The following is a 101,446-nucleotide window of genomic DNA, read 5'->3' as shown; positions in this document are numbered from 1 at the left end:
CGCAGACGCGCCGACAGATGCGGCGCGCGTTCGAGCTCGGTCTCGCGGGCCACGTCGTAGACGCGCGCGGTGAGGGTTTTTTTCAGGTAGTCGTGACGAAGCGCGACATGGTCGACGGCTTCATCGAGCGGTTGTGATTCGCGTGAGGGCAAGGCAAGCTCCTGTGCGGCAAGGACGTGTCATCGAAAGTCGACCAGGAGGCAGGAGCAAGCGGACATAAAAAAACCCGCCTCGTGGGGCGGGTTATGTGTGACTGCTATCAGACGCGCGCTAACCCACCATTCGATGAATGATGCTAATAATCAGCGCAATACGGATGTCGAGGCAGTTCATGCGGACGATCATCGTTGACTGGTCAGGATTTGTCAATGCAAGTGTGCCGCGAGTACGCCGTGCGAAACGAGCGCGCGATCAGCGCACTCAGTCCCGCACGCCGCTCTGCTTCTTGAACGAACTCAGAATGCGCCGCTCGAGCGCGTTGTAATCGCCGCCGAAGTGATGGTCGCCCGACGTGCGAATCACTTCGATGCCGGTCTTCGTCAGCGTCGGACACAGCGTGTCTTCCTCGTTCTGGCCGTAGATGCATTGCACGATCGCGGGCGGCACACGCGCCAGTTCAGGGCGCACTTTCAGCGCCTTGTCGCTCGCGGGCATGCCGAGCCAGCCGCCGACGCGAATCTGGAAATCCGCGTCAGGCGCAAAGCCGAGCAGCGAGATCAGCGACACCTTCGCGCGCAACGCCTCGGGCAAGCGGTTATACGCGAACGGCATCACGTCCGCGCCGAACGAATAGCCGATCAGTGCAATGTGCTCGGCATGCCAGCGCGCGCCGTAGGTTTGCATCACGCGCGCGAGGTCGCGGCTCGTTTGCGCGGGCGGCTTCTCGCTCCAGAAGTAGCGCAGACTGTCGATGCCGATCACCGACACGCCGTCTTTCTGCAACGCCTGGGCGATGGTCTTGTCGAGATCGCGCCAGCCGCCGTCGCCGGAAATGACGACGGCCATCAGGCCGTTCGGATGCGCGGCGGGCAGTTCGATGAGCGGCAGATCGGAGACGTCCTCGTCATGCGTCGACACGGTTTGCAGATGCGGCGCGATCAGCGCGACGAGACGCGCGCGGTCGGCGTTGCCCGCATTGCCTGCGTTGCCCGTCGATGCCTTTTCGACGAAGCCCGGAATCTTGTCGCGAATGATCGTCGAATCGGGCGGGCACGGCTTGAAGCGCGGATCGAGCGTGTGCTCCGCATCCACCACGACAGCCCCGGCGATCGTGTTCGACGGCGCCTGCTCCAGCACCTGCATCGCGAGCGTCGCGCCCTGGCCCGTGCCCGCGACGATCGGCGCGAAGTAATGGTTCGACAGCGACTGCCGCTCGAGTTGATGGCTCAACGCTTCGGCATCGCCGACGAGCTGATGGCAGGCTTCTTTCTTCTGCGCGGGATCGGTCGCGAGCTTCGCGGCATAGCGCGCGGTATCCACGCCGACGGTCAATGCGCCCTGCTTCGCCAGCGCGTCGGCGCTTTGCTGATCGGCCGCGCTCCAGCCGCTCGCCTGCGAGTAAAGCACCACGAAGCCGCGCAGGGGACCGGCCGGCTGCGTGACGGTGACGTTGCCGTAGCGGCCGCCGGAAATGGTGGTCGTCGCCGCGTTCGCGAGCGTGCTGCCCGCCACGAGGCTCGCCACGACGGCGAGCCTGAAAAACGATTGCAAAGTCATGAACGCCGGCCTCCTGCCAGCAATGACAGGTCCGCGAGCGTGAAGACCACGCCCACCGAACCCGACGCCGCGAGATAGCGCGGCTCCCAATGCGGCTGGAACTTGCTCTTGAAAGCGCGCAGTCCGCGGAAGTTATAGAAGCGGCCGCCGAAGCGCCACACGATGCCGGCAAGCCGGTGCCAGCGCGACGCAAGCGGCGTCGGCTGCATGCCCGAGAGCGGCGCGATGCCGAGACTCAGCGAGCGGAAACCGGCCTGCTTCAGATGCAAGGCCAGTTGCGTGAACAGATATTCCATCGCGTACGGCGACGCGCTTTCCACGTGACGCATCACGCCGACGGTCGCCTCGGTGTTCAGGTCGGTCGTCATGAAGGTGACGAACGCGACCGGCTCGCCGTTCTGGCGGACCAGCATCACCGATTGCGCGGCGAGGTATTCGTCGGTGAAAGCGGCGACCGAGAAGCTCTTCTCGCGCGCATCGCGGCTATTGAGCCAGCCGTTGGAAATGCCGCGCAACGTTTCGAGCGACGCCGGCACGTTCGCCTGGTCGATCACTTCGACCGTGAAGCCATCGCGCTCGCCGCGCTTGAGCGCGTAGCGCAGATGCGCGCGGTGCGAGCCCTTGAGATCGAAATCGTCGAGCACGACGTGCGCTTCCTCGCCGAGCTTCATCAGCGAGAGGCCCGCGTCGAGATACAGCGGCAACGCGTTCGCGCGCACCTGGTAGAAGGCCGCGCGTCCGCCGTGCGCATGCGCGAGCGCGACGAACTTGCTGATGAGACCGGCCCACTCCGCGCGCGGACCCACCGGATCGTGCAGCGCGGCCCACGTGCGGCCGTATTTCGCGTACATCAGGAACGCTTGCCGCGACTCCGAGAACAGAAAGCTCTTGTCGCCCATCAGCGCGAGGCCGGCGTCGCTGCGCTCCTGCGCGCGCACGATGCGCGCCGCGTCCTGCAAATCTTCCGGCGCGGGCTTCACGAAGTGGCCCGGCGCGGGACGCAGCAACTGCCAGAACGAGAACGTCGCGGCGAACAGGCTCGCAGCGAGCGTTGCGCGCAGCGCACGCGGCGCGCGTTCGTCGAAGGCGAATTGCCACCACAGGTCACGCGTATAAGGAACGTCGCGGAACGCGAACAGCATGACCCACGTCGCGAGCATCAGCACCATCGCGACCGAGACGAGCCAGCCGGCCGTGAAGCGCTCGGCGAACAGCGACGAATGACGATTGAAGCGCCGGCGCGTCGCGAGCAGCAGCACGATCAGCGTGCACAACACACCGGCTTCGACGAACGCGAGGCCCTTGGTCAGCGACAACGCGAGGCTCAGCACCGCGAGCAGCAAGGTCATCCACCAGGCGGCATCGAGACGCCGCAGCAGCCCGCGCGCGACGAACAGCAGCAGCACGCCGAGCACGCTGCACAGCATCTGCGAGCTTTCGAGCACCCACAGCGGCAGCACGTCGCGCAGAATATGAAGGCGCTGCCAGAACGCGGGCGTCGCACTCGAGATCACCAGCATGCCGCCGACCACGAACGTAACGAGGCTCAGAAACAGCGGCGCGAGTTTCGACGCGGCCGCCGCATGGCGCAGCGGCAGGCGGCCTTTCAGCGCGCGGCCCTCGAAACCCGCGAGCAGCGCAGCCGACACGACGAGCGGCGCGCCGAAGTAGATCGCGCGATAAGCGAGCAGCGCGGCGACCATCTGCTGGGTCGCGACGCTGCCGTTCAGCGTGAACACCATGGCCGCTTCGAACACGCCGACGCCGCCGGGCGTATGGCCGATCAGGCCGAGCAGCATGGCCGCGGCATAGACGGTAATGAAGGTGACGAAGCTCACATGCGCATGCGGCAGCAGCGCCCACAACGCGAGGCCGGCGGCGATCACGTCGACGACCGCAAGGCCGACTTGCTCGAGCAGATCGCGGCGCGCGGGGATATCGAACGAAAGCCATTGCCAGCGCGTGCGGATCGCGCGCGTCTCGGCGCGGCATGCGGCGGTCAGCAGAATCAGCGCGGCGAGCAGCAACGCACCGACCCAGCGGACGGTGCCGGGCGAAAGATGCAGCATCGGTGCAAGCGGGCCGGCGAGGCAGACCATGCCGAACGCCGTCATCAGGACCAGTGCAAGCGCGAGCGAGACGCTCGTGAAGACCGTCATGCGGCCGATCTGCGCGGGCGTGATGCTCGAGGCGCCATACACGCGGGCGCGCACCGCGCCGCCCGTCAACGCGCCGAAGCCGGTGGCATTGCCGAGCGCGGAGCCGGCCGTCGCGCCGATCCATAGCGCCGGGCGCGGCACGCTTGCACCCAGGTAGCGCAAGCCGACTGCATCGCGGCCGACGAGCGCCACGTAGCTGAGCGCGGTAGCGGCCAGCGCGGCGGTCCACTCCGAGGCGGACAAGAGGCGCAGCTCGTGCATCACCGAACGGTAGTCGACGGCCTGCGACAAATGCTGGAGCACACCGAGCAGCAGCGCGCAGATCGCCAGCGCGAGCACGGGCGAGAGCAATCCCCTGATGCCTCGCGCTTTGGATGCGCGGACGAACAGCGCGCCCAGCCGGTCGAATTTATTCTTATATCGATGGAACATGGTCAATGCGGGCCTTGCGTGGAGCTGTCAGCTGTCGCGGCGACGGGCCGTCTGCCGCCAGGTCGCCTTGCGGCGATTACAACTGGATAACGGCAAGCAGATCAAAAGGTTGACACTGCGGGCCTTTGCGCCGGGGTTTAACCTGGGCGGAACCCGCGCCGCGCCGGCCGGCCCGGAAGTCAGGGGGCTGAAGTTTAAACGCTAATCGTGGACGGTCAACGAAGATTCGTCGCGGGTTGACGTGAGCTGTGAGCCACGGCTGGCTAAGCTTTTTGCCGCAAGTGCCGTAATCGCAAGCAATAGCCTCGCGAGATGCGATCCGTTGGTCGCACAAACGGGGCACTTGACGGGAGAAACGATGATGGCCGAACAGGATTGGATGATGGCGGGCTTGTATCTGGCGGCCCTCGCGTCGACCGTGCTGGCGATGAGCGCCTGGTCCGCGCGAGCGGCGAAAATGCGGCGAACGGTTACGCTTATCCGTTTGCCGCGTCGTTCGGGCGAGTAAGCCGCGAGTAAGCCGCGAGTCAGCCGCGAATAAGCCACGGGAAGCGCGCGGCGTTCACAAAGCAAAAGCGGCGCGAAATGCGCCGCTTGTTGCTTGCTGACCCGCGTTCGTTTGACGCGCGACCGTCTTTAACGCGCGACCGTCGACAGCGCCTTTCAGCGCGCCCGGCCGCGTTTGCCGCTTACTGCGGGCGGCGATGCGCTTCAGCGATCACGGCGCAGTTTTGCAGATGCAGATTCAGTGCGTGCAGCGCGAGAGCGCGCAGTTTCGCGAGCCAGTTGCCCTTGGCGGCAACGGTGTTACGGGCGGATGCAGCGTTCGTGGCGGTGTTCATATCGAGGCTCCTGTATAGGGTTTCTACCTAGGGAATAACCCGATTATAGTCCTCTCGTTGCGCAGTGCAACAAAAAATAAAGCTGTTGCGCAAGAATCACAGCGGCGTCGGCAGCGGCTTTCAAGGTCGACGACCACAAAAAGGGCGGCATGCAGGCCCGCGGTATTAACAAACCGCACCGTACAGGTGCAATAATGACCCCTTTGCCTGCGACCGCCCGCCGCAGCTTTGTCCATGACCGCCGCCCGCACCGCCCTGATAGCGCCTCTGATCGTCGCGTGCGCGATGTTCATGGAAAGCGTCGACGCCAACGTGATCGTCACCGCCCTGCCCGCGATGGCGCGCGACTTCGGGCGCGACCCGGTGGCGCTGAAAATCGCGGTCACGAGCTACGTGCTCGGGCTCGGCGTGTTCATCCCCGTTTGCGGCTGGCTCGCCGACCGCTTCGGCGCGCGCACCGTGTTTCGCACGGCAATCGGCATCTTCGTGGCCGGCTCGCTGCTGTGCGCGGCGTCGAATTCGCTGGCCACCTTCACGCTCGCGCGCTTCGTCCAGGGCGTCGGCGGCGCGATGATGGTGCCCGTCGGCCGCATCATCATCTTCCGGGTCGTCCACAAGGTCGACTTCATCCGCGCGATGAATTATCTGAGCGTGCCCGCGATGCTCGGTCCCGCGGCCGGCCCGCTGCTCGGCGGCTTCATCACGACTTATCTGCACTGGCGCCTGATTTTCTTTATCAACGTGCCGATCGGCATCCTCGGCATCTATCTGACGAACAAGCACATCGCCAACACGCGCGAGCCGCATCCCGGCCCGCTCGACTGGATCGGCTTTTTTCTGTCGGCGGCGGGCGCGGTGCTGCTTCTGCTCGGGTTGTCGCTGATCGGTGGCGAATTAATCGCCAATCGCGACGCGTTCGGCATGTGCGGGATCGGCGCGGTGCTGCTGGTGCTTTACGTCGTGTATGCACAGCGCGCGCGGCTGCCGCTGCTCGATTTGCGCTTTTTCAAGGTGCCGACGTTTCAGGCGAGCGTGCTCGGCGGATCGCTGTTTCGCATCGGTCTCGGCGCGCTGCCGTTCCTGCTGCCGCTGATGCTTCAGGAAGGTCACGGCATGAGCGCGTTTCAGTCCGGGCTGATTACCTGCGCGTCGGCATTCGGCGGCATGTTCATGCGCACGGTCGCGTCGCGCGTGCTGCATCGCTATGGTTTTCGCTCGGTGCTGGTGGTCAACGCGGCGCTGTCGGGCGTTTCGATCGCGGCGTGCGGGCTGTTTTTTCCCGGCACGCCGACGTGGATCATCTGGGTCGTGGTGCTGCTCGGCGGCTTCTTTCCCGCGCTGCAATTCACGAGTCTCAATTCGTTGACCTACGCGGAAATCGCGAGCCGCGACGTCGGGCGGGCGACGAGCCTCGGCAGTGTCGTGCAACAGATGTCGCTCGGTCTCGGTGTGACGGTCGGCGGCATCGTTCTGCAGATTTCGCGCTTGATGAACGGCCACGACGCGATCATGTGGTCGGATTTCTGGCCCGCGTTTCTCGTGGTGGGATTGTGCTCGTTCGCGTCGATTCCGGTGACGTTGCGGCTGCCGCGTGGCGCCGGGGAAGAAATCTCGCGCGGTGGGCGCGGCTGACGACGAGCGGATAGCGCGGTCGGCGAGGGCTAGTGGGTTGGCGAGCTGGTGACTTACCTGTCGCGCTGCTGGTCTGCCGCGCTGCTTGTCTGCGGCGCTGCTCGTCTGCCGCGCTACTTGTCTGTCGCGCTGCTCGTCTGTCGCGCTGCTCGTCTGCCACGCTGCTCGTCTGTCGCGCCGCAGGTCTCCCGCGCTGCTCGTCTGCCGCACTGCCCGCCGCGCCGAATTCACTGCTCCTTGCGGATCACGCTCACTTCGCCGTTGCGCTCGAGAATCGCCGCGGCGACCTTGTCGAGCGAGCGGGAGCCGATCTTCTGCCGCACGCTTTCCCGCACATCGTTCGAGGTCATCAGCGCGGCCTGCAGTTGATCCTCGTTGAATGCGCCGTTGCTAAACAGCTCGCGCTCGACGCCGCCGACGAGCCGCTCGATCGCATGCGAGCGCATGCAGATCCACGCAAGCAGGCGATGGCAAACGACGATCACGAGCGATGCCAGCACCGTGGCGACGAACGGCGACGCGCCCACGATCGCGCGGCTCAACGTGGCGCCCAGCAGAATCACCACGACCGAATCGAACGGCGAGCGCTGTCCCAACGAACGCCGTCCGGAGATCCTGATCAGCACGAGTGCGATCAGAAACACGACGACCGCGCGCAGGCTCATCTGCAGCGGGTCGAGATCGCGCCCTTGCCCGAACAGCAGATAAATCGCGTCCATCATTGTTTTGTCCTCCGGGTCCGGCCCGCCTCCGTTCGATGAAGGCAAGGCCATGCGCAGTACCGGCAGCAGATGCCAAGGAGAAGCAAACCATGTGCCGATCGCCGGACGCGGCGACGCTTTTTGAAGCGCTATTCGAGACGCTATTCGAGGCGCTACTTCCCCAGCTTCGCCCGCACACGGGACACATCGCGCGACGTCACCGGCGCAGCCGCGTTGCCCCACGTATTGCGGATAAACGTCAGCACGCGCGCCATTTCGTTATCGGTCAGTTTGTCCGTGAAGGACGGCATCTTGCGCGGCTCCGGACCGCTGAGTGTGTGCGGACTCTCGCCGCCTTCGACCAGCAAGCGCACGAGCGATGTACTCGATGCCCCGAGCACGGCGGGATTGCCCGCCAGCCGCGGATACTTTTGCGGCACGCCGGCGCCGTCCATCTGATGACATCGCGCGCAATACGTGGCGTAGATGCCGGCGCCGGGCCGCTCGACGTCGCCGGTTCTGAGCGCCCGTACGGTCTGCTGCGCGGCGCGCGAGTTTGCGTTGAAGCGGCCGTTCGGCGCGCGCGACGGCAGGCTCTTCAGATACGCGGCGATGGCGGCGCGGTCGGCATCGCTCAGGTACTGGGTGCTGTCTTCGACCACTTGCACCATGCTGCCGAAAGTCACGAGTCCGCCGCCGTGGCCGGCTTTGAGGAAGGCGGCGATGTCGTCGGCGGAAAACCGGCCGAGGCCCGAGCCGGGATCGGCGGTGAGGTTCGACGCGAACCAGTTGTCATTGGTGCCGCCCGTCAGATACGTCGAACTCGAATGGCTGTAGCCGCGCTCGTTGAACGCGGGGCCGCGCGGCGTGTGGCACGCGCCGCAATGTCCGAGCGATTGCACGAGGTAGGCGCCGCGGTTCCATTGCGCGTCATGCGCGGGATCCGGCTGGTACTGCCTGGTCGGCGCAAAAACCCAGTCCCAGAACAGCAGCGCCCAACGCTGGTTGAACGGGAACGGCAGACGCGTCGTCGGCGCGGGTGTCGGCACAGGCTGCACGCCGTGCATGAAGTACGCGTAGAGGGCGTGCAGGTCGTCGTCGGTGATTTTCGAAAACGACGGATACGGCATCGCCGGATAAAGCCGCTTGCCGCCTCGCGCGACGCCCTCGCGCAACGCGCGCGCAAAGTCTTCGTAGCTGTAGCGGCCGATGCCCGCTTGCGGATCGGGTGTGATGTTCGACGAATAGATGGTGCCGAACGGCGAGCCCATGCCGAGGCCGCCCGCGAACGGCGGCGTCGCTACGGGCTTGGCGCCCGGCTGGGTGACGCGCGGCGGGGCTGTGTGGCAGCCGGCGCAATCGGCGGCTTTCGCGAGGTAGGCGCCGCGGGCGATTTCGGTGGGGTTGGTGTTGGTAGCGTTGGTGTTGGCGTTGGCCTCGCCCGTGGCCGTGCTGTTCGTTGCGGTGCTGGTTATGCCCTTGCCCGCCCCGCTCGCCGCGGCTTCTCCGGCATGGCTCGCGGCATCGTGCAACAACATGCCCATCACCGCGAGCGCGACCGCGGCGACACTGCCCGCACGCCAACCTCGCCGCACCAAGCCGCTGCCGCGCATCGCGAGAAAATCACGAAGGCCGCGCATCGTCACCACCATTTGCACGGCGAGACGATCGCGATGGCGGCGTCGACCGCGATCAAAGCGACCAGAAACAGCGTGCTGCACAACGCCGCGATCCTGAGCAAAAAGCGCTGCAACTCTACCCGCTTGCGGCGCGCGGCATCGAGCGCGGCCCACTCGACCGGCGCAAGCTGCCGCATTTCGCGCCACGCGACCCAGGTGCCGAATGAGCCCGCCGCGAGGCACAATCCGCCGAGCACGATGAGCGCTGTTTTCATCCACGGCAGAATTGGTTCGGATAACGGATGATCGAACGGATAACAGCTTTGCGCAGCGAGCATTTCGGCGACGGTCATCTGCAAGAGCCAGGCGAGCGGCGCGACCAGCAGACCGATCAGCACATGGCGCAGCGGGTGCGGCGCGCCGGGCAATGGGCTCGTCGAAGGCGTGTTCATGTCCTGGGCCATGACCACTCCTGAAAGAGGTAAGGCGTCAGATACAGCGTGCTGAAGATGAACAGCCAGACGATATCGACGAAATGCCAATACAGTCCGCCGATCCTCAACGCCGCGCAACGCCGCTCGTCGAAATAGCCAAGCGCCGTCCATAACAGCAGCAACAGCAACACGACGATGCCGACGGCGACGTGCGCCATATGAAAGCCGGTGATCGTGAAGTAGAGCGAGCCATACAGATGCGTCGTAAGCCCGTAAGGATGGTCGTGCCACTCCGCAAGCTGAATGCCCATGAAGACGATGCCGAGCACGACACCCGTGGCCATCGACGCGACTGCCCAGCGCATGCGTCGGCGGCGCACGCAACGCTCGCATAGCCAGACGAACACGCTGCTAGTCAGCAGAATGACTGTGTTGACGACGCCGAGCGTGAGTTTGGGCAGACCTTCCGGCGGCCAGTGCTGCGGATTTTGCGAAGCGAGATACAGATACGTGAAGATCAGGTATCCGAACAATGCACCTTCGGTCAGCACAAGCGTGAGGCAACCCCACCAGCCGCCCGAACGCTCGCCGGCGCTGCCTGTCGGCAATACGCCGGCCGGTTCGTCCGGCTCGCGAGGCTCACGCGATGAGCGCTGCAGGTTGACGGCGTCGCTCATGTCAGCCTCCAGCGTCGTGGACAGCAACCGGTTCGCGCTGAATCAGTTCGCGCTCCGGCCACAGCCATACGATGATCGACACCGCGCAGCCCGCCAGCATCGCGCCCGCGAAAAGCCACGCCGCGAGCGCGAGCGCCGCGAAGAAAAGCGCGGCGAACAACGCAAGGAAGAACGGCGCGTACGAGTCGCCAGGCATCTTCAGAATCACGTCGGGATTCGCTTCGAGCGCGGTCGTGCCGAGCGCCTCGCGCCCCTCCGCCAGCAGATAACCTTCGTCGATTTGCGAGCGCACGTTGCCCGCGTTGCCGGGTTCCTCGATACGGCCTTCCCACAGCGGATGGCGGCTCGCGAGCGTCGGCACCACCGCGAAGTTGTACGGCGGCGGCGGCGAGCTCACGGCCCATTCGAGCGATGGTGCGTCCCACGGATTATTGCCCGCCGGCTTGCCGCGCTTCAGACTCACCGCGAGATCGGCGAGAAAGATCAGGATACCGAACGCAAACAGAAAGGAGCCGAGCGACGTAACGAGGTTCACCGTATCCCAGCCCATATCGGCGGGATACGTGTAGATGCGGCGCGGCATGCCGAGCAGCCCCGCGATATGCATCGGGAAAAAGCCGATGTTGAAGCCCGCGAACATCACCCAGAAACCGAGCTTGCCAAGACGCTCGCTCATCATCTTGCCGGTGAACTTCGGGAACCAGAAGTAGATGCCGCCGATCACCGGGAACACGTTGATGCCGAGCAGCACGTAATGCAGATGCGCGACGACGAAGTAGGTGTCGGTGAGTTGCCAGTCGAACGGCACGGCCGCGGTCAGCACGCCCGAAACGCCGCCCACCACGAACAGAAAAACGAAGCCCGCGAAAAACAGGAACGGCACGCGAAAGACCGGCCGCCCCGTCCAGATGGTCGCGATCCATGCAAACGTGGCTACAGCACTTGGAATCGTGATCACCATGCTCGCCGCGCCGAAAAACGACAGCGCGAGCGCCGGAATTCCCGTCGCGAACATGTGGTGAATCCACACGACGAAACCAATCGCCATCGTCGCGACCGTGGCGAGCGCGACAGGACCGTAGCCGACCAGCGGGCGCCGGCAGAACACCGGCAACGCATCGGACACGATGCCCATCGCCGGCAACACGACCGCATAGACCCACGGATGCGCGAAGATCCAGAACAGATGCTGCCAGAGCAGCGGCCGTCCGCCGTTCAGTACGTCGAAGAAATGCGTGCCGATGCGGCGGTCCATCCACAGCAGAAAGAATGCGAGGCTCACTGACGGCACCGCGAGCAGATTGCCGGCCGATGCAGTGAGCGTGCCCCACACGAGCACCGGCACGCGATCGAGCGACATGCCCGGTGCGCGCATGCGCAGCAACGTCACGACGAAGTTCATCGAGCCGACTGTCGTTGAAATGCCGAGCAGCACCATGCCGAGCGCGTAGATGTCGATGTTGGGTCCGGTGCTGTATTCGAGGCCCGAGAGCGGCGCGTAGTTGAACCAGCCCGCGTCGGGCGCCTGGCCGGTCGGAAAGCTCGCGTACAGGAAGATGCCCGCGAATAGAAAGATCCAGTACGACAGCGCATTGAGCCGCGGAAAAGCCATGTCGCGCGAACCCAGCACAAGCGGCCACAGGTAGTTCGAGAAGCCGGACAGCACAGGCAGCGCATACAGAAAGATCATCGTCACGCCGTGCATCGTGAAGAGCTGGTTGTACTGCTCAGGCGTGAGCACCGTCGCATTCGGCCGCGCGAGCTGGACGCGCATGATGAGCGCTTCGACGCCGCCCATCAGCAGAAACACGAACGCGGTCACCAGATAGCGCAAGCCGATCGTCTTGTGATCCACCGACGAAAGCCAGCCGCGCCAGCCCGGCGGCGTTTCCCAGATCTCGCGCAGGCGCTTTTCGTCGGCGCTGCCAGGCGGCACGCGGCCGCGCCGCGGCCGGCGCGCGAGGCGCGGCGCATGTGCAGCCGCTAACGAAGACGATGCGCTCGAGCTCGGCGCGTCGGCGTGATCGGACATCGAAATGCGCTCCTTACGTTAGGCGGTCGCGCAAACTCGCGACCGGCTCGGGTTCAATGCAGCGTCGCGAGATAAGCGGACAGCGCGGCGGCATCGCTCGTTGTCAATGCGATGCTCGGCATCAATGCTTCCGGTTTGATTCGCTGCGCGTGCTGCACCCAGTCCAACAGATGTTCGGGCGTGTTCGTCAGCGCACCGGCCGCGATCAGACGTCGCGAGCCGAGATGCGTGAGGTCAGGGGCCTGCGAGCCGTGCGCGTCGGTGCCGCGTATCGTGTGGCAGCCGGCACAGCGCTCGTCGAACAGTTTCTTGCCCGCGCTGAATTGCGCGTCGTGCGCATCGTGCGCCGATGCCTGCGTCGGCATCGCGTTGCGCCCTTGCGCGTCTCGCCACGCATCGAAATCTGCGGCGCTTTGTGTGACGACCTCGAAGACCATATGCGCATGCTGCGCGCCGCAGAACTGCGAACACTGTCCGCGATAAATGCCGGGACGATCGGCCTGAATCCATTGCTCGTTCGTTTGACCGGGAATGGTCTGCGTCTTGCCGGCAAGCTGCGGCACCCAGAACGCGTGGACGACATCGGCGCTTTTTAACCGCACCTTCACGGGCTCGCCGACAGGAATATGAATTTCGTTGGCGGTACTGAAGTTTCGCGCGGCGTCGGGGTCGTCGGCGTAATCGACTTTCCACCACCAGTCGTAGGCGGTCACGGTGATGACAAGCCGCGCATGCGATGCGGGCGAAGCGACGGATTCGAGCGTCGTCATCGTGTAGACGAGCATGCCGAGCAACGCCACACACGAGGCACCGGTCCCCACGTAAATCCAGCGCAGTCCGCCCGCTTCGGGACCAATCGTGTCCGCCGGTTCAGCAGGCCGCTTGCGAGCGAGCGCCACGACAAGCAAGCCGCTCACGATCAGCACCACCAGCACGACGATTGCAGTCAGCACCCAGCCGAGGCGCATCGTCGGCGCAGCAGCGGGCCCTGCGGTGTGGAGAAAATACGCGAGGGGCGCGGAGTCGGCAGAAGCGGTGGATGGAAGAACAGCGCTCGCGGACAACAGGCTCAGCGCGGGCCACGCGCTCTGACGCGCGAAAAAGTTTGCCCTGTCCGATGTGATTCGCGCGGTCCTCGTGCGTGGCATGCCGCTCGGCTCCGATTGCGTTTCGACCTGGGACTCACGCTGCGCGGCGCGGCGCCCGACCCTCGTGCGAAGTGCCCGGCGCTTCGTCGAGCAGCGCTCATCGCGCAGCAAGAAACGAACCTTTCAGACCGCTAAACACGGGTCAGGTCTCGCACTTGCTTTATCGACACACGATCAATTCAACATCAGGAGCTTGCCTTGAAACATGCCTCTCTCGCCACGGCTCTCGTGGTTTCATTCGCGTTCGTTCACGCCGCGGCGCATGCCGAAGGTTGCACTAAAGGCGCGGTGGTCGGCGGCGTCGGCGGACATATTGCGGGTGGCCACGGCGTGGCCGGCGCAGCAGCAGGCTGCGCGATCGGCCATCATGAAGCAAAGAAGAAAGACAAGGCGGCCAGCGCGGCGGCGGCCGCGAGTCAGCCTGCGGGGAAATAGCAGCTTGTGATGTAAAAAAGACCCGCTGCGATCGGACCATCTTGCAATCGTGCGGTCTCCAGCGGGTCTCTTTCAATCGTCTTGCACGCTCAGCCTGCCGCGCTGACTTTTTCCGCGAGCTTCGCGTCGTAACTCGAATGGACGTGCACGCGTTTGCGCTCGGGATACGCATACGAATACGCTTTGCGCAACGCGAGCGACGCCTCGTGAAAGCCCGACAGAATCAGCTTCTGCTTGTTCGGATAGTTGGCGATGTCGCCGACCGCGAAGATGCCTGGCCGCGAGCTCTCGTAGTTGGACGTATCGACATCGACGCGGCCGCCGTGCAGGCTCAAGCCCCACTGCCCTATCGGACCGAGGTCCGCGACCAGTCCGTATAGCACGACGAGCTGTTCCGCCGGCAACTCGGTCTCGCCCTCGATATGTCGCAATGTGATGGATTTGAGTGCAGCGCTTTCGGCGTTCTCTTGCGCGTCGCTTTGCACCTTCAGCCCTGAAATCGCGCCGACAATAAAGTCCATCTCACCGGCTTCGACCGCGCGCCGCATCAACTCGACGCTTGAATCGGCGGCGCTGAATCCGTTGCGCCGATGCACGAGCGTCACGCGCCGTGCGACCTTGCGCAACGCGAGCGCCCAGTCGAGCGCGGAATCGCCGCCGCCCGCCACGACCACGGTTTTGTCGGCGAAATCGGCGAGACGCTGCACGCTGTAATGCACGTGGCGCGATTCGAGCGGCACGGCTTCGGCAAGCGGCAGCTTTTGCGGCACGAATGCACCGTTGCCCGCGGCCAGCATGATTGCCGCGACGTCGAACACAAGGCCGCGATCGGTGCGCACGGTCCACCGGCCGTCGCTGCGCTGCTCGACGGATTCAACACGCTGCTCGAGATGAATCGGCACGTCGAACGGCTTGCATTGCGCGAGCAGGCGGTCCACGAGTTCGCGCGCCGTGCACGACGGAATCGCGGGAATGTCGTAGATCGGCTTGTCGGGATAGAGCTCGGTGCATTGACCGCCGATCTTGCCGAGTGCATCGACGATCTGGCAGGACAAGCCGATCACGCCGGCCTCGAAAGCGGCAAAGAGCCCAACGGGACCCGCGCCGACGATCAGCACGTCGGTGCGGATAGGCGGTGAACCAGGTTGCACAACAGGCTCGGCGGCGGACGTCATTCGCTATCTCTTCATAAGGTGATGACCCACCATACCGAATCGCCGTGAGCGCGGCAACGATGCCATTACAGCCAGCAAGGGCGCTTAAGCGGGGATTCGCAGCCGGTTGCGGGCGTTCAAGTGGCCACCTATAAATCGTCGAAAATGGCCATTTTGCAAAGCCAATGCCGGGACTAGTATTCACTCATCGCATCACCGGATGCGTCCCACCAAAGCGAAGGAGTGAATCATGAAACAACGTCTGAACTACTACAAAGCCAGTCCCGCTGCGATCAAGGCAATGCTGGGCCTCGAAGAACGCATCGGCAAATCGTCGATTGAAAAGTCGCTCGCGGAACTGGTTCGCCTGCGTGCGTCGCAGATCAACGGCTGCGCGTTCTGCGTGGACATGCATACCACCGACGCCCGTAAAGGCGGCGAAACCGACCGCCGTCTTGCAACGGTCGTGACGTGGCGCGAAACACCGTTCTTCACGGATCGCGAACGCGCCGCGCTCGAATGGACGGAAGCGTTGACGCTCATCTCGCACGATCACGTGCCCGACGCCGTGTGGGAAGCGGTCCGCCCTCACTTCAGCGACGAAGAACTGGTCGACCTCACGCTGCTCGTTTCCACGATCAACGCATGGAACCGCTTCGCGATTTCGTTCCGCTCGATGCCTGAATAAGCGCGTCACTGTACATAGCAGCACCGCTGGCGCAGCGCCTCTTTCAACTCGGCTGGATCACGCGATTCAAAGAGGCGGCTCGCGCTGCGCACTCGTACCGCACACCTCCACCGCTCGCACGCCCTCCCCATTCCCGCCTTGCAACACCGCTCAATGCCGTATCATTGAAGCGTTTGCTGACAAAAAACTCCGCTTAACCGGCGCCCGCGCGCCGCCGCTTGCCATCACATGACCAGGGATTCGTCGCATACCGCGCTGCTGTGGATCGTCGCCGCGGGCTTCTTCATGCAGTCGCTCGACACGACGATCGTGAACACGGCGCTGCCGTCCATCGCGCACAGCCTGCATGTCGCGCCGCTTGCGATGCAGCCGATCGTGGTCGCCTACACGTTGACGATGGCGATGCTCACGCCCGCCTCCGGCTGGCTCGCCGACCGCTTCGGCACGCGGCGCGTCTACTTCGCCGCGATCCTCGTCTTCGTGATCGGCTCGATTTGCTGCGCGAGCGCGCACACGCTCGGCGAACTCGTGCTCGCGCGCGTGCTACAAGGCGTGGGCGGCTCGATGCTGCTGCCGATCGGACGCCTCGCCGTGCTGCGCAGCGTGTCCAGTGAGCAATACGTCGCGGCGCTCGCGTTTATTTCAGTCGCCGGTCAGCTCGGCCCGATTGTCGGACCAACGCTCGGAGGCTGGTTCGTCCAGGCGATCACATGGCACTGGATCTTTCTGATCAACGTGCCGATCGGCGCCGCCGGTCTCTACGCGGTGCAGCGTTTTTTGCCGCCGCATGGCGAGACCCAGGCGCCGCCGTTCGACTTCATCGGCTGCGGGTTGTTGTCGCTTTGCATGATCGCGTTTTCGCTGGCCGTCGATGCCCCCGTGCCGACGCATCAGGCGGCGTGGTCCGCGGCGCTGTTCGCGCTCGCGGCGGTGAGCGCGCTCGCCTACATTCCGCACGCGAGGCGGCGGCGTAACCCGCTCTTCAAACTGTCGCTGTTCAGCGAGCCGAATTTCAGCGTGGGGCTGATCGGCAACCTCGTGTGCCGCATCGGCTCGAGCGCCGTGCCGTTTCTGGTGCCGCTGCTGTTGCAGCTTCAGCTTGGCTACACGCCGCTGCATTCGGGGCTGATGATGCTGCCCGCGGCGCTCGCCGGCACGGTCGCCAAACGCTGGATCGCGCCGCTCGTGCGGCGCTACGGCTACGACCTCTTCCTGCTGGTGAATACGCTCATCGTCGGTTCGTCGATCGTGGCGTTTGCGTCGATCTCGCGCGGCACGCCGCTCATCGTCGAAATCGTGATTCTCGCGATATTCGGCGCAGCCAACTCCATGCAGTTCGCGGCGATGAACAGCGTCACGCTCAAGGGCCTCTCGCACGAAGACGCCGGCAGCGGCAACAGCCTCTTTTCGATGGTGCAGATGCTGGCGATCGGCCTGGGCGTATCCATCGGCGGCGGGCTCGTGAAGCTCTTTGCCGCGCAATGGGGCTCGGCGGCCCTCGGCTTCCGGCTGAGCTTCGTCTGCGTCGGCGCGATCACGCTGCTGTCCGCGTGGGTGTTCCGCCATCTCGACGCGGCGCCCGCCGTGCGCGCGCCGGCTAGCCAGGGCGCGGGGCGCTGATTCGCGCTCGGGTTCGGGTTCGGGTTCGGGTTCGGGTTCGGGTTCGGGTTCGGGTTCGGGTTCGGGTTCGGGTTCGGGTTCGGGTTCGGGTTCGGGTTCGGGTTCGGGTTCGGTAACGTTGCAACTGAGTCCGCGCCGCCGCGTTGCTTTCACACGCTGTCGCTTCTCATATGCGCCGCGCATGACGGACCCGCGATCCTTCGTGGACGGGCTCCCCGCCGCGCGTTTCGCGTTAGCATGTACCGCGTCAACGAACAAGAAAAGGATTCTCCGATGCCATTTGACGAGCGCGTGCTGAACGGCATGGGCGTGCTGACGGCGATCGTCGATTGCGGCAGCTTCGCGGCAGCAGGCGTTGCGCTCGACATGTCTCAATCGGGCGTAAGCCGTTCGGTGGCGCGGCTCGAGGCTCGGCTCGGCATCCGGCTATTCGATCGCACCACGCGCTCGGTCACGCTCACCGACGAAGGCCGGCGCTTCTACGAACAGATCGTGCCGCTGCTAAGCGGCCTCGAGGACGCGGCGGCCAGCGCCGCCCGAGGCGCGACGGCCGTGCGCGGACGCCTGCGCGTGAACATGGACCCGTTCTTTTCGCGCCTCGTGCTCGGACCGAGACTCGGCGGTTTCGTCGACAAACATCCCGATTTGCAGCTCGAACTGATCACGCGCGACCAGTTGGGCGATATGGTCGGCGACGGTTTCGACGTTGCAATCCGCTTTGGCGAGCCGCCGGTGTCGTCGCTGATCGCGCGCAAGCTGCTCGACACGCGCATTCTGACGGTGGCCGCGCCGTCGTATCTGAAGAAGCATGGGCATCCGGCGAATCCTGCGGAACTCGAAAGCGGCCAGCATGCGTGCATCAAGTTTCGCGATCCGCTGACCGGTTATCCGTTCAGTTGGGAGTTTCATCGCGGCCGCAAGAAAATCGTCGTCACGCCGCAAGGCCGCCTGACCGTCAACGATGTGGGCACCTTGCACAGCGTGTGCGCCGCGGGCCAGGGCATCGCGCAAATCCTCGCGCTCGGCGCGGAATCCTTGCTCGCGAGCGGCAAGATGGTCGAGCTTTTTCCCGAATGGGGCGACGAGCTTTATCCGCTCTACGCGCTTTATCCGTCGCGGCACCATCCGCCGGCCAAGGTGCGCGCCTTTATCGATTTCATCATTTCGCTGACGGGCGCCGCTCATGCCGAGTGAAGCGCAGGCCCGGGCTTTGCTTCCTGAGTTAGGTCTTCAAGATCAGGAGAACGCCATGGCCGACCCCAAGCAGCAAGGCAACGACAAGCCCGACGACATCGCCCATCCGCACCCCGCGGTACATAGCGACAACGAAAAGAGCAAGCTGCCGGAGCGCGGCGACGCCGACCGCGATCAGTCGCCGGCGGACCGTCCGGGTCAGAAGCCGGGTGAAGGCGAGCCGTCAGTCGGCTGAAATTAAGCGCAGGTCTGGAAGCGGCTTTGCTGCGTTGGAGCGCGCAAAGCCGCATAAATTTTTCCCTTTCCGCAGCTTTCATACAGCAGACATTTTTTCCGCTTTTTTACCGAATATTTTTTCGGCGCGATGCACTACTTTTCTGCTTGCAGCGATGTATGCGAACAAGCAGCCGGCTGCCGCCCCTTCAACAGATAACAAAGGCGACGCCCATGTCCATTCCCGTGCCCTCCGCCGAGCCAGCCAAAGTGTCGATCTGCGTGCCGACCTGCAACCGGCCGGAGCTGATCGTCGAGTGCATCGACTCGTGTCTTGCGCAGACCTACGGCAATCTGGAAATCGTGATCGGCGACGATTCAAACGATGCGCGCACCGCGCAACTGCTCGCGTCGCGTTATCCGCACGAGTTGAGCGAAGAGCGCATCCGTTATGCGAGGAACGAGCCGCCGCTTGGCCAGGCGCGCAACGTCGCGAGCCTGTTCGAGCGCGCGCTCGGCGACAAGATTCTGCTGCTTCACGACGACGACCTGCTCACCACCGACGGCGTCGAAAAACTCGTGTCGCTGTGGAAACTGCATCCACGGCTCGATGCGGCGTTCGGCGCACAGTACGAAGCCAACCATGACGGCGCGATCGACGTCGAGGCCAGCGCGCGGCTCAACGCGGCGTTCAGGCGCACGAAGGACGCCGAAGGCTTGCAGCCGCTGCCGGGCAGAACCGGGCTCGTTCAGATGTTCCCGAACAACGGCTGGATGGCGGACGCGCGGCTCGTTAGGCGCGTCGGCTATAAGGAGCAATACGGCGCGTGCTGCGACTTCGTGTTCGGCACCGAGCTGTGCCTCGCCGCGCGCGAGGTCTTTTATCTGCACGATTACGTGTCGGTGTATCGCAAGACCGCGACTTCGATTTCGCACAGCACGCGCGGGACTGCGGCGGCAGCCACGCTGAGCGCCTACGCGTTCGTCAGGAAGCTGAAGTTGCCGCCGCAGCTCGAGCCTTCGCGCAAGCTCGCGCTCCGGCGGCTCGCGCCGATCGTCGTGTCGGTGCATGCGAGGAATCGTCAGGCGCGGCTCGGGTTGAAGATCGCGCTGGGTCATCTGTTCGCGTATCGCTATGGATTCAGCGCGCGGCTTTACTACCATCTGCTGATGCTTTCGCGAGCGGCGGTGAATGCGCGCGGACGGGCGGGGATTGCTGCGGGGGATGTGGTGATGGCGGAGACGGAGAGCGTGGTGAGGGCGAGCGCCGCAGCCACGGTTACGGCAGCAGCAACGGTGGCTGCAACCGCCGTGGCAACGGCGGCTCCTGTTACAGCCTTGACCGGTGAACCCGGCACAACCATCAAAGAGCTTGTCGCGGAACTCACCGCCGATATGACCGAATCGCGCTGATCGCGGCGACGTCGTCGGCGGTCGCCGACATGCGCCGTCAGCGCGTTTTCTGCTAAGCATCCTCTGCTTAGCAAAGGCGTATTTGTTGCTTGGACTCGCGCGCGCCGCTGATTACGATGAGCCGGACACGTCATCAAGTCCGAGGTGATTCGCCATGTCCGACAGTGCCTGTTTCAAGCCGCGTGTGATCGAGCCGGTCGCCGCCAATCAGCCCGAGGGATTGGGACTGGCGGTGGAATTGTGGCTCGCTCAACCCATCGACGGAATTGCCGGGCGAGCCGTGCAGATCCACCTGCGCAGCGACGCGAAGATGGCGCAGGCCGAAGCGCTGCGCGACCTTCTGCACGTACTGGGCACCGAAATCGTGGTGGCGTGAACACGCACTGAGCACGCACCTAAGCACGCACCCGAGCCCGCGCCTCGGCTCACGGTTCGTGACGCAAATACCCTTCTTTCGACGGATCGCGCATGCGCAGCGCGACGATGCCGGCGATCGCGCACATCAAGGTCACGTACCAGTAGAACATCGGTTCGCTGCCGGTCGACTTGAGCCACAGCGCCACGTATTCGGCCGAGCCGCCGAAGATCGCATTCGCCACCGCATACGAGAGGCCCACGCCGAGCGCGCGCACTTCGGGCGGGAACATTTCCGCCTTGATGAGGCCGCTGATCGACGTATAAAAGCTGACGATGGCAAGCGCCAGCACCACGAGACCGAACGCCGCATACGGGCTCGTCACGTCCTTCAGCGCATGCAGAAGCGGCACCGTGCCGATGGTCGCGAAGAGGCCGAAGCACAGCATCGAACGACGCCGGCCGATGCGGTCCGACAGCGCGCCGAACAGCGGCTGAAGCAGCATGTAGACGAAGAGCGCCGCGGTCATCACGTTGCTGGCGGTCTTCGCATTCATGCCCGCCGTGTTCACCAGATACTTCTGCATATACGTGGTGAACGTATAGAAAATCAGCGAGCCGCCCGCCGTGAAGCCGAGCACCGTCATGAACGCGACGCGGTGCTGCCACAAGCCGCGCAGCGTGCCCGCTTCCTTGCGCTGACGCGTCGCGGCGGTAGTGGTTTCATCGAGCGATTTACGCAGATAGAGCGCGACCAGCGCCGCGATCGCGCCGATCACGAACGGCACGCGCCAGCCCCAGGCTTTGAGTTCCGCGGTCGAGAGCGTCTGTTGCAGGATCACCAGCACGAGGAGCGCGCACAACTGGCCGCCGATCAGCGTCACGTACTGGAACGACGCGAAGAAGCCGCGCCGCCCTTTCAGCGCGACCTCGCTCATATACGTTGCACTGGTGCCGTATTCGCCGCCCACGGAGAGTCCCTGGAACAGCCGCGCGACGAGCAGCAGCGCCGGCGCGAGCGCGCCGATCTGCGCGTACGTGGGCAGCACGGCGATCACCAGCGAGCCGCCGCACATCATGAAGACCGAGATCATCATCGCGGTACGCCGGCCGTGCTTGTCGGCGAGACGGCCAAAGAACCAGCCGCCGATCGGCCTCATCAGAAAGCCTGCCGCGAACACGCCGGCCGTGTTCAGCAATTGCGTGGTGGTGTTGCCGCTTGGGAAGAACGCGGGCGCGAAGTACAGCGCGCAGAACGAGTAGACGTAAAAGTCGAACCACTCGACGAGATTGCCCGATGAAGCGCCGACGATCGCGAAAATGCGGCGCCGCGTGTCGTGGGCGGAGGCCACGCTGTGGTCTGTGAGGTCGGTCATGTTGTCTTCCTTGTCTCTTGAACGGAGGCGACGGTCGTGGCGCCGCCTTCAGCACGCGATTTTTAGCGTGGGCGAATTTTACAGAATCGCAAGTAAAAGTTGGGGGTTTGTTGGCAAGCGCTACGGCGAGCGCCGTCGCCAGTCCGGTCCCGGCACAGTTCGGAGCTCATTCCTGGTTTATCCCTCGGGTTTAATCGTGAGGTATAAATTTGACTGTTGTGAATTTATACCTTAATGCTCAATCACAGGGTATGAGGAGACGCCAGCAATGGCCAGCTTCCACAACGACGCATTGCAAACGCTGTATTCGTCCGTCACCGAGCGCGCCGGCGCACAAGGTCATATTCCCCTGCACTCTCCGGGCTCGGCGGCCCAGAAGACCGTCGACGGGAAAACGTACACCTATTGGCGCGTCTATCTGGCATCGGGAAAGCATAAGGAAACGTCGCTTGGCCGCGCAGGCGAGCCCGCTACCGAGGCTGCGCTCGAGGCGAAACTACTCGAGAGCGCGGAGATGCGCGCGCTTGCCGCCGAGGTCCAGATACTGCGCAAGGCGAACTTTGCCGCCGCGGACAACTCTTCGGCGCTCACGCTGGCAACGCTCTTCAACGCGGGCATCTTCAGCCACGGCGGAGTGCTGGCCGGCTCCCACGCCTTCGGCGCGCTTCTGAACAGCCTGGGCGTGCGGCTGCCTGCGAACTACCGGACGGAAGATATCGACATTGGCAGCGCCGGGAGCATTTCGGTGGCTATCCCCGAAGAGCGCAGCTTTCTCGACATCCTTCGTGATAGCGGCATTCCGTTTCTCGAGATGCCGGAACTGCACTCGCGAAAGCCGTCCACGTCGTTCAAGGCGCGTGGACAGCACCTCAAGGTGGACTTGCTCGTGCCGGGTACGGAAGCGTACGAGACGAAGGCCTTGCCGCACTTGCGCGCCCACGCAACCGGACTTCCCTACTTCAGGTATCTGGTAACGAACCCTACGCAAGGCTTTATCCTCGGCAAGGAACACGTGGTGCCGGTCATGCTGCCCGACCCCGCCAGATTCGCGCTTCACAAGCTTGTCGTCAGCACGCTTCGCGACCCGTCGCGGGCGCTCAAGGCGGACAAGGACCGGCGGCAGGCCGCCGTGTTGATCGACGCGCTCGCGGAGAAGTTTCCAGACTGGTTGACGACAGCCGCCGACGAACTCGAGGAAAACGCGCGCAGCCGGGTCGGCACGGCGGCCACCCAGGCGCTAAACCTCGCGCCGGGCTTGTCGGAACGCGCCCGCGATTTTCTGGCTGATCTGGGTGCCCACGCGTAACTCGTGACAGGCCGCGCGCGAATCGCCTGCCAGGCTTCGACACCATAAAGACTGGCGCGCCGGCCACGACAGTGGCGGGCGCGCCCAAAAGACCCTCACGCCGTGAGACGTCCTCACGCCCTCACGGCCGGCGGCACGTAGCGGCACTCGTAACGCTTCCTGACCGTGCCGTTTTCGTCGACGCTTTCCAGATACACGTCGAACTGCCACAAGCGCGCCATGTGCTTGAGCACCTCGTCGCTATCGGACGAAAGATGCCGGTTGTCGCTCATGAAATGCCGCAGCGTCAGACTGCGGTCGCCGCGCGTATTCACCGACCACACCTGAATGTTCGGCTCGCGATGATGCATGTCGTACTGCCGCGACAACGCCTGGCGCACGTACTGATAGCCGCTGTCATCGTGGATCGCCGAGACTTCCAGCGCGTCGCGCATGTCGTCGTCGAGTACTGAGAACAGCCGCATTTCGCGGATCAGATGCGGCGACAGATATTGCGCGACGAAGCTCTCGTCCTTGAAGTTGCGCATCGCGTAGTGCATGGCGGGCAACCACGGACTGCCGGCCAGCTCCGGGAACCACTTGCGGTCTTCCTCGGTCGGGTTTTCGCAGATGCGGCGAATGTCGCTCATCATCGAAAAACCCAGCGCGTACGGATTGATGCCGCTGTAGTACGGCTTGGTGACGGGCGGCTGATAGACCACATTGCTGTGCGAATGGAGGAACTCCATCATGAAGCCGTCTTCCAGCTTGCCCTGGTTGTACATTGTGTTAAGCAGCGTGTAGTGCCAGAACGTGGCCCAACCTTCGTTCATCACCTGCGTCTGCCGCTGCGGATAAAAATACTGCCCCACTTTTCGCACGATGCGGATCACCTCGCGCTCCCACGGCTCGAGCAGCGGCGCGTTTTTCTCCGCGAAATACAGCAGGTTTTCCTGCGGCTCAGGCGGATAACGCTCCTCGATTTCCTCGGGCAGCGGCGTATGTCGCGTGGGCAGCGTGCGCCATAACTCGTTCACCTGCGATTGCAGATACGCCTCGCGTTCGCGACGCGCGGCGAATTCTTTTTCCAGCGACAGCTTCTGCGGACGCTTGTAGCGGTCCACGCCGTAGTTCATCAGCGCGTGGCACGAATCGAGCAGTTCTTCCACGCGGTCGAGCCCGAAGCGCTCCTCGCATTCCGCAATGTAATTCTTCGCGTAGACGAGGTAGTCGATGATGGCATGCGCATCCGTCCACAGCCGGAACAGATAGTTGCCCTTGAAGAACGAGTTGTGCCCATACGCCGCATGCGCGATGACGAGCGCCTGCATCGTCATCGTGTTCTCTTCCATCAGATACGCGATGCAGGGGTTCGAGTTGATCACGATCTCGTACGCGAGCCCCATCTGCCCTCGACGGTAGCTTTTTTCGGTAGAGAGAAAGTGTTTGCCGAACGACCAGTGCCGGTAATTCACCGGCATGCCGACGGACGCATACGCGTCCATCATCTGTTCAGCGCTGATGAGTTCGAGCTGGATCGGATACACGTCGAGTTCATATTGCTCTGCAACACGGGCAATATGGGAGTCGTACTCCTCGATCAACTCGAAGGTCCAGTCGGACGGGCACGGCAAAGGCCGTCTATCGGCTACGTTCATACGGACTTCCCTTTGCCCCTCGATGGGCGTTCCGGTGTGTCCCCGTGCGTCAGCGTTGTCGACTGCTCCGGCTGCGGCGGCCCGCTCTTCGTCCGCCCCTGCCTCGGCATGCCCCGACTCACGCTGCGGCACGCCTGTCCCACGCTCCGGCTGATAGCCGCGCGCTTCGTTATGCAAATGTTTGGTCGTCATGACGACGCCACCTGCTTTTCAAACAACTCGCGAAACACCGGATAGATGTCAGCCGCGGTTTCGACCTTCTTCATCGCCATATGCGGCTGGCTCAAGGCCAGTTGTGCATATTCGAGCCACAGGTTCTGCTCTTCGGGCGTCACCTGAATATACGCAAAATAGCGCACCTTCTCGAGGATGTCATCCGAGAGTATCTTGCGGCACTTCGGCGAGTCGTCGGTCCAGTTGTCACCGTCGGACGCCTGGGCGCCGTAAATGTTCCATTCAGTCGGCGAATAGCGCTCGTCCATCACCTTCTGCATCAGCTCGAGCGCGCTCGATACCACCGTGCCGCCGCTTTCGGTCGAGTGGAAGAACGTGTCTTCGTCGACCTCCTCGGCGCGCGTGTGGTGGCGGATGAACACCACCTCGATCTTTTCGTAATTGCGCTTGAGAAACAGATAAAGAAGGATGAAGAAGCGCTTGGCGAGATCCTTGCGTTGCTCGTCCATCGAACCGGACACATCCATCAGACAGAACATCACGGCCTGGCTCGACGGCGTGGGCTGCTTCACGCGGTTCACGTAACGCAGGTCGAACGGGTCGATAAACGGAATGCGCCAGATGCGCCCGCGCAGATGGTGGATCTCGTCTTCGAGCAGCTTGATTTCTTCGCGGCGATCGTCGGGGTCGGCCTTCAGCACCTCGAGTTGCCGCTCCATTTCGTGCAACTGGTTGACGAGCGGCGCACCGAGCGCGATGCGGCGGCCAAGCGCGCTGCGCAGCGAACGGACCACGTCGATGTTGTTCGGCGTGCCTTCGGCCGCCCAGCCCGCGCGGATGCTCTTCCATGTGGGCACGGCCATCAGATGGGTTTTGACGAGCCGCGGCAGTTCGAGATCGTCGAAGAAATACTGCATGAATTCTTCGCGGCTCAGCTCGAACACGAAGTCGTCCTGACCTTCGCCTTCGTTGCTCGCCTGACTGCCGCCGCCTCCGCCGCCACCGCCTTGCGGCCGCTGAATCTTGTCGCCGCGGATGTAGTCGGAGTTGCCTGGATGCACCATTTCGCGCCGGCCGCCCGGTCCGTGCCGGAACGACGGCTCCGCGATGTCCTTACGCGGAATGGTGATGCTCTGGGTGTTCTGAATGTCTTTAATGCTGCGGTCGCGCACCGCTTCCGAAACGGCGCGACGAATGTAGTTCTTGACGCGGCGCAAAAAACGCTCGCGATTTGCAATGCTTTTGTTCTTGCCTGCCAACCTGCGGTCGATGATTTGATGAAGCACGCCCGGTCTCCCATACTGCCCAAATTCGGGTGCGCGAGACGCACGCTGGATGGCCCGATGCTATGTCCATGCAGCTTGCGGCTCGCAGGGTGCTCGCGCGGTCGGACCGCGCGAGCGGCACGCAGTGCGTATCATGACGACTTGCGCACGCGCAGATACCAGTCACACAGCAAGCGCACCTGCTTCGGCGTGTAGCCCTTCGCCACCATCCGGTTGACGAAGTCTTCGTGCTTGCGCTGTTCTTCCGCCGAACCTTTGGCGTTGAACGAAATGACCGGCAACAGTTCCTCCGTATTCGAGAACATTTTCTTTTCGATCACGACGCGCAGCTTTTCGTAGCTGATCCACGCAGGATTTTTCCCTGCATTCGCAGCACGCGCGCGCAGCACGAAGTTCACGATCTCGTTGCGGAAGTCCTTCGGGTTGCTGATGCCCGCGGGCTTCTCGATCTTCTCCAGCTCGGCATTGAGCGCCGCGCGGTCGAAGCTCTCGCCGGTGTCGTGATCGCGGAACTCCTGATCCTGAATCCAGAAGTCCGCATACGTCACATAGCGATCGAAAATGTTCTGCCCATATTCGGAGTACGACTCGAGATACGCCGTCTGGATCTCCTTGCCGATGAATTCCGCGTAACGCGACGCGAGCACGTCTTTAATGAACGACAGGTACTTCTGCTCGGTTTCCGGTGGGAACTGCTCGCGCTCGATCTGCTGTTCGAGCACGTACATCAGATGCACCGGATTGGCCGCGACTTCGGTCGAATCGAAGTTGAACACGCGCGACAGAATCTTGAACGCGAAGCGGGTCGACACGCCGGTCATGCCTTCGTCGACGCCCGCGAAGTCGCGGTATTCCTGGTACGACTTCGCCTTCGGATCGGTGTCCTTCAGATTCTCGCCGTCGTAGACCTGCATCTTCGAGAAGAGGCTCGAATTCTCGGGCTCCTGCAAGCGCGTGAGCACCGACATTTGCGCCATCATCTTCAGCGTGCCGGGCGCGCAGACAGCATTAGCCAGCGACGAATTGCGCAACAGCTTCTCGTAGATCTTGATCTCTTCCGAATAGCGCAGGCAGTACGGCACCTTCACGACGAAAATCCGGTCGAGCAAGGCTTCGTTGTTGCGGTTATTGCGGAAGGCTTTCCACTCCGACTCGTTCGAGTGCGCGAGGATCACGCCGTCGAAAGGAATCGCGCCGAAGCCTTCCGTGCCCTTGAAGTTGCCTTCCTGGGTCGCGGTGAGCAGCGGGTGCAACACCTTGATCGGCGCCTTGAACATTTCGACGAATTCGAGCAGGCCCTGATTCGCGAGACACAGGCCGCCGGAGTAGCTGTAGGCGTCCGCATCGTCTTGCGCGTATTGCTCGAGCTTGCGAATGTCGACCTTGCCGACGAGCGAGGAGATGTCCTGATTGTTCTCGTCGCCCGGCTCCGTTTTGGCGATGCCGATTTGCCGCAGGATGGACGGATAGCGCCGCACCACGCGGAACTTGCGGATGTCGCCGTTGTACTCGTGCAGGCGCTTGACCGCCCACGGGCTCAGAATGCTTTTCAGGTAGCGGCGTGGTATGCCGTATTGCTCTTCGAGGATCGGACCGTCCTCGTCGTAATCGAACAAACCGAGCGGCGATTCGTTCACAGGCGAGCCCTTGATCGCGTAGAACGGCACGCGCTCCATGAGCTGCTTCAGACGTTCGGCGATGGACGATTTACCGCCGCCGACCGGGCCCAACAGATACAGAATCTGCTTCTTTTCTTCGAGCCCCTGGGCCGAGTGCCGGAAGTAGGCGACCACCTGCTCGATCACCTCCTCCATTCCGTAGAACTCACGGAATGCGGGGTATACCTTGATGACCTTGTTCGCGAAGATGCGCGACAGGCGCGGATCGTTGCGAGTGTCGATCTGTTCGGGTTCTCCGATTGCCGTCAACATGCGTTCGCCAGCCGTGGCGTACGCGGCGGGATTGTCTTTGCAGAGCGCGAGGTACTCCTCGAGCGAGAGTTCGTCCTCTCGCGTTTTCTCGAAGCGGGTCGCGAAACTGCTGTAGATATCCATGCTACCTCCTCGCCGAAGTCTAGACCGATGTCGTGCGCGGCGCGCTATTCGGAAACGACATCGCTCGAATTCATCCTAAACCCTTTTAAATTTTTTTTCACGAACTACGTTGCGAAAATCGCGCCGTGCGGGCCTCCCGACATTCATCACTTGGAAACACCGTTTCGACCACCTACAATCTTGCGCGTCGAACAGTGCCGCGAACGTTGCTTGACGACCTCGCTTCACAGTGTCGCTTCACTACTTCTTTGACGGCACTCATCAGCAGTTACATTCACGCGTTGCCTGCACACGCACGTCGCGTACCTTGAAGCCTCGCATCAGCCGCACATCGCGCATTTTCGCGCTACGTCCCCACTCTTTTCTGCTTTCGCCTCTTGCTTCCTTAACGCTTTGACACGCATTTGGTCTACCTGTGTGCGCATCTGTTACACGTCGATCGACCAAAGTTGCAAGCGGCGTTCGGCGTCGCACGTTCATGCAGTTCGTCCATGCACGCGAGCTTTTGTTCCATCACATCGCTGCGCATGCTTTGCTATCAATGCGATGCTTCACATGCTTTGCATAACCGCGTCGACGGCATGGTCGGCTTTGCTCCGCTTTACGTTGTCGATGCCTCGTTGAACTGTCGTTCAACTTTGTTAACTGGATAACGGCGCGGCGCGCAACCGCTTCAATAGGGTATACGGCTAAGGAGTCCTCGGCGACGCGTCAAATGTAAAACGGCCGCCCGTGGGCAGCCGCTTGATGATGAGTTTGTAATGCGCCGTTACAAGGACGGCGTCGAAAGAAATGCAGCGCTGTGTCACATGACACAGTGTCGCGCAATCAGGTCAGTTCGATCTCGACCTCTCCGAGTCCGTCGATGTGGCCGCGCACGATGCCCGGCTTTCCCACTTTATGCGCACCGACGTAAGAGCCGGTGGTCAGCGTCCATTCCGGTTCGATCGTGATGCCCATGGCGGCGCAATGGTTGACGAACCACACCAGCAATTCGCGTGGATCGCCGGCCGGATTGCCGGTGGCGTCGGGCACGAGCGACTCGCCGTCGAAGCTCAGTTCCAGTTCCGGCGACACGAAGTCGAAGCCGCGCGCGAGCCCCGCATACGGGACCGGATGACCGGTGACGAGCGCCCCGTTGTTTTGCGCGTCGGCGAGTTGAGCGAGCGGCGCGATGTTCGGCCATTCGGCGAAGCGGCTATCGACGATTTCAATGGCCGGCAGCACCACGCCGACGAGCGCGAGCACCTCGTCGCGCGTATAGGCGCGGCTGCGCGGCTCGATGACCTCGGTGAAACGGAACGCGATCTCCAGCTCGACGAGTACGCGAAAGAAGCCCGCATGCTCGACGCGCGCCGGCGAAGCCCGCACCAGCGAAGCCGGGATCGGCGCGCCCGAGGTCGATCCGCCGGGCGCCTTCGCGCCGATCTTCCACGCGCCGGTGGAGTCGCCGAGGCCTGCTATGACCGCCTGCTGGATCGCATACGCGGTCGCGGCGTCGGGCGGGAACTGTTCGGAGGGCAGCCCGTCGATCGGGCGATGCTGCCGGCGTGCTTCGACGAGGCGATGCGCGAGGTCGTGTGGCGTCATGTCGGTCCTTTGTGGCTGGCGCATTGAACGTGCGTTTGAAGCATGAGAAGCGTGAGAAGCGTGAGGGCGAGCGGCTGGCCGGCTGACCGGCTGACCGGCTGACCGGCTGACCGGCTGACCGGCTGACCGGCTGACCGGCTGACCGGCTGACCGGCAAGCGTGACGTGACGTGGAGCGCGATGCACTGGTCGGGCGCGGCGCCGACTTGCACACTGCCGCTTTGCCAACCCGTGCTTCGCCGGCGATCCGGTTACGAATTACCGTCACCCGCCCGTCAATGTACCGGATCGCGAGGCTCGCCAGGGCGCCCGCCGCTTCGCAAATGCGACTTAATGCGCACGCCATAAAAAAAGACCGCGGCTGCGTCAGCAGGCGCGGTCTTTTCGTTGCTGTCTTCAATATAGGCGGCTCGGGCGTCGTGACGTCGATTCAGACGCCGTCGCGCCGGGAACGCCGGTTGCACGGCGCCTGTCCGGCGCTCGCGCAGCCGTGCGGCAAACGCCGCGGATGCCGTCAGAACGTTTCCCAGTCCTGATCGCTGCCGGCGCTGACGACGGCGGCGGACTTCGCCGGCGCGCGCGGAGCCGGCGCGGCTTTCGGTGCCGCAGGCGCCGAGGCGGCGGCCGGAGCGTGCGCAGCCGTCACGGGCTGCGCAGGGGCTGCTGCGGCCGCACGCGGCGCGGCGGCTGAGCGTGCGTGGGCGACGGTCCGGGAAACTGCCCGCGGCGCAGCAGAGACGGCACGCGCAGGCGTCGGCGTGTGCTTCGCCAACGAACCGCCCGACGCCTTGCCTTCGTCGCTGAGCTGGAACACGGCGACCGCGCCGCGCAGCTTGTCCGCCTGATCTTCGAGCGACGACGCTGCCGCCGCCGCTTCCTCGACGAGTGCGGCGTTTTGCTGCGTGACTTCGTCCATCTGCGTGACGGCGCGCGCAACCTGGTCGATGCCGCTGCTCTGCTCTTCCGACGCCGCGGCGATTTCCCCCATGATGTCGGTCACGCGCTGCACCGCGCCGATGATTTCGTTCATCGTGCGGCCGGCCTGATCGACGAGCGCCGAGCCCGATTGCACGCGGTCGACCGAGGTGTCGATCAATTCCTTGATTTCCTTCGCCGCCGCCGACGATCGCTGCGCGAGGCTGCGCACTTCGCCCGCCACGACCGCGAAGCCGCGCCCTTCCTCGCCGGCCCGCGCCGCTTCCACGGCCGCGTTGAGCGCGAGGATGTTGGTCTGGAACGCGATGCCTTCAATGATCGAAATGATGTCGGCGATCTTCGCCGAGCTCTGGTTGATCTCGCCCATCGTACCGACGACCTGGCCGACCACCGCGCTGCCCTTGTTGGCGATTTCCGACGCATTGGCCGCGAGCGCGCTCGCCTGACGCGCGTTGTCCGCGTTCTGCTTCACGGTGCCGGTCAGTTCTTCCATGCTCGACGCGGTTTCCTGCAACGCCGACGCCTGCTCTTCGGTGCGCGAGGACAGGTCGATGTTGCCGGCGGCGATCTCGCGCGTGGCAGTCGCAATCGATTCGCTGCCGCCGCGCACCGCGCGTACCGTTTCGATGAGACTGCGCTGCATCTTCGAGATGCCTTCCAGTATCTGGCCCATCTCGTCGCGTGAGCTGACGACGACCTGGCGGCGCAGATCCCCTGCGGCGATCGCGTCGAAATGGTCGAGCGCCTCGGCGAGAGGCCGTGCGATCGCGCGGCTGAGCGCCACGTACGAGAGCAACGCGGCGAGGATACCGGCAATCAGCGCGCCGATGCTGACCATGCGGAACATATGGAAGTTCGATTGCGCGTCATCGTAGCCGGCTTGCGCCAGCTCGAACTGATATTTGCGCAGTGCGTCGTCGGAGGTCGCCAGTTCGTTGTAGGCGCTTTGCAGAAGCTTGGCACCGTCGATCAGCTTGCTCTGGTCGCTCGCCGCGACCACCGCGGCGAACGCGTCGGCCCGCTGGTGCAGCGCGTCGCGCTTGCTGACCACGTCGCGCGCGAGACGGTCCTCGTCGGCGTCGCGCGGCAGATCCATATACTTTTTCCACCACATGTCGGAGGTCGTGCGCATCGAGCGCGCGCGTTCCAGCGTCGGCGCGCTTTCCGGCGTGCCGATCATGAAGGCCGCGCGATCGAGCGCGAGACGCTCGCGCGCCGCATAGAGTTCGGCGTTGCCGATGTTCACGGCGCTCGGCATCGAATTCGTGAAGGTTTCCTGGTAGGCGTCGTTGGAACGGCTCATGCCGAACAGCCCGAACGCGCCGATGCCCAGCAGCAAGGCGGCGAGAAAAGCCATCGTGAGGCCAATGCGGGCCTTGATCGAAATGCCCTTGTTCAACATAAAGTGTCCTGTGCTTGAGAGGCTGCTTTGCAGCAATAAAAGTCCGATGACGGCCTGCGCGCGGTTGGTTGTTATTGGTTTCGTCGGCGCTCTGATAGCCGCATTAACGGCAGTTGCGATGCGGACTTGAAGTTTTTATACGTCTGAGGAAAGGCGGGAGATGAGGCGGAAAGAGTTACAAGGTGGGTGGGAGGATGGCTGAGCGGGGGGGGCGGTAGTTGCAAGGCTGCGCAGGGACAAGCTGGGAGCGACGGACGAATGCAGCTTGCCGCGAGGCGTCTGCGGCTCGAGCGGCAATGTGAGGGCTTTGAGTTGCGGGAAAGGAGACCTGCGGCTTGGGCCGCGCGTCTACGGCTCGGGCGGCAATGGCGAGTTTAAGCGGGCAAGCTGGCCCGCGCGCGCTTGGGCGCACCGCGTCTGCGCTGCGCAGCCGAACACAAGCCTTTGAACTACGACGAAGAAACCAGGCGAGCGCAGTTCAGCGTCGCCCCCAACAACCTACCCGCCCAACTCCGCCCGCGTCGGAATCGAAGGCTGAGCGCCGGCGCGCGTCACCGACAGCGCCGCGGCGCGCTGCGCGAAGCGGATCGCCGCATCCACGTCCGCGCCTTCCGCAAGCTGCGCGGCGAACCCGCCGATGAACGTATCGCCCGCCGCCGTCGTATCGACGGCTTCGACTTTCGGCGCGTCGTACAGCACAGGCGCCGCGCCTTCGAGCGCCGCCTGCACGCCGCGCGGGCCGAGCGTCACCAGGACATTGCGCGCGCCCGCCGCGCGCAGCACGGCAGCGGCCGTCGCCGCCTCTTCGGGCGAGCCGACCGGCAAACCAGTGAGCGTCGCGGCTTCCAGCTCGTTCGGAATCAGATAGTCGATCAGCGGCAGCCACTCGGCGGGCAGCGGCCCGGTGGCCGGCGCCGGGTTCAGAATGACCGTCTTGCCGAGGCGCCGCGCCGCGGCAAGCGCCGCGTGCACCGTGGCGAGCGGCGTTTCGAGCTGGCAGATCACCACGTCGGCGGCAGCCAGCACCGCTTCGTGGCGCGCGATCGTCTCAGGCGTCACCTCGCCGTTGCTGCCGGCGACGATCACAATCGCGTTCTGACTCGCGTCATCGACGACGATCAGCGCCACGCCCGTCGCCTCGCGCCCGGTTTCGAGCGCCGCGCAGTCGATGCCTTCCGCCTCCAGCCCCGCGCGCAATTGCGCGCCGTTCGCATCGGCGCCGACGCAGCCGAGCATCGACACCTGCGCGCCGAGCCTCGCCGCGGCCACCGCCTGGTTGCCGCCCTTGCCGCCCGCGACCTGCGCGAAGGTGCGGCCGGCCAGCGTTTCGCCGGGATGCGGCAGACGCGGCGCGCGCGCCACCAGATCCATGTTCAGACTGCCGACCACTGCCACGCGTGAGCGCGTTTCCTTACTGGCCACTCATTTCTCCCGTTGTCCTGCTTCTAAGCTGCCGATACGCCGCGCTGCACTGCAGCCCGATCACGCGGCCAGATGACGCTTTCCCGCGCCCGCCCACGTCGCCGTCGATTCGCGCACGATCAGCCGCGGCGACACGACGCGCCTGCGCCCGCCCGGCCGCGCGTTCGCCGACGACTTGCCGGCAATCCGTTCGATCAGCGTCTGCGCGGCCATGTCGCCGAGCGCGCGCACCGACTGCCCGACCGTCGACAGCGCCGGATAGGTGAAGCGCCCGAGCTCGATGTCGTCGAAACCGATGATCGAGCAGTCGCGCGGCACGCTGATATTGCGCTCCGCCGCCGCGCGCAGCGCGCCGATGCCCATCATGTCGTTGCAGGCGAAGATCGCCGACGGCTTCACGGTGTCGAACAGTTGCGCCGCCGCGCGATGGCCGCCGGTACCCGAAAAATCGCTTTCGACGATCGCGTCCGGCGGAATCTCGATGCCGCGCTCGCTCATCGCGCGAATGAAGCCGTGCACGCGCATCGCGCTCACCGCCGTGTCGACCGGCCCGCTAATGCAGCCGATCCGCACGTGCCCCAGTTCCAGCAGATGACGCGTGGCGAGATACGCGCCCTTCTCGTGATCGATCTGCACGAGGTCCGCGTTCACGCCTTCAATATTGCGGTCGACGATCACAAGCGGCTCGCGAGCGTCGGCAAGCGTCTGCGCGAGCACCGCGTCGTCGCCGGCGGACGCGACGATCAGCCCGTCGATACGCTTTTCCTGCAGCACACGCAGATAGTTGCGCTGCTTCGCGGGGTCGTCGTCGGAATTGCAGAAAAACACGCAGTAGCCGTTGCGGGAGCAACCGTCCTCGATGCCGCGCGCCAGTTCCGCGAAATACGGGTTGGTGCTGTTCGGCACCACGAGTCCGATGGTCGCGGTGGCGCGCGCCTTCAGCGAACGGGCCACCGCCGAGGGCACATAGTGAAGCTGGCGGATGGCGAGCTCGACCTTCGCGCGCACGTCGGCCGACACCGGCCGCGAGTTGTTCACGACGTGCGATACCGTCGTGAAGGACACGCCCGCCACGGCTGCTACATCCTTGATCGTCGCCATAACCTGTTGCTCTCCCGCCTGTTTTTCCCGCCAGTCAGACTTTGCGCCGACCCCGGGACGTCCTCATCGAACACGCCGTACTCATGAATTCTTACGCTTTACCGCAAATCGCCCTTCTGGCACCCGCCACACGTTACGCTGAACATGTCAGGCGCGTTTGCGGCGGCTGCGATACGTATCCAGCACCACCGCGACCACGATCACCGCGCCGGTAATCATCCGCTTGGTCGGCTCGTTCGCGCCGATCTGCGCGAGGCCGGCCGCCAGCACCGAAATGATCAACACGCCAAAAAACGTACTGATGACCGAACCGCGCCCGCCCATCAGACTCGTGCCGCCGATCACCACGGCCGCGATCACCTGCAGTTCCATGCCGACGCCCGCGTTCGGGTCAGCCGCTTCCAGCCGCGAAATCTGGAACAGCGACGCAAGGCCCGCGAGCGCGCCCATCAACGCGAACACGATCACCTTGTACGGCCGCGGATTGACGCCCGCGAGCCGCACGGCTTCCTCGTTCGTGCCGATGCCGACCAGGTAGCGGCCGAACACCGTGCGCGTGAGCACGAGCTGCGCGATGATCATCACCGCCACCGCGATCAGGAAGGCCGGCGAGATGCCGACCGCGATCGGGTTCGACAGAAAATCGAACGCATCGCCGATATAGGCGGTGCGCGAATTCGTCATCTGATACGCGAGGCCGCGCGCCGCTTCGAGCACGCCGAGCGACACGATGAACGACGGGATCCGCCAGCCGACCGTGACCGCGCCGGTGACCGTGCCGGTCAGCGCGGCGGCTGCGACGCCGAGCAGTGCGGACGGCAGCGGGCCCCAGCCCCACTTCAACGCGGCCACGCTCACCACCGACGCGCCAAGCGCAAGCACCGACCCGACCGACAGATCGATGCCGGCGATGATCAGCACGAACGTCATGCCGACCGACATCACCACCAGATCCGGAATCTGGTTGGCGATCGTGCTGAACGTGTCGTACGTCAGAAAGTGCGAACTCAGCAGCGAGAACAGCACGATCATGGCGAGCAGCGCACCGGCGAGGCCGAGGTAGTTCGAAAAGCCGAGCCGGGTGCCCGCGGGTTTGCCGCTCGCGAGCGGCGCCGACGGATCGGCCGGCGGCGCGGCGTTTGCATTCGCATTCGCGGCGGCCTTGCTCCCATCCGCGCCATGTTTCGCGCCCGGCGCGTCGCGCAACGATTGATCGGTCATGACAAACTCCCTGCTTCATTGGCGTCGAGGTCGTGCAGCAGCGCTTCGCGGCCGCGATAGCCGGCGAAAGCGGCGGCGAGCAACGCGTCTTGCGACCACGTGCCGCGCTCGAACACACCGGTCAGGCTTCCCGCCGACATCACGCCGATCCGGTCGCAGATCAGCATCAGTTCGCGCAGATCGCTCGACACCACGACGAGCGCGCGCCCTTCACGAGCCAGCGCGCCCATCAAGCCATAAATATCGAACTTCGCGCCGACGTCGATGCCGCGCGTGGGTTCGTCGAATAACAGCACGCGGCAATCGCGCGCGAGCCAGCGGCCGATCACGACCTTCTGCTGATTGCCGCCCGACAGCTCGCCGACAATCTGCGCCGGGCCGGAGCTGCGAATCCGCATCGCGTCCATCTGCTTTTTCGCCAGCGCGTTCTCGCGCTTCGCATCGACGATGCCGTGCCGCGCCACGCTGCCGATGTTGCCGAGCGACACGTTCGCCGCGATCGGCTGCGGCAGCAGCAGACCCTCGCCTTTGCGGTCTTCGGTGATGAGCGCGATGCCCGCGCGCACCGCGTCCGACGGCGAATCGATCCTGACCGGCGCAGGCGGTGCGCCGGGCGTCGGAGCCAGCGCCACCGTGCCGCCGTCTTTCGGGTCGGCGCCGTAAATCAGCCGCATCAACTCCGTGCGGCCCGCGCCGATCAGCCCGCTGATGCCGAAGATTTCGCCCGCGCGGACTTCGAACGACACGTCGCGGACCACCTTGCCGCGCGAAAGCCGCTCGACCCGCAAGAGCGGCGCGCCGATCTTGCGCACGCCGAGATCGATCTGCTCGCCAAGCTCGCGGCCGACCATCCACGTGACGATTTCGTCGCTGGTCAGATTGGCCATTGCGTCGACGTGCACGAGGCGGCCGTCGCGCAGCACCGCGATCTGCCCGGCGACTCGCGCCAGTTCTTCGAGCCGGTGCGAGATATAGACGAGCGCGACGCCGCGCGCCTTCAGGCGCTCGATCTGCTCAAACAGCAGATCGACTTCGCGCGCGGTCAGCATCGCGGTCGGCTCGTCGAGAATCAGCACGCGGCAGTCGTCGATCAGATTGCGCGCGATCTCCACCATCTGCTGATGACCGATGCCAAGCTCGCCGACGAGCGTATCGGGGTCGATCGCGTCGAGCCCGACTTGCGCCATCGCGTGACGCGCGTCCTCGCGCAGCTTGCGGCGATCGATCCAGCCGAAGCTGAACGCGCCCGCGCGCGGCAAGCGGTTCAGGAACAGATTCTCGGCCACCGACAACGTCGGCAGCAGATTCAGCTCCTGCATCACCATGCGCACGCCGAGCGCCTCGGCTTCGGTGCGGCTCGCCGGCGCATACGGTTTGCCGGCAAGCTGCATGGTGCCGGCGGTCGGCTCGACGAGTCCGCCGATGATCTTGGACAGCGTGCTCTTGCCGGCGCCGTTCTCGCCGGTGAGCGCCAATACCTCGCCGGCGCGCAGCGACAAAGACACGTCGGCGAGCACCGGTTCGGCGTAGGTCTTGCCGATGCCGCTGACGGACAGCACGGCAGGCAAGGCGTCGTGGTCGGTTGAATCCATCGCGATCCTGTTTCGCGGCGCGAGGCGCGTCTCACACGATCTGCTCGGGCGAGACGGCGCCGGGCGCCGCGCGGTCAATGCCGGCCCAATGCGCGGAATGCGCAGGCGCTCTGGCCGCGCTCCCTCTCGCCGCACGGCCGCCGTCATGACGCTTACCTCTGAATTAACGGCGGCCCGGCGGGTTTCTTGAGCGGCTATTGAGCGTTCATTGAATAGTAGGCGCGGATTCGCGTGCTGATGCGGCGCGAATCCGCGCGCCCTGCTAGTCGGTCATGCGCTGGCGGCGCTTATTTCGTCACCAGGTCGCACGGCGTTTCCACCACGCCCGACAACTGCGACTGCTTCTTGTGCTCGCTCAACGCTTTCAGCGCGGTGTCGATGCCGAACACGGCCTGCTTGGCGGCGTACTGGTCGGCGGTGGCGAGCACGCGGCCGTCCTTCAGCATCGGCTTGATCGCATTGATGTTGTCGTAGCCGACCACCATCACCTTGCCTTGCTTGCCTGCCGCGCGGATCGCGGAAACCGCGCCGATCGCCATGTTGTCGTTGCCCGCGAGCAGCGCCTTCAGGTTCGGGTACTCGTTGAGCATCGCGGAAGCGACCGCGTTGCCCTTGTCGATTTCCCATTCGCCCGACTGCACGGACACCACCTTGGCGCCGACCGCCTGCATCGCGTCCTTGAAGCCGGCCGTGCGCTGCTGCGCATTGGTCGTGGTCGACACGCCTTCGAGGATGCCGACCTCGTCGCCCGCCTTCAGCTTCTTCGCGAGATAGTCGCCGACCTTCTGCGCGCCCTTGCGGTTATCCGGTCCGACGAACGGCACGTTCAGGTCTTTCGACTTGAGCACGTCCGGGTCGAGCCGGTTGTCGATATTCACAACGATGATGCCCGCGTCCACCGCTTTCTTCACGACCGGCACGAGCGCCTTCGAGTCGGCCGGCGCCAGCACGATCGCGTCGACCTTGGAGACGATCATCTGTTCGACGATGCGGATCTGGTTCGCCGTATCGGTCTCGTCCTTGATGCCGTTCGTGATCAGGTCGAACTGCGACGGGTTGTGCTTCTGATAGTCCTTCGCGCCGTTTTCCATCGTGAGGAAGAACTCGTTGGCGAGCGACTTCATGACGAGCGCGACTTTCGGCTTATGAGCGGGCGCCGTCTGGGCATAGGCGGCGGAAAACGGCAAGGCGGTGCTGGCGGTGGCGAGGATTGCGGCCGCCACGATGCGGCGGCGAATGCGATTGCTCATGCATATCTCCTGGGTTTGTCAGGCTCTGTCGAGCCGTATTTTTAGTTACGCGCAAACGTTTGCGGGACTCATTCTCAGCGCATCGCGGCCAAACTGTCAACGATCCAAAGTGTTGCAGTGCATCGGCGCGCAAAAAGTGCGGCGCGTCGGGGCGGCTCGCACGAGCGCCCGACGGCCGGGCTCCGAAACGCCTCGCAGACGGTCCGGCAGACGATGGTTGGCAATGGGTCCTCGCTTGTGTCCGCGTGTGACGGTGTTGCCGTCGGCTGCAATCTCCGCCGCCGACGGGCCGCCTATGCTGGACTTTTATTGCGCCGCGTGCAAGCAGGACCGGCGCGCAAGCGCGGCTTTGCGCTCAGAGCCAGCCGGCCTTGCGAAAACGCCAGTAGAGGATGAGGTCGACGGTGAGCATGATCCCTAGGCAAAGCGGATAGCCGTAGCGGAAATGCAGCTCGGGGATGTTCTGAAAATTCATGCCGTAGATGCCGGCGATCATCGTCGGCACCGCGAACAGCGCGGCGAACGAACCGAGCCGCTTGGTCACTTCGTTCTCCGCAAGCGAAATCATGCCGAGATTCACCTGCACGGCGGTTACGACCATTTCGCGCCGTCCGTCGATGATCCGCACGATCCGCTCAAGGTGGTCGTACACGTCGCGAAAGTAAGCCTGCATGCCTTCGCAGACGCTCGGAATGCGCCCGCCCGTGAGCTTGCTGATCGCTTCCTGCAGCGGCGCGATGTGATGCTGAAGAATCACGAGGCGCCGCTTCAGCGAATACAGATCCTGAATGATCGCGCGCGATGCCGCCGAATTGTTGCGCTCGAAAATGCGGTCTTCGATGGCTTCGATCTCGGTGTTCACCGCGTCGATGATCGGGAAATAACGGTCGACGATGTCATCCGCAAGCGCATACAGCACGAACGCGGAGCCCGCCTTCAGCAACTGCGGCTCGCGCTCGCAGCGCGCCCGCACGTTCTGAAAACCCGCGCGCGTGCCGCGCCGCACCGACAGCACATAGTTCGCTCCGACGAATACGTCGACCTCGCCGAGCAGCAGTTCGCCGTCCTCGTCCATCTCGACAGTGTGCATGACCGCGAACAGCGACTCGCCGTACTCCTCGATCTTCGGCCGTTGATGACCGTTTTGCGCGTCTTCGATTGCGAGGTCGTGCAGACCGAACTCGTGCTTCATCACCGCGAGCTCGCCCGGGCCCGGATCTTTCAACGCGACCCACACGAAACACTCGGGCCGCGCGACGTAGTCGCTGATGCTATCGATGTCGATGTCTGCCAGCTTCCGGCCGTCCTGATAGGCGGCGCAATTGATCAGCATGTTGGTTACCCTGAAAGCGGAACAGAGCGGGCTGCATCGCGGCACACGCGTGCAAGCCCCTCTGCATGAATGGAACAAGTAACCGTCATGTTAAGGGCTGCGGGCTGCGCTCATGTATCGATTTGTTAAAGGCCCCGGCGCTTGCGCGCCTCTGCGTTCTTCTTCATGATCGATGCAAAGGAAGACAGTAAGGAGACTGCAATGTGGTATTTGAATTCGATGCCCGCTATTGCCGCGGCGGTTCGGATGGAGGACAGCTTGTCGTGAGCCGCCTCGTTTTTATTTGCGGTCACGCGGGCACCGGCAAGACGACGCTCGCAAAAATGCTGATCGGCAGGTTGATGAAAGCAACCGGGTCGCCGTTCTGTCTGCTCGACAAGGACACGCTGTACGGCGGCTATAGCGCGGCCGCGATGGGCATGCTGACAGGCGACCCGAACGATCGCGACAGCCCGCTTTTCCTCGAGCATTTGCGCGAGCCGGAGTATCGCGGGCTGATCGACACCGCGCGCGATAATCTCGAACTCGGCGTGAGCGCACTGGTGGTCGGGCCGCTGTCACGCGAAGTCCGCGAGCGGCGGCTTTTCGATCGCGCGTGGCTCGGCGTCGGCGACGATGTCAGCGTGCGCGTGGCGTGGGTGCATGTGTCGGAAGAGACGGCGCAGCAGCGAATCGTGGCGCGCGCCAATCCGAACGACGCGTACAAACTCGCTCACTGGGACGAATACCGTCAGCGGCGCTTCGTGCCGGCCGGCGACATGTGCAACGATCTGCTGATGTTCGATAACACGGCGCCGAGCGCGGCCGATTACGACGCGCTGCTCGCGCGTATTCTCGGCGAGCCGCAGTAAACGAAAAAACGCGCAAAAACGCCCCACGTATGGGGCGTTTGCGCTTTCAGCTTCTATCGAAGATGGTTCGTCAAACCGTCGCGAGTGTTTGCAGCGAGTCCAGAGTTTGCCCTTCATAAAGCTGGCCGAAGCGGTTGCCGAGGAAGTCGCGCAGCGACACCTGCTCCTGACGCACGAAGCCGCGTTGCGGCAGCTTCTTTTCGCGGAACAGATCGAGCACCGCGCACATCGCGCCGGCCGTCGTGATCTGGATCGCGCTCATCGGCACGCCGCAAACTGTCTTCGCGAAGATCTTGCGGGTAAACACTTCCTGCACGAGTTGCCCGTCGCGCATGCCGCTCACGGTGATGAACACGAGCACCACGTCTTGCGCGGTCGACGGCACCGAGCGGCGCATGATGCTCTTGAGCGTATCGCGGTCGCTGGAAAGACGCAGGTCTTCGAGCAGGAACTGCATCAGATTGCGGTGGCCCGGATAGCGCACCGACTTGTAATCGAGCGATTCGACGCGGCCCGACAGCGTTTCGCAGAGCGTACCCAAACCGCCCGATGTATTGAACGCTTCGTACTCGGTGCCGTCGAGCGAAAAATGTTCGAGGCCTTCGAGCGGCTGCACCCACTGCGTGCGGCTATCGCGAATCGCTTCGCACGGCTGGCAATATTCGTTGATGAGGCCGTCCACGCTCCACGTCAGGTTGTACTTCAGCGCATTGGTCGGGAATTGCGGCAGCGCGCCGACCCGCATCTTCACGTCGCGAATCTCCGTGAAGCGGTTCGCGAGTTCGTGCGCGGCAATGCCGATGAAGCCCGGCGCGAGACCGCATTGCGGCATGAATGCGTGTTCGGCGTCGTCGGCGATCGCGCGGATTGCGTGGGTCGCGCGCACGTCTTCGGTTAAGTCGAAATAATGCACGCCCGCGCCCTTGGCGGCAGCCGCCACGTTCACCGCGAGATAATACGGCAGGGCATTGACGAGCGCATCGAAGCCATGAATCGCGGCGCGCAGTGCGGCGGCATCGGCGGAATCCACGCGGCGGGTCGCAATGCCTTGCGCGGCGAGTTTGTCGAGCGCGGGCTGATCGCGGTCGAATGCGACGACGTCATAGTCGCCGGTTTCGCGCAGCATATGCGCAATGGTGTGACCGATCAGACCTGCACCAACGATGGCAACTTTCATGTTCTTCTCCTTTGTCGATCGGAGCGGCGCGTGAGCACCTCGTCCGGTTCATTTCGTGCGCTGTCTCCAGCTTCAGGTGCGCCGCGATCGAGCGCGGCGCGCGGCGGGCTGAACCCTCGAACGACAGTGTAGGGAGAAGCAAAACCAGTTCATACGCGCAAAATGCTGCGTAATGACCATCAACTTCGACGTTTTGACGAGCCACGCCGACGAAACGTCAGGAACGCGTCAAAAGCGCCATAAAAGATCATCTAAAAAACGTCGGCAACGTGCGCTTCACACCATGCCGCGATCGATCTTGCGCGCGAGAATGATCGAGGTCGTGGTCCGCTCCACGCCCTCGAGTCCGCCGATCTGATCGAGCAGATCGTTCAGACGATCGGGCGAATCCGCACGCAGCCAGGCGACGTAGTCGAATTCGCCGCTCACCGCGCATAGCAGTTGCACCTCGGGCATCTTGCCGAGGCGCTTTTGCACAGCGGGCCCATGCTTCGGCGCGATGATGATCCCCACATACGCATAGATGCTCGAATCGAGCACGTCCTGGCCGAGCCGCACGCTGTAGCCCGCGATCACGTTGCTGCGCTCGAGCCGCGCGATTCTGGCGATCACGGTGGTACGCGCAACGCCGAGCTGGCGCGCGAGATTGGCGACGCTTTCTCGCGCGTTTGCCTGAAGCAGCGCCACGAGGTTGCGGTCGAGATCGTCGAGTTGGTCGAGGCGCGGAGGTCTCATCGGAGAAGGAAGAAGAAGTGGTCGGAGTGGTGCGGATTATCGCGCGTCTTCAGTGCCATGCGGCGCGTCTTCAAACGCCGAAGCGCTCGATCACGAAGTCGATGAAGCTGGTCAGCTTGGGCGTGGCGCGCCGATCGCGCGGATAGACGAGATGCACGGGCGCGCCTTGCGGCAGATGCTCTTCCAGCACCGACACCAGTTCTCCGCTCTCGATCTCGCGTGCGAGCAGCGCCTCCGGTTGCAGCACGAGGCCGAAGCCGCGCAATGCGGCGACCTTGAGCGCCTGACCGTTATTCGCGCGAAAACGTCCTGCGCGGAGCGGGTTTTCCGTTGCGCTTTCGCCGCCGAGCCTCCATGTCCCCTCGCGGCCCCAATGCAGGAAACCGAGACATTCGTGATGCGCGAGATCGGCCGGCGTGCGCGGAATGCCCGCGCGCGCAAGGTACGCCGGCGACGCGCACGCGCGCATGCGATACGGCTTCAATGGCCGCGCGACAAAACTCGAATCCGGCAGATGGCCGATGCGCACCGCTGCGTCGAAACCTTCTTCGACGAGGTCCCTCATGCGGTTCGACAGGTCGAGTTCGAGCGTGACGTCGGGCCATGCGCTCAGATAATCGGTCATCGCCGAAGAGAAGACTTCGACGCCGTAGGTGAGCGGCACCGTCACCTTCAGCACGCCGCGCGGCGCGGCGGCCATCGCTTCGGCGAGCGACTCGGCGTCCTTCACGTCCGCGAGAATGCGCCGGCACTGCTCGTAGTATTGCCGGCCGATCTCGGTCAGGCTTTGACGGCGCGTGGTGCGCGTGAGCAGCCGCGTGCCGAGCCGCGTCTCGAGCGAACGGATGTGTTTGCCGACCATCGCCGACGAAATGTCGAAGCGCTCCGCTGCCGCCGTGAGGCTGCCCGCCTCCACCACGGCCACGAAAATCTCCATGCTGACGAATTTATCCACCCGCTATTTCCTGTTCGTTTCGGTTGTAAGCGTTTGTCGCACAAGAGCCGCATTGTAGGGATATCGTGATACTAATAGCGGCGACCGTAAGGATCGAGCGATCCGCATCATGACGCCTGGCGAGTTATCCGGCGTTATGTCACGTTATGCCGCGTCATGACGCGGAACGCTCGCCGCACGCACTGGTCCAATCGTCCCAATTCGAATAGACATCAGGAGTTTCGATGAAAAAAGCACTGGTCTTGCTGGCCTCCGCAGTCGCGATGAGCGGCGCATTCGCACAACAAGCCTCGGCGCCGGCAGCGGCGCCCTCGGGCACGGCCGCGTCCGCGCCCGCCGCGAAAGCTGGGCATGAGCGCAATGTCGAAGACCGCATCGCCTATCTGCATTCGCAACTGAAGATCACGCCCGAGCAGGAGCCGCAATGGAAAGCATTCGCCGACGTAATGCGCGGCAACGGCCAGACGATGGGCGAACTGTTCAAGGAACGCCGCGCCGCGACAAACCTGTCCGCGCTCGACGACATGAAGCAGTATGCGACCATCGCGCAGGCCCATGCGGACGGCGTGAAGAAACTGGTGGACGCATTCGATCCGCTCTACAACAGCTTCTCGCCGGAACAGAAGAAGCTCGCCGATACGACGTTCCATCGCGAAGGCGGTGCTGAGGGCGGGCGTCGTCATCACGGCAAGGGCAAGAGCGGCAAAGCGGCGCCGGCTCCGGCGAGCGATGCGACGGTGAAGCCTTAACGGATTGCAGGCGCGGTGCGTGATGCAAGCGGCGCGGTTCGAAGCTAGACGCCGTTTGTTCTGAGTGCCGCGCCCGCTTCGCGATGTGCGCCGGATTGCATCACGTCGAATCGGATCGCATCGCGTCCCGCACGTCGCACCGCAAAAGAAGCGCTCCGTAAGATGCGTCTGGCATGATGCGAGTCCGCGCTCGATCACATCGAGATCGCGGCGCCGCCGTCAACACACCTTCTGCCCCGCTTCATGAACCACCTGAAAAATCTCGACCTGAGCCAGGACCCCGCCGCCCGGCGTGTCGTCAAGGACGAAACGGTCAACGTCGAATTCGCCGCCACGCAAGGCGAACTGATGAGCCTCGAAGGCCCGAACCGCTATCTGCCAGGCGACGCGCTGATCACCGGCTCGACCGGCGACCGCTGGGTCGTGTCGCGTGAACGCTTCGACGCGAAGTATGTTCCCGCCGATGCCGCGCTCACGCACGGCGAGCCCGGCGCCTATCGCAACCGCCCGGCCGTCGTGCTCGCGAAAGAGATGCACGAAGCGTTTTCGCTGGCCCGCTCGGCGAACGGCGGCGACGTGCTGCGCGGCGTGGCCGGCGACTGGATCATGCAGTACGCGCCCGGCGATTACGGCGTCGTGCAGGCCGCGCGCTTCGCAAAGGTCTACCGTCTCGCGGACTAAAGCACGTCACGCGCGCGTTACGCAAATTCGTCGCCGAGATCCACGGTGACGTCGCGCGGCACCGCTTCGCCATTCGCATACTGTTCCTCGAGCGAGCCGATGCTCGCCTCGACATACGCGCGCAACACCGCGAAGCTGCGGCCGCGCAAGCGTGCAGGCAGCGCGCGGTAACGCGCGAGCGCCGCCGGCGCGATCTGCACCGTCATCACGATGCGTCGCGCGGTCGCGCCGAAGCGCATCGCGACCCAGTGAATCGCCAGCGTGGGCGTGCCGTCTTCGGCGGCACGCTGGATGAACTGCGTCTGCTCGGGAAAGAGATCGCTGATGACGCGCGCCAATTCCTCGAACTCGGGATTCGCGCAGTCGTATTGGTAAGCTTCCATGGATGTGCCGAAGGTCATAGGCATGCGGTGGATGGCCGTCGATTGTAAAGCAGCGGCTATCGAGGCCGCTGCGGCGCAGCGGCCGCAGCGACGCCATCATCCTAGCGAGGCAGTTCCGTCACAGCGTCCGCGACGGGACGCCGCAACGTCTTGAACAGCAATCCCACGACGACGACCGCTGCGAGCGCATAGACCGCATCGACCGCGGCAAGCGGCACGAGCTGCGCCTGGAACAGCGCGGCGGGCACGTCGACGAGCGCATGCAGCGCGATTGCGAGCGGCAGGATGCCGCGCCAGCCGGCGCGCAGCCCGCGCCACATCAGCACCGACAAACCGATCTGGAAGACGAGCGCCGCGATCCGTTCGAGCGCGAAAATGCCGGCTGTTTGCGGCGTCAGACTCGCGAGTATCAGGTGGATGCGCATCAATGATTCGGTCGGCAGATTGCTCAGATAGCTGTCGAGCTGGCCGCGGTTTTCGAACACGGCGAACAGAATCCATTGAACCTGCACCATTACGCCGACGAGCCACGCTTCCGCGCCGCCATGACCGAGTCCGTACGCGAGCGCGGTGCCGTCGTCGGTGCGCGGGGTTTGTTGCGCGGACGCGGGCGTTGCAGCCGCCCTTGCAGACGCACGCTTAATCAGCAGGCGCATGCCGATGAACCGCCCCACTTCCTCGCAGATTCCCGCGGCCAGCGCGCCATACACGACGAAGGCCAGCGGATGCGACAGGAACGTCGCGGTCGCCTCGTTCCGATGCAGCACATAATCGTTCAGCGCGCGCTCGATGACCATCGCGAACAGCGCGAATACGGCGATGCCGGCGATCGCCGGGCGCGGCTTCAGCGCAAGCGGCCGGCGCAGGCGGCGGTAAATGACAAACGGCAAAGCGGCGACGACGAGCGTCGCGAGCGCGAGGCTCGACAGAGTGAGCGGTGCAACGACCATGAGTTTCCTTGCGATGACTGGCGCGCACCCGCTGCGCGCCGCAGCCCGAATGATCGCAGATCGGCGGGAAACGGGCGGCGAAGTTCGCGAGGATGGGGGTGCGGCGAGTGGCGGGGGCGAATGACGTCGCGCGGTGTCGCGCAGTGCCGCGCAGTGCGCTCGCAGCGCGTGAGCCTGTCAGCTCGCCGTCGATGCCCGCACGATCAACTCCCCCGGCAGCAGACAATCGCGCGCCGTGGTCTGCACGCCCTCGATCCGCTCATGCAGAAACTCGACCGCGCGATAGCCGATGTCATAGGTCGGCTGGCGAATCGTCGTGATGCCGGTCAGTTCGGCCCACTCGGGGTCGTCGATGGAAAGCAGTGCGACGCGTGTCTGCCAGGCGTCGCCGTAACGCGCCTTCAGATGCAGCGCGAGCCGCAGCGCGACCGGCGCATTCGCCGCGAACACGGCGATGCGGGCATCAACGCCGATTCTGCCTGCGCGTTGATGCGCGGTGTCGATGGCGCGGTCCAGTTCGGCGAGGCTGTGATCTGTTTGCGCGACGTCGGCGAGATTGAGCACGAGCGTATGACCTTGCGCAGCGCTTGCATCAGCATCGGCATGGGCACCCGCATCCGCATGTGCCCGCATCGCGTCCCGAAACGCCGCCTCGCGCAGCCGCCGCGAGCTGACCTGCTCGAACGGCTGCACGACGAACCATATTTCCCGAAAGCCTCTGTCCAGCAGATGCCGCGTGCCCAGTTCCGCCGCCGCGCGATTGTCGAGTCCGACGATGTCGGCGGCGAGGCCTTCGACGGAACGATCGACGAGCACCGCCGGAATCCCGCCGCCGCCCACCGGCCGCAGCGTTTCCTCGCGCACGCCGAGCGCATTGACGATCACGCCTTCGACGCGATACGTGGTGAGCAGTTGCAGATAGCGCCGCTCCATCTCCACTTCGTTCGCCGCGTGGCAGATGAGCGGCATCAGGCCGAGCGCGTGGCATGCGGCCTCGACGCCTTGCAGCACTTCGACGGTATAAGGATTCGTGAGGTCGGCGAGCAGCATGCCGATCAGCCGGTTGCGGCCGCGCTTCAGGCCGCGCGCCATCTGATTCGGCTGATAGTCGAGCCGCTCGATCGCCGCCTCGATGCGCGCGCGCAGTTCCGGCGACAACACGCTCATCTCGCCGTTCAGGTAGCGCGAAATGCTGGTCTTGCCGGTGCCGGCTTCGCGCGCGACGTCGGTGATCGTCGCGCGGCGCGGCGCGCCTTGAGATGTGGGCGTCGCGCTCATCGCGTGCTCACGCTCGATGCCATACGACGCCCCATGCAACTCAAGGTGCAACGCAAGATGCGTCGCTTAACGAACGACCCGGCCGCCGAACGCTTCATCGCGACTGCCGTCACCGTTGCAATACTTCGCGATTGACGATGTTCGTCGTCAGCGTACCGGCGAGCGCGGCGACGAGGTTTTCGGCGGCATTGCGCGCCATCGCATGACGCGTCTCGTGCGTCGCCGAGCCGATGTGCGGCAGCGCGACCACGTTCGCCATCTGCAATAGCGGCGAGTCGGCGGGCAACGGTTCCTTCTCGAACACGTCGAGACCCGCGCCGTGAATCGTGCCGTTTCGCAGCGCGTCGATCAGCGCGCTTTCGTCGACGATCGCGCCGCGCGACGCGTTGATGAGGATCGCGCTTTTCTTCATCGACGCGAGTTCTTTTGCGCCGATCATGTGCCGCGTTTCTTCCGTGAGCGGCACTTGCAGACAGACGAAATCGGCAGTGGCGAGCAGTTCGGCCAACTCGACGCGGCGCGCGCCGTAAGCCGCTTCGGCCTCGGGGTTCGCGCTGCGGTTCGTATAGAGCACCTGCATGTTGAAACCGAGCGCCGCACGCCGCGCGACCGCGCCGCCAATGCGTCCCAGGCCGACGATGCCAAGCGTCTTGCCCTGCACGTCGACGCCGAATAGCGCGGGCCCGATGCTGTGCTGCCATTGCCCCGCCTTCACCCACGCGGCAAGCTCGACCACCCGGCGCGCGGACGCGAGGATCAGCGAGAACACCGTGTCCGCGGTGGATTCGGTCAGCACGTCCGGCGTGTGCGCGAGCACGATGCCGCGCCGCGTGAGATCGGCGACGTCGAACTGATCGAAGCCGACGGAGATCGTCGAGAGCGCTTTCAATCGCGTCGCGCCCTCGAGCATGGCCGGCGTGATCTTCACGCTCGCGCCGATGCCGCCGTCGGCCTCGCGCAACGCGGCGACGAACGCATCATGGCGGGCCGGGTCGACCTGCACCACTTCGACATGTTGTTGCAGATACGCAAGCACGTCTTCAGGCAACGACTTCCACGCGACGATCTTCTTCATCAGCTTATTTTCCTTGCAACGGTGTAGCGAGCTTGTGCCGCGGCGCTGCCGCCTGCTGTTGCGGCTTCACGATCAGCGTGAGGATAACGGCGGCGATCAGCGCGACGCTCATGAACGCGTACGATGCCGCGGGCGATCCCGTCGCGCCGTTCAGATAGCCGACCACATACGAGCCGACGAACGAACCGAGCGCGCCCATGCTGTTGATCAGCGCCATCGCGCCGCCCGCGACGTTCTTCGGCAGCAGTTCCGGCACGATCGCGAAGAACGGACCGTACGGCGCGTACATCGCGGCGCCGGCAATCACGAGCGCGGCATACGAGAGCCAGAAATGCGTGGAGCCGAGCGCATACGATGCCGCGAACGCGACCGCGCCGATCAGCAGGAACGGCCACACGAACACTTTACGGCGGTTGAGTTTATCCGATGCCCACGACGCCGCCAGCATCGCGATGGTCGCGGCGAGATACGGCAGCGCCGACAGCCAGCCGGTTTCGACCATGCCGAGCGTCGAGCCGTTCTTCAAAATGGACGGCAGCCACAGCACGAAACCATACACGCCGATGCTCCAGCAGAAGTACTGCGCACACAGCTTGATCACCGCCGACGAGCGGAACGCCTCGGCGTAATTGCGCACCGGCTTGATCGCGGCCTGCTCGGCGCGCAGCGTTTCGGCGAGCGTGTCCTTCTCCTGCTGCGTGAGCCACGACACCTGCTGCGGCTTGTCCTGCACGATGAACCACCAGCACACGGCCCACAGAATCGCGGGCACGCCCTCGGCGATGAACATATGGCGCCAGCCGAACGAGTGCACCAGATAACCGGACACGACCGACATCCACAACACCGTCACCGGATTGCCGAGAATCAGGAACGTGTTGGCGCGCGAGCGCTCGTTCTTCGTGAACCAGTTGCTGATGAAGATCAGCATCGCCGGCATCACCGCGGCCTCGACGACGCCGAGCACGAAGCGGATCACCATCAGCGACGGAATATTGCTGACCATGCCGGTCAACGCCGCGCAGCCGCCCCAGAGAACCAGGCTCCAGAACACGAGTTTCTTGACGCTGCGGCGCTCGGCGTAAATCGCGCCGGGAATCTGGAAGAAGAAATAACCGAGGAAGAACAGCGCGCCGATCAGCGACGACAATCCCTTGCTGATGCCCAGGTCCTGGTTGATGCCGGCGGCCGCCGCGAAACCGTAGTTCGCGCGGTCGAGATAAGCGAGGCTGTAGGTGATGAATACGATCGGCATGATCGTCCACCAGCGGCGGATCGCGAGAGATGAAGTCATGGGGTGTCTCCTTTTACGGCTTCCCGAAACAATGATGGACGGAGCTGGTGCGGCGCTTGTCGAGCGCTCTTGCTGTTATCGGTGCGCGGCTCGCGCCGTGCTTTGCTGGATCTGTCTTCGTTGCGCGCGGCGCTTCGATGCGTGTGCTTGCCGTTTCGATGCATGCGTGTGCCGCTGGCTGCCGGTGCGTGCGCGCGCTCGCCAGTGCGCGCCGCCTCTGCCGCCGAGGCGCCTGCGCCACGTTCGCCGCGCCTGCGCGTCATGCCGCATGCGCGACGCTCGCCGCATCATCGCGTTCGAGCGCATCGAGTTCGGCGCGGCTCGGCAAGCCTTCCGAATCGCCGATCACCTGAATCGCCAGCGCGCCGATACGGTTGCCGCGCGCGACCGCCTGGGGCAGCGTCTTGCCTTCCAGCAGCGCACTGATCACGCCGACGGCGAAGCCGTCGCCCGCGCCGACCGTATCCACGACGTTCGCGACCGGCTGGCCGGCGATCATCGCGGCATCGTCGGCGGTGCGGAAGTACGCGCCCTCGGCGCCGAGCTTGACGATCACGCCGCGCGCGCCCCGCTCCAGATAAAAGCTGGCGATGTCCTCGGGCTGCGTGTAGCCGGTCAGAATCTCGCCCTCGCCGATGCCGGGCAGCACCCAGTCAGCGAGCGCGGCCAACGAGTTCAAGCCTTCGACCATCGCGGCGCGCGACGGCCACAGCGTCGGGCGCAGGTTGGGATCGAACGAAATGGTCTTTCCGGCTGCGCGCATCTCACGTGCCAGATGAAACGCGAGTTCGCGCGAGCTCTCCGAGATTGCCGGCGCGACGCCGGTCAGATGCAGATGACGCGCGGGCAACACGTAGTCCGCCACGTAATCCGCGACCGACAGGTGACTCGCCGCCGAGCCGCGGCGGAAATATTCGACGGCGGGATCGCTGCCGTCGTCGTTCTTCGACTTGAGCTGGAAGCCGGTCGGATAGCGCTCGTCCGTGGTGACGCAACGCTGGTCGATGCCTTCTCTCGTCAACGTGTCGCGCACGTACTGGCCGAATGAATCGTTGCCGACGCGGCTCATCCAGCCGACCTTGAAGCCGAGCCGCGCAAGGCCGATCGCCACGTTCAGGTCGGCGCCCGCGATGCGTTTCGTGAACTGGCCGACGCGCGCGAGCGGGCCGGTTTCGGCGGCCACGAACATGGCCATGGCTTCGCCGTAGGTGATGATGTCCAGTGCTGCGGGCGGGTTGGTCATGCGTTGCTCCTGCTTGTGCGTCGGGCTTGTGGTGCGGTGGTGCGGTTGCTGCGGTTGGTGCCTTGGTGCCTTGGTGCCTTGGTGCCTTGGTGCCTTGGTGCCTTGGTGCCTTGGTGCTGTTGCTGCTGTTGCTTCTGTTGTTATGTCTTGTTTGCTGCTCGTTCTCTCAGGTTCTGGCTCTCGGCTTTCGGCTGTCGGCTTTTCGCTTTCGGCTCTTGGCTGCTCGCTCTCGGCCGCTGACTCTAGGCTGCTGACTCTCGGGCCTCAGTCCTCGCCACCGCCTACGCTGCGGCCAACCAGGCGACGCGCCGCGTGGCGTCGTCGTCGATGCAGGCGGGATCGAGCGGAAACTCGATCCCGCGCGGCACGCGGCGCGGCAGCCGGTCCAGCACGGCGGCGAAGCGCGCATCGTCGGCAGCCGGCGCGGCCGCAAAACGCCGCGCGCCCTCGCCCGCCGCGATCTTGCAATGCACGTACTCGACGTAAGGCGCGAGCGCCACAGCGGCGTCGAGCGCGGGCACGCCGCACCACGCCCAGTTGCCGACGTCGAACGTCATGCCGAGCAGATCCGCGTGACCTTCGCGCTGCAGTCCGTCGAACAGGCCGACGAACTGATGCAGCGAACCACCCTGCGTCAGTTGCCCGTTTTCGACGACGAGCCGAACGTTCGCGCCGTGCAATTGCGCGGCGATCGCGTCGCCGTGCGCGCGGTCCGCGAAGCCGCCGAGTTGCAGTTTGACGAAGCGCGCGCCGAGGGCCGTCGCTTCATCCACTGCGCGCCGCAGCGCGGCCGCGTCGAGCTGACCGTCTCCGGCGTACAGCGACGCCGGTGTCGAGTACACCGACCACAGGCCCAGCTCCGCAATCTGCTTGCCCAGTACCGCGAGGCACGCCGGCTCCGCGTCGGCTTCGTCGCCGAACAGCTCGCGACGCACTTCGAAACCGGTCGCCCGGGCGCGCCGGCTCGCCTCCGCCCACTTGCGATGACCCGCCGTGCGCACCGCGTCGGCGCCGAAAGCGCTGGCAACAATCGCTACTTCCACTGCATCCGTCATGTCGTCACTACCGTGTGTTTCGTCCCGCTTCCATCTATGGAACCGGTTCCAAAGGCGGATTTCAAAAAAGCGCCGAAGCGCTTGCGATAGGCGAATAGTGCGCTTGGGTTCGTGTCGGAGACCATAGTGGAAATCCCCAGGCGGGGCTGTGGGCTGTGTTGGCACGGCGCGCCGCAGCGCTCGGTGTCTACGCCCCATCCTCCAGACACAACGCCAAAAACCGCTTGACCGCACGCGACGGCGCGCTCGCGTGCGGCACGACAATCGACAGCCGCCGCGTCAGCGGCTCGGGGCTCAGCGAGAACACGCGCAGCGCGCCGTTTTCGTGCCGCATCGACATTGCCGAGACGAAGCCGATGCCCATGCCCGCCCGCACCGCTTCCTTGACGCCTTCGACGCCGGCAATTTCCAGCGCCACGCGCATCGGCACGCCCGCGCGGGCAAACGCACGCTCGACGACTTGCCGCACGCCCGAGCCCGCCTCGCGCACGATCAGCGGCTCCGCGCCGAGCGCGGCAAGGTCAAGCCCGGCATTTGCCGCATTTGCCGCGTCTGCTCCCATCCCCTCCGCGAGCCGATGCGTGCGCGGCATGATCGCCACGATCTCGTCCTCGCGCCACGCGTGCACGGCCGTATCCGGCGGCAGGTCGGTGCCGACCGGCCCCTCGATCAGTGCGATGTCGACCGAGCCGAGCGCGCCGACGATGTCGGTCGTATTGCCGTCGGCGGTATGCAGCGTCACGTCCGGATACTGCCGATGAAAATCCGCGATCAGGTAAGGCAGCAGATAACTGGCGGGCGTGGTGGTCGCGCCGATCCGCAGCGTGCCGTGTTCGAGGCCGCGCAGCGCGTCGCGGTACGCATGCGCCTGGCGCCAGGTGTCGCGCAGCCGCGCGGCGTACTGCGCGAGTTGCTCGCCCGCGGGCGTCAGACGCACGCCGCGCCCGTCGCGCTGATAAAGCGGCTCGCCGAATTCATCCTGAAGCTGGCGCAGTTGCCCCGACACCGCCGGCTGCGACAAATGCAGAGCCAGCGCGGCGCGGCTGATGTTCAGATGCTCGGCGACGGCGGCAAACGTTATAAGCTGATCAGGGGTCATCGCAACGAACTATCGGCAGCGCGGATAGTTTCCATTCTAAATCACGATTTTTCATATTCATATATCTAACTTAGGATTAGACCCATCGACTCAGTCAGTCCAAAGGCTGCACCCATGACCACCGCCCGCCTCACCGCCGCCACCGCCGAAGCGTCATCCGCCCGCGGCCAGCTCAACGGCATTCTGTTCGTCGCCCTGTTCGCCGCCGCCGTCACGCGCATCGCCCAGATCCCTGCGATTGCGGGGCTGGGGCTGAGCCCGCTGATCGTCGGTATCGTCGCCGGCGCGATTTACGGCAACGCGCTGCGCGACGGCATGCCGGCAAGCTGGGCGGCCGGCGTCAATTTTTCCGCGCGCAAGCTGCTGCGCATCGCCGTCGCGTTCTTCGGCCTGCGCGTGAGCCTTCAGGAAATCGCCCAGGTCGGTTTGCCGGGCCTCGCCGAATCGGTGTTGATCGTCGTGAGCACGCTCGTAATCGGCACGTGGGCCGGCATGAAAATCATGAAGCTCGACCGCGACACCGCGCTGCTCACCGCTGCGGGCAGCGCGATCTGCGGTGCCGCGGCCGTGCTCGCCTTCGAGTCGACGCTGCAATCCAAGCCGCACAAAAGCGCGATGGCGGTGGGCAGCGTCGTGCTGTTCGGCACGCTCTCCATGTTCCTCTACCCGGTTCTCTTCAAGGCGGGCTGGCTGCATCTCGACACGACGGGCGCCGGACTCTTTTTTGGCGGCACGATTCACGAGGTCGCGCAGGTGGTCGGCGCGGCGAGCAACGTAAGCCCGGAAGCGACGCATATCGCCACCATCGTCAAGATGACTCGCGTGATGCTGCTCGTGCCGGTGCTGCTCGTGGTCGGCTTGTGGGTCAACCGTGCGGCGCGCCGCGACGTTGACGCATCGTCTGCCAGCTCGCAACAAGGCGCTTCGGTTCAACAGCGTCGTCCGGGCAAGCTCGCGATTCCCTGGTTCGCGCTCGGCTTCCTCGCCTTCGTCGTGATCAACTCGCTGCACGTGCTGCCGCAAGCCGCCACCAGCACGCTCAACACGCTCGACACCTTCGCGTTGACCATGGCCATGACCGCGCTCGGCATCGAAACGCGCATTTCGCAAATCCGCGAGGCAGGTCCGCGTGCGCTGACCACGGGCTTCATCCTGTACGTGTGGCTGATTGCGGGCGGACTGGGTATCACATGGGCTGTCCAGCACTTCTTCGGCTAAGCCGCACTTCGCCCGAACACACCCCGCCGCGTGCGGGGTTTCGTGCGTCTGGGAAAGCATCCGGCCGCGCCGCGCGGCATACTGGCTGGCGTGCGAGAAACGCGAACAACGCAAACGACGCGAACGACGCAAAACAGCATCGCCAGCGCCCGCAGCAGCAAGCGCGACGCGTTCCGCACACCCTTCCCGCAACCCGAATGAGGACAGATCGATGAGCCTGGAACTCTACTATTGGGACGGCCTGCAAGGCCGTGGCGAATTTGTGAGGCTCGCGCTGGAAGAAGCCGGCGCGGACTATGTCGAAGTGGCGCGCGGCGAGCCGTCCGAAGGTCTCGGCACCGGCGCGATGATGGCGGTCATGAAAAGCAGGGACGAGCCCTATCCGCCGTTCGCTCCGCCGTTTCTGAAAGACGGCGACCTGGTGATCGCGCAGACCGCGAACATCCTCTTTTATCTCGGACCGCGCCTGAATCTCGCGCCGTCCGTGGAAAGCTTGCGCTACGTCGCAAACGGCCTGCAATTGACTATCGCCGACGTGGTGACCGAAGCCCACGACACGCATCACCCGCTTGCGGCCAGCCTCTACTACGAAGACCAGAAAGACGCCGCGAAAACGCGCGCGCATGATTTCATCGACAACCGGATTCCGAAGTTCATGAAGTATTTCGAGCGCGTGCTGAAACAGAATCCGGCCGGCGACACCTTCATGGTCGGCGACTCGCTCACCTACGTCGATCTCTCGATGTTCCAGTTGATCGACGGACTGCTTTACGCCTTCCCGCGCGCGCTGAAGCGCTTCGGCGAGCAGTATCCGCGGCTCGCCGCCTTGCATGCCGCGGTGATGGAGCGGCCGAATATCGCCGCCTATCTGCAGTCCGAGCGCCGCATTGAACATAACGAGGCGTGCATCTTCAGGCACTATCCCGAACTCGACAAGGCGGCGGCTTGAGCCGCGCCGCCCTTCCCCGTTCACGTCCGGCAGCGCGCCCGCTTCGTCCAGCGGGCGCGCTGCTGTTACCGTGCGCGCTTTTCAACGCTTCTTCCCGCTCCGTACCGCCGACGTGCTTTCATTCCTGCTGAAGCTGCGCACCCGCGCGCAAGATCTTTTCCGTCTCTCCGACGCCCATACGATGCTGGTCTGGTCGGTGGTGGTCGGCGTCGCGGGCGCCTTTGCGACGATCGCCTTTCGCCGCGGCATCGAGATCCTGCAACTGCTGGTGGCCGGCAAGGCCGGCAGCTTTGTCGAAATGGCGCGCAGCCTGCCGTGGACGGTGCGCATCTGGCTGCCGGCGGCGGGCGGCCTGATCGCCGGTTCGCTGCTGCTGATCGCCCGTCGTCACGCCGACAAATGCAATCACATCGACTACATGGAGGCGGTGGCGATCGGCGACGGCGTGGTGCCGGTCAAGCTGAGTCTGTGGCGCAGCGTCTCGTCGCTGTTCACGATTGCAAGCGGCGGCTCGATCGGCCGTGAAGGTCCGATGGTGCAGCTTGCCGCGCTCGCGGCCTCGCTGATCGGGCGCTGGGTGCACTTCGATCCGCCGCGGCTGCGCCTGCTGGTGGCCTGCGGCGCGGCGGCCGGCATCACCTCGGCGTATAACGCACCGATCGCGGGTGCGTTCTTCGTCACCGAGATCGTGCTCGGCTCGATCGCGATGGAAAGCTTCGGGCCCGTGGTCGTCGCGGCAGTCGTCGCCAACATCACGATGCGCGAATTCGCCGGCTACAAGCCGCCGTATGAAATGCCGGTGTTTCCGCCGGTGGCGGGCGTCGAGGTGTTGCTGTTCGTCGCGCTCGGTCTGCTGTGCGGCGCAGCCGCGCCGCAGTTTCTGCGGCTGCTCGACGGCTCCAAGGCGCTGTTCGGCAAGCTGCCGTTGCCGCTGCCCGCGCGGCTTGCGCTCGGCGGGCTCGTGGTCGGCATTCTGTCCGTATGGACGCCCGAGGTGTGGGGCAACGGCTACAGCGTCGTCAACTCCATCCTGCATTCGCCGTGGACGTGGACCGCGCTCGTCGTCGTGCTGGTGTTCAAGCTGGTGGCGACCGCGGCCACTGCCGGTTCGGGCGCCGTGGGTGGCGTGTTCACGCCGACGCTGTTCGTCGGCGCGGTGGTCGGCTCGCTGTTCGGGCAGAGCATGCACGCGTTGTGGCCGCACGGCACCTCGGCGCCGTTCGCGTATGCGATGGTCGGCATGGGCGCCTTCCTCGCGGGCGCGACGCAGGCGCCGCTGATGGCGATCCTGATGATCTTCGAGATGACGCTCAGCTACCAGGTGGTGTTGCCGCTCATGCTTTCGTGCGTCGTCGCGTACTTTGTCTCGCGGGCGATCGGCAAGACGTCGATGTACGAAATCACGCTGCGCCGCAATCAGGAAGAGCAGGAACGCACGCGCCTGCGCGCGACGCAGATGCGCGAGCTGATCCGCCCTGCGCAGACCGTCGTGCCGCCCAATGCGACCGTGCACGACATGACGCGCGTGTTCCTCGAATATCCGGTCAAGTATCTGTATGTGGCGAACGAATCGGGCGCGTTTCTCGGCGTCGTCGCGCTGAAGGACATCACGTCCGATCTGCTCGACAAGCGCGATACCTCGACGCGAACCGCCGCCGACTATCTTCAGCCGCACTTCGACGTGCTCACGCCCGACATGCCGCTCGGCGTCGCGTTGCAGCACTTCATGGCGTTCCAGGGCGAGCGCCTGCCGGTTGTCGAAAGCGCCGCGCATCCGCGGCTTGCGGGCGTGGTTTATAAAACGTCGCTGCTGGACGCGTACTTCCGCATGAATCCGACGCGCTGAGCACGGCTCCGCACGCGGGCGGCGCGCCCGTGCAAAGCATCGCAGAATCTCTACAATGAAAAGACGCTGTGGCGGCATCGGCAGCGCGAGCTTACGCCAGGCCGGGCGAGCGCGACGCCCGCCATCCGATCGGAGGGAAGATGAGCGAACCGTCCCTTGACGCCGCGCGCCGCGACCAGGCGGGCTGGATTTTCCTGCATATCGAAGGTGAGCCGTACGATCGCGGCGAACAGCACGGCCAACTGCTCGCAGCCGAAATCCGCAACGCAATCCGCACCGCCCGCTACCTTGCGAAATGGGACACCGGCGAAGAGTTCGACACCTTCGTCGAGGCCGCCGTCTCGCAGTTCGCCAACAAGCTCGACACCGAATTCGCCGACGAAATTCAGGGCATCGCGGACGGCGCGAAACTGCCGTTCGCCGAAGTGCTCGCGTGGAACGGCTACATGGACCTGCTGCAAAGCTGGTGGCCCGCGCACGCGGCCCAGCAAAAGCCCGGCCTCGGACTCAAGCCCTGGCGCGGCCGGCGCGGCCATCATTGCAGCGCGTTCATCGCAACGGGCAACGCCACGCGCGACGGCCGCATCGTGATGGCGCACAACTCGTGGGACCGCTACGCCGCGGGCGACGCGTTTAACGTCATCTTCGACATCGTGCCCGACGAGGGCAACCGCATTCTGATGCAGGGCCTGCCGGGCTGCATTTCGAGCCTCACCGATTTCTGGGTCACGGCCGCGGGACTGATGGTGACGGAGACGACCATCTCGAACTTCGTCGGCTACAACGCGGCGGGCGCGCCCGAGTTCTACCGTTCTCGACGCGCGTCGCAATACGCGAACAGCATCGGCGAATGGTGCGAAATGTTTGCCGTGGCGAACAACGGCGGCTACGCGAATAGCTGGCTGCTCGGCGACATCAAGACCGGCGAGATCGCGCGCTATGAACTGGGGCTGCACTACTCCGGCTTCGAGAGCACGAAGGACGGCTTCTACAGCGGCTACAACACGGCGACCGATCTGAAGATCCGCAACCAGGAATGCATCGGCGAAGGCGAGGACTATACCGACGTGCGCAAGAACGGCGCGCGGCGTCTGCGCTTCATGCAGCTCGAGGAGATGCACCGCGGCAAGATCGACGTCGAGCTCGCGAAGGCGATGATCGCCGATCATCACGACGTCTATCTCGATCGCAACGACAACCCGTGTTCGCGCACGATCTGCGGACATCTGGAACTGGACGACGCGCGTTTCGGCGGCTCGGATCACGGGCCGTTCAATCCGTGGGGCGCGAACGACGGCAAGGTGGTCGACAGCGAGATGGCGCGCGACATGGCGTTCTCGGCGCGCTGGGGACATCCGTGCGGCCGGCCGTTCGACGCCCAGGCGTTCATGAAGCGGCATCCGCAGTGGAACTGGCTGAACGGCTATATGCGCGACCGGCCGTCGTGGCCGTGGACGCGCTTCGATGTGCTGAGGTAGCGGCGGCGTGCAAGGATGGAGCGACGCGAGCTTCGCGACGCGCGAACAGCCGCTCGCGCGATCAGCCGTGCCGCGCCGCCGCGCCTGCAAACTGCTGAACACCACTGCCTTTTGACTGCCATTCCCGCGCCATCATCGGCGATTTACAATGGGTGGTCACGAGGCGCGCGGCAAGCTTGCTTTGCAGGCCGCTGGGCAAGCATTACGCGCCCCGCCCGACCAAAGCGCGCGGCCTTTGCAGCCCGGCCTCGCGCGGCTTGCGCTTTCCTTTCGACGCGGGGACGGCACAGCCCTTGCTGAATGCTTAGCGCCGCATGAGCTTAGGAGGTCGGGCATGAAAACCTCGACACTGTTGACCATGGTGACGCTGTCCGCTTCGTGCTTTGCCGCGCCGGTTCACACCGCGCAGGACGGCACGCCGGCGAGCACCCTCGCCGAACGCGCGAACGCCGCGCCAGTCGCCCCCGCAGCGCCTGACGTGGCCGTCACGGACGACAATCGTCCGCAGCAATGGCAGCATATCGTCCTGCCGAAGTCGCGACATCCGGAGCGTGGGTTTGCGGCGCGCAATGAGCGCTTGCAGACCTGACAGCAGCGCCCGTTGCGTGGCTTTGCTCGGTCCGCTTCGACCGAGGGGTCGAGTGCGGCGAACCGGCCGGCAATACGGAGTTCCGGCTCGCGGCGGTCCGCGTGCGGCTTGAGCGGCGCCGGCGGCTTGTGCGGCTCGGGCGGCGCCGCGATTCATTCCAACTTTATCTGCAGGAGCGCTTGCATGACGGCATCGTCCATCCCCGGGGAATCCATCGACTTGCAGATCTCCGACGTACTCAGCGAAATCCATTTCCCCGCCAACAAGGACGCACTCGTCGACGCGGCGCGCGAGGCAGGTGCGAGCAACGAAGTCCTGTCGATGCTCGACGGCCTGCCTGAGCAGGACTACGCGGACGTCGATTCGGTCACGCGGCTGATCGGCGGCAATTTCGGGCCGGGACTCAGTGTGTGAGTTTGTCCGCAGGTGAGTGCGGGCGCAGGTGAGCGCGGTCAAAAGCCCGACCTAAAGGCGACCTAAGCGCGACCTAAGCGCCGCCGCTCGCGCCCCGCTCCCGCGCACAAACGTTCCAGACGCGCCTCGTCCGCGCGCGCTATGCTCTTTCCCGAGACAGCAACCCTCTTTGGAAGGAGCACCACATGTCCGACGTCCAGCCAGAACAACAAACCTACCGCGCGATCAATTTCGCTGAAAAACTCGCGCTGTTCCAGGACCAATGGCAAGCGCGCGTCGTTGCCGAAATGAACGACTATCAGTTCAAGGTCGTGCGCATCGAAGGCGATTTCGTGTGGCACGAGCATGCCGACACCGACGAGACTTTCATCGTGCTGGACGGCCAGTTGCGCATCGACATGCGCGACGGTTTCGTGACGCTGTCGGCGGGAGAAATGTTCGTCGTGCCGAAAGGCACCGAACACAAGCCGTTCGCGGAGCGCGAAGTGAAGCTGCTGCTGATCGAGCCGCGCGGCGTCAAGAACACTGGCGAAGCAACCAACGAACGCACGGCCGTCAACGATCTCTGGATCTAGCCCGGCGCCGTTGCGAGACCGGCGGCGGCGCCCGCTCGTGGCCGCACATGCCGGACTCCGCAACCCGCGAGCGCACCTGCACGCTTCGCATGTCGCGAATCGCGCGCCGGCGCCGTGAAGTCCGACTCGAAATGCTCGACGAGGTGATCGACGAAAGTCCGCACCTTCGCCGGCAAGTGAAGGCGGCTCGGATAGACAATCGTGATCTCGATCTCGGGCAGGCGGTAATCGCCGAGCAGTTCGACAAGCCGGCCCGACGCCAGGTCGCGGCCAATCAGATAGCTCGGCAGAATCGCGACGCCCATGCCGAGCAGCGCGAACTGCCGCAGCATTTCGCTATTGTTCGCGGCAATCGCGTTGGTGGTCCTCACGCGCACGAGCCCTTCCGGTCCGCTGAACACACGCTCCTCGCCGCCCTGCTCGGGCGCCCGGCTCAGACACGGATGACGCAACAGATCGTCGGGGCGCGTCGGCGTGCCGTGCTGCGCGAGATAGGCCGGCGTCGCACAAACGGTTAGCTGACAGGTGGTGAGTCGCCGCGTGACGATGCTCGCACTGCGCGCCGGACGCCCGACCATGATGCCCACGTCGAAACCTTCTTCGACGAGATCCGCCTGGCGGTCGGCGAGCGTCACATCGGGCACGACGTCCGGATAGCGCGCCGCGTACGACTGCACGGCCGGCGCGAGGCTTTGCAGCCCGAACACCACCGGCGCGACGATCCGTAGGGTGCCGACCGGCTCGTGATGGCGCGCGGCCAGCATCTGCTCGACGCCTTCGAGATCGTCGAGCAGATGACGCACGCGCTCCAGATAGGTCGCGCCCGACTCCGTCAGCGACAGACGGCGCGTGGTGCGATTGAGCAAACGGGCGCCGAGGCGCGCTTCCAGATCGGCCACATGGCGCGTGACGACAGCGGTGGAAAGATCCAGCGCGTTTGCCGCGCGGACGAAACTGCCGAGGTCCGCCACTTTGACGAACACGCGCATGGACTGCAATTGATTCATGGGGCGACTCCTGCGTCGAGATGCCGGGCCGGGCGCGCGCTGCCGCCTCCATCACCCCGCGCGGCAAGGCTCGCGCGGATTTGCCCAACGAATCGATTGTATCGACCCGACCTGTCCCAACCCTGACCTCTACATGACAATCCCGCCAGCTTGGCCGATGCGTGCGCGCGACGTTTCACCCGTGATTGCGGAGTCAGACTAGGTATAAACCCTTAGATGCTGGTAAGATGGCGCCTGAACAATTTCACCGCTAGCTATTTCGTCAGCCTCTAGCCATGCCACACCGTTTCCAGCTTCTCGAAAAAATCGCGTTTTCTCTGGTCTGCTGGTCCGCCGCAGCCTGCTCGGCGTTTATCGCTTACGAGCGCTGCCCGGACATCAAGGTCGTTCTTCATGCGGGTAAAGAAGTCCTGCGCTACAGCGGCGAATATTCGTTCGTGTGCGCGAGCCCCGTCGTCGATACCTGCACGCAGTTCACGACAAACTGATTCCCGCAGCGGGACTTATGCGCAAAGGCGTGGGGCATCTTCAGCCCCACGCATGCTCGCGCTTCACGCGCCCTCGCGCGCTTTAAGCACCTCGCGCCCTCAGGCGCTGCGCCCGTACACCACGCGCGCGAAAAATCCAGCCAGCACCGCTTCTGCCGTTTCACTCGGCACATTCTGCGGATCGACCGTGTAGAAGAACTGCACGCCGTCGCACAAACCCATCAAGCCCAGCGCCAGCGTCGCGGCCGGCAGCGGCAGCGGTGTGCCGACCCGCTCCGAGAACTCGCTCACATACGCGGCGAGCTGCTCGAGCTTCTCGTGCATGAACGCGTTGAACCGCAGCCGGAAGCGGCCGTCGCGCACCGCCAGCAGCTTCGCCTCGACCCACAGCAAAAAACATTTGTTCTCGCGATGCAGGTTGCTGTAGTAGCGCATCACGCGCTCTTCCATTTGCTCGCGCGTGACCGCCTCTTCGAAAATCGCGCGCAAGCCCGCCTGCATGGCCTCGTGGTCGCGCCGCAGCAGTTCCAGGAACAGTTCGTTCTTGCTGCGGAAGTTCGAATAGAACGCGCCGCGCGTGTAGCCCGCCGCCGCGGCGATGTCCTCGACACTCGCCGCGACAAAGCCCTTCTTCATAAAAGTTGCCTGCGCAGCGTCGAGCAGACGCTGCCGCGTCTGGTCTTTGCTTTGCTCGCGTGTGAGTCTTTGCCGTTTCATGGGCGCAAGTCTAGCACCGAAAAGAATTCTAATTCACATCGACATTCAGATACAGGTATGTATTAGAATGCGAGGCATCATTGAAAATCAGATGCGTATGCCAATTGCATGACCGGGCGTGCGCTCTTCGCTGGTATGCCGCTGCGGCCTGCCATGTTCTTCGCTGTTTCCGGTTGGGGTCATTGTGAAGCGTCCCGGTTTCCGCGCATCTGAAGCGATGCGCCAGCAGTCTCCTCGCCTCGCGGGGCAACGGCGTGCGCGCCGCCTCGCCGTTGCGCTCGCGCTTGCGGGCGTCGTCGCGTTGAGCGCGTGTTCGAAAAAGGAAGCCGCGGCGCCCGAGCCGCGGCCCGTCGTGGCCGTCGCCGTTCATGCGGACGGCAACGCCGCGCCCGTCGCGTCGCTGCCCGGCGAGGTGCAGGCGCGTTATTCGACGCCGCTGTCGTTTCGCGTCGGCGGAAAAATCGTCGAGCGGCGCGTGCGTCTTGGCGACGTGGTGAAGAGCGGCCAGATCGTCGCCCGCCTCGATCCCGCGGATGCGCAAAAGAACGCTGCGAGCGCGCAGGCGCAGCTCGCCGCCGCCGAGCACAGCTATCAATACGCGAAGCAGCAGCTCGACCGCGACCGGGCGCAAGCCAAGGAAAATCTGATCGCCCCCGCGCAACTTGAGCAGACCACCAACGCATATGCGTCGGCCGCTGCGCAGCGCGATCAGGCGGCGCAGCAGGCGGCGTTGTCGAAAGATCAGTTGCAATACACGACGCTCGCCGCCGATCACGCCGGCGTGATCACCGCCGAGCAGGCTGACACAGGTCAGAACGTGTCGGCGGGCCAGGCCGTCTACAACCTCGCGTGGAGCGGCGAACTCGACGTGGTCTGCGACGTGCCGGAAAGCGCGCTCGCCGGCCTCTCCGTCGGGCAAACGGCGAACGTCACGCTCGGCGCACTGCCTGGCCGCAAGTTCACGGCGCGCGTGCGCGAACTGTCGCCCGCCGCCGATCCACAGAGCCGCACCTATCGCGCGAAACTCACGCTCGAGAATCCTGGGCCCGACGTGCGCCTCGGCATGACCGCGGACATCGCGCTGTCGGCGCGTTCGTCTTCGGCGGCGAGCAACGCCGAAGGCGAGCACGGCTTTTTCGTGCTGCCGTCCACCGCGCTCTTTCACGACGGCACGCAGCCGGCCGTGTGGGTCGTGCGAGCGGCGGACAGCGCGCTGGAGCTGCGCCGCGTCACGGTCGCGCGCTATAACGAGCGCACGATCGTCGTGAGCCAGGGCCTGAAGAACGGCGAACACGTCGTGCTGCAAGGCGTGCATACGGTCAGCGCCGGTGAGAAAGTCCGCGCGATTGCGCCACTGCATCCCGAGGACTTCGCTTCATGAGCGCGACGCACGAAGAAGGACGCTTCAATCTGTCCGCGTGGGCGCTGCGCCATCAGGCGCTGGTCGTCTTCCTGATCGCACTGGCCACCGCGTTCGGCGCCCTCGCCTACACGCGCCTCGCGCAATCCGAAGACCCGCCGTTCACGTTTCGCGTGATGGTGATCCGCACCTTCTGGCCCGGCGCGACCGCGCGCCAGGTCCAGGAACAGGTGACGGACCGCATCGGCCGCAAGCTGCAGGAAACGCCCGCCATCGACTTCGTGCGCAGCTACTCGCGCCCCGGCGAGTCGCTGATGTTCTTCACGATGAAAGACTCCGCGCCCGTGAAGGACGTGCCCGAAACCTGGTATCAGGTGCGCAAGAAAGTCGGCGACATCGCCGCGACCTTGCCGCAAGGCGTTCAGGGTCCGTTCTTCAACGACGAATTCGGCGACGTCTACACCAACATCTTCACGCTCGAAGGCGACGGCTTCTCGCCCGCGCAACTGCACGATTACGCGGACCAGTTGCGCACTGTGCTGCTGCGCGTGCCCGGCGTCGCCAAGGTGGATTACTTCGGCGATCCCGATCAGCACATCTACGTCGAGATCACGAACACGCAGCTCACGCGGCTCGGCATTTCGCCGCAACAACTCGGGCAGGCGATCAACTCGCAGAACGCGGTGTCGCAGGCGGGCACGCTGACCACGACCGACGACCGCGTGTTCGTGCGTCCCACCGGCCAGTTCAAGGACGTGAACGCGCTTGCCGACACGCTGATCCGCATCAACGGCCGCTCGTTCCGTCTCGGCGACATCGCGACGATCAAGCGCGGTTACGACGATCCGGTCGTCACGCAGATGCGCGCGGGCGGCAAGGCGGTGCTCGGCATCGGCGTGACGATGCAGCCGGGCGGCGACGTGATCCGTCTCGGCAAGGCGCTCGACGCGCAAATGGTCGGCCTGCGCAAGGCGCTGCCCGCCGGTTTGCAATTGACCGAAGTGTCGAGCATGCCGCACGCCGTCGCTCATTCCGTCGACGACTTCCTGGAAGCCGTGGCCGAAGCCATCGCGATCGTGCTGGTGGTGAGCCTGGTGTCGCTCGGCGTGCGCACCGGCATGGTGGTGGTCATCTCCATTCCGGTCGTGCTCGCCGTCACCGCGCTGTGCATGTACATGTTCGACATCGGACTGCACAAGGTATCGCTCGGCACGCTCGTGCTTGCGCTCGGCCTGCTGGTCGACGACGCGATCATCGCCGTCGAAATGATGGCCGTGAAGCTCGAGCAGGGCTGGAACCGCACGCGCGCCGCGGCGTTCGCCTACACCAGCACGGCATTTCCGATGCTGACCGGCACGCTCGTCACCGTCGCGGGCTTTCTGCCGATTGCCTTGGCCAAGTCGAGCACCGGCGAATACACGCGCTCCATTTTCGAAGTCTCGGCGATCGCGTTGATCGCGTCGTGGCTCGCGGCGGTCGTGCTGATTCCGCTGCTCGGTTTTCACCTGCTGCCCGAGCGCAAGCGCGAGGCGCACCACGCTCCTGATCACGAACACGACATCTACGACACGGGCTTCTATAAGCGTCTGCGCGGCTGGATCGGCTGGTGTATCGAGCGGCGCTTCATCGTGCTCGCCATCACCATCGTGCTGTTCGTCGTGGCGATGGCCAGCTTCGCGCTGGTGCCGCAGCAGTTCTTCCCGAGTTCGGACCGGCCCGAACTGCTGGTGGACGTGCGGCTGCCCGAAGGCGCATCGTTCGACGCGACCTTGCGCGAAGCGAAACGGCTCGAAAAGGTACTTGTGGGACGCCCTGAAATCGATCACTCGGTGGACTTCGTCGGCACCGGTGCGCCGCGTTTTTATCTGCCGCTGGACCAGCAACTGACGCAGCCGAATTTCGCGCAGTTCGTGATCACCGCAAAGTCCGTGGAAGAGCGCGAGAAGCTCGCGCAATGGCTCGAGCCCGAACTGCGCAATAACTTTCCCGCGATTCGCACGCGCCTGTCGCGCCTCGAAAACGGGCCGCCGGTCGGCTATCCCGTGCAGTTTCGCGTGAGCGGCGACGACATCGCGACGGTGCGCTCGATCGCCGAGCGAGTCGCCGCGACGCTGCGCGCCGACCGCGATACGCGCAACGTGCAGTTCGATTGGGACGAGCCGGCCGAACGCTCGGTGCGCTTCGAAGTCGACCAGACAAAAGCGCGCGAACTGGGCGTGAGTTCAGACGACATTTCGAGCTTCCTCGCGATGACGCTGTCCGGCTATACCGTCACGCAGTATCGCGAGCGCGACAAGCTGATCAGCGTCGATCTGCGCGCGCCGAAAGCCGAGCGCGTGGACCCGGCGAAGCTCGTCACGCTCGCCATGCCCACGCCGAACGGCGCGGTGCCGCTCGGCACGCTCGGGCATCTGCGCAACGATCTTGAGTACGGCGTGATCTGGGAACGCGACCGTCAGCCGACCATCACCGTGCAGTCCGACGTCGCGCCGGGCGCGCAAGGCATCGACGTGACGCATGCCGTCGACAAGGCGCTCGCGCCGATTCGCGCGAGCTTGCCTGTCGGCTACCGGATCGAGATAGGCGGTTCCGTCGAAGAAAGCGGCAAAGGCCAGGCGTCGATCAATGCGCAAATGCCGATCATGATCGTCGTCGTGCTCACATTGCTGATGATCCAGTTGCAGAGCTTCGCGCGCGTGCTGATGGTGGTGCTGACGGCGCCGCTCGGATTGATCGGCGTGGTCTTCACCCTGCTGCTGTTCGGCAAGCCGTTCGGCTTTGTCGCGATGCTCGGCGTGATTGCGATGTTCGGCATCATCATGCGCAATTCGGTGATTCTGGTCGACCAGATCGAGCAGGACATCGCCTCGGGGCAAAAGCGCTTCGACGCGATTGTCGGCGCGACCGTGCGGCGCTTCCGGCCGATCACGCTGACCGCTGCCGCCGCCGTGCTCGCGCTGATTCCGCTGTTGCGCTCGAACTTTTTCGGGCCGATGGCCACCGCGCTGATGGGCGGCATCACGAGCGCGACCGTCCTCACCTTGTTCTATCTGCCGGCTCTCTACGCGCTGTCGTTCCGCGTACGCAACGACGAGCGCGAGCCGCAAACGCCGCCCGAATCCGGCGCGGCGCACACGGGAAATTGAACATGAACCAGTTCGCACATTCCCGCCTCTTGCGCAGGTTGGCGGTTTTCTCGCCGGCACGCGTCTCGCGCAGCACGGCGCTTGCGGGCTTCACCTTCGCGCTCGCCGCTTCGCTTGCCGGCTGTTCGTTCGGACCGAACGGCGAGCCGCCGGCGATGCCGCAGCCGCTCCACTACGGCAGCGAGGCGCAACCGGCGCAAACCGTCGCCGCGCAAGGCGTCGCGCAGCAGTTCATGGTCGGCGGCAAACCGGTGCCCGAGTGGTGGACGCTGTATCGGTCGGATGCGTTGAACGCGCTCGTCGACGAAGGCTTGCGCAATAGCCCGACGCTCGCCGCCACCGAACAGACGCTTGCCGCCGCGCGCGAGCAACTGCGCGCGCAGATCGGCAGTTCGATGCTGCCCACCATCGACGCGGGCGGTCAGGCAACCCGCAATCGCGCGCTGGCGATTCCGGAGATCGGCCCGAACACGTTTCTGTACAACATCTTCGTCGGCCAATTGCAGGCGCACTATACGATCGACCTGTTCGGCGCCGCGCGTCTCGCCGATGCCGCGCTCGCCGCGCGCGTGAACGTGCAGGCCTATCAACTCGACGCCGCGCGGCGCGCGCTCGCTGCGAACATCGTGAGCGCCGCGATCACGAGCGCGGCATTGCGCGCGCAAATCGACACAACCGAGCGGCTCGTCACGCTCGCGAACGATCAGGCTCACGACACCGCGCGGCGCTATGCGCTTGGCGCCGTCTCGCATGCCGATCAGTTGAGCGCGCAACAAAGTGCGGCGAGTTTGTCGGCGAGTCTGCCGGGGCTCAGGCAGCAATGGCAAACGACGCGTCACGCGCTCGCCGTGCTGCTGGGCCGCACGCCGGACGCCGCACCGGACGATCTCCAACTCGCGAGCTTGCATCTGCCCGAGCAGGTGCCGGTCGTGGTGCCGAGCGAACTCTTGCGTGCGCGGCCCGACATTCAGGCCGCCGACGCCGCGTTGAAAGCCGCCGCCGCCGATGTGGGCGTGGCGACCGCGCAGATGTATCCGAGCCTGTCGCTGAGCGCGTCGATGGGACAAGGCGGCTTCAGTTGGCCGGTCGCGCTTTCGGGCGCGGGCGCGATCTGGAGCATCGGCGCGTCACTGTCGCAGCCGCTCTTTCACGGCGGCGCGCTGATGGCGCAGCGCCGCGCGGCCATGAACACCTACGAGGCCACGGTGTCGCAATACAAGCAAACGGTGCTCGCCGCGTTCCAGAACGTCGCCGATACGCTCGCCGCGCTCGAGCATGACGCGCAGGCGCTGGATGCCGCGAGTACGGCGGCGCGTTCGGCGCAGGGTGTTTTCGATGAAACGTCGGGGCGCTATCGGCTCGGCGCCGTGCCGGTGTCGTCGACGCGGACCAGCGAGCAGCAGTTTCGTAATGCGCAGCTCGATGAGATTCGCTACACGAGCGCACGGCTCGCGGATACGGCGGCGCTGTTTCAGGCGATGGGGAATCCGCCTGTGGGGGGTGACGGTGGGCAGGCGAGTTTGGGCGAGGTTTCGCGGGGAGTAGAGGCGAAACCTGGTGGTACGAATTAGTCGGCCGGAGTTATCCCCAGTTGATGTTCATGAGCCTGTTGAAAACTTTCTGATAAGCAGGCTAACTCGTTGAGCGGGCTGGGGTTATCGGCAGCGGTGCGGAATGAAGCATAAGCGGCGGGGATTGCCTTAAAGACGTAGACCTCGCGCGACCATTAATCGAGATAGCCTTCTGCGACCTACCGATATATATAATTCGCCGCTCCATGGATACCTCGGGAATTCTTCATGCGAGTCGCCGTTATTAGCCCGTACTATAAAGAGCCGCTTGACGTTCTACGAAGGTGCCACGAGAGCGTCCTTGGACAGCAAGGGGACGTCACTCACTTCATGGTCGCCGATGGGTTCCCTGCTGCCGATGTCGATAGCTGGGAAAACGTCGTCCACATCAAGATTCCGAATCACGGTGACTATGGAGACACTCCTCGTGGAGTAGGTGCCGCGTGCGCGGCTGCCAATGGTTTCGATGCGATCTGCTTTCTCGATGCCGACAACTGGTACGAGCCAAACCACATCGAAACGATGCGCTCAATAGTACAGATGACGGGTGCGCAGGTGGTCACGGCTACTCGCACAATAATTGCGGCAGACGGCCGCGTGCTTGGCATCTGCAAGGAATCCAACGGGATCGATTTCAACGACACGAATTGCTATTTCCTGACGCGAGCTGCGTTTCCCGCATGCGCAGTCTGGCTCTTCAAGGACTCGTCTGAGAGCATCGTCGGCGACAGGGTTTTCTGGCGTGCCGTGAAGACCGGTGGCTACACGCGAGCCCACTCAATCGTGCCAACTGTCAACTATGTGACCACGCTTGCATTTCACTACCAGATGTTTGGAGAAACGCCACCCGACGACTCAAAGCTCATCGCCCAATTTAACGACGATCAGCATTTTCAGATAATCAGTTACGCACAACTGAAAGAGATACGCCGAGAGGCAGGCTACTGAAAGAGAACCTGCACCGGGCCATGTTCGGCGGCATTGCACGCCGCGGCCCTCCGCTTAGTCTCAGCGACACGGCAGACCCGCGCATAAGTCCGCATTGCCTTGCGGTCTGCACAGAACACAGCGCGTGCGAGCACCGCTCGCACGCGCTTCCCATCTTCAAGGCTTATTCGACTCAAACAGATCCATGATCTGCTTCTTCTCGTTCGACGACACGCTCGGCGGCGGCACCGCCGGCGGCGTCATACCCGCAGGGCCCACGCCGCCGACCGCATCGCTCACACCGGCCGTCGGATTCGCGGAATCGAGCCCGATACTCGCCACGAAACCATTCCCCGGCGTCATATCCGAATAGAACAGCTCGCCGTCGACTGAAGTCACGCCGTCCGGTTGCGCCGGCTCGCTTTGCGGCACGCCGCGCAACGCGCGCTGCATGTACTCGACCCAGATCGGCAACGCGAGTTGCGCGCCGAACTCGCGGCTGCCGAGCGTCTTCGGCTGGTCGTAACCCATCCACGCAACGGCGACGAGCGATTGCTGATAACCGGCGAACCAGCCGTCCTTTGCGTCGTTGGTCGTACCCGTCTTGCCCTGCAAGTCCGAACGATGCAGCGCGTTGGTGCCCGCGCCCGTGCCCGCCGTCGCGACCGAATGCAACAGGCTGTTCATGATGTACGCGTTGCGCGGCTCGAGTGTGCGCGGCGCGTCGCGGCCGGCCGTGAGCGGCTGGGCTTTCGAAAGCGGCTCGCCGCGCGCGTCCGTGACTTCGCTGATCAGATACGGGTTGATCCGATAGCCGCCGTTGGCGAACACCGAATACGCGCCCGCCGATTGCAACGGCGTGACGAGCCCCGCGCCGAGCGCCATCGGCAGATACGGCGGGGTCTTGTCGGTATCGAAACCGAAACGCTGCGTGACGAAGTCTTGCGCGTACTTCGTGCCGATATACGACAGGATGCGGATCGACACCAGGTTCTTCGACTTCTGCAACGCGAGACGCAGCGGCATCGGACCATCCGGCTGATCGTCGTCCTTCGGCTCCCATGCGTCGCCGCCTGGCGTGCTCGACGGGAAGTACAGCGGCGCGTCGTTGATGATCGTCGCCGGTCCGAGGCCCTTGTCGAGTGCGGCCGAATAGATGAACGGCTTGAAGCTCGAACCCGGCTGACGCCATGCCTGCGTCACGTGGTTGAACTTGTTCTTGTTGAAATCGAAGCCGCCGACGAGCGCGCGAATCGCGCCGTCCTGCGGCGTCAGCGACACAAGCGCGCCTTCCACTTGCGGAAGCTGCGTGATCTGCCAGTTGCCCTTGTCGTCGCTCATCACGCGCACGATCGAGCCGGGCTTGATCTTCGTCGCCGACGCGGCGCGCGCGCTCAGCGCATTCGCCACAAAACGCAAGCCCTCGCCGCTCATCGTGACTTGCGTGCCGTCGACGAGTTGCGCCTTCACCTGCTTCGGACTCGCGTCCGTCACGACGGCGGCGACGAGTTCGCCGTTATCCGGATGATCGGTGAGCGCGTCGTCGATAGTCTGATCGCGGTCGTCGCCCGCAGCCGGCAATTGCACGAAACCTTCCGGCCCGCGATAACCGTGGCGCCGCTCGTAATCCATCACGCCCTTGCGCACCGCGCGATACGCGGCGTCCTGGTCGGCGGAATCGATCGTGGTCGTCACGTTCAGGCCGCGCGTATAGGTTTCGTCCTTGTACTGCGCATACATCATCTGCCGAACCATTTCGGCGATGTACTCGGCGTGCACGCTGTATTCGTTGCCCGGATTGCGCGTGTGAATCTCTTCCTTCACCGCCTGGTCGTACTGCTCCTGGCTGATATAGCGAAGCTCGAACATGCGCCTCAGAATGTATTCCTGACGGATCTTCGCGCGCTTGGGGTTCACCACGGGGTTATACGCGGACGGCGCTTTCGGCAGACCCGCGAGCATCGCGGCCTGCGCGAGCGTGATGTCTTTCAGATCCTTGCCGAAGTACACGCGGGCCGCCGCGGCAAAACCATACGCGCGCTCACCCAGATAAATCTGGTTCATGTACAGCTCGAGAATCTGGTCCTTCGTCAACGCGCGCTCGATCTTGTACGCGAGCAGCATTTCATAAACCTTGCGCGTGTAGGTCTTTTCGCTCGACAGGAAGAAGTTGCGCGCGACCTGCATCGTGATCGTGCTCGCGCCCTGCGACGCGCCGCCGTGCGCGAGGTCCGCGAAACCCGCGCGCAAGATGCCGAGAAAGTCGACGCCGCCGTGCTCGTAGAAGCGATAGTCCTCGATCGCGAGCACGGCTTTTTTCATCTGGTCGGGGATGTCCTGGAAGCGCACGAGGGAGCGCCGCTCCTCGCCGAATTCGCCGATCAGCACATGGTCCGCCGTGTAGACGCGCAGCGGCACTTTCGGACGATAGTCGGTGAGCGCGTCGAGCGAGGGCAAGTTCGGCCCCATCACGACGAGCGCATAGCCGACGATCAGCGCGCCCACCACGGCGACAATCGCCGCGAAGCTCGCGAACCAGATCGCGATGGTCGCGCCGATCGGGCGGCCGCGTTCTTCGCGATCTCGCGAAGCGGCGTTGCGTCCCTCGGTGCGGCGGTAGGAGTCCCGGTCTTGACCGGCGGGAGAATGCGAAGAATGCGGTCGTTTGATGATTGGCATGACTGGAATAGTGGGCGCGTGAATCAATGGCGTGACTCAGTCTCATGACTCAGTGGATGACTGAATGCCATGACCGGATGCCATGATTCAACGCCTTGTTCTCGCGCTTGAAGCGCGCATGAATCCTGAGCGGGCGTTGTCCGGGACGCAAACCGCCGCGCGACCCTTTGCCCCCGCGAGTCGCCACGGCGCGCCCGAACAGTGTCCGGCGCAACGTAACAGCGCATTTTAAAGAAATCAAGCCGCGCTCAACGCAGTTTTTTTGTAAGAATTCCCTTCGCGGCGGCCCCGGCGGCGCGGGCTTGAGTAGATTCGGCAAGCTTTCGATGCGCTTGCGCACACAGCGCGAGTTATCAACAGAAAACGTTCACAAGCCTGTGGACAAGCCCACCAAAAACGCCACAAGCCGTTGATGTCACGGCATTTTCACGACGCGCCCGTTTGCGATCGGCGCAACTCGTCATATGATGGATTCGGCGCACGCCGATGCGCGCCGCGAAGCGCCACACCAACAAAAGTATGCGAGCCGATCATGACAAAGCCCAGCGAACGCATCGTCGTATTCGTTACGCCCGCGCAGAAACGCGCGATCGCCGCCACCGCCGACGAGCTCGGCATCAGCGTCAGCGAGCTCATGCGGCGCGCGGTGCTGAGTTTCGACGCGACGAGCGAGCAGGTGAAAGCGGCGAGCATCGTCGACAGGCTCAATGCGCCGCGCGCACCGGATGCGCTCGACGCCGCGCTGCGGCGCGTCGCGCAGGACACGGAGCATGCGCGCGCGGCGCTGCCGCCAGGCTTGCGCACGCGCGCGAGCAGCGAGGCGAGCGGACTCGCGAACGCCGACGCAAACCACGCACTGCCCGATGCGGCGAACCGCGCGGCGCATGAGCCGATGACGTCGTCAGGCAAAGCGCTTGCGGGTAGCGCGCCGCACGCATCTCAACCCGCTCCTTCCGAACCCGCCCCGCTGCTGCCCGCCGATGTGCTGGCCGCGCTCACTGCCGATGTCGATGAAGACGCCGTCGCTACGGCCGAAGCCGTCGCGCGAGTCGCCGCGGCCCGAGCGGCTGCCGATCAGAAGCCGGCGCCCGCTGCCGTCACCACGCAGACGCAAGTACAGACGCACATAAAGAGCGTATTGAAGCGCCCTCGCCTCGACATCGCGCGCGATGACGACGATCCGCAAGGCGATCTGGGCCCCGAAGGCGGACGCTTCGCCTAGCGCCGGCGAAACGCAATGGAGGTGTAAGGCGAATGTACGATGCAAGCTCATCGTCTCCGCGCGCTTACGCTTTCGCAACCATCGCTCAATTCACGCCGACGACACTCGCCGCTCGCACACTGAGCGGCTCGCGCATCGTGCCCTTTAAGCGCATTTTAAGAGAGCCCGTGGTGTAATATCCGCGAGCCGCTGGAGGGACGCGCTCGCGTGTTTATCATCGAAGCTTGCCGCTTCATCACGCGACGCATGCGCGAACCGGCCGGACAATTTGCGCTCGTGCTATTGCATTCCGCACGCGCGCCCCGACCTCCGGTCCGAACGCTGCGCTGCTTGTCGCGCGGCGGCGTAAAGTAGCAGTGGCAAGCAATCGAACGCGCGTGAACTATTCAGCGCCGACACCATTCTTTGGAGGTTTTCATGTCGCTTTTTGACAGCATTTCGCGCACGCTAAAAGGTCTCCTGAACGACGCGGCCGACTCCGTGCAGGACCCGTCGCGCGACTCGCGCCAGATCGTGCGCGAACTGGACGAGAGCATCGGCAAGGCCGAAAATTCGCTGATCGAGATTCAGGCGCAGGTGGCCACGCAGCAAAGCAAGCGCGATGTTGCCGCCGACAAGGCGAAGAAGTATGAAGACGGCGCGAAGCGTGCGCTGCAATCCGGCGACGAAGCGCTCGCGCGTGAAGCGCTGAGCGCGCAAGCCACCGCCGAGGCGGAACGCGATGCACTGACGAAGGAACTCGCCACGCTCGAGCCGTCGGTCGCGCAATTGAAGAGCCAGATCGAAGACATGCGCGCGCGCCGCAACGATCTGAACGCGCGGTCCAACATTCTCCAGGCCAAGCAGCAAATCGCCGAGGCGAAAGACGTCGCTGCGACGGCGCTCGGCGGCATCGGCGGAAAAAACCTTTCCGAAGATTTTCAGAAGCTCGAGGACAAGGTCGCACTGTCGAATGCACGGTCGGACGCACGCCTGAATTCCGCCGACGTCAAAAGCGGCAAGGCGCTCGACGACAAGCTCGCGGATCTGAACCGCGGCCCGTCGGTGGAAGACCGTCTCGAAGCGCTGAAGAAGCAGCTCAATACGCCGGCCCAGTAATTGCGTGAGTAGTGTCTGACGGCAGGCCGGTGAGCGTGGATGTTTAACCGGCCGCCGGCCGCCGGCCGCCGCCGGATCGCCGGCCCGGCGCAATCGACTGAAGGAGACGGGCGTATGACGCCCGGTCCGCAAATGAAAAAACTTATCGCAAGCGCATTCGTCTCGCTCATGCTCGTTTCGGCCGCGGCGTTTGCCGTGCCGACCGTGCAGCAGATCGAATCCGCGATGTCGCAAGGCAACTGGCAGCAGGCCGACGCCGGCTTGTCCGAAGTGCTGCAGGCGCATCCGAACAATGCGCGCGCGCATTACCTGTACAGCCAGGTGCTCGACCGTGAAGGCCGCTATGGCGACGCGCTCGCGCAGCTTCAACAGGCAAAGACGCTCGACCCGCAAATCCGTTTCACCGACCCCACGCGCTTCGCACAAGTCGAGGCGCGCATTCGTCGGGACGCCGAACGGGTGGGCAACGCCAACGCCAAATCGACGAGCCGCGCGGACAACCCGTTCGCCCAGCAAAACGCGAATGCACCGGCCGTGCAGCAACAGGCCGGACTCGCGCCGCAAGTGCCGCAAGCGCCTGAGCGCCACGGCCCGGGCATCGGTATGTGGGTCGGCATTCTGCTTATCGTGGGCGTGATTGCGCTCGTGTTGCGCTGGACCTTGCGCCGCGCCCGCACGCAAGACGACACGCGCGCGAACGACGATCGTCGCGTGCAACTCAAGCGTGCAACCGACCTGCTCAACACCGTGCGTTCGCTGAAACTCGACGTGAAGCTCTCCACTGCGCCCGGTCACGAAGCGCTCGAAAAGGAAGTCGAAGCAACCGAAGACCAGTTGCGCACGCTCGTCGAAGCGTTGTCGAACAGCAAGAATCCGGTGCCGCCGTATCAGCTCGATGAACTGGAGCAGCGTATCGGCAGCCTGCGCGCACGCGCCGAAGGCCGGCCCGATCCGAACGCAGCAGCCGCGGCAGGCAACGAGCAGTCGCCGTATGCGCGCGAAGCCGAGCGCTTCGGCAATCCGCCGCAAGCGCCCTATCCGCAGCAAGGTCCGTATCAGCAGCAACCGCCTGTTGTCGTGCAGCAAGGCGGCGGTTTCGGCGGCGGCATGGGCGGGCTGCTGACCGGCGTGCTGCTCGGCGAGGCGCTGAACTCGGGGCGTGAACGCGTCGTGGAGCGCGACGTCATCGTCGACGATGAAGGGCGCAGGCGCGGCAACTCAGGCGACAATGGCGGCGGGCTCGATTTCGGCCAGGGCTCGAACGACTGGAACGACAACAGCGGTGGCGGCATCGACATGGGCAGCAACGACGATTCCGGCGGCTGGAGCGACGACAATACCTGAGTCCTCGCGCTCTTTCAGTCGCGGCACTCTCCGCGTGTGCATTGAAGACAGGCTCCTACACGGAGCCTGTTTTTTTTGCCTGCACGTTCAGCGAAAATCACGCGCGCCGCGAGACAGGCGCCCGCACCTCCTCCTGCTGCGCGAGCAGCACCGAGCCCGCAAAAAGCCTCACGATAAAACGCTCCGCATAGCCGACGAGCGCATCGCGGCGCGCGGCGTCGGCATCGAGATACTCGGCGGAGAGATGAAACAGTTGCAGCACGATCTGCGTGCAGACTTCATCGACGACATCGTGCGAAAGTGTGGGCATTAGCTGCAACTGAACGACGTCGTCGGCCATTTCCGCTGACACCGCATGAAGCGTCGCGCGCACCGCTTCGCGCAGTGCCGGCGACGTGCCGTGATATTCAGCTAACGCACTGAGAAACGCATCGCGGTTTTCGAGCGCAAACATGAAGAACGCGACGCACGCGCGCCGCGGCACGCTATGCGGTTCGTCGTGCGCGGCGAGCCAGCGCTCGCGTCGCAGCATCGGCCGCAAGCGGCGGCTGACCGAATCGACGGCCTCGCGCGCGAGCTCGTCGAGCGTGCCGAAATGCCGATAAAACGTGTTCGGATTGAGTCCCGCCTCGCGTGCGAGTTCGCGCAGACCCAGACTCGCGAAGCCGCGCCCGCCCGCGGTCAAGCGCAACGCGGCTTCGATCAGTTTGCGTTTGCCGGGCGGCAGTTCCTGTTCTGCCGCAGCGTCGCGCGCGGGCTGCCGCGCCGTTTCCGATACGGATTTCATCGCGTTCATGGTGACTTTCAATCGCCGCGCGGGACGCGCGTTTGATAGACGTACTCTAAACGATCTTGACGCGAGGTGTACAGTTGTCTACCCTGCGCGTTACGTTTGGGCGGCTACGCGGCTTGCCGTGTGCGCAGGCAGCGCCCGACTTCCACTTGCAGGAGATCGACGTGACGTCCGCTGCATCCGCTGCATCCGCTGCATCACCACAAGCTGTCGCGCCGCGCATCGCCATTGTGGGGAGCGGCTTCTCCGGCATCGGCATGGCGGTGCGGCTGCAAAAAATGGGCATCACGTCGTTCACCCTCTATGAAGCCGCCGCGGACATCGGCGGGACATGGCGCGACAATACCTATCCGGGCGCCGAGTGCGACGTGCCCTCGCATCTGTATTCGTTTTCGTTCGAGCCGAACCCGGCGTGGTCGCGCGCCTTCAGCGGCCAGAACGAAATTCTCGCTTATCTGAAGCATTGCGCGCGCAAGTATGGCGTGGACCGTTACGTGCGTTGCAATGCGCGCGTGGTGGCGGCACGCTTCGACGAAGCACGTCATGTGTGGCAGATCGAACTCGATGCCGGCGGCATGCGCGAGAACATCGAGGCCGACGTATTGATCGCGGCGAGCGGTCCGCTGTCGCGGCCGGCGATGCCGCGCATCGCGGGACTGGAGAACTTCGAAGGCAAGCTGTTCCATTCCGCGCGCTGGGATCACGCGTATCCGCTCGAGGGCAAGCACGTCGCCGTGATCGGCACGGGTGCGAGCGCGATTCAGTTCGTGCCGCAAATCCAGCCGCGCGTCGCCCGGCTCGATCTGTTCCAGCGCACCGCGCCGTGGATCATGCCGAAGCCGGACAAGTGCATCGGCGAACGCGCGCGCTGGCTTTTCGAACATCTACCGTTCACGCAGCGATTCGTGCGCAGCGCGATCTACTGGAAGCTCGAATCGCAGGCGGTCGCTTTCGTTAGTCATCCAAAGCTAATGAAGCGCCCGATGAAGCTGTGCCTCAGCTATCTCGAGCGGCGCGTGAAAGACCCTGAGTTGCGCGCGACGCTCACGCCGAACTACCGCCTCGGCTGCAAGCGCGTGCTGCTGTCGAGCAACTACTATCGCGCGCTAGTCGAGCCGAATGTGAACGTGATCACGACGGGCATCCGCGAAATCGTCGCGGACGGCATCGTGACAGAGGACGGCGCGCATCATCGTGCGGATGCAATCATTTGCGGCACCGGCTTTCAGGTCAACGACGTCGGCGCGCCGTTCGACGTGACCGGCGTCGGCGGTGCGGACCTCGGCGCGCTGTGGCTGCGCGACGGCCCCGAAGCCTATCTCGGCGTGAGCGTCGCCGACTTTCCGAACTTCTTCATGATCGTCGGCCCGAACACAGGACTCGGCCACAACTCGCTGATCTACATGATCGAGTCGCAAGTGCAGTACATCGCCGATTGCCTGCGGACGCTGCGCCGGCGCAACGCCCGCACGATGAACCTGCGGCCCGACGTGCAGCGCGACTACAACGCGCGCCTGCAGCACGATATGCGGCGCTCGGTGTGGTCGAGCGGTTGCCATAGCTGGTATCAGACGCGAAGCGGCAAAGTGACCGCGCTGTGGCCGGGATTCACGTTCAGCTTTCGCAAAAGGACGCGCCGCGTGCGGCCAGGCGATTACCGCTTTCTGCCTTGAGGAATGACGCTCACGCGGTGCGATTGCAAGTCACGTCGCCCGATCCGATGGCGATTATTTAGTATCCCGATTCAAATAAAAAAGGGAGACGGAAAACATGGCAAGCATCGATCCTCGTTCGTCGAATTCGTCGAACTCGTTGACGCACAGTTCAGTCGCGGCGCTGCCGCCCCGCTCGCTCGCCGCGCGCCTCGGCATCACCAGCGTGCCGCGCGACGAACTGCGGCGGCGCTACACGCAAAGCGGCTCGAAGTTCATCCGCATCATGGGCGCGGACGTGCATTATGTCGACGAAGGCCGCGGCGACATCATCGTGATGATTCATGGCTTCGCGTCGTCGCTGCACACATGGAATCGTGTCGCGGATGAACTGAAGCACGCTTACCGCATCATTCGTCTCGATCTGCCGCCGTTCGGCGTGACTGGGCCGCTGCGCTCCAGCACAGGCGCGATCGAAACGATGGACCTCCCGACCTACCGGCGTTTCATCGACACTTTTTTGCAGGCACTCGGCATTAGGCGCGCGACTTTCATCGGCAATTCGCTTGGCGGGCTCATTTCGTGGGACTACGCGGTGCGGCATCGCGAGGCCGTCGAGCGGCTCGTGCTGATCGACTCCGCGGGCTTTCCGATGCGGCTGCCCATCTATATTGGCCTCTTCAACAGCGCGCTGGTGCGCGCGAGTTCGCCGCGCTGGCTGCCGGAAGCGATCATCAAAAGCGCGGTGCGCAACGTGTATGGCGATCCGCGCAAAATCGATGCCGTCACGCTGCGGCGCTACGTCGAGTTTTTTCACGGCGAAGGCACGCGCGCCGCGATCGGCAAGATGGTGCCGACGCTCGATTTCGCCGAACTGGATACGAATGTGCTGACAACACTCGCGCTGCCGACGCTCGTATTGTGGGGCGCGAAGGACCGCTGGATTCCGACCGCGCACGCGGCTGAATTCGCGCAGCGCATTCCGGGCGCGAAATCGGTCATGTATCCGGGCCTTGGACACATTCCGATGGAGGAAGCGCCCGAGCGCGTGCTGACCGACCTGCGGGCGTTTCTCGGCACGCATGCCGCTCCGAAAGCAGGCACCGTCGCGCGCGTCTAGCCCCTTCCTCCGAGCAAGCGCAGCAAGTCCCAGAGAAATTTAAAGAGCATGACGATCAGCTCCCACAGATGGTAAAGCTGTTGCCAGCCCGAAGCGCGCGCGAAGGAATCGAACATCGTTAAAGTTGGTCAGGAATGGCGGCGCTTGCCGCGGCGCCAAACCGGACATCATAACGACTGCGGCGTAGCGACTGCGGGATACCCCGTATCAAGTCCGCCGAAAGCCAGCCGTAAACGCGTCGAGAAGAGGCTGTGTTCGTGCTCGACGAGCGCGTGACCGGCAGCGTTGCTAGCGTCATCAAGGAGACGTTCATGTCGCGTTTCAGCTTTCGCCGGACGGGCCGACCGCAAGGGGTCGTCGGCGATATTGCCGCGCAGGCGGGCAAACTGGGTATCGAAATCTGCGATGTATCGGGCCACGTCGATGAAGTCGCCGCGCGCGTGCAGCATCAGGCACAGGTGTGCCGGGCGTTGCGCGAATCCGCCGCGCAGACGCTCGCCGGCAATCATCGGATCGCGACCGCCGCGCGGGGTATGCGCGACGTGTCGGCGCAAGCGGCGACCGGCGTGCAGGAGTCGCACGAGACGCTGGAGGCGTCGCTTGCCGACATCCACGGACTGGTGGAAGGCGTGACCGTGATCGAGAGCCAGATCGGCGCGCTGCGCAGCGCGCTCGCGCATGTGAGCCGCGTCTCCGAGGAAATCTCGCTGATCGCGCGGCAAACGCATCTGCTCGCGCTGAACGCGGCGATCGAAGCCGCGCGCGCCGGCGAATCCGGCCGAAGCTTCGCGGTGGTGGCGGCCGAGGTGAAGAATCTGTCGGCGAAGACCGCGCAGGCGACCGGCCAGATCGAGACCACGCTCGCGCAACTCACGCAGCAGACCGAGCAGTTGATCAACGAAGGCTCGGTGAATACGGAGCGGGCGCATCGGGTGCGCGAGGGCACGCGCAAGATCGGCGACGTCGTGCATTCGACGGGCGACGCCATCGCGCATCTGAACAACGAGGCCGAGCAGATCGCCGCGTTGACCGGCGAGATCGAGACGCAGTGCGGCGGGCTTGAGGCGCAGGTGCTGGAAATGGCGAGCGGCGTCGAGGATTCGAGCGAAAACTTCGTGCAGGCGAAGGATCGGCTCGGCAATCTGCTCGGCGTCTCAGAGACCTTGATCGAACTGACGGCGGCGGCGGGCGTGGAGACGCCGGACACGCGTTTCATCGAAGCCGTGCAGGACGCGGCGGCGGCGGTGAGCAAGCTGTTCGAGGCGGCGGTCGCGCGCGGCGAGATTTCGCTCGACGATCTGTTCGATCAGCATTACGTGCCCGTGCCGGGCAGCAATCCACAGCAGTTCATGACGCGGTTCACGGCTTTTACCGATCGCGTTTTGCCGGCGATTCAGGAGCCGCTACTCGATCTCGATCCGCGGGTCGCGTTCTCTGCCGCAATCGACGTGCGCGGTTATCTGCCGACGCACAACCTGAAGTTCTCTTTGCCGCAGCGTGACGATGTCGTGTGGAATATGGCCAATTGCCGGAACCGGCGCATTTTTAACGACCGCACTGGACTGGCTGCCGGGTCGCATACGAAGAAGTTTTTACTGCAGACGTATCGGCGCGATATGGGCGGTGGACAGTTTGTTTTGATGAAGGATGCGTCCGCGCCGGTTTTTGTGCAGGGGCGGCATTGGGGCGGGGTTCGGATTGGGTATAGGGTTTAAGCTGCAATTCGTGAAACAGGGCAAGCGCACTTGCCCCGTCACCTACCCCCTCACCTGCACCCTTCTCCTCTCCGCCCGCTGCATAAAATAATTCACCGCCACCACGCCAACCGTCACCACCGCGATAAACAACGTCGCCAACGCATTCATCTCGGGATTCAAACCCAGCCTGACGCGCGAGAAAACCACCAGCGGCAATGTCGTTGACCCAGGCCCCGACAGAAACGCGGATAAAACCAGATCGTCGATCGACAACGTAAAAGACAATAACCAGCCCGACACCAGCGCCTGTGAAATCAGCGGCAACGTGATCGAGAAAAACACCCGCAGCGGCGTCGCGCCGAGGTCGAGCGCCGCTTCCTCGAGCGAAGGATGCAACTCCTTGACACGCGACTGCACGATAATCGCCACGTACGAAATACACAGCATCACGTGCCCGATCCAGATCGTGAAAATGCCGCGCCCCGCCGGCCAGCCGAGCCACTTCGCCATTTCGATAAAGAGCAGCAGCAGCGATATGCCCTGAATCACTTCGGGGATCACGAGCGGCGCGTTGATCATGCCGGTATAAAGCGTAAAGCCGCGAAAACGCCCCATGCGCGCGAGCACAAAACCCGCCCATGTGCCGATAATCACCGACGCAAACGCCGTCAGCACCGCTACTCTCAACGACAGCCACGCCGCCGCAATCAGTTCGTCGTCGTGCAATAACGCCGCATACCAGCGCGTCGAAAAACGCGTCCATACGGTGACGAGTTGCGATTCGTTGAACGAATAGACGACCAGACTGATAATCGGCACATACAGGAACAGAAAGCCCAGCGCCAACGCGGTGAACTGCAAAATCCGGTTCGGCTTCATCAGCGTTTTTCCTCCATCGCCTTGGCCTGCGCGTACTGGAAAAACGCCATCGGCACCAACAGCAGCACTACCATCGCACACGTCACGGCAGAAGCCATCGGCCAATCGGCATTGTCGAAAAACTCATTCCACATCACGCGGCCGATCATCAGCGTATTCGCGCCGCCGAGCAATTCCGGAATCACGTACTCGCCCACCGCCGGGATAAACACCAGCAGGCAACCGGCGATAATGCCATTCTTCGAAAGCGGCAATGTGATCTGCCAGAACGCTTTCCAGGGTCTTGCGCCCAGGTCGTAGGCGGCTTCGAGCAAGGTCATGTCCATTTTCACGAGATGCGCGTACAACGGCATTACGAGAAACGGCAGATACGAATAGACCATGCCGATATAAACCGCCGTATTCGTGTGATACAGCTCGATCGGCGAATGAATCAGACCGATCGACATCAGGAAGTTATTCAGCAGCCCGTTGTTTTTCAGAATCCCGATCCACGCATACACGCGAATCAGGAACGACGTCCAGAACGGCAGCATCACGGCCATCATCAGCAGATTACGGCGCGCCGGATCCGAACGTGCGATGTAATACGCCATCGGATAACCGATCAGCAGGCACAGCAGCGTCGAAATTGCGGCCACGACAACCGAATTCACATACGTCGCGAAATACAGGCTGTCGGTGACGAGAAACGCGTAATGCGACAGATCGAGCTTGAGATTGATCGCGCCGTCCGCGAAACTCGTGAGCTCGGTATACGGCGGAATGCCGAGCTGCAAATCGGCAAAGCTGATCTTCACGACCAGCAGAAACGGCACCAGAAAAAACAGCAGCAGCCAGACGAACGGACCGGCCACCACGGCGGTACGGCCCGTCAGGTTAAAGCGCCGCACCGGCCAATTGAGAACCGAATGGAACTGGCGCTTCATGACGTCAGCACCACACCGGCCGATGCGCTCCAGCGCACGTACACTTCGTCGCCCCAAGTGGGCGGATCGATCTCCGTCAGCGCGAGGCTCGTCACGTTCGCGATCACGGTTTTGCCGCCGTCGAGCTTCACGTGATACAGCGAATAGCCGCCCATGTACGCGATATTCGACACGACGCCCTTGCCCCAGTTGAACGCGCCCTCGGGCGGCTTGCTCGTGAGCGCGATCCGCTCGGGCCGCACCGAGATCGTCACCGGCATGCCGAGCGGACCGGTAATGCCGTGGCTCACATACAAACGGCAAGTCAGATCGGGCGTTTCGATAAAGACGTGATCGGGCTCGTCCTCGACCGTATGGCCTTCGAACAGATTCGTCGAGCCGATGAACTCCGCCGAGAAGCGGCTGTTCGGATACTCGTACACCTCGTGCGGCGTGCCGAGCTGCACGATCTCGCCTTCGCTCATTACCGCGAGGCGCCCCGCCATCGTCATCGCTTCTTCCTGATCGTGCGTGACCATGATGCAGGTCACGCCGACCTTGTCGAGAATGTTGACGAGCTCGATCTGCGTGCGCTGGCGAATCTGCTTGTCGAGCGCGGACATCGGTTCGTCGAGCAGCAACAGCTTCGGCCGCTTCACCAGCGAACGCGCCAGCGCGACCCGCTGCTGCTGGCCGCCGGAAAGCTGATGCGGCTTGCGCTTCGCAAAGCGGCCCATCTGCACGAGTTCGAGCGCGGTCTGCACGCGGTCCTTCAGCTCGGCCTTGGCCACGCCTTCCTGCTTCAGACCGAACGCGACGTTCGACTCGACCGTCATATGCGGAAAAAGCGCATACGACTGGAACATCATGTTGACCGGCCGGCGATACGGCGGCAGTTGCGCAAGGTCTTCGCCGTCGATCAGGATCTTGCCCGAGGTCACGGTCTCGAGGCCGGCGAGCATCCGCAGCAAGGTCGACTTGCCGCAGCCGGAACTGCCGAGCAGCGCGAACAGCTCGCCCTTTTTCACCGACAGATTGACCTGCTTGACCGCCACGGTCTCGCCGAATTTCTTCACGACGTCGACGACCTGCACGAAATTATCGGCGGCGTCGTCGATCGCGGCGTTGCCGCCGGCGGGCGGCACGGCCGTCCGGTCCAGCGCGCCCGGCTGCTCACTACTCATCACAATGCTTCACTCCGGCGTTTGACGAACAAAGCCCCCGGTGAACACCGAGGGCTTCTTGATGATGCTGTTACCCGTTCACTCCGGCCGCGCTTCAGCGGCCGGACTTGAACTCGGTCCAGAGCCGCGTCTGCAGCCGCTGCACTTCGGGCGGCAACGGCTTCAACAGGAACAGCGTCTTGATGACTTCGGGCGGCGGGTACACGGCGGGATCGTTCGCGACGTCCTTATCGACGTATTTACGCGCTTCGAGATTCGCGCTCGGGTAGTAGACGGCGTTGGTGATCGCGGCATGCACTTGCGGCGTTTCGATGTAGTTGATCCACTCGAGCGCGGCTTCCTTGTTCTTCGCGTCCTTCGGAATCGCCATCACGTCGAACCATACGGGCGCGCCGCCCTTCGGAATGTAATACTCGATCTTGTACGGCTTCTTCGCCTCGATCGCGCGATGCTTGGCGATCACGACGTCGCCCGACCAGCCGTAGGCGAAGCACACGTCGCCGCCCACCAGATCGTTGATATAGCCCGACGAGTTGAACTGCGTGATGTACGGGCGAATCTTCTTGAGCATCGCGAGCGCCTCGCGATAGTCGGCCGGATTCGTGCTCATCGGGTCTTTGCCGATGTAATGCAGCGCGGCGGCGAACATCTGATCCGGCGCATCCAGCACGGACACGCCGCACGCCTTCAGCTTCGAGATGTTTTCCGGCTTGAAGAGCACGTCCCAGTTATCGAGCGGCACGTTCTTGCCGAGAATCTGCTGGGCCTTCGTCACGTTGTAGCCGAGGCCGGTCGTGCCGTATGCCCAGGGCACCGTGAACTTGTTGCCGGGATCGGCGCCGGCCACGAGCGCCATCAGCGACGGGTCGAGGTATTTGAGGTTCGGCAGCTTCGATTTGTCGAGCGGCGCGAAGATGCCCGCGGCGATCTGCTTGCCGGCGTAATTGCTGGTCGGCACGACGATGTCGTAACCGGAATTGCCGGTCAGCAGCTTGGCTTGCAGCGTGTCGTCGCTATCGTAGTTGTCGTATTTGACCTGGACGCCGGACTGCTTCGTGAAGTTCGGAATGGTGTCCTTGGCGATGTAATCGGACCAGTTGTACACGTTGAGCTGCGTATCCTTCGCTGCCGCCGTCAACCACGGCGCCGCGCACAAGACCAGCGCAGCCACTTGCCCCACTACCCGTCTTTTCATCCCGTTCTCCGATCGTGCCGGTCCGAGCCGGCCGTCCTCACGCACGCCGCGAGCAGCGCCATGCTGCGCTAGCGGCTCCCCTGAAAAACCCGAAAACTACCATCAATTATTGCGCGGTCCAAAAAAAATGCCGCACTGTCGCGCAAACGGTACAGCGTAAGCCGCGCCGCCGGAAAATGGGCGCAATTTTAGCGGGTTATGGGCGCGTGTCTACCCGAAAAAAACGCCGCCACGCTTAGGCGCTCTGGCGGCGGCCTCACGCAGGCTCCCCACGCGCATGACAAGCCAAACGCGAAGCCGGGCGACGGAGCACAATAGCTGACAACGGACAAGGGGCAACAGCGGCGAGGCGCGGGCTCGATCGGCAGCAACGCGCGCGGCGGGCACAAGCCTTGCGAAACCAGGCAGTCTTTGACCTCAGGCATCCATGAACACCAATCCGTTCGCGCTGCGCCCAAACCGCCGTCGACGTCTGCCCGAAGGAGGACCCGCGCACTGGTTCTCGTTCGTCGGCGCGGGTGCGCTGATTGCCGTCGGCTATATCGATCCCGGCAATTGGGCGACGGCGCTCGGCGCGGGCGCCGGCTACGGCTACCAGTTGCTCGGCATGGTGGTGCTCTCGAGCCTGATGGCGATGCTGCTGCAATGGCTGTCGTCGCGGCTCGGCGTCGTGACCGGACGCGATCTCGCGCAGGTTTGCCGCGAGCGTTCGGGGCCGCGCCGCACGATCTTCCTGTGGCTGACCAGCGAAGTGGCGATCATCGCCTGCGATGTCGCCGAAGTGGTCGGCAGCGCCGTCGCGTTGCAATTGCTGCTGGGCGTCTCGCTGACCGTGGGTGTGCTGATGTCGGCGGTATGCACGTTCGCGCTGCTGGCGCTTCAGCAGATAGGCGGCCGCAAGCTGGAAGCGGTGATCGCGTTGCTGATCGGCTTCGTCGGCTTGTGCTTCGTGATCGAACTGGCGCTCGCGCGGCCCGACTGGCATGCGGCGCTGGCGGGCACCGCGCCGAGCCCCGAGCTTCTGCGCAACGCGGGCATGCTGTGGCTCGCGGCGGGCATCGTCGGCGCGACGGTGATGCCGCACAACCTCTATCTGCACTCGTCGCTCGTCAAGCATCACGCGCCCGACAGCAGCGACGCGCAGATCAAGGCCGCGCTGCATGTCGTCAATATCGACACCATCGGCTCGCTGCTCTTTGCTTTCGTGATCAATGCCGCGCTGCTGATCGTCGCCGCCGCCGTGTTCCATGCGAGCGGCCACCGCGACGTCACCGATCTCGCGGACGCTCATCGTCTGATCGCGCCGCTGCTCGGCACGCGCTGGGCCGGCATCCTGTTTGCCGCGGCGCTGCTGGCCTGCGGACTGAGCGCGACCGTCACCGGCACGCTGGCCGGCCAGGCGGTGATGGAAGGCTTCCTGCAACTGCGTCTGCCGCGCTGGAAGCGTGCGCTGCTCACGCGCGCACTGGCAATCGGACCGGCGCTGGTGGCCGTGACGATGTTCGGCCAGGAAGGCTCGAATCAGTTGCTGGTGGCAAGCCAGGTGGTGCTGAGCCTGCAATTGCCGCTCGCGGTCGTGCCGCTGATCCGCTATGCGTCGGATGCCAGCCTGATGCGCGACTGGCGCGTGCACGGCGTGCCGCTGGTGCTGGCGTGGATGTCGGCGGGTTTCATCATCCTGCTTAACGGCGCGCTGTTGTGGCAGGTTGCGTTGGGTGAGTGAGCCGCTTCGCGAGCCGCGAGGCCATTCGCCAATCGTTGCAACGCAGTTGTAAATATTCTTTTAGTATTTCGAGTTGAACGGCGCCGCCGCTGGCCGTGGCGCCGCCTTCGCCGTAGTCCCGATGGCTGCCTGCGCTATTGCGGCGGCCATTCGCTTGTTTGTCTTGCCACCGCGTTGTGCCGTCTGCGTGCCGTATCCGCCAGGCGGCGGCGATGACGCCATGCCCCGAGCATGACTTCAGTCGACACGCGGCGCGCCGTTTTGCTCACCGCCCTTGCTCCTGGACGACAGCCCATGCCGCTTCCTGCTTTGCCTCCGGCTTTCCTCATTGCTCCATTCGATCGCCTTACCCATCGCGCCTCCAACCGACCGTTGCGCGTGCCCGGCCACCGCTTCGGCCGCGGCAGGTTCGTCTGCGTCCTCGCTGCGCTGTTGTTGTCGAGCGCCTTTTCCGGCGAGGTTGCGGCCACGGTCGCGATGCTGCAGCCGGCGCGCATCGCCGCTGCGAACGAGCCGCTGCAGATCACGTTGCTCTATTCCGCCGACGACGCCGCGCCGCTCACCGTCGCCGTGCCGCAAACACTGCGCGTCAACCTGAGCGGCGGCGAGCAGTCTCCGCAGCCGCTCGAACTCGCGCGCGAAGCGGGCGTGCCCGACACGCTGCGTCTGCGGCCGGGCCAGTTCCGCAAGGTGCGCTTTTCCGCGCCTTGGCCGGACTCGGCTCGCGGAGAAGTGCGTGTCGATCCGATCGGTTTCGATGCTTCGCCCGCGGTCGTCGTGATCAATCGCGGTCCCAACCAGAACGCCATAGCGCAGGCCGAGCGCAGCGAAAGCCAGGCCCGCACGCCGGCCCAGGCCGCGGCGACGGCTGCCGCGCTCGACGGCCCCTCGGGCGACGCGATCTCGCCGCCAGGCGACTCGCTATCGACGACCGGACGCGGCGTGCTTGCGCACGTTTCCTACTACGACCCGATGTATATCGGCGTCGGCCACAACGGCGACACCAATGCGCGGCTGCAACTGAGCTTCAAGTATCGCTTGCGCATTCCCGACGACCTGCGCTCCAAAGCCTTCACCGACAACCTCTACTTCGCCTACACGCAGACGTCGATCTGGGATCTCTCCGCCGACTCGCGTCCGTTTCGCGACACGACGTACTCGCCGCAGCTTTTCTACTACGTGCCGGACACGGGCTGGCGCAGTCCGTTCTTCACGCGCATGGGTTTTGCGGCGGGCGTCGCGCATGAATCGAACGGCAAAGGCGGAAGCGATTCGCGCAGCATCAACATGCCGTTCATCCGCCCGACGTGGGAATTCGGCGATCTGACGGCCAACCATCTGACGGTGTCGCCGAAAATTTATTACTACGTCGGCACGTCCAGTAATCCGGACATTGCGGACTATCGCGGCTATGTCGATCTGCTCGTCAAATACGGCAGCCCCGATGGCTGGCAACTGGCGACCACGCTGCGCAAAGGCACGAAGCACTGGTACGGCAGCGTCGACACGCAATTCACCTATCCGCTCGCGAAGCTGCTCGGCAGCGCGTGGGGCGGCTATCTGTGGATCGGTTATTTCAACGGCTACGGCGAGGATCTGCTCGACTACAACAACCGTCAGCACTGGATGGCGCGAATCGGTTACAGCATCGCGCGGTGAGGCCGACGCGGGCCGCGCTCGGCGGCGGCGCAGTATCGGCCTCGCGGACGGGCTCGGGCGGCTTCACGTCCCGTATCGGTTAACATAGCGGACCTCCGCTTTTCTGCTGCAAGGTTTCCGATGGCTTCCAATCTCCACGCTCTACCCGACAGCCCGTGCATCGGCGTGTGTTCGACACTTTTCGACGAAGTCTGCAAAGGCTGCGGCCGCACGGCCGGCGAGGTATCGAACTGGGTATTCATGAGCGATGAAGAAAAGCGGGCCGTGTGGACCCGCATCGAACGCGAAGGCACGGCCATGCGTTTTCAGAACGACAAGCTCTGAGCTTTTCGCTCAGAAGCGCATGCCGACGCCGAGCCCCACCACCACCGGATCGATGCTCACGCGGCCGAGCGGCTGCCCGCCGAGCGAGGCATCCGTGTGCATCCAGATCTTCTTGATGTCCGCGTTGACGAAGAGCGTCTTCGTCACCTGCACGTCGACGCCTGCCTGCAATGCCGGACCGAAGCTGTGATTGCGGATCGACACCGGCTGCCCGCCGGCGTGCAAGCCATTGTTATAGAACAACGTGTAGTTCAGACCCGCGCCGACATACGGACGCACGCGCCCCGCGTGATTGAAGTGATATTGCAGCAGCAACGTGGGCGGCAGCACGTTCACTCCGCCAAGCGGGCCGATGCTCGAAGTCAACTGATGACGCGACGTGCCGAGAATCAGTTCGACGCCGAGATAATCGCGGATCATGTAGGTCAGATCCAGTTCCGGCACGATCGCGTTGTTGACGTCGGTGTTCAGCGTGGAGAGCGTGCCTGTCGTCGATACGCTCGGCATGATGCTGATCGCGCGCAATCGAACGATCACGTCGCCGGCGTGAATGCCGCTCATCGAATCGTCGCCGGCGGCATGCGCCTGCGGAATGAGCGCGGCGGCGCAGAGCAGCCCCGATGCCAACGCAGCCGTCCTGATGGTGTTGCTGAGCGAGAGCTTCATTTTTCTTCCCCTTTTTGTTGATCTACGGGGATTGTCGAAGCTCCCGCCGCGCGTCAGTTTGACTCCCATCAACCGAGCGAGAAAGCCAGCCGCCCTGCGACAGCCGGTCGCGTCGCGCCAGTCAGCAGCAGTTCGATCAGGTCGTGCACGCTGCGAATCGCCGAGCCGAACGGCAGCGCTTCCTTGCCGCGGAAAAAGAGGCCGTTGGCCACATCGCCGCGCAAGGCCGCGGCAAGCCGCGTGTCGATGCAGAAGTGCCCGAACTTTTCGACGCCGTCGCGCCACCCGCACACGCTCAGACACTGGAGCGCCGTCGGGCACGCCTGCCTGAGCGCGCCGACCTTCTCGCGAATCCTCGCTTCATGCCGCAAATAGCGCGTGAGCCACGGCGTTTTCACGGCACGCGCGGGCAAACCCGTCACGCTGACGAATTCGACGATGTCATCCGGCGCCGCCTCGGCCAGCACGCGCTTGAAGTTCGGATGCGCGTCGCCTTCCTCGGTCACGGCGAACGGCGTGCCGAGCTGCACGCCGTTCGCGCCCGCGTTCAGCAGCGCGCGCACGGCCTCATGACTATTGATGCCGCCCGCGAGAATCAACGGCACCTGCTTGCGATCGATCCCGAGCGACGTGAACACGGTCTCGAGTTCATCGAGAATGCGCCTGAAGTCGAAGCGCTGATCGTTCATATCGGCGATGTTCGTGACGCCGAGATGGCCGCCCGCATGCGCCGGATGTTCGATCACGACGGCGTCGGGCAAGCGGCCCTTCTTCATCCACTTCTTCAGCACCAGCGCGACGCCGCGGCTGTCCGACAGAATCGGAATCAGCGCGATGTCGTGGCCTTGCGTCATCTCCGGCAAATCGAGCGGCAGGCCCGCGCCCATCACGATCGCGTCGGCGCCGTTTTCGCAGGCGGCGCGCACGTAATCGGCTTGCGCGCTGACCGCCTTCATCACGTTGACGGCGATCATGCCGCGGCCTTCGCTCAGCTTCTTCGCCGCATGAATTTCACGCGCGAGCGCGGTGAGATTCGCCTCTTCGAGCGTGGCACGGTCGGGCGACTGCCGGCAACGTTCGACGAGATCGGGATGATGATGGCGTAAATCAATACTGGCGATGGTGCCGAGCGCGCCCTCGCGCGCGACGCTGCCTGCGAGCCGGTGCGCCGAAATGCCGACGCCCATGCCGCCTTGCACGATCGGCAAGAGCGAGCGGCCGCGAATGACCAGCGGAGAAAACGAATGAGAGTTGAGCATGGCTGACCCGACGGACGATTATCAAAGCGTGGATAATCGTCGGTCGGGCGCGGCCGGGGTTGCGTCAGATCAAGCGGCGCGCGCATGCCGTTGCGGCGCGCGCGGGTTCGTTGATGCCGGTCATCCGCGTCAGACTTTGAATTGCATCGACTTGAGTTCGAGATATTCCTCGAGTCCAAAGACGCCGTTCTCGCGTCCGAAGCCCGACTGCTTGAAGCCGCCGAACGGCGCCGCCATATTCCACGCGCCGCCGTTGATGTCGATCTGCCCCGTGCGGATGCGGCGCGCGACGCGTTGCGCGCGCTCGTCGCTGCCGGCCCACACTGCGCCGCCGAGTCCGTATGGCGAATCGTTGGCAATCCGAATCGCTTCGTCTTCGTCCTTGTAAGTCAGAATGGACAGCACCGGGCCGAAGATTTCTTCTTGCGCGATCGTCGCTTTCGGATGCACGCGGCCGAACACCGTCGGCTTGACGAAAAAGCCTTTCGACACGCCGTCGGGCAGCCCCGCGCCGCCCGTCACGAGTTCGGCGCCCTCCTCGATGCCCTTCGCGATGTACTGCTGCACGCGCGCCTGTTGCGCGGCGGAGGCCAGCGGGCCAAGGCGCGTTTTCTCGTCGCGCGGATCGCCGGCCGCGTAGCTTTCGGCCGCCTGTTTCGCGAGCGCGCACGCTTCGTCGTAGCGTGCTTCGGGCACCAGCATGCGCGTGTGCGCCGAACAGGTCTGCCCCGAGTTGAGGAAGCACGCGCCGACCGTGCCTTTGACCGCGGCGGCGAAATCGGCGTCGTCGAGAATGACCGATGCCGATTTGCCGCCCAGTTCGAGCGCGACCCGCTTGATCGTCGCCGATGCCAGTTCCGACACGCGCTTGCCGGCGCGCGTCGAGCCGGTGAACGACACCATATCGACCGATGGATGGCTCGCCAGCATTTCGCCGACCACCGGCCCATAACCGCTGACGAGGTTGAACACGCCGGCGGGCAGCCCCGCTTCGTGGATCGCTTCGGCCAGCACGAACGCATTCAAAGGCGCGATCTCCGACGGTTTCAGCACCACCGTGCAACCGGCCGCGAGCGCGGCCGCGACCTTCAGCGTGATCTGATTGAGCGGATAGTTCCACGGCGTGATCGCCGCAACCACGCCGACCGGTTCGCGCACGACGAGCGAATTGCCGACGCGTTCTTCGAACTGGAAGCTGCCCGCGAGCTTCGCATAGGCGTTCCAGTTGTAGACGGGACTGCCGACCTGGATCGCGCGCGCGAGCTTCAGCGGCATGCCGACTTCGCCTGCGATCAGCGCGGCGAGTTCGTCGGTGCGCGCCTTGAGGTTCTCGGCGATCCGCTCGAGGTATCGGCCGCGCTCGGCGGCGGGCGTGGCGGCCCAGCCGTCGAAGGCCACACGCGCGGCCGCGATCGCGCTTTCCGCATCGGCGTCGACGCCCTCGGGGATGCGGCCCATGACTTCCTCGGTGCCGGAGTCGATCACGTCGATCGTGCCGGTGCCGCACGGCGCGATCCATTTGCCGTCGATGTAGAGTTTGTCGTAGATCTTCATGATGTCGGCCCTGGCTTCCGATGGTGGTTGTTCTATTTTAGCCAGCGTCGGGGGAAGGGTTCGGTGGGCGAGATGGGCGGTGAGTTGCCGGCATGCGGCGAAGTACCCGCGGATAAGGGCACTATTTTGTAGTTTGATCGCCGCCTAGCTCCCGTCTTACCTCTGCTACGATGCCGTCGACAAACATAAAAGGGACCAAATGAAAGCCGTTCTGTCCGTAGCTCTATCCGCTCTCGCGCTTACCGCTTGTGTCTACGTCCCGACCGAATACAAAGCCGGGCCGGTCCAAGGTGATCCGAAGAAAATCGTGGAACGCGTTATGTACGAGCAGCCCGGGAGCAAACGGCCGGAATACGTCGATGTTACTGATGACTATGTGGAATTCGGAGCCGGCAGTAAAGGCTCGTCTCGCGAGACGCTGACCGGGTTCAACCATTCGTCCAAGAAGGACGTAACGAGGCTCTACTATCGAACGATGGCCGACGTAAAGCTGTTAGATCGTGCTTCGTTGAAGGGTCACTGGTACATAGTCGAGCCGCGCACAGGGCAAGGACGAAAGCTTGCTGACGTGTACGTGGAGAATCAGAAAGATGCAGAGAGCTTTGTTGACGCACTGATCGCGCTGAAGGCGGCGCTGCCCCCAACGGAGTAGCGATTCCACGCGGCGGCTTCCCGGCGGATATGTCGGCCGCCATTGTCCCAACGGGACAATCCCGCAGGACAACGGCGTCACATGAATAGGCGTTCCGGGACCCTTACTGCACGCCTTGGCTCGCCAAAAAGTCCTCGTAATTCCCGCCAAAGTCGTTCAGCGTGCCGTCCGTCTTCACTTCGATAATCCGGTTCGCCAGCCCGCTCACGAACTCGCGGTCGTGCGAGACGAAAATCAGCGTGCCTTCGAACTTGTCGAGCGCGATTTGCAGCGACTCGATCGATTCCATGTCCATGTGATTGGTCGGCTCGTCCATCATCAGCACGTTGTGGCGGCCGAGCATCAGCTTGCCCCAGATCATGCGGCCCTTCTCGCCGCCCGACAGCACCTTCACCGATTTGCGAATGTCGTCGGCATTAAAGAGCAGCCGCCCGAGCGTGCCGCGCACCATCTGCTCGTCGTCGCCTTCCTTGCGATAGGCGTCGATCCAGTCCATCAGCGTGACGTCTTGCGGAAACTCTTCGTACGTGTCCTGCGGCATATAACCGACGTTCGCGTTTTCCGCCCACTTCACCGTGCCGTGATCGAGCGGCAGATTGCCGAGCAGCGAGCGCAGCAACGTGGTCTTGCCCGCGCCGTTCTCGCCGATGATCGCAATGCGCTCGCCCGGCTGCACGCTGATGCTGAAGTTATTGAAGATGGTCCGCTCGTACTTCTTCGAAATGTTTTCGGCGACCACTGCGATGTTGTGCAGCTTCTTCTCGAACTCGAAACGGATAAACGGATTCTGCCGCGACGACGGCTTGAATTCCTCGATCTTGATCTTGTCGATCATCTTGAGACGGCTGGTTGCCTGACGCGCCTTCGACTTGTTCGCCGAGAAGCGGCGCACGAAGTCCTGCAGGTCGGCGACACGCTCCTTCGCCTTCGCATTCGCGTTCTGCTGACGCTCGCGCGCCTGCGTGCTCGCGAGCATGTAGTCGTCGTAGTTGCCCGGATAGACCTTCAGCGTGCCGAAGTCCATGTCGGCCATGTGCGTGCACACCTGGTTCAGGAAGTGTCGATCGTGCGAGATGATGATCATCGTCGAGTTGTACTGGTTGAGCACGTCTTCCAGCCAACGGATCGAGTTGATGTCCAGGTTGTTGGTCGGCTCGTCGAGCAGCAGCACGTCCGGCTTCGAGAACAGCGCCTGCGCGAGCAGCACGCGCAGCTTCCAGCCCGGAGCCACGTTGCTCATCGGACCGTTGTGATCTTCAATGGCGATGCCGATGCCGAGCAGCAGTTCGCCCGCGCGCGCTTCGGCGGTGTAGCCGTCGTATTCGGCGAACTTCGCTTCGAGCTCGGCGGCGTGCATGTAGTCGTCGTCGGTCGCGTCGGGGTTCGCGTAGATCGCGTCGCGCTCGGTCATCGCGGCCCACATTTCTGCGTGGCCCATCATCACGACGTCGAGCACGCGCACGTCTTCATACGCGAACTGGTCCTGGCGCAATTTACCGAGGCGCACGTTCGGCTCCAGCATGACGTTGCCGGAACTCGGCTCCAGGTCGCCACCGAGGATTTTCATGAAGGTGGACTTGCCGCAGCCGTTAGCACCGATCAGGCCATAGCGGTTCCCTCCCCCGAATTTGACCGAGATGTTCTCGAACAGGGGCTTTGGCCCGAATTGCATGGTGATGTTGGCAGTAGACAGCACGGCGCGTCCCTTTGAATGTGATATCGGCGAAAAACCCAATATTTTAGCAGGTTACCGGGATTTCAACCGGACGGGAATTCGGCGCGCGCCGCGCCCTGCTGGCTGGGGGCGTCCGGCGTATCGGGCATGCGACGTGCGATAGAACGCGTTCACACGGCGGCCGTGCGCAACCGTCCGCGTTACCTATACTTTTTGAACGCCAACGAAGATTAAAGGAGAGATTTCATGTCAGACCACGTCTACAAGCAGATCGAACTGACCGGCTCATCGACGAAATCGATCGACGACGCGATCAGCACCGCCATCGCCAAGGCGTCGAAAACGCTGCGCAATCTGCACTGGTTTGAAGTGACGGAAACGCGGGGCCAGATCGAAAACGACCGCGTCGCTTACTGGCAGGTGACGATCAAGGTCGGGCTGCGCATCGACGATTGAGGCAGAGCACGTCGCGCATGTGGCGCGCTGACGCCCAGCCCCACAAGCACAAAACCGTAAACCGAAAGAGCTGCCATCCGCCAACAACGGATGCAGCTCTTTCTCAACAAGTAATCAACCAGGCGAGCAGCACAACCCGCCCGGCATCACCCGCTTACTTCGGCAACGACCCGTCGACACCTTCGACATACCAGTTCAGCCGCTGCAACTCCGGGTCCGTCAGCGTCTTGCCGGCCGGCACCTTGACCGTGCCCGACTGATCCTTGATCGGACCGGCGAACACATCCCACTTGCCGCTCGCCAGTTCTTCGCGCTTGCCCGCAACCTTCTTCTGCGCGTCAGCCGGAATCGCCGACGTGTTCAGGTCCTCGAGATCGACCGCCTTCTGCGGAATGCCCCACCACACCGGATCGTTCTTCCACTTGCCGTCGAGCACCTGCTGGATCGCCGAGTTGTAGTACACGCCCCAGTGCGCGACCACCGAACCCAGATGCGCGCTCGGGCCGAACTTCTTCATGTCGGAATCCCAGCCGAAAGCATGCACGTGCTTCTCGGACGCGGTCGCGAGCGTCGCGCTCGAATCCGTGTTCTGCAACAGCACGTCGGCGCCCTGGCCGATCAGCGTTTCAGCGGCCTGCTTTTCCTTGCCGGGATCGAACCAGCTATTGATCCAGATGACCTTCGTATGCACCTTCGGATTCACCGAGCGCGCGCCGAGCGTGTACGCGTTGATGTTGCGGACCACTTCGGGAATCGGCACCGACGCGACGAAGCCGAGCGTGTTGGTCTTCGTCACATAGCCCGCGGCGACGCCGGCCAGATACGCGCCCTGGTACATGCGCACGTCGTAGGTGCCGAAGTTCGGCGCCTTCTTGTAGCCGGTTGCATGCAGGAACACCGTGTCCGGGAAGTCCTTCGCGACCTTCAGTTCGAAGTCCTGATAGCCGAAGCTCGAACCGATGATGACCTTGTTCCCCTTGTTCGCCAGATCGCGGAACACACGCTCCGAGTCCGCCGATTCCGGCACGTTCTCGATACGCGTGATCTTGATCTTGTTGCCGAACTTCGCTTCCGCTTCCTTCGATCCCTGGTCGTGCGCGAAGGTCCAGCCGGCATCGCCCGGATTGCCGAGATAGACGAACGCGACGCCCGGTGCATCCGCCGCCTGCGCGGATTGCGCGAATGGCGCCGTCACGGCTGCACCGAGCGCGAGCGAGGCGGCGCCCCATGCGAAAGCCGTCAGCAGATTCCTTTTCTTCATGTTTTCTCCAGTCGTGTGATTAGTCATTGAAACGTATGGCGATGTCTGGTTATGAAAGCGGCGCGTCAGCCCGCCGAGAAAAACGGCTTGCCGAGCGACGCCGGCGCATTCAGGCGAATCGTGTTCGGGTTGCGCGAAATCAGCACCAGCACGACGACCGTCGCGACATACGGCAGCATCGCGAGGAATTGCGTCGGCACGGGCACGCCGATCGCCTGCGCGTAGAACTGCAGGCCCGTGACCGCACCGAACAGCAGCGCGCCGATTAGCAAGCGCCCCGGCCGCCACGTCGCGAACACGACGAGCGCAAGCGCGATCCAGCCGCGGCCGGACGTCAGTTGCTCCTGCCACAAGTGCAGATTGACGATCGAGTAGTAGCCGCCCGCGAGTCCCGCCATGCCGCCGCCGAACGCGACCGCGCCATAGCGCACGCCGACCACCGGAAAGCCGACCGAATGCGCGACCTGCGGCGACTCGCCGACCGAGCGCAACACGAGCCCCGCGCGCGTGCGATACAGAAACCAGCCGATCGCCGCGAACATCGCAAACGCGAGGTAATCGAGCGGCGTCAGACTGAAAAGCGCGGGCCCGAGCACCGGAATCTTCGAGAGGCCCGGAATGGTCCACGTGTCGATGGTGGCGCGCACCGCCGCCGACGTGTACGGCTTGCCGACATACGCGGAGAGGCCAATGCCGAAGATCGTCAGCGAGAGGCCCGTGGCGACCTGGTTGGCGAGCATGGTCAGCGTGAGAAACGCGAACAGCAGCGACATCGCGAGACCCGCGCCAATCGCGGCAAGCACGCCGAGCCACGGGTTGCCGGTGATCGCGGTGACCGCGTAGCCGGTGACGGCGCCCATCAGCATCATGCCTTCGACGCCGAGGTTGAGAACGCCCGACTTTTCGGCGACGAGTTCGCCCGCGCCCGCGAACATCAGCGGGATCGCGGCGGTGACGGCGCTCGACGTGAGCGCGCTGGCTTGTTGAATATCCATGAATGGCGTGAGCGAAGCGGTGAGCGGGTCAGTGGGCTTGCGCGGCAACGGAGCGCCGGCGCACACGGTAATTCACGAACAGATCGGCGCCGAGCAGGCAGAACAGCAGCAGCCCCTGGAACACGCCGGAGAGCGCCTGCGGCAATTGCATCGAGGTCTGCACCGCTTCGCCGCCGAGATACAGCAGCGCCATCAGCAGACTGGCGAGCACGATGCCGAGCGGATGCAGCCGTCCGACGAACACCACGATGATCGCGGTAAAGCCGTAACCCGGCGACCACGTCGCCTGCAACTGACCGATCGGCCCGGCGATCTCGCCCATGCCGGCAAGACCCGCAAGGCCGCCGCTGATGAGGAGCGACATCCAGATGGTTTTTTTGTCGGAAAAACCGGCGTAGCGCGCGGCCAGCGGCGCGAGACCGCCGACGTTCATCCGGTAGCCGGCGAAGCTCTTGCGCATGAAGATCCACACCAGCGGAATCGCGATCAGCGTGACGAACACGGACGCGTTCAGCCGCGTGCCGCGCAGCCATTTCCAGTGCCAGTCGCCGTAAAACGTCGGATAAAGCGCGTCGCCGCTGAACATCTCCGAGAGGGGAAAATTCATGCCCTGCGGATCGCGCCACGGGCCGCTCACCAGATAGATCAGCAACTGCGTCGCGACGTACGTGAGCATCAGGCTTACGAGAATTTCGTTGGTGTTGAAACGGCTCTTGAGCAGCGCGGGAATCGCCGCCCACAGCATGCCGCCGATCACGCCGGCCAGCATCATCAACGGCAGAATCCACCAGCCGCTCGCCTGATCGAAATAAATCGCGACGCCGCTCGCGGCAATGCCGCCGAGCAGCATCTGCCCTTCGGCGCCGATATTCCACACGTTCGCGCGATAACCGATCGCGAGGCCGAGGCCGATCAGGCACAACGGCGACGCCTTCAGCAGAAGCTCGGACCAGCCGTTCACGCTCGACAGCGGTTCGATGAAAAACGCGTGCATGGCTTGAAGCGGATCGCGGCCGACCAGCCCAAAGATCACGAAGCCGATGGCGAGCGTGAGCAACGCGGCGATCAGCGGCACGGCGATCTGCATGGTGCGCGAGGGCGTCGTGCGCGCTTCGAGTCGATACGGAAGAATCATGAGTAGCGTGTCGTGTTGTCGGGTTCTGTTATTGGACGCAAGGCGCGCATAAACGCACGGATAAACGCGTGGACAGGCGCGGTTCAGGCATGCGCCGGCTGTTCCGCCGACGGCGCCGCGCCTTCGCGGCCGCCGAAAAGCCCCGCCATCCAGCGGCCGATTTCCTCGGCGTTGGTCGCGCCTGTCGCGCGCACCGGCGAGAGTCTGCCGCCCGCGAGCACTGCGATCCGGTCGCAGATGTCGAACAGTTCCTCCAGCTCTTCGGAAATGACGAGGATCGCCACGCCGCGCGCCGACAGATCGAGCAACTGCTGACGAATGAACGCGGCCGCGCCGACGTCGACGCCCCACGTCGGCTGCGCGACCACCAGCACCTTCGGCGCCTGCAAGATCTCGCGGCCCACGATGTACTTCTGCAGATTGCCGCCCGACAGACTCTGCGCGAGCGCTTCGGAACCGCCGCAACGCACGTCGAACGCTTCGATACAGCGCTTCGCAAACGCACGCATCGCGCCCGCGTTGATCCAGCCCGAGCGCACCATCTTCTGCCGATGCCCGGTCAGCAGCGCGTTTTCAGCGAGCGTCATCGCGGGCACTGCGCCGCGGCCAAGCCGCTCTTCCGGAACGAAGCCGAAACCGAGCGCGCGCCGCGCGCCCGCGCCGAGACGGCCCGCGGGCTTGCCGCAGATCGTCACCGCATCGGCGCGCACGCCCCGCTTCTCACCCGACAACGCCGACAGCAACTCCGCCTGACCATTGCCCGACACGCCCGCAATGCCGAAGATTTCGCCCGCGTGCACGGCGAACGACACGTTATCGAGCGACGTGCCGAACGGGTCGTCGCTTGCCACCGAAAGCGCCTTCACTTCGAGCAGCACGTCGCCGGGCTTGTGCTCGCGGCGCGTGTAATCGGGCAGCGAGTGGCCCACCATCAGTTGCGCGAGCGATGCATGCGTTTCCTGTTTAGGCTTCACATGGCCCGTCACGCGACCGCCGCGCATCACCGTGGCCGTGTCGCACAGTTCCTGGATTTCGTCGAGCTTGTGGCTGATGTAGAGAATGCTGCAGCCTTCGGCCGCGAGCCGCCGCAGCGTCGCGAACAGCTTGCGCACCGCTTGCGGCGTGAGCACGGACGTCGGTTCGTCCATGATGAGCAGCCGCGGGTTCTGCAGCAGGCAGCGCACGATCTCCACGCGCTGCCGCTCGCCGACCGTCAGGCTATGCACGTGACGCTGCGGGTCGATGTCGAGGCCGTAGTCGGCGGACACTTCGCGAATGCGCTTGGACAGCGCTTTCAGATCGAACGGTTCGTCGAGTGCGAGCGCAATGTTTTCGCCGACCGTGAGCGTCTCGAACAGCGAAAAGTGCTGAAACACCATGCCGATGCCGAGCTTGCGCGCGGCCGCGGGACTCGCGATGTCGAGCGCCTCGCCTTCCCAGTGAATCTCGCCTGCGTCGGGCCGCACGGCGCCGTAGATGATCTTCATCAGCGTGCTCTTGCCCGCGCCGTTTTCGCCGAGCACCGCATGGATCTCGCCCGGCGCGACGATCAGCGTGACGTCGTCGTTGGCTCGCACGGCCGGATACTGTTTGGTGATGCCCTTGAGCATCAACCGGGGCGCCGCCTGTTCCGGCCTGGGTTCCGATCCGGCTGCCGGCTGCGCGGCCGCGCCGTCGCTATAAGAAGAGTCGCTCATGTGATTCCGTAGTGCGTCAGTGACTGCGGTCGCCGTGCGTTCGCCCACCTTCCCGGCGGCCGATCCGTCACCACAACCGGATGACAATACCTAATTCGCCCCGCTCAGTCGAGCCGACAAAATTCGCTGAAACCCGCGCCACAGCAAGCTCTGCGGGTATGCCTCCCTTGACGCCGTTTTTCGTTCATATTAAAACGCATATACCCCTGCACCCCATCGATCAGCCAGAACATATATTTCGGAGAAGTCATGAGTCAGCAACGCGAGGCGATCGATACCTATCTTTTACGCGTCTTGCACACCCTGTTGATGGAACGCAGCGTCACGCGCGCGGCCGTCAAACTGAATCAATCGCAACCGGCCATTAGCGCCGCGCTGCGCCGCCTGCGCGACATCACCGGCGACCCGCTGCTGGTGCGCGGCAAATCCGGCATGGTGCCCACCGAGTACGGCCTGCGCCTGCTCGAACCGGTGCAGAACGCACTGCGCGAAATCGAGCGCATCAAGTTCCAGCAACACAACTTCGATCCGGCGACGTCGATCCGCTGCTACCGGATCGGCTGCCCGGACTACCTCAACGTGCTGTTCGTGCCGACGGTGGTCGAACGCTTTCGCCAGGCCGCGCCGAACGCGACGCTCGAATTTCATTCGCTCGGCCCCGCGTTCG

87 protein-coding genes (1 of these 87 only partly in view) are annotated in these 101,446 nt (G+C 64.1%); 38 read left to right on the top strand and 49 right to left on the bottom strand.

From position 1 onward, the window contains the following. Positions 1–420: 420 nt before the first annotated feature. Entirely contained in the window at positions 421–1,716 is a 1,296-nt protein-coding gene (locus C8K18_RS04850; protein ID WP_107706781.1) for a virulence factor family protein, read from the bottom strand. Next, on the bottom strand, positions 1,713–4,307 hold the full coding sequence (gene mprF, locus C8K18_RS04845) for a bifunctional lysylphosphatidylglycerol flippase/synthetase MprF (protein WP_107706780.1): 2,595 nt from the start codon (positions 4,305–4,307) through the stop codon (positions 1,713–1,715). Before mprF ends, C8K18_RS04850 begins: the two co-directional genes overlap by 4 nt. Here mprF and C8K18_RS33230 point away from each other — a divergent pair. Next, a complete protein-coding gene (locus C8K18_RS33230; protein WP_006053305.1) occupies positions 4,306–4,512 on the top strand; it encodes a hypothetical protein in 207 nt (68 codons plus the stop codon). The genes mprF and C8K18_RS33230 overlap by 2 nt on opposite strands. 153 nt (positions 4,513–4,665) lie before the next feature. Beyond that, complete coding sequence (locus C8K18_RS33225; protein WP_006053306.1) at positions 4,666–4,815, top strand: hypothetical protein; 150 nt, start codon at positions 4,666–4,668, stop codon at positions 4,813–4,815. Between the two features lie 181 nt (positions 4,816–4,996). On the opposite strand, the gene C8K18_RS33220 is transcribed toward C8K18_RS33225, so the two are convergent. After that, on the bottom strand, positions 4,997–5,149 hold the full coding sequence (locus C8K18_RS33220) for a hypothetical protein (protein WP_013588207.1): 153 nt from the start codon (positions 5,147–5,149) through the stop codon (positions 4,997–4,999). A gap of 234 nt (positions 5,150–5,383) precedes the next feature. Between C8K18_RS33220 and C8K18_RS04835 the strand changes: the two genes are divergently transcribed. Further along, entirely contained in the window at positions 5,384–6,781 is a 1,398-nt protein-coding gene (locus tag C8K18_RS04835; RefSeq protein ID WP_006053176.1) for an MFS transporter, read from the top strand. Positions 6,782–7,008: 227 nt separating this feature from the next. Here the strand turns inward: C8K18_RS04835 and C8K18_RS04830 are convergent, their stop codons facing one another. The 6 genes from C8K18_RS04830 to coxB all read right to left on the bottom strand — a co-directional run bounded on the left by C8K18_RS04830 (position 7,009) and on the right by coxB (position 13,392). Then, on the bottom strand, positions 7,009–7,503 hold the full coding sequence (locus C8K18_RS04830) for a DUF421 domain-containing protein (RefSeq protein ID WP_107706779.1): 495 nt from the start codon (positions 7,501–7,503) through the stop codon (positions 7,009–7,011). Positions 7,504–7,655: 152 nt separating this feature from the next. After that, positions 7,656–9,095, bottom strand: coding sequence for a c-type cytochrome (locus C8K18_RS04825; RefSeq protein ID WP_375135804.1), 1,440 nt, complete (start codon positions 9,093–9,095; stop codon positions 7,656–7,658). A gap of 29 nt (positions 9,096–9,124) precedes the next feature. Further along, positions 9,125–9,565 carry a hypothetical protein gene (locus tag C8K18_RS04820; protein WP_107706778.1) on the bottom strand — a complete coding sequence of 147 codons (441 nt, stop codon included), beginning with the start codon at positions 9,563–9,565 and terminating at the stop codon, positions 9,125–9,127. Then, the gene (locus C8K18_RS04815; RefSeq protein ID WP_107706777.1) at positions 9,550–10,212 is read right to left on the bottom strand and encodes a cytochrome c oxidase subunit 3; all 663 of its coding nucleotides are present in this window, start codon (positions 10,210–10,212) and stop codon (positions 9,550–9,552) included. The genes C8K18_RS04820 and C8K18_RS04815 overlap by 16 nt, the downstream gene beginning before the upstream one ends. A gap of 1 nt (position 10,213) precedes the next feature. Further along, the gene (ctaD, locus tag C8K18_RS04810) at positions 10,214–12,244 is read right to left on the bottom strand and encodes a cytochrome c oxidase subunit I (protein ID WP_107706776.1); all 2,031 of its coding nucleotides are present in this window, start codon (positions 12,242–12,244) and stop codon (positions 10,214–10,216) included. Between the two features lie 53 nt (positions 12,245–12,297). Next, positions 12,298–13,392, bottom strand: coding sequence for a cytochrome c oxidase subunit II (coxB, locus tag C8K18_RS04805; protein ID WP_107706775.1), 1,095 nt, complete (start codon positions 13,390–13,392; stop codon positions 12,298–12,300). A gap of 198 nt (positions 13,393–13,590) precedes the next feature. Here coxB and C8K18_RS04800 point away from each other — a divergent pair, with 198 nt between their 5' ends. After that, a complete protein-coding gene (locus C8K18_RS04800; protein ID WP_006053184.1) occupies positions 13,591–13,827 on the top strand; it encodes a hypothetical protein in 237 nt (78 codons plus the stop codon). An 89-nt stretch (positions 13,828–13,916) separates the two neighbouring features. Here the strand turns inward: C8K18_RS04800 and C8K18_RS04795 are convergent, their stop codons facing one another. Continuing rightward, on the bottom strand, positions 13,917–15,002 hold the full coding sequence (locus tag C8K18_RS04795) for an NAD(P)/FAD-dependent oxidoreductase (protein ID WP_006053185.1): 1,086 nt from the start codon (positions 15,000–15,002) through the stop codon (positions 13,917–13,919). A gap of 229 nt (positions 15,003–15,231) precedes the next feature. On the opposite strand from C8K18_RS04795, the gene C8K18_RS04790 reads away from it, so the two are divergent. From C8K18_RS04790 to C8K18_RS04760, 6 genes are all read left to right on the top strand, one after another. After that, positions 15,232–15,669, top strand: a complete 438-nt coding sequence (locus C8K18_RS04790) for a carboxymuconolactone decarboxylase family protein (RefSeq protein WP_029968571.1) — start codon at positions 15,232–15,234, stop codon at positions 15,667–15,669. A gap of 228 nt (positions 15,670–15,897) precedes the next feature. Then, complete coding sequence (locus tag C8K18_RS04785; protein ID WP_107706774.1) at positions 15,898–17,289, top strand: DHA2 family efflux MFS transporter permease subunit; 1,392 nt, start codon at positions 15,898–15,900, stop codon at positions 17,287–17,289. 273 nt (positions 17,290–17,562) lie between these two features. Beyond that, positions 17,563–18,483, top strand: a complete 921-nt coding sequence (locus C8K18_RS04775) for a LysR family transcriptional regulator (RefSeq protein WP_053859034.1) — start codon at positions 17,563–17,565, stop codon at positions 18,481–18,483. Between the two features lie 55 nt (positions 18,484–18,538). Continuing rightward, on the top strand, positions 18,539–18,718 hold the full coding sequence (locus C8K18_RS04770) for a hypothetical protein (RefSeq protein WP_107706772.1): 180 nt from the start codon (positions 18,539–18,541) through the stop codon (positions 18,716–18,718). Between the two features lie 212 nt (positions 18,719–18,930). Then, entirely contained in the window at positions 18,931–20,109 is a 1,179-nt protein-coding gene (locus C8K18_RS04765; RefSeq protein ID WP_107706771.1) for a glycosyltransferase family 2 protein, read from the top strand. A 154-nt stretch (positions 20,110–20,263) separates the two neighbouring features. Continuing rightward, complete coding sequence (locus tag C8K18_RS04760; RefSeq protein ID WP_006053191.1) at positions 20,264–20,485, top strand: hypothetical protein; 222 nt, start codon at positions 20,264–20,266, stop codon at positions 20,483–20,485. Positions 20,486–20,534: 49 nt separating this feature from the next. On the opposite strand, the gene C8K18_RS04755 is transcribed toward C8K18_RS04760, so the two are convergent. Further along, positions 20,535–21,839 (bottom strand): MFS family transporter, encoded by a 1,305-nt coding sequence (locus tag C8K18_RS04755; RefSeq protein ID WP_006053192.1) that lies wholly within the window; start codon positions 21,837–21,839, stop codon positions 20,535–20,537. A gap of 268 nt (positions 21,840–22,107) precedes the next feature. On the opposite strand from C8K18_RS04755, the gene C8K18_RS04750 reads away from it, so the two are divergent. Then, positions 22,108–23,145 (top strand): GSU2403 family nucleotidyltransferase fold protein, encoded by a 1,038-nt coding sequence (locus C8K18_RS04750; protein WP_053858155.1) that lies wholly within the window; start codon positions 22,108–22,110, stop codon positions 23,143–23,145. A gap of 113 nt (positions 23,146–23,258) precedes the next feature. On the opposite strand, the gene C8K18_RS04745 is transcribed toward C8K18_RS04750, so the two are convergent. The 11 genes from C8K18_RS04745 to corA all read right to left on the bottom strand — a co-directional run bounded on the left by C8K18_RS04745 (position 23,259) and on the right by corA (position 40,142). Further along, entirely contained in the window at positions 23,259–24,974 is a 1,716-nt protein-coding gene (locus C8K18_RS04745; protein WP_006053194.1) for a SpoVR family protein, read from the bottom strand. Next, positions 24,971–26,242 (bottom strand): YeaH/YhbH family protein, encoded by a 1,272-nt coding sequence (locus tag C8K18_RS04740; RefSeq protein ID WP_006053195.1) that lies wholly within the window; start codon positions 26,240–26,242, stop codon positions 24,971–24,973. The genes C8K18_RS04745 and C8K18_RS04740 overlap by 4 nt, the downstream gene beginning before the upstream one ends. A gap of 131 nt (positions 26,243–26,373) precedes the next feature. Further along, the gene (locus tag C8K18_RS04735) at positions 26,374–28,296 is read right to left on the bottom strand and encodes a PrkA family serine protein kinase (protein WP_013339422.1); all 1,923 of its coding nucleotides are present in this window, start codon (positions 28,294–28,296) and stop codon (positions 26,374–26,376) included. An 828-nt stretch (positions 28,297–29,124) separates the two neighbouring features. After that, a complete protein-coding gene (locus C8K18_RS04725; protein ID WP_107706770.1) occupies positions 29,125–29,886 on the bottom strand; it encodes a 2-keto-4-pentenoate hydratase in 762 nt (253 codons plus the stop codon). Between the two features lie 513 nt (positions 29,887–30,399). Continuing rightward, on the bottom strand, positions 30,400–32,223 hold the full coding sequence (locus C8K18_RS04715; RefSeq protein ID WP_107706768.1) for a methyl-accepting chemotaxis protein: 1,824 nt from the start codon (positions 32,221–32,223) through the stop codon (positions 30,400–30,402). A 498-nt stretch (positions 32,224–32,721) separates the two neighbouring features. After that, complete coding sequence (rbsK, locus tag C8K18_RS04710; RefSeq protein ID WP_029968579.1) at positions 32,722–33,645, bottom strand: ribokinase; 924 nt, start codon at positions 33,643–33,645, stop codon at positions 32,722–32,724. Positions 33,646–33,705: 60 nt separating this feature from the next. Next, positions 33,706–34,746, bottom strand: coding sequence for a LacI family DNA-binding transcriptional regulator (locus C8K18_RS04705; RefSeq protein ID WP_006051708.1), 1,041 nt, complete (start codon positions 34,744–34,746; stop codon positions 33,706–33,708). Between the two features lie 147 nt (positions 34,747–34,893). Then, entirely contained in the window at positions 34,894–35,967 is a 1,074-nt protein-coding gene (locus C8K18_RS04700) for an ABC transporter permease (RefSeq protein WP_029968580.1), read from the bottom strand. Continuing rightward, positions 35,964–37,559, bottom strand: a complete 1,596-nt coding sequence (locus C8K18_RS04695) for a sugar ABC transporter ATP-binding protein (protein WP_006051710.1) — start codon at positions 37,557–37,559, stop codon at positions 35,964–35,966. Before C8K18_RS04695 ends, C8K18_RS04700 begins: the two co-directional genes overlap by 4 nt. 287 nt (positions 37,560–37,846) lie before the next feature. Then, positions 37,847–38,809, bottom strand: coding sequence for a sugar ABC transporter substrate-binding protein (locus tag C8K18_RS04690; protein WP_006051711.1), 963 nt, complete (start codon positions 38,807–38,809; stop codon positions 37,847–37,849). A gap of 355 nt (positions 38,810–39,164) precedes the next feature. Next, positions 39,165–40,142 carry a magnesium/cobalt transporter CorA gene (gene corA, locus C8K18_RS04685; RefSeq protein ID WP_053858160.1) on the bottom strand — a complete coding sequence of 326 codons (978 nt, stop codon included), beginning with the start codon at positions 40,140–40,142 and terminating at the stop codon, positions 39,165–39,167. Between the two features lie 263 nt (positions 40,143–40,405). On the opposite strand from corA, the gene C8K18_RS04680 reads away from it, so the two are divergent. Next, positions 40,406–40,993 carry an ATP-binding protein gene (locus C8K18_RS04680; protein ID WP_029968582.1) on the top strand — a complete coding sequence of 196 codons (588 nt, stop codon included), beginning with the start codon at positions 40,406–40,408 and terminating at the stop codon, positions 40,991–40,993. Between the two features lie 70 nt (positions 40,994–41,063). On the opposite strand, the gene C8K18_RS04675 is transcribed toward C8K18_RS04680, so the two are convergent. From C8K18_RS04675 to C8K18_RS04665, 3 genes are all read right to left on the bottom strand, one after another. Then, entirely contained in the window at positions 41,064–42,170 is a 1,107-nt protein-coding gene (locus C8K18_RS04675; RefSeq protein WP_029968583.1) for a saccharopine dehydrogenase family protein, read from the bottom strand. A 276-nt stretch (positions 42,171–42,446) separates the two neighbouring features. Beyond that, a complete protein-coding gene (locus C8K18_RS04670) occupies positions 42,447–42,905 on the bottom strand; it encodes an Lrp/AsnC family transcriptional regulator (protein WP_006051715.1) in 459 nt (152 codons plus the stop codon). Between the two features lie 70 nt (positions 42,906–42,975). After that, the gene (locus tag C8K18_RS04665; protein ID WP_006051716.1) at positions 42,976–43,860 is read right to left on the bottom strand and encodes a LysR family transcriptional regulator; all 885 of its coding nucleotides are present in this window, start codon (positions 43,858–43,860) and stop codon (positions 42,976–42,978) included. Positions 43,861–44,084: 224 nt separating this feature from the next. Here C8K18_RS04665 and C8K18_RS04660 point away from each other — a divergent pair, with 224 nt between their 5' ends. Next, on the top strand, positions 44,085–44,609 hold the full coding sequence (locus C8K18_RS04660) for a Spy/CpxP family protein refolding chaperone (RefSeq protein ID WP_006051717.1): 525 nt from the start codon (positions 44,085–44,087) through the stop codon (positions 44,607–44,609). Between the two features lie 243 nt (positions 44,610–44,852). Then, positions 44,853–45,290: a PGDYG domain-containing protein gene (locus C8K18_RS04655; protein WP_029968587.1), complete on the top strand. Its 438-nt coding sequence runs from the start codon at positions 44,853–44,855 to the stop codon at positions 45,288–45,290. A gap of 17 nt (positions 45,291–45,307) precedes the next feature. Here the strand turns inward: C8K18_RS04655 and C8K18_RS04650 are convergent, their stop codons facing one another. From C8K18_RS04650 to C8K18_RS04615, 8 genes are all read right to left on the bottom strand, one after another. Continuing rightward, entirely contained in the window at positions 45,308–45,673 is a 366-nt protein-coding gene (locus C8K18_RS04650) for a DUF3022 domain-containing protein (protein ID WP_107706831.1), read from the bottom strand. 101 nt (positions 45,674–45,774) lie between these two features. Then, on the bottom strand, positions 45,775–46,623 hold the full coding sequence (locus C8K18_RS04645; RefSeq protein WP_107706767.1) for a YhfC family intramembrane metalloprotease: 849 nt from the start codon (positions 46,621–46,623) through the stop codon (positions 45,775–45,777). A 177-nt stretch (positions 46,624–46,800) separates the two neighbouring features. Then, on the bottom strand, positions 46,801–47,901 hold the full coding sequence (locus C8K18_RS04640; protein ID WP_107706766.1) for a LacI family DNA-binding transcriptional regulator: 1,101 nt from the start codon (positions 47,899–47,901) through the stop codon (positions 46,801–46,803). Between the two features lie 109 nt (positions 47,902–48,010). Next, on the bottom strand, positions 48,011–48,976 hold the full coding sequence (locus tag C8K18_RS04635) for a D-glycerate dehydrogenase (RefSeq protein WP_107706765.1): 966 nt from the start codon (positions 48,974–48,976) through the stop codon (positions 48,011–48,013). Positions 48,977–48,980: 4 nt separating this feature from the next. Next, entirely contained in the window at positions 48,981–50,270 is a 1,290-nt protein-coding gene (locus C8K18_RS04630) for an MFS transporter (protein ID WP_053858166.1), read from the bottom strand. 259 nt (positions 50,271–50,529) lie between these two features. After that, the gene (locus C8K18_RS04625) at positions 50,530–51,513 is read right to left on the bottom strand and encodes a sugar kinase (protein WP_107706764.1); all 984 of its coding nucleotides are present in this window, start codon (positions 51,511–51,513) and stop codon (positions 50,530–50,532) included. Between the two features lie 281 nt (positions 51,514–51,794). Then, complete coding sequence (locus C8K18_RS04620; protein WP_107706763.1) at positions 51,795–52,568, bottom strand: sugar phosphate isomerase/epimerase; 774 nt, start codon at positions 52,566–52,568, stop codon at positions 51,795–51,797. A gap of 187 nt (positions 52,569–52,755) precedes the next feature. Next, positions 52,756–53,667: a LysR family transcriptional regulator gene (locus C8K18_RS04615; RefSeq protein WP_006051726.1), complete on the bottom strand. Its 912-nt coding sequence runs from the start codon at positions 53,665–53,667 to the stop codon at positions 52,756–52,758. Between the two features lie 114 nt (positions 53,668–53,781). Here C8K18_RS04615 and C8K18_RS04610 point away from each other — a divergent pair, with 114 nt between their 5' ends. From C8K18_RS04610 to C8K18_RS04580, 7 genes are all read left to right on the top strand, one after another. Then, positions 53,782–54,885, top strand: a complete 1,104-nt coding sequence (locus tag C8K18_RS04610) for a YeiH family protein (protein ID WP_053858169.1) — start codon at positions 53,782–53,784, stop codon at positions 54,883–54,885. 211 nt (positions 54,886–55,096) lie between these two features. Continuing rightward, positions 55,097–55,834: a glutathione S-transferase gene (locus C8K18_RS04605; protein ID WP_029968598.1), complete on the top strand. Its 738-nt coding sequence runs from the start codon at positions 55,097–55,099 to the stop codon at positions 55,832–55,834. A gap of 112 nt (positions 55,835–55,946) precedes the next feature. After that, complete coding sequence (locus tag C8K18_RS04600; RefSeq protein WP_029968599.1) at positions 55,947–57,680, top strand: ClcB-like voltage-gated chloride channel protein; 1,734 nt, start codon at positions 55,947–55,949, stop codon at positions 57,678–57,680. Positions 57,681–57,820: 140 nt separating this feature from the next. Continuing rightward, complete coding sequence (locus C8K18_RS04595) at positions 57,821–59,158, top strand: C45 family peptidase (RefSeq protein ID WP_029968600.1); 1,338 nt, start codon at positions 57,821–57,823, stop codon at positions 59,156–59,158. A 334-nt stretch (positions 59,159–59,492) separates the two neighbouring features. Continuing rightward, a complete protein-coding gene (locus tag C8K18_RS04590) occupies positions 59,493–59,747 on the top strand; it encodes a hypothetical protein (RefSeq protein WP_029968601.1) in 255 nt (84 codons plus the stop codon). Positions 59,748–59,930: 183 nt separating this feature from the next. Beyond that, a complete protein-coding gene (locus tag C8K18_RS04585; RefSeq protein ID WP_006051732.1) occupies positions 59,931–60,161 on the top strand; it encodes a DUF2795 domain-containing protein in 231 nt (76 codons plus the stop codon). 185 nt (positions 60,162–60,346) lie between these two features. Further along, the gene (locus C8K18_RS04580; RefSeq protein ID WP_006051733.1) at positions 60,347–60,736 is read left to right on the top strand and encodes a cupin domain-containing protein; all 390 of its coding nucleotides are present in this window, start codon (positions 60,347–60,349) and stop codon (positions 60,734–60,736) included. Here the strand turns inward: C8K18_RS04580 and C8K18_RS04575 are convergent. Beyond that, a complete protein-coding gene (locus C8K18_RS04575) occupies positions 60,733–61,743 on the bottom strand; it encodes a LysR family transcriptional regulator (RefSeq protein ID WP_006051734.1) in 1,011 nt (336 codons plus the stop codon). The two genes, C8K18_RS04580 and C8K18_RS04575, sit on opposite strands and share 4 nt — an antisense overlap. 275 nt (positions 61,744–62,018) lie before the next feature. Between C8K18_RS04575 and C8K18_RS04570 the strand changes: the two genes are divergently transcribed. Then, on the top strand, positions 62,019–62,231 hold the full coding sequence (locus C8K18_RS04570) for a hypothetical protein (protein ID WP_006051735.1): 213 nt from the start codon (positions 62,019–62,021) through the stop codon (positions 62,229–62,231). Positions 62,232–62,330: 99 nt separating this feature from the next. Here C8K18_RS04570 and C8K18_RS04565 read toward each other — a convergent pair whose 3' ends face one another. Next, complete coding sequence (locus C8K18_RS04565; RefSeq protein ID WP_029968608.1) at positions 62,331–62,948, bottom strand: TetR/AcrR family transcriptional regulator; 618 nt, start codon at positions 62,946–62,948, stop codon at positions 62,331–62,333. A gap of 217 nt (positions 62,949–63,165) precedes the next feature. On the opposite strand from C8K18_RS04565, the gene C8K18_RS04560 reads away from it, so the two are divergent. The 4 genes from C8K18_RS04560 (at position 63,166) to C8K18_RS04545 (ending at position 69,973) form a co-directional block, all read left to right on the top strand. Next, positions 63,166–64,329, top strand: coding sequence for an efflux RND transporter periplasmic adaptor subunit (locus tag C8K18_RS04560; protein WP_107706762.1), 1,164 nt, complete (start codon positions 63,166–63,168; stop codon positions 64,327–64,329). Further along, positions 64,326–67,454, top strand: coding sequence for an efflux RND transporter permease subunit (locus tag C8K18_RS04555; protein ID WP_053858173.1), 3,129 nt, complete (start codon positions 64,326–64,328; stop codon positions 67,452–67,454). Before C8K18_RS04560 ends, C8K18_RS04555 begins: the two co-directional genes overlap by 4 nt. Before the next feature lie 2 nt (positions 67,455–67,456). After that, positions 67,457–69,025 (top strand): efflux transporter outer membrane subunit, encoded by a 1,569-nt coding sequence (locus tag C8K18_RS04550; RefSeq protein ID WP_107706761.1) that lies wholly within the window; start codon positions 67,457–67,459, stop codon positions 69,023–69,025. Between the two features lie 228 nt (positions 69,026–69,253). Further along, positions 69,254–69,973, top strand: coding sequence for a glycosyltransferase family A protein (locus tag C8K18_RS04545; protein WP_107706760.1), 720 nt, complete (start codon positions 69,254–69,256; stop codon positions 69,971–69,973). 156 nt (positions 69,974–70,129) lie between these two features. Here the strand turns inward: C8K18_RS04545 and C8K18_RS04540 are convergent, their stop codons facing one another. Continuing rightward, positions 70,130–72,631 carry a penicillin-binding protein 1A gene (locus tag C8K18_RS04540; protein WP_107706759.1) on the bottom strand — a complete coding sequence of 834 codons (2,502 nt, stop codon included), beginning with the start codon at positions 72,629–72,631 and terminating at the stop codon, positions 70,130–70,132. A gap of 532 nt (positions 72,632–73,163) precedes the next feature. Between C8K18_RS04540 and C8K18_RS04535 the strand changes: the two genes are divergently transcribed. The 3 genes from C8K18_RS04535 to C8K18_RS04525 all read left to right on the top strand — a co-directional run bounded on the left by C8K18_RS04535 (position 73,164) and on the right by C8K18_RS04525 (position 76,295). Then, a complete protein-coding gene (locus tag C8K18_RS04535) occupies positions 73,164–73,853 on the top strand; it encodes a hypothetical protein (protein ID WP_029968619.1) in 690 nt (229 codons plus the stop codon). A gap of 417 nt (positions 73,854–74,270) precedes the next feature. Then, positions 74,271–74,951 carry a PspA/IM30 family protein gene (locus tag C8K18_RS04530; RefSeq protein WP_006051744.1) on the top strand — a complete coding sequence of 227 codons (681 nt, stop codon included), beginning with the start codon at positions 74,271–74,273 and terminating at the stop codon, positions 74,949–74,951. Between the two features lie 132 nt (positions 74,952–75,083). Further along, positions 75,084–76,295, top strand: a complete 1,212-nt coding sequence (locus C8K18_RS04525) for a tetratricopeptide repeat protein (RefSeq protein WP_107706830.1) — start codon at positions 75,084–75,086, stop codon at positions 76,293–76,295. Positions 76,296–76,392: 97 nt separating this feature from the next. On the opposite strand, the gene C8K18_RS04520 is transcribed toward C8K18_RS04525, so the two are convergent. Next, on the bottom strand, positions 76,393–77,082 hold the full coding sequence (locus C8K18_RS04520; RefSeq protein ID WP_107706829.1) for a TetR family transcriptional regulator: 690 nt from the start codon (positions 77,080–77,082) through the stop codon (positions 76,393–76,395). A gap of 170 nt (positions 77,083–77,252) precedes the next feature. On the opposite strand from C8K18_RS04520, the gene C8K18_RS04515 reads away from it, so the two are divergent. The 3 genes from C8K18_RS04515 to C8K18_RS04505 all read left to right on the top strand — a co-directional run bounded on the left by C8K18_RS04515 (position 77,253) and on the right by C8K18_RS04505 (position 81,575). Beyond that, positions 77,253–78,761: an NAD(P)/FAD-dependent oxidoreductase gene (locus C8K18_RS04515; RefSeq protein ID WP_107706828.1), complete on the top strand. Its 1,509-nt coding sequence runs from the start codon at positions 77,253–77,255 to the stop codon at positions 78,759–78,761. Positions 78,762–78,858: 97 nt separating this feature from the next. Then, the gene (locus tag C8K18_RS04510; RefSeq protein WP_107706758.1) at positions 78,859–79,860 is read left to right on the top strand and encodes an alpha/beta fold hydrolase; all 1,002 of its coding nucleotides are present in this window, start codon (positions 78,859–78,861) and stop codon (positions 79,858–79,860) included. Between the two features lie 311 nt (positions 79,861–80,171). Next, on the top strand, positions 80,172–81,575 hold the full coding sequence (locus C8K18_RS04505; RefSeq protein WP_029968623.1) for a methyl-accepting chemotaxis protein: 1,404 nt from the start codon (positions 80,172–80,174) through the stop codon (positions 81,573–81,575). Between the two features lie 42 nt (positions 81,576–81,617). On the opposite strand, the gene C8K18_RS04500 is transcribed toward C8K18_RS04505, so the two are convergent. The 4 genes from C8K18_RS04500 to C8K18_RS04485 all read right to left on the bottom strand — a co-directional run bounded on the left by C8K18_RS04500 (position 81,618) and on the right by C8K18_RS04485 (position 85,723). Then, positions 81,618–82,436, bottom strand: coding sequence for an ABC transporter permease subunit (locus C8K18_RS04500; RefSeq protein WP_107706757.1), 819 nt, complete (start codon positions 82,434–82,436; stop codon positions 81,618–81,620). Beyond that, on the bottom strand, positions 82,436–83,365 hold the full coding sequence (locus tag C8K18_RS04495; RefSeq protein ID WP_006051752.1) for an ABC transporter permease subunit: 930 nt from the start codon (positions 83,363–83,365) through the stop codon (positions 82,436–82,438). The genes C8K18_RS04500 and C8K18_RS04495 overlap by 1 nt, the downstream gene beginning before the upstream one ends. After that, the gene (locus C8K18_RS04490; RefSeq protein ID WP_161966570.1) at positions 83,362–84,528 is read right to left on the bottom strand and encodes an ABC transporter ATP-binding protein; all 1,167 of its coding nucleotides are present in this window, start codon (positions 84,526–84,528) and stop codon (positions 83,362–83,364) included. Before C8K18_RS04490 ends, C8K18_RS04495 begins: the two co-directional genes overlap by 4 nt. Before the next feature lie 94 nt (positions 84,529–84,622). Further along, entirely contained in the window at positions 84,623–85,723 is a 1,101-nt protein-coding gene (locus C8K18_RS04485; RefSeq protein WP_006051754.1) for a polyamine ABC transporter substrate-binding protein, read from the bottom strand. Between the two features lie 427 nt (positions 85,724–86,150). Between C8K18_RS04485 and C8K18_RS04480 the strand changes: the two genes are divergently transcribed. From C8K18_RS04480 to C8K18_RS04465, 3 genes are all read left to right on the top strand, one after another. Continuing rightward, positions 86,151–87,446 carry an Nramp family divalent metal transporter gene (locus tag C8K18_RS04480; RefSeq protein ID WP_107706756.1) on the top strand — a complete coding sequence of 432 codons (1,296 nt, stop codon included), beginning with the start codon at positions 86,151–86,153 and terminating at the stop codon, positions 87,444–87,446. A 294-nt stretch (positions 87,447–87,740) separates the two neighbouring features. Beyond that, a complete protein-coding gene (locus C8K18_RS04470) occupies positions 87,741–89,105 on the top strand; it encodes a phospholipase A (protein ID WP_107706755.1) in 1,365 nt (454 codons plus the stop codon). 120 nt (positions 89,106–89,225) lie between these two features. Further along, on the top strand, positions 89,226–89,429 hold the full coding sequence (locus tag C8K18_RS04465) for a DUF1289 domain-containing protein (protein WP_006051757.1): 204 nt from the start codon (positions 89,226–89,228) through the stop codon (positions 89,427–89,429). A 9-nt stretch (positions 89,430–89,438) separates the two neighbouring features. On the opposite strand, the gene C8K18_RS04460 is transcribed toward C8K18_RS04465, so the two are convergent. The 3 genes from C8K18_RS04460 to C8K18_RS04450 all read right to left on the bottom strand — a co-directional run bounded on the left by C8K18_RS04460 (position 89,439) and on the right by C8K18_RS04450 (position 92,908). Next, positions 89,439–90,095, bottom strand: a complete 657-nt coding sequence (locus C8K18_RS04460; RefSeq protein WP_006051758.1) for an OmpW family protein — start codon at positions 90,093–90,095, stop codon at positions 89,439–89,441. 68 nt (positions 90,096–90,163) lie between these two features. Next, complete coding sequence (locus tag C8K18_RS04455; RefSeq protein ID WP_107706754.1) at positions 90,164–91,354, bottom strand: nitronate monooxygenase family protein; 1,191 nt, start codon at positions 91,352–91,354, stop codon at positions 90,164–90,166. Positions 91,355–91,483: 129 nt separating this feature from the next. Then, a complete protein-coding gene (locus C8K18_RS04450; protein ID WP_107706753.1) occupies positions 91,484–92,908 on the bottom strand; it encodes an aldehyde dehydrogenase family protein in 1,425 nt (474 codons plus the stop codon). A 199-nt stretch (positions 92,909–93,107) separates the two neighbouring features. Between C8K18_RS04450 and C8K18_RS04445 the strand changes: the two genes are divergently transcribed. Next, a complete protein-coding gene (locus C8K18_RS04445; protein WP_006051761.1) occupies positions 93,108–93,560 on the top strand; it encodes a hypothetical protein in 453 nt (150 codons plus the stop codon). Between the two features lie 103 nt (positions 93,561–93,663). Here the strand turns inward: C8K18_RS04445 and C8K18_RS04440 are convergent, their stop codons facing one another. Further along, complete coding sequence (locus tag C8K18_RS04440; protein WP_006051762.1) at positions 93,664–95,256, bottom strand: ABC-F family ATPase; 1,593 nt, start codon at positions 95,254–95,256, stop codon at positions 93,664–93,666. Positions 95,257–95,481: 225 nt separating this feature from the next. Here C8K18_RS04440 and C8K18_RS04435 point away from each other — a divergent pair, with 225 nt between their 5' ends. Further along, entirely contained in the window at positions 95,482–95,691 is a 210-nt protein-coding gene (locus C8K18_RS04435) for a dodecin (protein WP_006051763.1), read from the top strand. A 154-nt stretch (positions 95,692–95,845) separates the two neighbouring features. On the opposite strand, the gene C8K18_RS04430 is transcribed toward C8K18_RS04435, so the two are convergent. The 4 genes from C8K18_RS04430 to C8K18_RS04415 form a co-directional block, all read right to left on the bottom strand. Continuing rightward, a complete protein-coding gene (locus tag C8K18_RS04430) occupies positions 95,846–96,952 on the bottom strand; it encodes a BMP family ABC transporter substrate-binding protein (protein WP_107706752.1) in 1,107 nt (368 codons plus the stop codon). Between the two features lie 65 nt (positions 96,953–97,017). Beyond that, on the bottom strand, positions 97,018–97,947 hold the full coding sequence (locus C8K18_RS04425; protein WP_029968638.1) for an ABC transporter permease: 930 nt from the start codon (positions 97,945–97,947) through the stop codon (positions 97,018–97,020). 28 nt (positions 97,948–97,975) lie between these two features. Then, positions 97,976–99,082: an ABC transporter permease gene (locus tag C8K18_RS04420; protein WP_006051766.1), complete on the bottom strand. Its 1,107-nt coding sequence runs from the start codon at positions 99,080–99,082 to the stop codon at positions 97,976–97,978. An 83-nt stretch (positions 99,083–99,165) separates the two neighbouring features. Further along, a complete protein-coding gene (locus tag C8K18_RS04415; protein WP_107706751.1) occupies positions 99,166–100,779 on the bottom strand; it encodes an ABC transporter ATP-binding protein in 1,614 nt (537 codons plus the stop codon). 249 nt (positions 100,780–101,028) lie between these two features. Here C8K18_RS04415 and C8K18_RS04410 point away from each other — a divergent pair, with 249 nt between their 5' ends. Beyond that, positions 101,029–101,446 carry the 5' end (the start) of a LysR substrate-binding domain-containing protein gene (locus tag C8K18_RS04410; RefSeq protein WP_006051768.1) on the top strand. It continues 515 nt past the right edge of the window, so only the first 418 of its 933 coding nucleotides appear in the window; it begins with the start codon at positions 101,029–101,031; its stop codon lies beyond the right edge, outside the window.

It is taken from the genome of Paraburkholderia sp. GV068 (assembly GCF_003058125.1).
Lineage (GTDB): Bacteria > Pseudomonadota > Gammaproteobacteria > Burkholderiales > Burkholderiaceae > Paraburkholderia > Paraburkholderia graminis.
The sequence above is the reverse complement of the archived record's forward strand: the minus strand, read 5'-3'. Positions and strand labels throughout refer to the sequence as shown.

Coding starts and splice junctions, on each gene's coding strand:
- C8K18_RS04850 (WP_107706781.1), bottom strand. CDS start 1,716: ATGACTTTGCAATCGTTTTTCAGGCTCGCCGTCGTGGCGAGCCTCGTG.
- C8K18_RS33230 (WP_006053305.1), top strand. CDS start 4,306: ATGGTCAATGCGGGCCTTGCGTGGAGCTGTCAGCTGTCGCGGCGACGG.
- C8K18_RS04620 (WP_107706763.1), bottom strand. CDS start 52,568: ATGACGGATGCAGTGGAAGTAGCGATTGTTGCCAGCGCTTTCGGCGCC.
- C8K18_RS04465 (WP_006051757.1), top strand. CDS start 89,226: ATGGCTTCCAATCTCCACGCTCTACCCGACAGCCCGTGCATCGGCGTG.
- C8K18_RS04450 (WP_107706753.1), bottom strand. CDS start 92,908: ATGAAGATCTACGACAAACTCTACATCGACGGCAAATGGATCGCGCCG.
- C8K18_RS04830 (WP_107706779.1), bottom strand. CDS start 7,503: ATGATGGACGCGATTTATCTGCTGTTCGGGCAAGGGCGCGATCTCGAC.
- C8K18_RS04675 (WP_029968583.1), bottom strand. CDS start 42,170: ATGAAAGTTGCCATCGTTGGTGCAGGTCTGATCGGTCACACCATTGCG.
- C8K18_RS04790 (WP_029968571.1), top strand. CDS start 15,232: ATGAAACAACGTCTGAACTACTACAAAGCCAGTCCCGCTGCGATCAAG.
- C8K18_RS04770 (WP_107706772.1), top strand. CDS start 18,539: ATGGCCGACCCCAAGCAGCAAGGCAACGACAAGCCCGACGACATCGCC.
- C8K18_RS04540 (WP_107706759.1), bottom strand. CDS start 72,631: ATGCCAATCATCAAACGACCGCATTCTTCGCATTCTCCCGCCGGTCAA.
- C8K18_RS04615 (WP_006051726.1), bottom strand. CDS start 53,667: ATGACCCCTGATCAGCTTATAACGTTTGCCGCCGTCGCCGAGCATCTG.
- C8K18_RS04645 (WP_107706767.1), bottom strand. CDS start 46,623: ATGGTCGTTGCACCGCTCACTCTGTCGAGCCTCGCGCTCGCGACGCTC.
- C8K18_RS04580 (WP_006051733.1), top strand. CDS start 60,347: ATGTCCGACGTCCAGCCAGAACAACAAACCTACCGCGCGATCAATTTC.
- C8K18_RS04575 (WP_006051734.1), bottom strand. CDS start 61,743: ATGAATCAATTGCAGTCCATGCGCGTGTTCGTCAAAGTGGCGGACCTC.
- C8K18_RS04595 (WP_029968600.1), top strand. CDS start 57,821: ATGAGCGAACCGTCCCTTGACGCCGCGCGCCGCGACCAGGCGGGCTGG.
- C8K18_RS04555 (WP_053858173.1), top strand. CDS start 64,326: ATGAGCGCGACGCACGAAGAAGGACGCTTCAATCTGTCCGCGTGGGCG.
- C8K18_RS04430 (WP_107706752.1), bottom strand. CDS start 96,952: ATGAAGAAAAGGAATCTGCTGACGGCTTTCGCATGGGGCGCCGCCTCG.
- C8K18_RS04565 (WP_029968608.1), bottom strand. CDS start 62,948: ATGAAACGGCAAAGACTCACACGCGAGCAAAGCAAAGACCAGACGCGG.
- C8K18_RS04625 (WP_107706764.1), bottom strand. CDS start 51,513: ATGACCAACCCGCCCGCAGCACTGGACATCATCACCTACGGCGAAGCC.
- C8K18_RS04520 (WP_107706829.1), bottom strand. CDS start 77,082: ATGAAATCCGTATCGGAAACGGCGCGGCAGCCCGCGCGCGACGCTGCG.
- C8K18_RS04500 (WP_107706757.1), bottom strand. CDS start 82,436: ATGAAGCCGAACCGGATTTTGCAGTTCACCGCGTTGGCGCTGGGCTTT.
- C8K18_RS04425 (WP_029968638.1), bottom strand. CDS start 97,947: ATGGATATTCAACAAGCCAGCGCGCTCACGTCGAGCGCCGTCACCGCC.
- C8K18_RS04700 (WP_029968580.1), bottom strand. CDS start 35,967: ATGACCGATCAATCGTTGCGCGACGCGCCGGGCGCGAAACATGGCGCG.
- C8K18_RS04550 (WP_107706761.1), top strand. CDS start 67,457: ATGAACCAGTTCGCACATTCCCGCCTCTTGCGCAGGTTGGCGGTTTTC.
- C8K18_RS04435 (WP_006051763.1), top strand. CDS start 95,482: ATGTCAGACCACGTCTACAAGCAGATCGAACTGACCGGCTCATCGACG.
- C8K18_RS04820 (WP_107706778.1), bottom strand. CDS start 9,565: ATGGCCCAGGACATGAACACGCCTTCGACGAGCCCATTGCCCGGCGCG.
- C8K18_RS04815 (WP_107706777.1), bottom strand. CDS start 10,212: ATGAGCGACGCCGTCAACCTGCAGCGCTCATCGCGTGAGCCTCGCGAG.
- C8K18_RS04825 (WP_375135804.1), bottom strand. CDS start 9,095: ATGCGCGGCAGCGGCTTGGTGCGGCGAGGTTGGCGTGCGGGCAGTGTC.
- C8K18_RS04505 (WP_029968623.1), top strand. CDS start 80,172: ATGTCGCGTTTCAGCTTTCGCCGGACGGGCCGACCGCAAGGGGTCGTC.
- C8K18_RS04610 (WP_053858169.1), top strand. CDS start 53,782: ATGACCACCGCCCGCCTCACCGCCGCCACCGCCGAAGCGTCATCCGCC.
- C8K18_RS04485 (WP_006051754.1), bottom strand. CDS start 85,723: ATGAAAAGACGGGTAGTGGGGCAAGTGGCTGCGCTGGTCTTGTGCGCG.
- C8K18_RS04765 (WP_107706771.1), top strand. CDS start 18,931: ATGTCCATTCCCGTGCCCTCCGCCGAGCCAGCCAAAGTGTCGATCTGC.
- C8K18_RS04530 (WP_006051744.1), top strand. CDS start 74,271: ATGTCGCTTTTTGACAGCATTTCGCGCACGCTAAAAGGTCTCCTGAAC.
- C8K18_RS04785 (WP_107706774.1), top strand. CDS start 15,898: ATGACCAGGGATTCGTCGCATACCGCGCTGCTGTGGATCGTCGCCGCG.
- C8K18_RS04630 (WP_053858166.1), bottom strand. CDS start 50,270: ATGACTTCATCTCTCGCGATCCGCCGCTGGTGGACGATCATGCCGATC.
- C8K18_RS04605 (WP_029968598.1), top strand. CDS start 55,097: ATGAGCCTGGAACTCTACTATTGGGACGGCCTGCAAGGCCGTGGCGAA.
- C8K18_RS04795 (WP_006053185.1), bottom strand. CDS start 15,002: ATGACGTCCGCCGCCGAGCCTGTTGTGCAACCTGGTTCACCGCCTATC.
- C8K18_RS04470 (WP_107706755.1), top strand. CDS start 87,741: ATGCCGCTTCCTGCTTTGCCTCCGGCTTTCCTCATTGCTCCATTCGAT.
- C8K18_RS04640 (WP_107706766.1), bottom strand. CDS start 47,901: ATGAGCGCGACGCCCACATCTCAAGGCGCGCCGCGCCGCGCGACGATC.
- C8K18_RS04585 (WP_006051732.1), top strand. CDS start 59,931: ATGACGGCATCGTCCATCCCCGGGGAATCCATCGACTTGCAGATCTCC.
- C8K18_RS04705 (WP_006051708.1), bottom strand. CDS start 34,746: ATGGCGACGATCAAGGATGTAGCAGCCGTGGCGGGCGTGTCCTTCACG.
- C8K18_RS04760 (WP_006053191.1), top strand. CDS start 20,264: ATGTCCGACAGTGCCTGTTTCAAGCCGCGTGTGATCGAGCCGGTCGCC.
- C8K18_RS04660 (WP_006051717.1), top strand. CDS start 44,085: ATGAAAAAAGCACTGGTCTTGCTGGCCTCCGCAGTCGCGATGAGCGGC.
- C8K18_RS04655 (WP_029968587.1), top strand. CDS start 44,853: ATGAACCACCTGAAAAATCTCGACCTGAGCCAGGACCCCGCCGCCCGG.
- C8K18_RS04415 (WP_107706751.1), bottom strand. CDS start 100,779: ATGAGCGACTCTTCTTATAGCGACGGCGCGGCCGCGCAGCCGGCAGCC.
- C8K18_RS04590 (WP_029968601.1), top strand. CDS start 59,493: ATGAAAACCTCGACACTGTTGACCATGGTGACGCTGTCCGCTTCGTGC.
- C8K18_RS04745 (WP_006053194.1), bottom strand. CDS start 24,974: ATGACGACCAAACATTTGCATAACGAAGCGCGCGGCTATCAGCCGGAG.
- C8K18_RS04695 (WP_006051710.1), bottom strand. CDS start 37,559: ATGGATTCAACCGACCACGACGCCTTGCCTGCCGTGCTGTCCGTCAGC.
- corA (WP_053858160.1), bottom strand. CDS start 40,142: ATGCTGATCAATTGCGCCGCCTATCAGGACGGCCGGAAGCTGGCAGAC.
- C8K18_RS04545 (WP_107706760.1), top strand. CDS start 69,254: ATGCGAGTCGCCGTTATTAGCCCGTACTATAAAGAGCCGCTTGACGTT.
- mprF (WP_107706780.1), bottom strand. CDS start 4,307: ATGTTCCATCGATATAAGAATAAATTCGACCGGCTGGGCGCGCTGTTC.
- C8K18_RS04490 (WP_161966570.1), bottom strand. CDS start 84,528: ATGAGTAGTGAGCAGCCGGGCGCGCTGGACCGGACGGCCGTGCCGCCC.
- C8K18_RS04750 (WP_053858155.1), top strand. CDS start 22,108: ATGGCCAGCTTCCACAACGACGCATTGCAAACGCTGTATTCGTCCGTC.
- C8K18_RS04510 (WP_107706758.1), top strand. CDS start 78,859: ATGGCAAGCATCGATCCTCGTTCGTCGAATTCGTCGAACTCGTTGACG.
- C8K18_RS04420 (WP_006051766.1), bottom strand. CDS start 99,082: ATGATTCTTCCGTATCGACTCGAAGCGCGCACGACGCCCTCGCGCACC.
- C8K18_RS04460 (WP_006051758.1), bottom strand. CDS start 90,095: ATGAAGCTCTCGCTCAGCAACACCATCAGGACGGCTGCGTTGGCATCG.
- ctaD (WP_107706776.1), bottom strand. CDS start 12,244: ATGTCCGATCACGCCGACGCGCCGAGCTCGAGCGCATCGTCTTCGTTA.
- C8K18_RS04735 (WP_013339422.1), bottom strand. CDS start 28,296: ATGGATATCTACAGCAGTTTCGCGACCCGCTTCGAGAAAACGCGAGAG.
- C8K18_RS04525 (WP_107706830.1), top strand. CDS start 75,084: ATGAAAAAACTTATCGCAAGCGCATTCGTCTCGCTCATGCTCGTTTCG.
- C8K18_RS04650 (WP_107706831.1), bottom strand. CDS start 45,673: ATGGAAGCTTACCAATACGACTGCGCGAATCCCGAGTTCGAGGAATTG.
- C8K18_RS04455 (WP_107706754.1), bottom strand. CDS start 91,354: ATGCTCAACTCTCATTCGTTTTCTCCGCTGGTCATTCGCGGCCGCTCG.
- C8K18_RS04715 (WP_107706768.1), bottom strand. CDS start 32,223: ATGTTGAACAAGGGCATTTCGATCAAGGCCCGCATTGGCCTCACGATG.
- C8K18_RS04495 (WP_006051752.1), bottom strand. CDS start 83,365: ATGAAGCGCCAGTTCCATTCGGTTCTCAATTGGCCGGTGCGGCGCTTT.
- C8K18_RS33225 (WP_006053306.1), top strand. CDS start 4,666: ATGATGGCCGAACAGGATTGGATGATGGCGGGCTTGTATCTGGCGGCC.
- C8K18_RS04560 (WP_107706762.1), top strand. CDS start 63,166: ATGCGCCAGCAGTCTCCTCGCCTCGCGGGGCAACGGCGTGCGCGCCGC.
- C8K18_RS04445 (WP_006051761.1), top strand. CDS start 93,108: ATGAAAGCCGTTCTGTCCGTAGCTCTATCCGCTCTCGCGCTTACCGCT.
- C8K18_RS04775 (WP_053859034.1), top strand. CDS start 17,563: ATGCCATTTGACGAGCGCGTGCTGAACGGCATGGGCGTGCTGACGGCG.
- C8K18_RS04480 (WP_107706756.1), top strand. CDS start 86,151: ATGAACACCAATCCGTTCGCGCTGCGCCCAAACCGCCGTCGACGTCTG.
- C8K18_RS04725 (WP_107706770.1), bottom strand. CDS start 29,886: ATGACGCCACACGACCTCGCGCATCGCCTCGTCGAAGCACGCCGGCAG.
- C8K18_RS04570 (WP_006051735.1), top strand. CDS start 62,019: ATGCCACACCGTTTCCAGCTTCTCGAAAAAATCGCGTTTTCTCTGGTC.
- C8K18_RS04635 (WP_107706765.1), bottom strand. CDS start 48,976: ATGAAGAAGATCGTCGCGTGGAAGTCGTTGCCTGAAGACGTGCTTGCG.
- C8K18_RS33220 (WP_013588207.1), bottom strand. CDS start 5,149: ATGAACACCGCCACGAACGCTGCATCCGCCCGTAACACCGTTGCCGCC.
- C8K18_RS04835 (WP_006053176.1), top strand. CDS start 5,384: ATGACCGCCGCCCGCACCGCCCTGATAGCGCCTCTGATCGTCGCGTGC.
- C8K18_RS04535 (WP_029968619.1), top strand. CDS start 73,164: ATGACAAAGCCCAGCGAACGCATCGTCGTATTCGTTACGCCCGCGCAG.
- C8K18_RS04670 (WP_006051715.1), bottom strand. CDS start 42,905: ATGAGACCTCCGCGCCTCGACCAACTCGACGATCTCGACCGCAACCTC.
- C8K18_RS04755 (WP_006053192.1), bottom strand. CDS start 21,839: ATGACCGACCTCACAGACCACAGCGTGGCCTCCGCCCACGACACGCGG.
- coxB (WP_107706775.1), bottom strand. CDS start 13,392: ATGCCACGCACGAGGACCGCGCGAATCACATCGGACAGGGCAAACTTT.
- C8K18_RS04690 (WP_006051711.1), bottom strand. CDS start 38,809: ATGAGCAATCGCATTCGCCGCCGCATCGTGGCGGCCGCAATCCTCGCC.